This window comes from Meridianimarinicoccus aquatilis, assembly GCF_004358675.1.
Taxonomy (GTDB): Bacteria; Pseudomonadota; Alphaproteobacteria; order Rhodobacterales; family Rhodobacteraceae; genus Meridianimarinicoccus; species Meridianimarinicoccus aquatilis.
The window spans coordinates 1-92,283 of record NZ_SMZO01000013.1 but is presented as its reverse complement, the minus strand read 5'-3'; the positions used below and the strand labels follow the sequence as shown (position 1 = coordinate 92,283).

General features: G+C 58.7%; 89 protein-coding genes, 1 tRNA gene and 1 other RNA gene. 48 read left to right on the top strand and 43 right to left on the bottom strand.

All coding sequences use genetic code 11. The features are described 5' to 3' along the window. Positions 1-16: 16 nt before the first annotated feature. Entirely contained in the window at positions 17-1,021 is a 1,005-nt protein-coding gene (gene bchI, locus E2L05_RS07985) for a magnesium chelatase ATPase subunit I (RefSeq protein ID WP_133342390.1), read from the bottom strand. After that, complete coding sequence (gene crtA / locus E2L05_RS07980) at positions 1,018-1,683, bottom strand: spheroidene monooxygenase (protein WP_279512631.1); 666 nt, start codon at positions 1,681-1,683, stop codon at positions 1,018-1,020. The genes bchI and crtA overlap by 4 nt, the downstream gene beginning before the upstream one ends. A gap of 181 nt (positions 1,684-1,864) precedes the next feature. On the opposite strand from crtA, the gene E2L05_RS07975 reads away from it, so the two are divergent. Genes E2L05_RS07975 through tspO form a run of 3 tightly spaced genes read left to right on the top strand, consistent with a single transcriptional unit; the run spans position 1,865 to position 5,000 of the window. After that, entirely contained in the window at positions 1,865-3,415 is a 1,551-nt protein-coding gene (locus E2L05_RS07975; protein WP_133342389.1) for a phytoene desaturase, read from the top strand. After that, entirely contained in the window at positions 3,412-4,530 is a 1,119-nt protein-coding gene (gene crtB / locus E2L05_RS07970; protein WP_133342388.1) for a 15-cis-phytoene synthase, read from the top strand. The genes E2L05_RS07975 and crtB overlap by 4 nt, the downstream gene beginning before the upstream one ends. Further along, a complete protein-coding gene (gene tspO / locus E2L05_RS07965; RefSeq protein WP_133342387.1) occupies positions 4,527-5,000 on the top strand; it encodes a tryptophan-rich sensory protein TspO in 474 nt (157 codons plus the stop codon). Before crtB ends, tspO begins: the two co-directional genes overlap by 4 nt. Here the strand turns inward: tspO and crtC are convergent. After that, positions 4,997-5,875: a carotenoid 1,2-hydratase gene (gene crtC / locus E2L05_RS07960; protein ID WP_279512630.1), complete on the bottom strand. Its 879-nt coding sequence runs from the start codon at positions 5,873-5,875 to the stop codon at positions 4,997-4,999. The two genes, tspO and crtC, sit on opposite strands and share 4 nt — an antisense overlap. Continuing rightward, on the bottom strand, positions 5,872-7,425 hold the full coding sequence (gene crtD, locus E2L05_RS07955) for a 1-hydroxycarotenoid 3,4-desaturase CrtD (protein ID WP_133342385.1): 1,554 nt from the start codon (positions 7,423-7,425) through the stop codon (positions 5,872-5,874). The genes crtC and crtD overlap by 4 nt, the downstream gene beginning before the upstream one ends. 99 nt (positions 7,426-7,524) lie before the next feature. Between crtD and E2L05_RS07950 the strand changes: the two genes are divergently transcribed. From E2L05_RS07950 to dxs, 13 genes are all read left to right on the top strand, one after another. After that, positions 7,525-8,397 (top strand): polyprenyl synthetase family protein, encoded by an 873-nt coding sequence (locus tag E2L05_RS07950; RefSeq protein ID WP_133342384.1) that lies wholly within the window; start codon positions 7,525-7,527, stop codon positions 8,395-8,397. Positions 8,398-8,400: 3 nt separating this feature from the next. Continuing rightward, on the top strand, positions 8,401-9,585 hold the full coding sequence (locus E2L05_RS07945) for a methyltransferase (RefSeq protein WP_133342383.1): 1,185 nt from the start codon (positions 8,401-8,403) through the stop codon (positions 9,583-9,585). Positions 9,586-9,688: 103 nt separating this feature from the next. After that, positions 9,689-10,630 carry a chlorophyll synthesis pathway protein BchC gene (gene bchC, locus E2L05_RS07940; RefSeq protein ID WP_133342382.1) on the top strand — a complete coding sequence of 314 codons (942 nt, stop codon included), beginning with the start codon at positions 9,689-9,691 and terminating at the stop codon, positions 10,628-10,630. After that, positions 10,627-11,634, top strand: a complete 1,008-nt coding sequence (locus E2L05_RS07935; protein ID WP_133342381.1) for a chlorophyllide a reductase iron protein subunit X — start codon at positions 10,627-10,629, stop codon at positions 11,632-11,634. Before bchC ends, E2L05_RS07935 begins: the two co-directional genes overlap by 4 nt. A 99-nt stretch (positions 11,635-11,733) precedes the next feature. Further along, positions 11,734-13,311 carry a chlorophyllide a reductase subunit Y gene (gene bchY, locus E2L05_RS07930; RefSeq protein WP_133342380.1) on the top strand — a complete coding sequence of 526 codons (1,578 nt, stop codon included), beginning with the start codon at positions 11,734-11,736 and terminating at the stop codon, positions 13,309-13,311. 46 nt (positions 13,312-13,357) lie between these two features. After that, complete coding sequence (gene bchZ, locus E2L05_RS07925; protein ID WP_133342379.1) at positions 13,358-14,848, top strand: chlorophyllide a reductase subunit Z; 1,491 nt, start codon at positions 13,358-13,360, stop codon at positions 14,846-14,848. After that, a complete protein-coding gene (gene pufQ / locus E2L05_RS07920) occupies positions 14,845-15,066 on the top strand; it encodes a cytochrome PufQ (RefSeq protein WP_133342378.1) in 222 nt (73 codons plus the stop codon). The genes bchZ and pufQ overlap by 4 nt, the downstream gene beginning before the upstream one ends. 120 nt (positions 15,067-15,186) lie before the next feature. Beyond that, positions 15,187-15,336 carry a light-harvesting antenna LH1, beta subunit gene (gene pufB, locus E2L05_RS07915; protein WP_109811280.1) on the top strand — a complete coding sequence of 50 codons (150 nt, stop codon included), beginning with the start codon at positions 15,187-15,189 and terminating at the stop codon, positions 15,334-15,336. Positions 15,337-15,350: 14 nt separating this feature from the next. Further along, a complete protein-coding gene (gene pufA / locus E2L05_RS07910) occupies positions 15,351-15,518 on the top strand; it encodes a light-harvesting antenna LH1, alpha subunit (RefSeq protein WP_133342377.1) in 168 nt (55 codons plus the stop codon). Between the two features lie 114 nt (positions 15,519-15,632). Further along, positions 15,633-16,472, top strand: coding sequence for a photosynthetic reaction center subunit L (gene pufL / locus E2L05_RS07905; protein ID WP_133342376.1), 840 nt, complete (start codon positions 15,633-15,635; stop codon positions 16,470-16,472). 3 nt (positions 16,473-16,475) lie between these two features. Beyond that, positions 16,476-17,462: a photosynthetic reaction center subunit M gene (gene pufM, locus E2L05_RS07900; RefSeq protein WP_133342375.1), complete on the top strand. Its 987-nt coding sequence runs from the start codon at positions 16,476-16,478 to the stop codon at positions 17,460-17,462. A 1-nt stretch (position 17,463) separates the two neighbouring features. Beyond that, the gene (gene pufC, locus E2L05_RS07895; RefSeq protein WP_133342374.1) at positions 17,464-18,594 is read left to right on the top strand and encodes a photosynthetic reaction center cytochrome PufC; all 1,131 of its coding nucleotides are present in this window, start codon (positions 17,464-17,466) and stop codon (positions 18,592-18,594) included. A 216-nt stretch (positions 18,595-18,810) separates the two neighbouring features. Then, entirely contained in the window at positions 18,811-20,736 is a 1,926-nt protein-coding gene (gene dxs / locus E2L05_RS07890; protein WP_133342373.1) for a 1-deoxy-D-xylulose-5-phosphate synthase, read from the top strand. Between the two features lie 7 nt (positions 20,737-20,743). Here the strand turns inward: dxs and E2L05_RS07885 are convergent, their stop codons facing one another. The 8 genes from E2L05_RS07885 to guaA all read right to left on the bottom strand — a co-directional run bounded on the left by E2L05_RS07885 (position 20,744) and on the right by guaA (position 29,720). Beyond that, on the bottom strand, positions 20,744-21,361 hold the full coding sequence (locus E2L05_RS07885) for a TetR/AcrR family transcriptional regulator (RefSeq protein ID WP_133342372.1): 618 nt from the start codon (positions 21,359-21,361) through the stop codon (positions 20,744-20,746). Further along, entirely contained in the window at positions 21,354-22,244 is an 891-nt protein-coding gene (gene ppk2 / locus E2L05_RS07880) for a polyphosphate kinase 2 (RefSeq protein WP_133342371.1), read from the bottom strand. The genes E2L05_RS07885 and ppk2 overlap by 8 nt, the downstream gene beginning before the upstream one ends. 27 nt (positions 22,245-22,271) lie before the next feature. Further along, positions 22,272-23,240 (bottom strand): alpha/beta fold hydrolase, encoded by a 969-nt coding sequence (locus E2L05_RS07875; protein WP_243721909.1) that lies wholly within the window; start codon positions 23,238-23,240, stop codon positions 22,272-22,274. Continuing rightward, positions 23,224-24,141, bottom strand: a complete 918-nt coding sequence (gene metA, locus E2L05_RS07870; RefSeq protein ID WP_133342369.1) for a homoserine O-acetyltransferase MetA — start codon at positions 24,139-24,141, stop codon at positions 23,224-23,226. The genes E2L05_RS07875 and metA overlap by 17 nt, the downstream gene beginning before the upstream one ends. Positions 24,142-24,186: 45 nt before the next feature. After that, positions 24,187-25,047, bottom strand: coding sequence for an ATPase (locus E2L05_RS07865; RefSeq protein ID WP_133342368.1), 861 nt, complete (start codon positions 25,045-25,047; stop codon positions 24,187-24,189). A 553-nt stretch (positions 25,048-25,600) separates the two neighbouring features. Beyond that, positions 25,601-26,743, bottom strand: coding sequence for an OmpP1/FadL family transporter (locus E2L05_RS07860; RefSeq protein ID WP_133342367.1), 1,143 nt, complete (start codon positions 26,741-26,743; stop codon positions 25,601-25,603). 115 nt (positions 26,744-26,858) lie between these two features. Beyond that, the gene (locus E2L05_RS07855; RefSeq protein WP_133342366.1) at positions 26,859-27,752 is read right to left on the bottom strand and encodes a DMT family transporter; all 894 of its coding nucleotides are present in this window, start codon (positions 27,750-27,752) and stop codon (positions 26,859-26,861) included. A 414-nt stretch (positions 27,753-28,166) separates the two neighbouring features. Continuing rightward, positions 28,167-29,720 (bottom strand): glutamine-hydrolyzing GMP synthase, encoded by a 1,554-nt coding sequence (guaA, locus tag E2L05_RS07850; protein WP_133342365.1) that lies wholly within the window; start codon positions 29,718-29,720, stop codon positions 28,167-28,169. A 169-nt stretch (positions 29,721-29,889) separates the two neighbouring features. Here guaA and E2L05_RS07845 point away from each other — a divergent pair, with 169 nt between their 5' ends. Continuing rightward, positions 29,890-31,431 (top strand): trimethylamine methyltransferase family protein, encoded by a 1,542-nt coding sequence (locus tag E2L05_RS07845; RefSeq protein WP_133342364.1) that lies wholly within the window; start codon positions 29,890-29,892, stop codon positions 31,429-31,431. Here E2L05_RS07845 and E2L05_RS07840 read toward each other — a convergent pair. Beyond that, on the bottom strand, positions 31,386-31,721 hold the full coding sequence (locus E2L05_RS07840) for a DUF6477 family protein (RefSeq protein WP_176600804.1): 336 nt from the start codon (positions 31,719-31,721) through the stop codon (positions 31,386-31,388). The genes E2L05_RS07845 and E2L05_RS07840 overlap by 46 nt on opposite strands. Before the next feature lie 239 nt (positions 31,722-31,960). On the opposite strand from E2L05_RS07840, the gene E2L05_RS07835 reads away from it, so the two are divergent. Then, positions 31,961-33,088 carry a DUF6456 domain-containing protein gene (locus tag E2L05_RS07835; RefSeq protein ID WP_133342396.1) on the top strand — a complete coding sequence of 376 codons (1,128 nt, stop codon included), beginning with the start codon at positions 31,961-31,963 and terminating at the stop codon, positions 33,086-33,088. 6 nt (positions 33,089-33,094) lie between these two features. On the opposite strand, the gene E2L05_RS07830 is transcribed toward E2L05_RS07835, so the two are convergent. Continuing rightward, positions 33,095-33,568 (bottom strand): hypothetical protein, encoded by a 474-nt coding sequence (locus E2L05_RS07830; RefSeq protein ID WP_133342363.1) that lies wholly within the window; start codon positions 33,566-33,568, stop codon positions 33,095-33,097. A 104-nt stretch (positions 33,569-33,672) separates the two neighbouring features. Between E2L05_RS07830 and E2L05_RS07825 the strand changes: the two genes are divergently transcribed. Beyond that, positions 33,673-34,101 (top strand): SufE family protein, encoded by a 429-nt coding sequence (locus E2L05_RS07825; RefSeq protein ID WP_133342362.1) that lies wholly within the window; start codon positions 33,673-33,675, stop codon positions 34,099-34,101. On the opposite strand, the gene E2L05_RS07820 is transcribed toward E2L05_RS07825, so the two are convergent. From E2L05_RS07820 to E2L05_RS07805, 5 genes are all read right to left on the bottom strand, one after another. Continuing rightward, positions 34,098-34,736 (bottom strand): DUF1638 domain-containing protein, encoded by a 639-nt coding sequence (locus tag E2L05_RS07820; protein ID WP_133342361.1) that lies wholly within the window; start codon positions 34,734-34,736, stop codon positions 34,098-34,100. The genes E2L05_RS07825 and E2L05_RS07820 overlap by 4 nt on opposite strands. Then, positions 34,733-34,882 (bottom strand): hypothetical protein, encoded by a 150-nt coding sequence (locus E2L05_RS20725; protein ID WP_164686427.1) that lies wholly within the window; start codon positions 34,880-34,882, stop codon positions 34,733-34,735. The genes E2L05_RS07820 and E2L05_RS20725 overlap by 4 nt, the downstream gene beginning before the upstream one ends. A gap of 54 nt (positions 34,883-34,936) precedes the next feature. Further along, complete coding sequence (locus tag E2L05_RS07815) at positions 34,937-35,644, bottom strand: corrinoid protein (RefSeq protein WP_133342360.1); 708 nt, start codon at positions 35,642-35,644, stop codon at positions 34,937-34,939. Positions 35,645-35,751: 107 nt separating this feature from the next. Then, positions 35,752-36,768 carry a betaine--homocysteine S-methyltransferase gene (bmt, locus tag E2L05_RS07810; RefSeq protein WP_133342359.1) on the bottom strand — a complete coding sequence of 339 codons (1,017 nt, stop codon included), beginning with the start codon at positions 36,766-36,768 and terminating at the stop codon, positions 35,752-35,754. Between the two features lie 111 nt (positions 36,769-36,879). After that, positions 36,880-37,191 (bottom strand): DUF1476 domain-containing protein, encoded by a 312-nt coding sequence (locus tag E2L05_RS07805; protein WP_133342358.1) that lies wholly within the window; start codon positions 37,189-37,191, stop codon positions 36,880-36,882. Between the two features lie 170 nt (positions 37,192-37,361). Between E2L05_RS07805 and purC the strand changes: the two genes are divergently transcribed. The 6 genes from purC (at position 37,362) to E2L05_RS07775 (ending at position 45,744) form a co-directional block, all read left to right on the top strand. Then, on the top strand, positions 37,362-38,123 hold the full coding sequence (gene purC / locus E2L05_RS07800; protein ID WP_133342357.1) for a phosphoribosylaminoimidazolesuccinocarboxamide synthase: 762 nt from the start codon (positions 37,362-37,364) through the stop codon (positions 38,121-38,123). Between the two features lie 14 nt (positions 38,124-38,137). Beyond that, the gene (purS, locus tag E2L05_RS07795; protein ID WP_133342356.1) at positions 38,138-38,377 is read left to right on the top strand and encodes a phosphoribosylformylglycinamidine synthase subunit PurS; all 240 of its coding nucleotides are present in this window, start codon (positions 38,138-38,140) and stop codon (positions 38,375-38,377) included. Next, on the top strand, positions 38,377-39,045 hold the full coding sequence (purQ, locus tag E2L05_RS07790) for a phosphoribosylformylglycinamidine synthase subunit PurQ (protein ID WP_133342355.1): 669 nt from the start codon (positions 38,377-38,379) through the stop codon (positions 39,043-39,045). Before purS ends, purQ begins: the two co-directional genes overlap by 1 nt. Before the next feature lie 124 nt (positions 39,046-39,169). After that, positions 39,170-40,927 (top strand): sensor histidine kinase, encoded by a 1,758-nt coding sequence (locus E2L05_RS07785; protein ID WP_133342354.1) that lies wholly within the window; start codon positions 39,170-39,172, stop codon positions 40,925-40,927. 22 nt (positions 40,928-40,949) lie between these two features. After that, positions 40,950-42,275 (top strand): sigma-54-dependent transcriptional regulator, encoded by a 1,326-nt coding sequence (locus tag E2L05_RS07780; RefSeq protein WP_133342353.1) that lies wholly within the window; start codon positions 40,950-40,952, stop codon positions 42,273-42,275. Positions 42,276-42,690: 415 nt separating this feature from the next. Beyond that, positions 42,691-45,744, top strand: coding sequence for an Rne/Rng family ribonuclease (locus E2L05_RS07775; protein WP_133342352.1), 3,054 nt, complete (start codon positions 42,691-42,693; stop codon positions 45,742-45,744). Positions 45,745-45,766: 22 nt separating this feature from the next. On the opposite strand, the gene E2L05_RS07770 is transcribed toward E2L05_RS07775, so the two are convergent. Beyond that, positions 45,767-46,021, bottom strand: a complete 255-nt coding sequence (locus E2L05_RS07770; RefSeq protein WP_394346540.1) for a sulfurtransferase TusA family protein — start codon at positions 46,019-46,021, stop codon at positions 45,767-45,769. Between the two features lie 65 nt (positions 46,022-46,086). On the opposite strand from E2L05_RS07770, the gene E2L05_RS07765 reads away from it, so the two are divergent. Next, positions 46,087-46,836: a cytochrome c biogenesis CcdA family protein gene (locus E2L05_RS07765; RefSeq protein ID WP_133342351.1), complete on the top strand. Its 750-nt coding sequence runs from the start codon at positions 46,087-46,089 to the stop codon at positions 46,834-46,836. On the opposite strand, the gene E2L05_RS07760 is transcribed toward E2L05_RS07765, so the two are convergent. From E2L05_RS07760 to ssrA, 8 genes are all read right to left on the bottom strand, one after another. After that, the gene (locus tag E2L05_RS07760) at positions 46,833-47,954 is read right to left on the bottom strand and encodes a hypothetical protein (RefSeq protein ID WP_133342350.1); all 1,122 of its coding nucleotides are present in this window, start codon (positions 47,952-47,954) and stop codon (positions 46,833-46,835) included. The genes E2L05_RS07765 and E2L05_RS07760 overlap by 4 nt on opposite strands. Beyond that, on the bottom strand, positions 47,947-49,059 hold the full coding sequence (locus tag E2L05_RS07755) for a hypothetical protein (protein WP_133342349.1): 1,113 nt from the start codon (positions 49,057-49,059) through the stop codon (positions 47,947-47,949). The genes E2L05_RS07760 and E2L05_RS07755 overlap by 8 nt, the downstream gene beginning before the upstream one ends. Beyond that, positions 49,056-49,301, bottom strand: a complete 246-nt coding sequence (locus E2L05_RS07750; RefSeq protein WP_133342348.1) for a ribbon-helix-helix domain-containing protein — start codon at positions 49,299-49,301, stop codon at positions 49,056-49,058. Before E2L05_RS07750 ends, E2L05_RS07755 begins: the two co-directional genes overlap by 4 nt. Then, entirely contained in the window at positions 49,298-49,492 is a 195-nt protein-coding gene (locus tag E2L05_RS07745; protein WP_133342347.1) for a DUF4169 family protein, read from the bottom strand. The genes E2L05_RS07750 and E2L05_RS07745 overlap by 4 nt, the downstream gene beginning before the upstream one ends. A gap of 2 nt (positions 49,493-49,494) precedes the next feature. Next, entirely contained in the window at positions 49,495-50,889 is a 1,395-nt protein-coding gene (gene fumC / locus E2L05_RS07740; RefSeq protein WP_133342346.1) for a class II fumarate hydratase, read from the bottom strand. Between the two features lie 79 nt (positions 50,890-50,968). Beyond that, entirely contained in the window at positions 50,969-51,457 is a 489-nt protein-coding gene (locus E2L05_RS07735) for an SspB family protein (protein ID WP_133342345.1), read from the bottom strand. 66 nt (positions 51,458-51,523) lie between these two features. Next, complete coding sequence (gene chrA / locus E2L05_RS07730) at positions 51,524-52,792, bottom strand: chromate efflux transporter (RefSeq protein WP_133342394.1); 1,269 nt, start codon at positions 52,790-52,792, stop codon at positions 51,524-51,526. Positions 52,793-52,883: 91 nt separating this feature from the next. Next, positions 52,884-53,230, bottom strand: a transfer-messenger RNA (tmRNA) gene (ssrA, locus tag E2L05_RS07725). 82 nt (positions 53,231-53,312) lie between these two features. Between ssrA and mbfA the strand changes: the two genes are divergently transcribed. From mbfA to E2L05_RS07685, 8 genes are all read left to right on the top strand, one after another. After that, positions 53,313-54,290 carry an iron exporter MbfA gene (mbfA, locus tag E2L05_RS07720; protein ID WP_133342344.1) on the top strand — a complete coding sequence of 326 codons (978 nt, stop codon included), beginning with the start codon at positions 53,313-53,315 and terminating at the stop codon, positions 54,288-54,290. Positions 54,291-54,521: 231 nt separating this feature from the next. Then, positions 54,522-55,943 (top strand): cryptochrome/photolyase family protein, encoded by a 1,422-nt coding sequence (locus E2L05_RS07715; RefSeq protein ID WP_133342343.1) that lies wholly within the window; start codon positions 54,522-54,524, stop codon positions 55,941-55,943. Positions 55,944-56,009: 66 nt separating this feature from the next. Beyond that, on the top strand, positions 56,010-57,221 hold the full coding sequence (locus E2L05_RS07710; RefSeq protein ID WP_133342342.1) for an SAM-dependent methyltransferase: 1,212 nt from the start codon (positions 56,010-56,012) through the stop codon (positions 57,219-57,221). 78 nt (positions 57,222-57,299) lie between these two features. Further along, on the top strand, positions 57,300-58,316 hold the full coding sequence (locus E2L05_RS07705) for an NUDIX domain-containing protein (protein ID WP_133342341.1): 1,017 nt from the start codon (positions 57,300-57,302) through the stop codon (positions 58,314-58,316). 58 nt (positions 58,317-58,374) lie between these two features. Next, positions 58,375-59,406, top strand: coding sequence for a cysteine synthase A (locus E2L05_RS07700; RefSeq protein ID WP_133342340.1), 1,032 nt, complete (start codon positions 58,375-58,377; stop codon positions 59,404-59,406). 5 nt (positions 59,407-59,411) lie between these two features. Next, complete coding sequence (locus E2L05_RS07695) at positions 59,412-61,859, top strand: DUF3772 domain-containing protein (RefSeq protein WP_133342339.1); 2,448 nt, start codon at positions 59,412-59,414, stop codon at positions 61,857-61,859. Between the two features lie 115 nt (positions 61,860-61,974). Then, positions 61,975-62,913: a DUF4394 domain-containing protein gene (locus E2L05_RS07690; protein ID WP_164686410.1), complete on the top strand. Its 939-nt coding sequence runs from the start codon at positions 61,975-61,977 to the stop codon at positions 62,911-62,913. 105 nt (positions 62,914-63,018) lie between these two features. Beyond that, positions 63,019-63,108: transfer RNA gene (locus tag E2L05_RS07685), tRNA-Ser, on the top strand. 451 nt (positions 63,109-63,559) lie between these two features. Here the strand turns inward: E2L05_RS07685 and E2L05_RS07680 are convergent. Genes E2L05_RS07680 through E2L05_RS07660 form a run of 5 tightly spaced genes read right to left on the bottom strand, consistent with a single transcriptional unit; the run spans position 63,560 to position 67,184 of the window. Beyond that, the gene (locus E2L05_RS07680) at positions 63,560-64,561 is read right to left on the bottom strand and encodes a DUF1254 domain-containing protein (protein WP_133342338.1); all 1,002 of its coding nucleotides are present in this window, start codon (positions 64,559-64,561) and stop codon (positions 63,560-63,562) included. Positions 64,562-64,572: 11 nt separating this feature from the next. Then, the gene (locus E2L05_RS07675) at positions 64,573-65,643 is read right to left on the bottom strand and encodes a DUF1214 domain-containing protein (protein ID WP_208016236.1); all 1,071 of its coding nucleotides are present in this window, start codon (positions 65,641-65,643) and stop codon (positions 64,573-64,575) included. A gap of 44 nt (positions 65,644-65,687) precedes the next feature. Then, a complete protein-coding gene (locus tag E2L05_RS07670) occupies positions 65,688-66,065 on the bottom strand; it encodes a hypothetical protein (protein ID WP_133342337.1) in 378 nt (125 codons plus the stop codon). 50 nt (positions 66,066-66,115) lie between these two features. Continuing rightward, positions 66,116-66,340 (bottom strand): glycine zipper 2TM domain-containing protein, encoded by a 225-nt coding sequence (locus E2L05_RS07665; protein WP_243721908.1) that lies wholly within the window; start codon positions 66,338-66,340, stop codon positions 66,116-66,118. A 46-nt stretch (positions 66,341-66,386) separates the two neighbouring features. Beyond that, positions 66,387-67,184 (bottom strand): transporter, encoded by a 798-nt coding sequence (locus E2L05_RS07660; RefSeq protein WP_133342336.1) that lies wholly within the window; start codon positions 67,182-67,184, stop codon positions 66,387-66,389. 148 nt (positions 67,185-67,332) lie between these two features. Between E2L05_RS07660 and E2L05_RS07655 the strand changes: the two genes are divergently transcribed. The 5 genes from E2L05_RS07655 to E2L05_RS07635 all read left to right on the top strand — a co-directional run bounded on the left by E2L05_RS07655 (position 67,333) and on the right by E2L05_RS07635 (position 72,903). Beyond that, positions 67,333-68,349, top strand: a complete 1,017-nt coding sequence (locus tag E2L05_RS07655) for a helix-turn-helix domain-containing protein (protein WP_165971709.1) — start codon at positions 67,333-67,335, stop codon at positions 68,347-68,349. Positions 68,350-68,788: 439 nt separating this feature from the next. Beyond that, positions 68,789-69,097, top strand: a complete 309-nt coding sequence (locus E2L05_RS07650) for a hypothetical protein (RefSeq protein WP_133342334.1) — start codon at positions 68,789-68,791, stop codon at positions 69,095-69,097. A gap of 307 nt (positions 69,098-69,404) precedes the next feature. Further along, complete coding sequence (locus tag E2L05_RS07645; RefSeq protein WP_133342333.1) at positions 69,405-70,337, top strand: TAXI family TRAP transporter solute-binding subunit; 933 nt, start codon at positions 69,405-69,407, stop codon at positions 70,335-70,337. Positions 70,338-70,426: 89 nt separating this feature from the next. Further along, positions 70,427-72,325, top strand: a complete 1,899-nt coding sequence (locus tag E2L05_RS07640; RefSeq protein ID WP_133342332.1) for a TRAP transporter permease — start codon at positions 70,427-70,429, stop codon at positions 72,323-72,325. Continuing rightward, complete coding sequence (locus E2L05_RS07635; protein ID WP_133342331.1) at positions 72,322-72,903, top strand: cupin domain-containing protein; 582 nt, start codon at positions 72,322-72,324, stop codon at positions 72,901-72,903. The genes E2L05_RS07640 and E2L05_RS07635 overlap by 4 nt, the downstream gene beginning before the upstream one ends. A gap of 255 nt (positions 72,904-73,158) precedes the next feature. Here the strand turns inward: E2L05_RS07635 and E2L05_RS21045 are convergent, their stop codons facing one another. From E2L05_RS21045 to E2L05_RS07620, 4 genes are all read right to left on the bottom strand, one after another. Continuing rightward, the gene (locus E2L05_RS21045) at positions 73,159-73,404 is read right to left on the bottom strand and encodes a hypothetical protein (RefSeq protein ID WP_243721907.1); all 246 of its coding nucleotides are present in this window, start codon (positions 73,402-73,404) and stop codon (positions 73,159-73,161) included. Then, complete coding sequence (locus tag E2L05_RS21040) at positions 73,405-73,794, bottom strand: AMP-binding protein (protein WP_243721906.1); 390 nt, start codon at positions 73,792-73,794, stop codon at positions 73,405-73,407. 333 nt (positions 73,795-74,127) lie between these two features. Next, complete coding sequence (locus tag E2L05_RS07625; protein WP_133342330.1) at positions 74,128-74,793, bottom strand: GntR family transcriptional regulator; 666 nt, start codon at positions 74,791-74,793, stop codon at positions 74,128-74,130. A 22-nt stretch (positions 74,794-74,815) separates the two neighbouring features. Continuing rightward, positions 74,816-75,202, bottom strand: a complete 387-nt coding sequence (locus E2L05_RS07620) for a YciI family protein (RefSeq protein WP_133342329.1) — start codon at positions 75,200-75,202, stop codon at positions 74,816-74,818. Between the two features lie 90 nt (positions 75,203-75,292). Here E2L05_RS07620 and E2L05_RS07615 point away from each other — a divergent pair, with 90 nt between their 5' ends. The 8 genes from E2L05_RS07615 to E2L05_RS07580 all read left to right on the top strand — a co-directional run bounded on the left by E2L05_RS07615 (position 75,293) and on the right by E2L05_RS07580 (position 84,996). Beyond that, complete coding sequence (locus E2L05_RS07615) at positions 75,293-76,177, top strand: fumarylacetoacetate hydrolase family protein (protein WP_133342328.1); 885 nt, start codon at positions 75,293-75,295, stop codon at positions 76,175-76,177. Continuing rightward, complete coding sequence (locus tag E2L05_RS07610; RefSeq protein WP_133342327.1) at positions 76,174-76,839, top strand: malonic semialdehyde reductase; 666 nt, start codon at positions 76,174-76,176, stop codon at positions 76,837-76,839. Before E2L05_RS07615 ends, E2L05_RS07610 begins: the two co-directional genes overlap by 4 nt. A gap of 173 nt (positions 76,840-77,012) precedes the next feature. Continuing rightward, the gene (locus E2L05_RS07605; protein ID WP_133342326.1) at positions 77,013-78,086 is read left to right on the top strand and encodes a C4-dicarboxylate TRAP transporter substrate-binding protein; all 1,074 of its coding nucleotides are present in this window, start codon (positions 77,013-77,015) and stop codon (positions 78,084-78,086) included. Between the two features lie 33 nt (positions 78,087-78,119). Further along, positions 78,120-78,671: a TRAP transporter small permease subunit gene (locus tag E2L05_RS07600; protein ID WP_133342325.1), complete on the top strand. Its 552-nt coding sequence runs from the start codon at positions 78,120-78,122 to the stop codon at positions 78,669-78,671. Continuing rightward, positions 78,668-79,972: a TRAP transporter large permease gene (locus tag E2L05_RS07595; RefSeq protein ID WP_133342324.1), complete on the top strand. Its 1,305-nt coding sequence runs from the start codon at positions 78,668-78,670 to the stop codon at positions 79,970-79,972. Before E2L05_RS07600 ends, E2L05_RS07595 begins: the two co-directional genes overlap by 4 nt. A 10-nt stretch (positions 79,973-79,982) precedes the next feature. Beyond that, positions 79,983-80,849, top strand: a complete 867-nt coding sequence (locus E2L05_RS07590) for a dioxygenase family protein (protein ID WP_133342323.1) — start codon at positions 79,983-79,985, stop codon at positions 80,847-80,849. A gap of 186 nt (positions 80,850-81,035) precedes the next feature. Then, the gene (locus E2L05_RS07585) at positions 81,036-82,832 is read left to right on the top strand and encodes an ABC transporter transmembrane domain-containing protein (protein ID WP_133342322.1); all 1,797 of its coding nucleotides are present in this window, start codon (positions 81,036-81,038) and stop codon (positions 82,830-82,832) included. 262 nt (positions 82,833-83,094) lie between these two features. Further along, a complete protein-coding gene (locus tag E2L05_RS07580; RefSeq protein ID WP_133342321.1) occupies positions 83,095-84,996 on the top strand; it encodes an acyl-CoA synthetase in 1,902 nt (633 codons plus the stop codon). 86 nt (positions 84,997-85,082) lie between these two features. Here the strand turns inward: E2L05_RS07580 and E2L05_RS07575 are convergent, their stop codons facing one another. From E2L05_RS07575 to E2L05_RS07550, 6 genes are read right to left on the bottom strand one after another with little or no spacing between them, the layout of a single operon-like run. Continuing rightward, positions 85,083-86,021, bottom strand: coding sequence for a 2-hydroxyacid dehydrogenase (locus tag E2L05_RS07575; protein WP_133342320.1), 939 nt, complete (start codon positions 86,019-86,021; stop codon positions 85,083-85,085). A 3-nt stretch (positions 86,022-86,024) separates the two neighbouring features. After that, entirely contained in the window at positions 86,025-87,167 is a 1,143-nt protein-coding gene (gene rodA, locus E2L05_RS07570; RefSeq protein WP_133342319.1) for a rod shape-determining protein RodA, read from the bottom strand. Further along, complete coding sequence (gene mrdA, locus E2L05_RS07565) at positions 87,164-89,107, bottom strand: penicillin-binding protein 2 (RefSeq protein ID WP_133342318.1); 1,944 nt, start codon at positions 89,105-89,107, stop codon at positions 87,164-87,166. Before mrdA ends, rodA begins: the two co-directional genes overlap by 4 nt. After that, on the bottom strand, positions 89,104-89,646 hold the full coding sequence (locus tag E2L05_RS07560; protein WP_133342317.1) for a rod shape-determining protein MreD: 543 nt from the start codon (positions 89,644-89,646) through the stop codon (positions 89,104-89,106). The genes mrdA and E2L05_RS07560 overlap by 4 nt, the downstream gene beginning before the upstream one ends. Continuing rightward, on the bottom strand, positions 89,639-90,553 hold the full coding sequence (gene mreC / locus E2L05_RS07555; RefSeq protein ID WP_133342316.1) for a rod shape-determining protein MreC: 915 nt from the start codon (positions 90,551-90,553) through the stop codon (positions 89,639-89,641). Before mreC ends, E2L05_RS07560 begins: the two co-directional genes overlap by 8 nt. A gap of 48 nt (positions 90,554-90,601) precedes the next feature. Beyond that, complete coding sequence (locus E2L05_RS07550; RefSeq protein WP_133342315.1) at positions 90,602-91,639, bottom strand: rod shape-determining protein; 1,038 nt, start codon at positions 91,637-91,639, stop codon at positions 90,602-90,604. Between the two features lie 183 nt (positions 91,640-91,822). On the opposite strand from E2L05_RS07550, the gene E2L05_RS07545 reads away from it, so the two are divergent. Beyond that, a partial coding sequence (locus E2L05_RS07545; protein ID WP_243721905.1) for a DUF2161 family putative PD-(D/E)XK-type phosphodiesterase occupies positions 91,823-92,283 on the top strand: 461 nt, incomplete at its 3' end.

Below are 92,283 nucleotides of genomic sequence, written 5' to 3'. Positions count from 1 at the left end.
GGAGGTGGCTCAGGGGTCATGCCAGAACGTCGTCCACGACCCGCCCGACACGCACGGCACTTCCTGCCTCGTCCAGCGGATCGCGGCGCAGGCGGTGGCTCAGGGCCATCGCTGCCACGGCTCGCAAATGGTCGCGTGTGAGAGCAGGCGCCGCGTCAAAGGCGGCCAATGCACGTGCGGTGCGCAAAAGCGTCAGCTCGCCCCGCAGCCCGTCAGACCCCAGCGCCACACATAGCTCTGCGCAATCGCGCAAGATGTTCTCAGTCGTTTCGATCTCGGGCAGGGCTGCGCGGGCCGATACGATACGGTCGCGCAAGGCATCATTTTGCGGCCCATATTCTGCCATGATTGTTTCGGGCGCGCGGTCAAACGCATCCCGGCGGCGGATCACTTCGATGCGCTGTTCGATATCGGTCGGAGAGCGCACATCAACCGAAAGGCCAAAGCGATCAAGAAGTTGTGGGCGCAGCTCACCTTCCTCCGGGTTGCCGGAGCCGACGAGCACGAAGCGTGCGGCATGGCGGATCGAGAGCCCTTCGCGTTCTACCACGTTCAGCCCGGATTGAGCCACGTCAAGCAACAGATCGACGATGTGATCTTCCAGCAGGTTGGCTTCGTCGATATACAAATAGCCCCGGTTGGCGCGGGCCAGCAGGCCCGGTTCAAACGCTTTTTCGCCGCGGCTGAGGGCGCGTTCAATGTCGAGGCTGCCGGTCACCCGATCTTCGGTTGCGCCGAGCGGCAGATCCACCACTGGAGTTGGGCGGCTGATAATCCGTTCGTCTTTGATGCCTGCCCAATCAGGGCAATCGCCGATCCGTGCAGAGTTCACCGGGCACCCTTCGACTGCGTCGATGGGGGGCAAAAGTGCGGCGAGCGCGCGAACGGCTGTGGATTTTCCGGTCCCACGATCACCGAACACCAACACGCCGCCGATACCAGGATCAATGGCCGTGAGGATCAGGGCAGTTTTCATGTCATCCTGGCCGACGATTGCCGTGAACGGAAAGGGAGAGGTCATGCAGCGTCTTTCTTGGCAGTCAGTGGATCGCCTCCGCCCCAGCTTCCGCAGGTGCCTTGGACGCGAAAGCGGGCGTAAAGTTCTTCCGAGAACCAATTCCCGTCGCGCACAGCGCTGATCGCGCGGGCATGCGGGCCATTGCTGCGCGCGAACGCGGCCATGCTGTCGGCATCGGGCCAGATCGAAAACGTCACCTGATGAAGCAATGGCACTTCGCCGATCCCGATCTTGAACAATACGTTTGGATCACGCCCGATCATCGCGCTGATCTTTGGCACGCGTTTCCAGAATTGGGCGGCTTTTCGCGGCCTGACCGTGGCACGTGTCAGGGCGGCCAAGGGGCCTTGGCCTGCGTCGCTTGTGGCTGTGAAGGGCGTTTGACCGGCCCACGCGCCCCGCACACTCGTCGGCGATAGATAAAGGTGCCAGCTTTCGAAAGCCTTGGCGGTGTAGCGAGAAAAAGGCCCACTTTTCTGTGTCCGCTCCTGTGCCACATCAAGGTCAGGCCAAGCCGCGAGGATCGCATAGACGGCCGTGTTGGGCAGCGGTGTGAACCCTTCACCAGTGCCGGACCCGCACAGCTTCCAGAACTCAATGTCAGGAACACGGGCAAAGCCACGCCGCGCCAAACCCATCTGGGCGAACGCCCACGCCCGGCGCATTGGTCCGTCAAAGCGAAACAGGCTGAGGCTGACGGTCTGGATGGCGCGACTCCCGAATGAATGTGTCAACTAACTGTGACACGCGCAACGGCGCTTGAAAAGCATTTCTCGCCAGAACCTAGCTTAAAGCGCTGCGCAATCCTTTATTGTAAACATAAGTGGACAGTCGTACTGTCGGTGTATGATGACAAGACTGGATCAGAATCTTACGCAGCAGACGGCGCACATGGCCGCCCCTCATGCTGTGGTTGTCGGGGCCGGTCTGGGCGGTCTCGCATCTGCCATGCGGCTTGGTGCCAAAGGGTATCGTGTTACGGTCATTGACCGCCTCGATATGCCCGGCGGGCGGGGCAGCGCACTTTATCGAGAGGGTCATCGCTTTGATCTCGGGCCCACTATCGTCACGGTCCCGCAGACCTTGCGCGAGTTATGGTCGGCCTGCGGGCGGGACTTCGATGCAGATGTCGATTTGCGCGCGCTTGATCCATTCTATGAAATACGTTGGGACGATGGGTCCACTTTTCGCGCTACGGGCGACACTGGCGCCATGCGGGCGGAAGTTGCGCGCTTGTCGCCATCGGATTTGCCCGGTTACGACAAGTTCCTGAAAGACAGCGAAGCGCGGTATGCCTTCGGTTTCGAAGATCTTGGTCGCCGGTCGATGCACAAATTCACCGACCTTCTCAAGGTTTTGCCGACTTTTGCGATGATGCGCGCCGACCGATCCGTCTATGCTCATGCATGCAAGCGCGTACGGGATGACAGGTTGCGCATGGCGTTGTCGTTTCATCCTTTGTTCATTGGCGGCGACCCGTTGCATGTGACGTCAATGTATATCCTTGTCAGTTACCTCGAAAAGGAATTCGGCGTCCATTACGCCATGGGCGGTGTTGCCGCGATAGCCCGCGCCATGGCTGACGTGGTCGAGGGGCAGGGCGGCACTGTGCAACTTGATACCGAGGTTGACGAGATCCTCATCAAGGACGGGACCGCGCGCGGTGTTAAGCTGCAAAATGGTGCAATTATTGCTGCCGATATCGTGGTGTCCAACGCCGACGCAGGGCATACCTATGACCGTCTGCTGCGCAATGCCCCCCGCCGCCGTTGGACGACGCCGCGGCTCAAACGCACGCGTTGGTCCATGGGCCTGTATGTCTGGTATTTCGGCACAAAGGGCACCCGCGATATGTGGGGCGATGTCGGGCACCATACGATCTTGAATGCGCCGCGTTACATGGGCCTGTTGCAAGACATTTTCATGAAGGGCCGCCTGTCGGACGACATGAGCCTTTATATCCACCGGCCCAGCGTGACCGATCCGACTGTCGCACCTGACGGCGATGACACCTTTTATGTGCTCAGCCCCGTCCCGCATCTGGGTCATGAAAACGGGGTCGATTGGGCGCAGGAGGAAGAGCCTTACCGCGAAAAGATGCTCGCCATTCTTGAGGCGCAGTGCCTGCCGGGCCTTTCAGGCCGGATCACTGTGCAAGAGACCTTTACGCCAGACACGTTCCGCGACCGATATCTGTCACCGCTTGGGACCGGCTTTTCCATTGAGCCGCGCATCCTGCAAAGTGCCTGGTTCCGGCCGCACAATATCAGCGAAGAAGCAAAGGGGTTGTATCTTGTCGGCGCTGGCACCCATCCCGGCGCAGGCTTGCCGGGTGTGATTTCAAGCGCCGAAGTGCTGGGTAAACTGGTTCCCGATGCCGCGACGGTGACCTCATGAGTGTTGCGCCCGATCCACGCGGGGTGCCGCTTGCTGCGCCGCAAGCCCCGGCGAGCCGTGGCCGCAGTGGCATTGCGCCTGCTGATCTGGACCATTGCACACAGGCTATTCGCCACGGGTCGCGATCTTTCTACGCTGCGTCGCTGGTTATGCCGCCTCGGGTTCGCGATCCGGCGCTGGCGCTATATGCGTTCTGCCGTCTGGCGGACGATGCGGTGGATTTGCAGGCGGAAAAGGCGGCGGCCGTCCTGTCCCTGCGCGACCGCCTTGATCTGGTTTATGCAGGCACCCCGCGTAACACGGCACCCGACCGGGCTTTCGCAGCCATGGTCGACGCCCACGAGATGCCCCGCGCGCTGCCGGAAGCCTTGCTTGAGGGGCTGGCATGGGACGCGATGGAACGCCGCTATGCCAGTCTGTCTGACCTTCGCGCCTATTCGGCACGAGTGGCCTCGGCGGTGGGGGCTATGATGTGCGTGCTCATGGGCGTGCGCGACCGGCATGCGCTGGCGCGAGCCTGTGATCTTGGCGTGGCGATGCAGCTGACCAATATCGCCCGCGATGTGGGAGAGGATGCGCGCGAGGGGCGGCTTTACCTGCCTACTGACTGGCTGGCCAAGGCCGGGATCGAACCGGCTGCGTTTCTCGCAAGTCCGGCGCCAACCCCGCAGATCCGTGCGTTGACGGCCCGGTTGTTGCGCGAGGCCGACATGCTTTATGCGCGGTCCGAGGCCGGGGTTGCCGCGCTTCCGCTGTCGTGCCGTCTTGGCATTTTTGCGGCGCGCTATATCTATGCGGGTATCAGCGGGCAATTGCGCCGGAACGGGCATGACAGCATTTCGGTGCGGGCACATACCGGCACAGCACGCAAACTTGGGTGGCTGGGTCTGTCGATGGGGCGCGCGGCGGGTACGCTGATCATGCCCCGCTCGCCCATGCTTTATGCCCGGCCGCTGGCCGAGGTTGCGTTTCTGGTCGACGCGGCTGGCACGCAGGCTGCACGTGGTACTGGCCGCGCCGACGCGCTGGTTTCGCTCTTTGCGCAGCTTGAGCAACGCGACCGGCGGCGAACAGGGTTGAACGCTGCGCCGCCCTGCGCTAGCCCCTCAAGATGATCTATATCCTTTTCATTGTCTTTCTTGCCGCGTGCGTTGCTGCCGGATCAACCGGGGCATTGTTTCCACCGGGTGAGTGGTACGCCAAACTGGCTAAGCCGCGCTGGACCCCGCCCGATTGGGTATTTCCAGTGGCCTGGACCACACTCTATCTGTGTATTGCTGCTGCGGGAGCGCGCGTCGCGATGTTGCCGGGTGCCGGATTGGCGATGGCATTCTGGGCGCTGCAAGTTGCCCTTAACGGTCTATGGACGCCGGTTTTCTTCGGCCTGCGCCGGATCCGCCTTGCGATGATCGTTGTCGGTTTGCTGTGGGTGGTGGTCGCCTTCACCATGGTGCTGCTCTTTTTGCAGGACACCGTGGCGGGGTTGCTTTTTGCGCCATACCTTCTTTGGGTAACAATCGCCTCGGCGCTGAACTTCTCAGTGATGCGGCTTAATCCCGAAGTTGCCGCCAAGCCGGATAGCTAGTCGGCGAAACGCCAGCGCGGTCGGCGCGGCACTCGGACTGCCAGCATTGGCTTCAACAAAGGGCTGCAAAAGCGGCGCAGATCAAGTGCCTCGTGCACACCGGTCGTCTGCTCGCCATCAATCTGGGTCCGAACCATTGATCTGCTGTAAAACGGGGCCTCCAACATTGGGCTGACCTGTCGGGGTTTGTGGCCAGCATCAGCACGGGTTTCGCGTTTTACGGCCCAAAGGCTTCGGCGCATCGGCGTCAAGGTCGGTGGATCGCGCATCACCTGCGCACCGCCTGCGTCATCGAAGCGGATTGCCGCGGCGAGTGTGGTGCCGTCCAGTCGTGATGCGTCGTAAAAACAAGTGCTGCCTTGGCCAACCGGGTAGCGGCCCCAGGTCCAGAAGCTGAAATCATCTTCCAAGGCGCGCGTGCCGAAGTTCGCATCAAAATAGCCATGTCCGGACCAAGTCCAACCGGGCGCGTCCAGATCAACTTGGATATCCGACACCGGTGCGAAGGGGCGCCAGATATGCGCGCCGTCAGGAGTGAGGGGCAGTTCTACCGTCGTGACGGCGCGCGGCGTTAAAGTGATGGTTCCGCGCACCCGGCTGATTACCGGTGGGGCGGATATTTCGTCAATGTCAATGCGCAGGGCGTTGCCATCCCAGTGCAGAGAGCTGGGGCCGACGGTAAAGCTGTCTTCGGTCTGGCGCAGGGCGCTACGGCCCCGGTCGGTCATTGTGAAGCGCCCACCCGGCCCATAGGTGGCCACGTTGATGCAGACATGGTTGTCGGGATCGCGTCGGCCCGACCACCGATACCACGGCGAAAAGACCGAGCCGATGAACGCAATCACCGAAATCGCACGGGTTCCACAGTCGCTTATCCCGTCGACATACCACCAAGCGTAGCCGTTGGCCGGAACGTCGAGGTTGAAGCAAGGTCCGCCATGATCGCCTCGGCCGCGTGCCGCCCTGAGAGGGCAGCCATCGGAACCCCGGCCCCCGGATGCGTCCCGCCCCCGGCCAGATAAAGCCCCGGCATCATGCTGCGCGCCGTGGGTCGTTGAAACGCTGCCATCAGGCCATGCGGGCTCTGCCCGTAAAGGGATCCTTGCGAGCCCGGAAACAGACCCGCGAACCCCTTTGGTGTCGTCAGATTGTCTGGGTCGGGCGTCAAGCTCAGGCCGAACTTTTTCAGCGTCTCGAAGCTGCGTGTCGTGGGGCATGAGGTCGGCTCCTGTGAGGATGTGCCATTGCTGAGCGGCGGGGCGTTCGCGATCATTTCGAATCGTTCAAGGGTGGGGGGCGGGTTCGCCTGCCCGCGATCTTCGGCGCACAGATAGAGTGTCGGGTCGCGCGGTGTGCGCCCCGCCGCGATATCGTCGAATTCCGCCACGGGATCATTGCAGAAAAAAACGTTGTGATGGGCCAAAGGCAAACCGTCCGGCGTTGCGCAAAAGGCCCAGACATTGGCAGACAGGCTGCGTTCAGCGCGCGCCGTTTCTGGTGCGGCTGTGATGTTGGCGTCGCCTAACAGCCCAAGTGTGAGCGCGTGTGGGTCGCCATTGAACAGAACGGAACTGGCGCGCATCCGGGAGCCATCTTCAAAGCGTACCCCACTTGCACGCCCACCTGAAAATTCGATCTCCGCCACATGCGCGTTGTACGCAAAGCGAACCCCGAGCGAAGCCGCAAGATCGGCTACTGCCCGTGCCAAAGCGTGCATTCCGCCCTCGACGGTCCAGACGCCGGCGGCTTCGGCATGCCAAATCAGCGCAAGAACCGCCGGGGATTGGTAGGGCGAGCCGCCCACATAGGTCGCATATCGGCCGAAGAGTTGCGTAAGGCGCGGATCGGTGAATTGTTTGGCCAGACTGTGCGCCAATGATGAATTGGGGGCCAACATGGGGATCAGGGCAGGTTGGCCCATCACTTTGCGTGTCAGATTGGCAAGGCCCGGTTGGGCAGTCTGCATCATGGGGTCGTCAAACGCGTCGAACAGTTTTGCGGCCCGTCGTGAAAAGCGGCGAAAGGCGCGCTCCTGCTTGGCGCCGGCAAAAGCACGGACTGCCTGCGCGCTTGCCTCATGGTCCGCGTGCAGGTCCAGCGTGCTTCCGTCCGGCCACCAATGGCGCGCCAAAATATCTTGACGCCGCAAAGTGACATGATCGTCCAGCCGTGTTCCGGCAACTGCGAACAGGTCTTCAAAGATACGGCGGAGGGTCAGAACAGTCGGCCCTGCATCAACAGGACCAGCCGTACTTGGCAGGGTCCGCATCTTGCCGCCGGGGGTTGCCGCCCGCTCGACCACGGTGACCTGAAGTCCCGCCGCGGCAAGGCGCACCGCAGCCGCAAGACCGCCGATGCCCGCGCCAATCACAAGCGCAGGTGCCACGCCCCTGTTTGCCGAGGGCCGCGCGGTGATCTGGTTCATGGCGCACCTCCTGTCAGGAATTGTTGACTCGTTCGCAAGACATGTCCACAATAATTTACACACACTATGTAGTGAAAAACTGACACACTGGAGCTCGCCATGGATCTCGATACTCGGATCGACCGCGCCGTTAGCCGCGCAGTCGCGCTTGGGCGGGGCGGTGTCGCACCTGGGCGACTATCCTCGGCGCTGACCTATGCGTGCACACCTGGGGGCGCACGCATTCGCCCAACGATCCTTATGTCAGTCGCTATGGCGTGTGGGGATGATCAACCGGACGTCGCTGATGCGGCGGCGGCGTCACTTGAGTTGATCCACTGCGCCAGCCTCGTGCATGATGATTTGCCATGTTTCGACGATGCGGAAACGCGCCGCGGAAAGCCGTCTGTGCACCGCGCGTATTCCGAACCGCTCGCGGTTCTGGCCGGTGACAGCCTTATTATTCTCGCGTTCGAAGTGTTGGCGCGGGCGGGAGCCTATGACGCTGCTCGCGCGAATGCGCTGATTCTTACATTGGCGCAACGCACGGGCATGCCGGGTGGGATCTGCGCGGGGCAAGGGTGGGAAAGCGAGCCATCGGTTGATCTTGCGGCGTATCATCGATCAAAAACCGGCGCACTGTTCATTGCGGCAACGCGAATGGGCGCCATCGCTGCCGGACACGAAGACCCAGATGCTTGGGAAGATCTTGGCGCATGTATTGGCGAGGCCTTCCAGGTGGCGGATGATCTGCGCGATGCCCTTTATGATGCCGAAACGCTTGGGAAACCGGCAGGGCAGGACGCATTGCATGCCCGTCCAAGTGCGGTCGCCGAATATGGTGTCGATGGGGCGATCCGGCGGCTGAAGGACATTCTGGGCGGGGCTATTTCATCGATTCCCGCATGTCCGGGCGAAGCGGCGCTGGCGAAGATGGTGCGCATGCAGGCCGAGCGGTTAACCCCGGTAGCCCCCGCACACAGCCGGACGTAAGAAATGTCTGATGTCGCGGATCAACCAAACCGCGCCTCGTCGTCGCAGTCGCGCGGATCATTGCGTATCTTGAGTCCGGGTTGGTCGAACCGCTTGATTGCGCGGCCCGGCTTTCAGGCTTGGGTGGCGCGTGTCCCGCTGTTGCGCAGAATTGCCCGTGCCGAAGGACAGGAGCTTTTCGATCTCGTGTCTGGGTTTGTGCGGGCGCAGGTGTTGATGGCGCTGGTGGAGTTAGACATCCCTGCCCAGCTGCTGGATCGTCCGCGCAGCGTGCAAGACTTGGCGCTCGTCGCTGATATTCCCGCTGACCGGATGCAGATCCTGCTACAGGCCGGTGCCGCGCTTGGCCTACTCAAAGCTCGACGTGACGGCCAGTTCGGTCTCGCGCGTAAAGGGGCGGCCCTTCTGGGAGTGCCGGGACTGGCGGCGATGATCCGCCATCATGGTGTTTTTTACCGCGATCTTGCCGATCCAGTGGCGTTGCTGCGGGGCGAGACAGACACGGAACTTGCCAAGTTTTGGCCCTATGTCTTTGGCGCACACGGCGACGTGCCCGCCGAGACGACACGCATTTATTCCGATCTCATGGCCGATAGCCAAGGCCTCGTGGCGCAAGACACTTTGCGGCAAGTGCGCTTTGCAAATGTGCGTCATCTCCTTGATGTAGGGGGTGGCTCTGGCGCTTTTGTGTCGGCTGTGTGTCAAGCGCACCCCGCCTTGAAGGCGACAGTCTTTGATCTGCCTGCGGTCATGCCGCAAGCCGCAAACCGATTGGCCGCGACTGGCCTGAGTGGCCGAGTCGATCTGGCTGGTGGGTCATTTCGGGACGATTCGCTGCCAGCAGGCGCGGATATGATCTCTCTGGTGCGGGTTCTTTATGATCACTCGGACGAGACGGTTGCTGCCTTATTGGCCAAGGTTTTCTCGGCTCTGCCGCCCGGTGGGCGTTTGATAATTTCCGAACCTATGGCCGGCGGAGCGCGCCCGGAATCCTCGGGTGATGTCTATTTCGCCTTTTATACATTGGCGATGCGTACTGGCCGGGCTCGCTCTGCGGCGAGAATTGCGCAGATGTGTCAGGCGGCGGGGTTCGCTGCCGTCCGCTGTCCGCGTCCCGCGCGTCCCTATGTGACATCCGTCGTCGAGGCGACTCGCCCAAACGACATAGAACGCCGTCAAGGTGTCTAATTAAATTGACAGATCAAACTGTCAGTCTAAAGTGACATATGTAGGGGAGGGGCCTTAGGTGCTGACCAGCACTTGAACGCCCAAAGGACCGGGAGGACCAAAAATGCAAACAACTGCTGTCCTTCTGAACGGACCTCGCGACCTGAATCTGGCCGACATCACACTCACACCTCCGGCAGACGGCGATATCGTTGTCGACATTCGGTACACTGGAATTTCCACTGGCACTGAAAAGCTGTTTTGGTCTGGCCGGATGCCGCCGTTTCCGGGAATGGGCTATCCTCTTGTGCCGGGCTACGAAGCGACCGGCGAAGTGGTTGAGGCAACGCCAGGTTCTGGGTATCGCCCCGGCGATCAGGTCTTTGTCCCTGGCGCCAATTGCTATGAAGGGGCCTTTGGCCTTTTTGGAGCGGCGTCGCATCGGATTGTAACCTCAGCCGACCGCGTGACGCGGGTCGATTCGACGTTAGGGGCTGAAGGCGCGTTGTTGGCTCTTGCAGCAACTGCTCGCCATGCCATGGCGGGTCTCGACAAAGCGGTGCCGGACCTCATCGTTGGGCATGGCACGCTGGGCCGACTTTTGGCGCGACTGACCATCGCCTCTGGGGCGCCTGCGCCGACGGTCTGGGAAACAGATCCATCCAGGCGCTCAGGTGCAACGGATTATTTTGTCATTGATCCATCTGACGACACCCGCCGCGATTACCGGGCGATCTATGACGCATCCGGCAACGGGGCCCTGCTGAATGATCTTGTCGACCGCATCGTGAAGGGCGGCGAGATTGTCCTGGCAGGCTTCTACACGGACCCGCTGAGTTTCGCATTTCCGCCCGCCTTCATGAAGGAAGCCCGGTTTCGCATCGCCGCAGAGTGGACCCGTGATGACTTGGATGTGACCCGTGCGCTGATCGACGGGGGTGCTTTGTCGCTGTCTGGGTTGATCACGCACACCCGGCCCGCAGGGGAAGCGGCAAATGCCTATTCCACGGCCTTTACCGACCCGGCTTGCCTTAAAATGATCTTGGACTGGAGTTCCGCCGCATGAGCCTTGATGACATTCCCAATCTGAAGGATTTTGACGCGCGCTTGAAAAACGAGGCGGCTCAGGAACCGACCTTGGAAGTGCCGCAAAGCGAGCCGACCAAGCACACGCAGATCATTGCGATCTATGGAAAAGGCGGCATCGGCAAGTCATTCACTCTGGCCAATCTGTCTTGCATGATGGCAGAGCAGGGCAAGCGCGTCCTGCTCATTGGCTGCGATCCGAAATCCGACACCACATCCCTGTTGTTTGGCGGCAAGGCCTGCCCGACAATCATCGAGACTTCGACCCGCAAGAAGCTGGCCGGAGAAGAAGTCGCAATTGGTGATGTCTGCTTCAAGCGGAACGGTGTCTTCGCCATGGAACTTGGCGGCCCCGAAGTGGGTCGGGGATGTGGCGGGCGCGGCATCATCCACGGGTTTGAACTGCTGGAAAAGCTGGGCTTTCACGACTGGGACTTTGATTATGTACTGCTCGACTTTCTGGGCGACGTGGTGTGCGGTGGCTTTGGTCTGCCCATTGCACGGGACATGGCGCAAAAGGTCATTCTGGTCGCGTCAAACGATCTTCAATCACTGTATGTGGCGAACAACGTCTGCTCTGCGGTGCAATATTTCCGCAAGATGGGCGGCAATGTCGGTGTTGCCGGGCTTGTAATAAACAAGGATGATGGCACGGGCGAAGCCGCAGCCTTTGCGGAATCTGTCAATATCCCGGTGCTTGCGGCGATCCCGGCTGACGATGATTTGCGCAAGAAATCAGCCAACTATCAGATTGTGGGCACTGAAGCCGGGCAATGGGGGCCGCTGTTCGCAGAACTGGCGGACGCAGTGGCGCTTGCGCCACCGGGCCACCCGAACCCTCTGGACCAAGACGGCCTGCTTGCTCTTTTCGACAGCAAGGACACCGGCGGTGATGTCGTGCTCGTTCCTGCCACGGATAAGGACATGCGCGGCAAGAAAAGCGCCCCGCGCGAGAGCCTTGAAGTGGTGTACGACGATGTTTGATCTCGATGTTCTGTCCCGCTTTGACGATGCGTTGTCGCGCAAGGAAACATCTGGCCAAAGCCGGCCGCCCAGCAATTCGGGTGGTCAGGGTGCGCGGTCATGAATCACCAATCCCTTCATGATCTGGCAGCGCAGGCGCATGTCATCGATGATGCGGCAGAGCCTGTCGCAGAGGCGATGCCGGAAGGCACGCTGCGTCCGGATGGTGTTGGGTGCCACGCCCCCGGTGCGGCCATGGAAGCCAAAGCGCGCGGCGCGGGGATGTCGGAAATCCTTGACCAATACGCGGCCGACTATCCCAAGGGTCCCCATGATCAGCCGCAAAGCATGTGCCCTGCCTTTGGGTCCTTGCGTGTTGGGCTGCGGATGCGACGGGTCGGCACCATGCTGTCGGGCTCGGCCTGCTGCGTCTATGGCTTGACCTTTGTCAGCCATTTCTATGGCGCGCGTCGATCTGTCGGGTATGTGCCGTTCAATTCTGAAAGCCTGGTCACTGGCAAGTTGTTCGAAGACATCCGCGACGCGGTGCACGAAATGGCGGACCCTGACAGATATGACGCGATTGTTGTGACCAATCTTTGTGTGCCGACAGCGTCCGGCGTGCCGCTTCGGCTCCTGCCGACAGAGATCAACGGCGTTCGCATTGTGGGAATTGATGTTCCGGGATTTGGGGTGCCAACCCATGCCGAGGCAAAAGACATCCTTGCCGGTGCGATGTTGAATTACGCACGTGCCGAAGTGGAGGCAGGCCCGGTGCCGCGCCCCGAGGCGGGTACATCTGACAGGCCTGCTGTCGCGCTGCTTGGCGAAATGTTTCCCGCCGACCCTATGATGATCGGCGCGCTGCTTGCCCCCATGGGACTGGCCGCAGGGCCGGTCGTTCCGTGCCGCGAGTGGCGCGAGCTGTACGCTGCACTTGATTGTGGCGTCGCGGCAGCGATCCATCCTTTCTATACCGCGTCGGTGCGTGAATTTCAGGCGGCAGGACGTACAGTTGTCGGCTCCGCTCCGGTTGGCCGGGACGGTACGGCAGACTGGCTCGCGGCGATTGGCGCAGCATATGGTGTCGGCGCAGACCAGATAGCAGCGGCACAGAACGCGGCGATCCCGGCCATCGAGGCCGCGCTCGCCGCCACACCCGTGACCGGGCGTGTGACGCTCTCTGGCTATGAGGGGTCCGAGCTTCTGGTGGCACGTTTGCTGATCGAGAGCGGCGCCGATGTGCCCTATGTGGGCACGGCTTGTCCCAAGACGCCGTGGTCGCGCACGGATGCAGATTGGCTGGCGGCGCGCGGCGTCACGGTCAAGTTCCGCGCCAGTCTTGAAGATGATCTTGCAGCCATGGAAGCGGTGCAACCGGATCTCGCAATCGGGACCACACCAGTGGTTCAGAAGGCGAAGGAAATGGGACTCCCTGCACTTTATTTCACCAACCTCATTTCTGCCCGTCCGCTGATGGGCGTGGCGGGGGCTGGTAGCCTTCAGCAGGTCGTGAATGCGGCTATGGGCAACCGCGCCCGGATGGGCACCATGCGCAGCTTCTTCGACGGGGTGGGTGCAAAAGACACTGCCGGGGTCTGGGAGGGCGCGCCAAATCTTCGGCCTGATTTCCGCGACGCCCATCAAAAGAAACTCGACAAGCAGGCACGCGCCGCCAAAGCGCAGGAAATGATATGATGGTCGCAGGCAAAAAACTGACCAATTTTCTGGTCCGGGGCTGCGCATGCTGATCCAGGATCATGATCGCGCGGGCGGCTATTGGGGCGCGGTATACGCGTTCACCGCCGTCAAGGGGTTGCAGGTGGTCATCGACGGGCCAGTGGGCTGCGAGAACCTGCCGGTCACGTCGGTTCTGCATTACACAGACGGGTTGCCGCCGCACGAATTGCCCATAGTGGTCACGGGATTGGGCGAAGGCGAAATGGGGGCGGGCACCGAGGACGCCATGAAGCGCGCCTGGCAAACGCTTGACCCGGCACTTCCCGCGGTTGTCGTTACAGGGTCCATCGCAGAGATGATCGGCGGCGGTGTCACACCGCAGGGTACCAACATCCAGCGGTTTCTGCCCCGCACCATTGACGAAGATCAGTGGCAGTCGGCGGACCGGGCGATGACGTGGATTTTCACTGAGTTCGGGATGACCAAGGGCCGGATGCCCAAAGAAACAAAGCGCCCAGAGGGGGCCGCACCGCGCGTCAATATCTTGGGTCCGATGTATGGCGCGTTCAACATGCCATCCGATCTGGCCGAAATTCGCCGCCTTGTCGAAGGCATTGGCGCCGAGGTCAACATGGTCATGCCGCTGGGCAGCCATCTTGCCGAGATGCGCAATCTTGTGAATGCGGATGTGAACATCTGTATTTACCGCGAGTTTGGCCGGGGTCTGGCCGAGATCCTCAGCAAGCCGTATCTTCAAGCCCCCATAGGGGTCGAAAGCACGACGCTGTTCTTGCGCAAGCTTGGCGACCTGTTGGGTCTGGATCCAGAACCGTTCATCGAACGCGAAAAGCACTCCACCCTGAAGCCTGTCTGGGATTTGTGGCGGTCGGTCACGCAGGATTTCTTTGCCACGGCCAGTTTCGCCATCGTCGCCAACGAAACCTATACGCGCGGCATCCGTCACTATCTGGAAAGCGACTTGGGATTTCCCTGCGCCCTTGCAGTCCCACGCTGCGCAGGTGCCAAGACCAACAATGTTGAAGTGCGCGAGATGCTGCACAGCAAGCGTCCGCTCGTGGTGATGGGGTCGATCAACGAAAAGATGTACATGGCCGAAATGGCCTCGGGCCACGGCCCGCAGCCCGTGTTCATACCGGCCTCGTTCCCTGGTGCCGCGATCCGCCGGGCAACGGGCACGCCGTTCATGGGCTATGCCGGGGCGACCTATCTGCTTCAGGAAGTCTGTAACGCGTTGTTCGATGCACTGTTCCACATTTTGCCGCTTGGCAGCGAAATGGATGCGGCAAGCGCGACACCGACAAATTTGCGGCGTGATTTGCCCTGGGATGCCGATGCACAAGCCGCGCTTGACCGCATCGTGTCAGAGCATCCGGTGCTGACCCGAATTTCTGCCGCAAAAACACTGCGCGACGCCGCCGAGACTGCCGCGCTTGAAAATGGACAAACGCGCGTGGCGTTAGAGACGGTTGAGGCCTTGTCGCCCGCCGATCGCCGCGCCCCACAAATCACCCCGAACGGAGGATCCCGGCAATGACCGACTTCACGTCCAGCGAAACACACACCCGTCGCCCCATGCGGCGCGGAGCAGAGTTTCATCTTTATTTCGCGTTGATCTTCGTTCTCGCCCTACCGTTTTCAACCGGTGGCTGGGTGCTTGACGTGATCGCCCGGCGCACGCTGAACCTGCATGGGCCGCTCGCGCGGGCCTGGGCCGAAGCGGACCGGATCACGCCCCTAATTTTCTCGGCTTGAACCCCGAGAATACGAACTGCCTGCCCGGATACGGGCAGACAGAGCCCGGAGGGGACTTGCGCCCCAAAGGACCCCAGCCGCAGGGGTTGCGGCTTCAGCAAAACGATCCGGAGGAAAGTTATGGCTGACGATACCGACCTGTCATTCACAGGTCTCACCGACGAACAGGCGCAGGAACTGCACTCTGTCTACATGAGCGGGCTCTGGCTGTTTTCGGCCGTTGCCGGCGTTGCTCATCTGGCAGTGCTGATCTGGCGTCCGTGGTTCTGAGAGAGGATTGAACAATGGCTAAATTCTACAAGGTCTGGCTGATCTTCGATCCGCGTCGCGTCTTCGTGGCACAGGGCGTGTTCCTGTTCCTGCTCGCGGCGATGATCCACCTCGTCCTGCTGTCCACGGACAGCTACAACTGGTTTGAAATCGCCGCTGCTAAGTATGAGCGCGTCGAATAACGACTGGTCCTCGCCGTGGGCGGGCGATCCTGTCGTCCGCCCCCGGCAAACCAATTTTGAACAAGACGGCTGAGAATCCCACCAAGGGTCGGCCGCCAAACGCGGAGACAGAAGATGGCGTTGCTCAGCTTCGAGAGAAAGTATCGCGTCCGCGGAGGGACGCTGATCGGCGGCGATCTGTTTGATTTCTGGGTGGGGCCCTTTTACGTGGGCTTCTTCGGGGTCACAGCAGCCTTTTTCGCCTTGCTTGGAACCGTCCTGATTTTTTGGGGCGCATCACAACAAGGGACCTTTAATCCCTGGCTCATCAACATCGCACCGCCTGACCTGAGTTATGGACTTGGGATTGCGCCGCTGCTGGATGGGGGCCTTTGGCAAATTATCACGATCTGCGCCTTGGGCGCGTTCATCAGTTGGGCCCTGCGCGAGGTAGAGATCTGCCGAAAGCTGGGGATGGGTTACCATGTCCCTGTCGCCTTCAGCTTTGCGATCTTCGCCTATGCAACGCTAGTGGTCTTCCGCCCGCTCTTGATGGGCGCTTGGGGACACGGCTTTCCCTATGGCATCTTCAGTCATCTCGATTGGGTCAGCAACACAGGCTATGCCTATCTGCACTTCCATTACAATCCGGCCCACATGCTTGCGGTGACGTTCTTCTTCACCACAACGCTCGCATTGGCACTGCACGGGGCCTTGATCCTGTCCGCTGCCAACCCTGAAAAGGGCGAAGAGGCCAAAACACCCGACCACGAAGACACGTTCTTTCGCGATTTCATCGGGTATTCGATCGGAACTTTAGGCATCCACCGCGTCGGTTTGCTGCTCGCGCTGAATGCCGGGTTCTGGTCCGCAGTGTGCATCATTATTTCTGGCCCGGTCTGGACCAAGGGCTGGCCGGAATGGTGGAACTGGTGGCTCACGCTGCCGATCTGGCCCTCGCAAATAGGAATGTGACCCATGCCTGACTATCAGAACATATTTACACAAGTTCAGGTGCGCGGCCCGGTCGAAATGGGAATGGCCACCGACTTCGATACCGCCAGTGAACGCGCGGGGAAGGGCGGCTTTTCCACCCTCGCAGGTTGGGTCGGAAACGCGCAGCTGGGGCCGATCTACCTTGGCTGGTTCGGGATCATCTCTTTGATCACAGGCACGTTGTGGTTCAACATCGTTGGTTTCAACATGCTGGCGCAAGTTGGCTGGTCGATCCCCGAATTTATCCGCCAACTGTTTTGGCTGGCTCTTGAGCCGCCCAGCCCGGAATACGGTTTGAAGATGCCGCCGCTAAACGATGGCGGCTGGTACATCATCTCAAGCTTCTTCTTGTTGATTTCGGTCATGTGCTGGTGGGCGCGAAGCTATCACCTGGCCATGCAGCACAAGATGGGCAAACATGTGGCTTGGGCGTTCGCCTCTGCGATCTGGCTGTTCCTCGTGCTGGGCCTGTTCCGTCCCATCCTGATGGGCTCCTGGTCCGAGGCGGTGCCTTATGGCATTTTCCCGCACCTTGATTGGACCACGGCCTTCTCGATCCGCTATGGCAACCTTTACTACAACCCATTCCACGCGCTTTCGATCGTGTTCCTTTATGGGTCGGTCCTGCTGTTTGCGATGCATGGGGCGACCATTCTGGCGGTTACCCGGTACGGCGGCGACCGTGAGCTTGAGCAGATCTATGATCGCGGCACCGCGTCTGAGCGTGCGGCCTTGTTCTGGCGCTGGACCATGGGCTTCAACGCCACGATGGAGGGCATTCACCGCTGGGCCTGGTGGTTCGCAGTCCTGACCCCAATTACCGGCGGTATCGGAATCCTGCTGACAGGCACTGTCGTCGACAACTGGTTCATCTGGGCTCAAGAGCATCACTTTGCGCCTATGTACGACGGATCATATGGCTACGCGGACTATGGCTCCTATGAAGCCTTCATCGGGAAGGGGAACTGATATGCTACCCAAGAATTGGATCCCCGAATGGTTCGATGACTGGACCGCAAAGAACCCGATCAACATCTTTGGTCCTGCCATTTGGATTGGCGGGGCCGGCGGGGCGATCTTTGTTGCGGCGATGCTCGTCAGTTGGGGCAACCCACTGGAAACAGAGAGCTTGCAAACCGGCCCGCGCGGCACTGGCATGTCGGTCACCAAACCGGTCGACGTGCTGGCAACCCCCGATCCTTCGGTGGCGGACTACTTCGGCGATCCGCCCTATGAGATTGCTGAAGACGAACCGCTCGCCAAGGACATCTATGAGAACGTGCAGGTGCTTGGCGATCTGAGCGAAGGAAACTTCACCCGGATCATGGCATCGATCACCCAATGGGTGGCCCCGGAAGAAGGCTGCGCCTACTGCCATGCTGGTGCCAATGAAGGCAACTATGCAGATGATGACCTTTACACAAAGGTTGTCGCCCGCAGCATGATCCAGATGACCCAGTCGATCAATGATGACTGGTATCCACATGTGAATGCCAACGCCGAAGTCGGGGTGAACTGCTATACCTGCCACCGCGGAGAGCATGTGCCATCGGATGTCTGGTTCCGGATCGCGCCTGTGAACGAAGGTGTTGCAGGATGGTCAGCAAATCAGAACCGCGCCACGGCACAAAGCCAAAGCACGTCTTTACCGTCTGACGCGCTTGAGAAGTATCTGCTCGAATATGAAAGCATCAAGGTTCACAGCCTTGAAGCCCATGTCAGCGAAAACCCGTCTGACGTCGGTGTCGCAACCTGGCAGAATACAGAACGTACGTTCTCGTTGATGAACTACTTCTCGAACTCGCTTGGTCGGAATTGCGTTTTCTGCCACAACTCGCGCGCCTTCTATGATGGCGGGCAAGTCACGCCGCAATGGGCCACGGCCTCACTCGGAATCCAGATGGTCCAAGAGATCAACAACGATTGGCTTGTTCCCCTGACCGACGTGTTTCCCGCAGAGCGGCTTGGTCCGGTCTATGACGATGTTGCCAAGGTTGCCTGCCGCACCTGCCACAAGGGGTATCAGCAGCCATTGCAGGGTCAGAACATGATCAGGGACTACCCGGAACTCGCGGCAAGCGGGCCCCCGGTTTACGAATAAGGCGGTGCGGCCTCCCACGGGCCGCGCCCCTTCGCCTGGTTCGGCGCCTCGTGCAGGGGGGCCGGACATTCGGGGCTCTGCCCCGGTTCCCTCCTGTGGCGACAGGACCGGCGCTGTGTCGGAGTAATTCCGCACAGCGCCATACGGAACCGGTCGCCCAGAAGGGCAGTGACGTTTCAAGGTTCATCCGTCTCACCTCCAGCCCGGAGCACAAGCATGACCCGTTCCAAGACACCGACGCTTGACCAAGTTGCAGGCCCGCCAGATTTGCGCGCTTTGTCCGACAGGCAGCTCAGGACTCTGGCAGATGAATTACGGGGCGAAGTGATCGATGCGGTCAGTCAAACGGGTGGGCATCTAGGGTCATCGCTTGGCGTGGTCGAATTGAGCGTCGCAATACACGCTGTATTCAACACGCCGATGGACAAGTTGATCTGGGATGTTGGGCACCAGTGTTATCCGCACAAGATTTTGACAGGGCGGCGGGACCGGATGGATACGTTGCGCCAGAAGGGCGGCTTGTCTGGTTTCACCAAGCGATCTGAAAGCACGTTTGACCCGTTCGGCGCGGCACATTCTTCAACGTCTATTTCAGCGGCGCTGGGGTTTGCTGTCGGGCGCGATATGGGCAAGCCAACGGGCGATGCCATCGCAGTCATTGGGGACGGCTCGATCAGCGCCGGCATGGCTTATGAGGCGCTGAACAATGCTGGCCATGAAGGCCGGCGCCTGTTCGTGATACTGAACGACAATGAGATGTCGATCGCGCCGCCGGTCGGGGCCATGTCATCGTATTTGTCGGGTCTTTATGCGAACGAACCGCTGGCCAAAATGCGCAGTCTTGCCGAGGGGTTTGAGGCCGCTCTACCCGCGCCGGTCCGCGACAGCGCCCGGCGGGCCCGCCAGATGGTCACGGGTCTGAACAGTCAGGGCACGCTCTTTGACGAGTTGGGCTTTGACTATGTGGGGCCTATCGACGGGCACGACATGGAACAGTTGTTGACGGTGCTGCGCGCCGTTCGGGGTCGCGCGACTGGCCCTGTGCTGATCCATTGCTGTACCGTAAAGGGCAAGGGGTATGCGCCTGCCGAAAGCTCTGCTGACAAGTATCACGGCGTGGCGAAATTCGATGTCGATACGGGAGCGCAGCAAAAATCAAAACCAAGCGCGCCCAGCTATACCGGTGTCTTTGGCAAGACGCTCACTGATGAGGCCGCGCGTGATCCGGATATCGTGGCGATCACGGCGGCGATGCCATCGGGCACGGGGTTGAACATTATGGCTGACCGGTTTCCAGCGCGGGTGTTTGATGTTGGAATTGCCGAGCAGCATGGCGTGACCTTTGCCGCGGGCATGGCCGCAGCGGGGCTAAAACCGTTTTGCGCGATCTACTCGACGTTTCTGCAACGCGCCTATGATCAGGTCGTGCACGACGTGGCTCTTCAGGGGCTTCCAGTGCGCTTTGCCATCGACCGGGCTGGTTTGGTGGGCGCAGATGGTGCGACCCATGCGGGCGCGTTTGACTTGTCCTATCTGTGTTCCTTACCGGGGTTCACAGTCATGGCAGCATCAGACGAAGCCGAATTGATGCATATGGTGGCAACCGCAGTCGCCCATGACAGCGGTCCTATCGCGTTTCGATATCCGCGCGGTAACGGAACGGGGGTTGCAATGCCCGACCGGGGTGAGGTGCTGGAGATTGGCAAGGGCCGCGTTGTCCGGCAGGGCCGCGACGTCGCCTTCCTGTCTTTGGGGGGGCATCTGACTGAAACGCTGGATGCCGCCGATCTTCTGGCGGCTGATGGGCTCAGCGCGACGGTTGCCGATGCACGCTTTGCCAAACCGCTCGACCGCGCGCTTGTGGCCGAACTTGCTTCGCAGCACGACGCGTTGGTGGTGATCGAAGAGGGCGCGCAGGGTGGTTTTGGGTCCATGGTGCTGCATGAGCTCGCCGCGTCCGGCGCACTGGATAACGGTATACGCGTCCGCTGCGTGCACTTGCCCGACCGTTTTATCGACCAAGCCAGCCCCGCCGAAATGTACGCTGACGCGGGCATGACCGCGCAGGACATAGCTGGGGCCGCACGCAGTGCACTTGGCCTGTCAGACAAGATTGTGAAACTGGGCAAGGCGGCAGGCTAAGCCGCCGTCATTCATCTGGCGGGATCAGGCCAAGACCGCGCAAATAGATGCCGACGCCCGTTTCCAGAAGATCCTCTGGCGGGTAGGGCGCTTGTGTGCCGGGGCTTCCCCGCGCAAAAAGTTCGACCACGCCATGCGATAGCGCCCAGATATGCGCGCTGACCATTGCGGCTGGGGGTCGTTTGGCCGGGGGAATGTGTTGCGCAAGCTCCATCGCGGCCCGCTCAAGAACGGCGCGGGAGCGCTCCGCCACGCGGGCAAGGTTCGGGTTGGCATTCACGGACACACCGCTTTCGAACATTGCCACGTAATGACCTGGGTATTTACGGGCGAAGGCGAGATAGGCTCTGCCCGTCGCCTCGAAGGCGGCCAATGCGGTGGGCTTGCCCGCGTCATAGGCAAATTCCATGAGGTCCGCGAAGATCTCGTACCCCTGCAAAGCCGCCTCGGCAATCAGGGCCTCTCGGCCATCAAAGTGGCGATAGACAGCGGCAGGCGTCACGCCTGCGTGCTTTGCGGCTTCGGACAGGGTGAAGCCGGTGGGCCCCCGCTGCGCGATCAGTTCCAGCGCGGCTTCGACCAAGGCTTGTCGCAGATTGCCGTGGTGGTACCCGCGTTTAGTCATCCCAAATATCCGGGCCGCCACATATCGCGGGGTCCGGTGTCTGAACGATCTTGTCGTTCCGCCCCTCATAGGGGATCGCAGATAAAACGGCGCGGATCGCTGCGATGCGGGCTCGCCGCTTGTCATCGGATTTGATGATCGTCCACGGCGCATGGTCCAAATGTGTCGCGTCAAAGGTTTCGCGGATCGCCACGGAATAGGCTTTCCAGCGGCGCAATCCGTCAACATCGATCTGGCTGAGTTTCCATTGTTTCAACGGGTCGGCCTCGCGGTCGAGAAACCGGCGCAACTGTTCGGCTTGCCCGACATTGAGCCAGATTTTCACCAGATGGATACCATCCTGCACCAGCGCGCGTTCAAACCCCGGTACTTGTTGAAAGAACAAGTCGCGCTCCGAAGTGGTGCAGAAATCGAATACACGTTCCACAACAGGTCGATTGTACCAAGACCGATCAAACAGGGCGATTTGGCCGGCTGTTGGCAACTGCGCGATGTAGCGTTGGAAATACCATTGCCCCATTTCTGTGGGGGTCGGCTTTGGCAGCGCGATGACACGGGCGACGCGCGGGTTCATGTTCTCGCGGAAGCGTTTTATCGTTCCACCCTTGCCGGCCGCGTCGCGCCCTTCGAAGACAACCACAACCCGGGCTCCGGTCTTCTGCACCCAATGTTGAAACCGGGCCAGTTCGATTTGAAGCTTGTATAACGTCTCTTCGTACTCGTCCTTGTCCATCCGCTCATCGTACGGGTAGGGCGGCATCAAGATCGCTTTGTGACTGTCGCCGATGGCCTTGCGCACAGATTCGGGGGCTTCGGTTTCGAAAAAACGCGTGATCGCGCCTTCGAACGGCAACTCGGCGGGGGCGTCATGTGTCTTGCTCATAAGATCAGTGCTAGCCGGAGCGGGGTGTCAACGCAATCCGGCACGCTCTGCTGTGCGGTCAATCGCGGCTTCGATCCGGTCGGGGACCGCATGTTGCGGCATGTGCCCAACCCCGTCCAGCACTGTCAGTTCCGCATTTGGCAGCAAAGTCGAGAGCGGACCGGAATGAACAACCAAAGGAACGATGTCGTCCGCGGTGCCATGGATCAATGCGACTGGCATGGTCAGCGACGGGTAGAGCGCGGACATTTCGACAACATAGGGACGCAACTGATTGACCTGTCGCGCATTCGCACGCAGCAACCCGCGCCGCAGGGCCATGGGCAAACCGAAGCCCTCCGGGTAGGTCTGGGGCATGGTCTGCGGGGTGAAGATGCCTGCCAGAACCTTGCGCGCATAGCTCATCGGCACCCACGCAGTGATGGCGGGGACAACCAAAGCTGACCCCAGCGTGCTGGAATTGATCTTGTAGCTTGCACTCAGTTCGCCGGGCCAAGGCATTGTTGCGCCTGCCAACAGGATGATGCCGGCAGTGTCCTGTGGTTGCTCAAGTGCCCACGCCATCGCGACAGAGCCGCCAAAGCTGTGGCCCAAGACAAGGGGGCGTGTCACCGATAGCTGCTTTGCCGCGGCTTGTAACAGCGCCGCTTGATCGCGCGGTGAACTGATGGGGTTTCCGGCGGCATCGAACGCGTCGGTGTATCCATGGCCAGGCCGATCAAAGGCGATCACCCGGTATCTGTCTGACAAGCGCTCAACCAGATCGAATGTGAAATCCCGCAAGCTTCCGCCAGCGCCATGTAGCAGAACGATATCCGGCCCGCTGCCTGAAACATGAACGTGGACTTGCACACCATCCACATCCAACAACTGGCCAGAGGGCGGATACGCCGCCTCTGCTGCCGCTTCACGCTGGCCGGCACGCCAATAGGTCAGCGCAACAGCGACCGCCAAAAGAACCAGAAAACCGAACATGACCTTAGCGACCAATGGCATCGATATCATATGGTGTGTGCTGATAAATTTCGTTGATCCAGTTGCCATATAGCAAATGCGCGTGGCTCCGCCAGCGATTGCGAGGCACGCGGGTTGGATCATCGTCGGGGTAGTAGTTACCGGGCACATTGATGGGTTTGGCGGCTGCCACATCCCGGTCGTATTCTTCTTTTAGCGTGCCGCTGTCATATTCGAAGTGATTGAAAATATAGAGCGCGCGGTGCGCGGGATCTTCCACCAGACAAGGGCCCGCTTCGCTGCCTGACAGCAACGTTCGCAGACCCGGCACCGTATCAATTTCGGATTGGCGCATCTCGGTCCAGCGCGACACGGGCACCACGAAATCATCGGAAAAACCGCGCAGATAGGGCGATGTCGGATCAATGATTTCGTGCCGGAAACAGCCGAACAATTTGTGGTCCAGCAGGTGTTTTTGAACCCGGTGGAAATGATGGATCATCGCCATGCCGCCCCAACAGACGCCAAAGGTGGACTGCACGTTGGTCTGGGTCCAATCCATAACTTCGCAAAGTTCGTCCCAATAGGTGACGTCTTCGAACGGAAGGTGCTCAATCGGCGCGCCGGTAATGATCAGCCCGTCGAACTTGCGGTGCTTGATCGCTTGGAAGGGGCGATAGAACTCCTCCATATGCGCTGCCGAGGTGTGTTTCGACTGATGCTCGGTCATGCGGATCAGGGTCAGATCGATTTGCAGCGGGGTCGCCCCGATCAGGCGCGCGAACTGCGTTTCGGTCTGGATCTTCTTTGGCATCAGGTTCAGCAGCCCAATTTGCAGCGGTCGAATGTCCTGCGCGCTGGCCTGCATATCCGACATGACCATCACGCCTTCGCTGGCGAGAACGTCATAGGCGGGCAGGTCTGCGGGGATCGTAATGGGCATTTGATTGGCCTTGTGTGCTGCGGAACAGAACAGATAACGCGCCGGTCAGTCAGTCTCAAGACTTTGGGCGACCAGTTCGATAAACCCTTCGGCATCGCGGATGCGCGTGACATCAGATGCGTCAATCGTGACGCCCCAGTTTTCAGCCATCGCCGCATAGCGGGGCTGCCGGTGTTCCATCGCTTGCGCATAGGTCCAGCGGACAAAATCATCCGGGTCGACCTCGGCTTCGCTCACGCCCTTTTCCGCAAGGTATTGCGACCACTTGGCGAGCAGAAAGTCAGGTTCGTAATACATCGGCTTTGGGGCGCGATCAAACCGGCGAACAAGCTCTGCGGTGTGCTCTTGCGTACCGCGGATCCACACCATCAGCGTTGCATCCGATAGGGCGGTTAAGACCGGGTCCGAAGGATTGTTGGGATCAACGACTTCGCAGATTGACCCACCGCTGTCGCAGATAAAGCTGCCATACCCGTAAATGTCCGCCGCCCGTTCGATGAATTGCGGGGTGTCGAGCAGTGCCGCAATTTCAGCGGCGCGGTGTTGTTCCTGACGCCGCATGTATTCGTCGAAGGGAAGCCCGCCCAGGTCGGGATTGCCGGGTTTTCCCAAGTAGGTGGAGAGCGGGGCGAGGTTTTCAAAGGTGATGTTCGACGCGATATAAATTGAATCGCTGCGCAGCAGATCGCGCAGGAATGGGTTGCGCATCGCTTCGCGTTTGAAGTTGTCAACGATGTGATCGCCCATGTAACGGGTGCCGATGCGGTAGTCGATCGAGTAGTGAAACCACCCGCCAGATCCACGCAGCATATTGGAAACGTACGTCTTTCCAAGCCCGGACATACCGAACAGCAGTATCTTGCGATCAGTCATGTTGCGCCACTCATCGGCGGTGGGTCGTGCCATAGTCTGCCCCTGCTCTGTGTTGCGAAAGCCCTAGCAGGGCAGGGGCAGCAGGCTCAACCAAAAGCATGCAATGTCGTCGTATTCATGCCTGAGGCGGCGAAGCTGCGCCCCTTTTTCATCCAAGCTGTGATGACAGGCGCAGTCGAGCGAACGATAACAGGCTTATCGCGGGGCGACCCCGATGCCGCGATCATCTGTGATGAAACATTTCTTGTTCAGGTGCGCGGTCATTTTTTCCTGTCGGTGGCAATCATGTCCCGACCAGAAAGAGTCAAACGCCAGTATATAGTGTGGTTACCGGCAAAATGGTCTTGTTATCGGTCACGTGGGTATGACGTTGATCACGGCCTATCTGCTTGCCGCATTTCAGAGTCCCTTCAATCTGGACGGTGATCTGCGTTTGGCGGCGGCGGACTAGGCAGTCAACCTTGTGCTTTTTTTGGCATTTTGCACGTGACTGGCGTGCCCCGGCGTACCTTGGATTGAAACAAAAGACGCTCTCGCAGGGCTCTGCGAGAGCGTAGAATTTGGGCCGCTGTATGTGTGCCGAAGCTTAGAAGTAGTACCCCAGTTTCAGCCCGACCGAGACCGCATTGTTGTTGGAGAAATCGGCGCGCGCCGTATCCGGGGTGCCGGTCTCTGGCCTGGCATCGCCCAGCCAATTATAGCGAACACCGCCCGAGATTTCAGCGTTTCCGACGCGATAAGCCCCGCCCAGAGTCACGGCTGTCAAACCGTTGGTTGGCGCAAGCGGTGAAACGAGATCGTCGCTTCCGCCATCTTCATAGATGATCGATGCAGAGGCGCTGAAGGCTTCGGTGAAGCGGCGACCAAGACCAACCTGAAACGTGGTGCTGTCGTCAAGCGACACAAGCCCGCTGCCGGTCAACCCTTCAAAGCGTTGTGGCGCGATCTTGAATTCAGACCATTCCGCCCAGCGGATCGACCCGAACAGCAGCGTGTCTTCGGCGATGCCGGTCTGCAAATCGATGTTCACCGATTGGGGGGTGTCCACATCGGTCGCTTCACTGGCACCGATAGACCGACCATTGAGTGTTTCGGTGGTCGCAAAATCATGCCGGATCTTGGAGTTATAGGTCACCGCGACCCGAAATGCGATTTCTGGGATTTCATAGGCGCCGCCGATCAGGTAGCCATATCCGACATTCTCGGAAAGGCGCACTTCGTACCCGCTCACCCGGCCATAGGCGAGGCCACCCAAGGTGATTGTGCCGTCCGCCGTATCGCGTCGTACACCGGCGTGAAAGCTGACGTTTTCGTTCAGCTTGAAACGCCCGATAAGAGCCAGCGCATAGGTATTGGCGTTGGCCGAGGTGCCGCCAAGGTTTGTACGTCTGGGGTCGCCACCATACGCGATGTCCGATCCAAAGTCTTCTTGTCCTGTAAAGGCAACTGAAAACCGGTCGCTGATATCGTGCTTGAAGCCAAAGCCAAAGCTGTTGAAATCATCCGCTACGCTGTCATAGCTTGCGCCCGAATTGAATGTCCCGCGCGGCGTCGCCAGTGGCAGATCGTTCCCGCTGACGCTGGGCATTGTCGAAGAAAACGAGACTTCGCCATACGTGCCGGGCTTATAAATGATGTCTGCTTTCTGGCCTACACGGTCGATACCGCCTGCATAGGCAGTAGATGTGGCCGTTGCGGCAAGGACCGCAACCGTTGCTAGTTTCTTCATGGTTCTCCCCCTCGGAACTTTAACCAGTTCCCCTGTCCTTGCATAAATAGCCAAGTAATTTATCGTCAACTTGGAACGCGGCGTCATAGAATTTTGTTACGTAGCGTTGTGCCAGTCACACCTGTTTCGATTGCCGTGGTTTCCACAGGTTCATCAGGTTCGCCGCAAGAATGATGGTGCTGCCAACCAAAACAAAGGGATCAAGAGGTTCAAAGTACAAAAGCGCACCTACAATCGCCATTGTGGGCAGACGCAAAAATTCCATTGGCATGACAAGTGACGCAGGTGCAAGCGACAGGGCCGTGGTCAGGCAATAATGCCCGGCCAGTCCTGCAATGCCGACAATGATCACAAAGGGCAGCGCTTCGGCAGAGGGCAGGGCGATGACACCATCATACCCTGCCATCCCCAACCCCATGACGGCCTGCATGGCCGTCAGCCAGAACATCACACACAGGGTCGTCTGGTCCTCGGTCAGTTTGCGCGTGCAAAGCGCCGCGCCGGCAAATCCAAAGGCGCACATCAAAGCGGCGGTCGTCCCGGCGTTGATCGGCATGATCCCTGGCCGGACGACTAAAAGGATACCTGTGAAACCCAACAATACAGACAGAACCCGCCGTGCCGTGATCTGTTCTCCCAGCACAAATGGCGCGGCTAAGGCGACCCAGACTGGGTAGGAAAATTCAAGGACGGCCACCTGTGCCAAAGGGATCACGGTCAGCGCGTAAAGCCACAGATTTTGGCCCGAAAAGTGGCACACGTTGCGCAGCAGGTGCAGGCCCAGTCGGTTGGTTCGAATGTCGGCCTGTCGTTTGCGGGCAACGATTATGGACACTACGATCAGGACGCCAATCAACGACCGGTAAGTCATGATTTCAAATGTATCAAGCGTGCGACCGGCTTCGCGACCGGCGACGCTCATCGATGTGAAAGACACCAAAGTTCCGAGAGCCCAAAGAGCGGCGATCAGAGGTTTATAAGGGCGCAGGTTGGTGGGGTGCTCGGACATGTCACTGCGGTGACCTTTTCCGAAGCTGGTGTCAATTCGCTGCGTATCTAGATTCCGCCGACAGTCTTACAAGTACAACGTGAGAGCCCGAAGAGCTACCAAGCCAGAAACGCCCATCAATGAAAAGAAAGCTATGAACTTGTAAAAACTGATGGTTTTTACAATGGGTTTTTCTTGAAAACACTTGCCGCAGCGTTCGCCGGCAATCCGCATTTTGTGACCACACGCACCGCAACTAAAAAACCGCATTCCAGTTTTCCTCATTTGGGATACTGGTTAACGTATAGTTAACTTTCACTCCGTGCGCAAAGGTTACTGGACCAGATCAAGCCGACGAAGACGTGATTGCAAGGCATTGCCCGGTCTTGACGCTGCGCTGCCGCATTTTGCGGCGCGCAGTGCTAAATTCCAGGCTTATTCCCACTCAATAGTTCCGGGGGGTTTGCTGGTGATGTCGTATGTCACGCGGTTGATTCCCGGCACTTCGTTGATGATTCGCGTTGCCGTTTCCCCCAAAAACTCATGGCTAAAGGGGTAATAATCGGCTGTCATTCCGTCGACCGACGTCACCGCGCGCAGCGCGCAGGCGAAGTCATACGTGCGCCCATCGCCCATCACACCAACGGTGCGAACAGGCAGGATCGCCACAAATGCCTGCCAAATCTCGTCATAAAGCCCATGTTTGCGGATTTGATCGAGATACACTGCATCGGCTTTGCGCAAGATGTTCAACTTCTCACGCGTAATCTCGCCCGGACACCGGATCGCAAGACCAGGACCGGGGAAAGGATGGCGGCCGATGAAGCTATTGGGCAGACCCAATTCACGCCCAAGGTCGCGCACTTCGTCTTTGAACAGCTCGCGCAGGGGTTCGACAAGCTTCAAGCCCATCTTTTCCGGCAGGCCGCCCACATTGTGGTGGGATTTGATCGTAACTGACGGGCCGCCCGAAAAGCTAACCGATTCGATCACGTCAGGGTACAGGGTGCCCTGCGCGAGGAACTTTGCACCGCCGACCTCGCCAGCGTGTTTCTGGAACACGTCGATGAACAGTCGCCCGATGGTCTTGCGCTTGGTCTCTGGGTCGCTTTCGCCATCAAGTGCGGACAGGAATAACTCGGTCTCGTCCGCATGTATCAACGGAATGTTGTAATTGTCGCGGAACATGGTCAGAACCTCGTCCGCTTCGCCCATGCGCAGCAGGCCGTGATCTACGAAAACACAGGTCAGTTGATCCCCGATTGCTTCGTGTATCAGAACGGCAGCGACAGAGCTGTCTACGCCACCGGACAGGCCGCAGATCACTTTGGCGTCGCCCACCTGTTCGCGAATTTTGGCAATGGCTTCTGCTCGGTAAGCACCCATTGTCCAGTCGCCCTTGAACCCCGCAAGTTTCACGAAAGCTGCATAAAACTGCTTGCCGCGTGGGGTGTGGTGCACTTCGGGGTGGAATTGAACAGCATAAAAATGCCGGTCTGGGTCAGCAGTGATGGCGCAAGGGGCGTTCGGCGATGTGCCATAGACCCGAAAGCCGGGGGCCAAAGTCTTGACGTTGTCGCCATGGCTCATCCAGACTTGTTCACGGCCGCCATCGAACCAACCTTCCAACAGGTCGAGGGGTTCATCAGTTGGCGTAACGAATGCTCGGCCAAATTCCGCTGTCCCAGGAGCGCGGGCTACTTCGCCGCCGAGCTGGGTCATCATCACTTGTTGACCGTAACAGATGCCCAAAACGGGCACGCCCAACTCGAACACGGCTTGCGGTGCTCGCGGGCTATTTTCGTCAAGCACACTGGCAGGGCCGCCAGACAGGACGATGGCCTTTGGCGCGAGATCGCGCAGCAAAGCTTCGTCCACCGTGTTGAACGGATGGATTTCGCAATAGACGTTCAGCTCGCGAAGGCGCCGCGCAATCAGCTGCGTGACCTGGCTGCCGAAGTCGATGATGAGGAGGCGGTCGTGGTGCATGGGGATGTTCATAGGCGCGGATTAGGGCCAACCCGCCTTCTGTTCAAGCCGCATCACGTCGCAAATGTCGCTTTGGGCCGCGAAGGGGCGTAAACCGGCCCTGCGTGCATGCCACTTCGGCTGATAGGCTGAAATAAACAACCGACCAGCAAACAGAGGTATTCGAGCCATGGCGGACGGAGCAAGACGGCGGCGCGCCGGGGGCGGGGGCGCAGCACGGCGCGCGGAACGCACGGCAGTTGTAAGGAACACGGCGAAGGTCATCGACCGCTTGATCCCGACGCTGGACTTGCTGGACGAAGAGGCGCTTGAACGAATCGAAGACGCGGCCGAATTGGTTCTGGAAGAGATTGGTGTCAATTTCGTCGATAACCCCGCCGCGCTTCAACGGTGGCGTGATGCGGGCGCGGATGTGCAAGGAGAGAGAGTGCACTTTCCACGGGGGCTGACCCGCACGCTTTGCGCCACAGCCCCGCGCGAGTTTACCCAGCTGGCTCGAAATCCAGACAAGTCTGTCGTGATCGGGGGCGACCGGCTGGTGTTGGCGCCGGTTTATGGCCCGCCATTCGTCTTGGATCTGGACGGCAAGCGCCGCTACGCGACGATTTCAGATTTCCATGACTTCGTGAAGCTGGGGCAGATGACGCCTTGGTTGCATCACTCGGGTGGCACGGTGTGTGAGCCGACGGATATTCCGGCGAACAAGCGGCACCTTGATATGCTGCTGGCCCACATGACCCTGTCCGACAAACCTTTCATGGGATCGGTGACAGAACCCGAGCGAGCACTGCACAGCGTTGAGATGTGTGAGATTCTGTTCGGTGCGGATACCGTGGCGCAAAACACTGTGATGACGTCCTTGGTGAACATCAACTCGCCCCTGACATTCGACAGTACGATGATGGGAGCGCTTGAAACCTATGCCGCGGCGGGTCAGGCTTCGATTGTGTCGCCTTTTATCGTTGGCGGGGCCATGTCGCCAGTAACGGTGGCAGGGACACTGGTGCAAGTTCTGGCTGAAGTTCAAGTTGCGATCGCCTATAGCCAACTGATCCGGCCAGGTGCGCCCGTCATTTTCGGCGCATTCGTGACCTCAATTGACATGAATTCAGGCGCGCCGATTTTTGGAACTCCAGAAGCATCGCAAGTCATTTATGGGGCAGGGCAACTGGCACGGCGCTTGGCAGTTCCGTTTCGGTCAGGGGGCAGCTTCACAGGGTCGAAATTGCCTGATGCGCAAGCGGGATACGAGACTGCCAATTCGCTGAACACGGCGCTTTTGGCCGGAGTCAATTTCATGCTTCATGCATGCGGGTGGCTGGAAGGCGGGCTTGTTGCTTCGCCCGAAAAGTTCGTCATGGACGCCGACCAATTGGGGGCTTTGCATCGTCTGGCCCAAAAGCCAGCGATGGACGACGTGGCGCTTGCGCTTGATGCGATCCGCGAAGTTGGGCCCGGGGGGCACTTTCTGGGCTGCGCGCATACGCAGGCGCATTTCAAAACAGCGTTCTGGCGGAGCGGTGTTCTGGACTATCGACCCTTTGAGACGTGGGAAGACGCCGGCGCGCCGGATACCAGAACGCTTGCGAACGCAAAAGCGCGTCAAATGCTGGCGGACTATCAGCCGCCAGATTTGGACCCAGCCATCCGCGAGGCGCTGGACGCTTACATCACCAAGCGCAAAGCCGAGGTTGCCGACGCGTTTGCCTGAGCTGGCCGTGCACGGCTGCCCAAGTAGCCACCCTCTGCAATGAGCGCAGCAAGGACCGTGATATGGCGCGCGACGCTGTACCCGGCAATGCGGGTGCGGCGTGCTTCGTCCAATTCTCGTTCAAGGATCAGTAACTTTATCACGGCCTCGCCGTGGCCAGTTGGCGTGTTTGCTTTCAGCAATCTGCGAAGCACGCGGTCACGCTGATAGCCTTGCGCCGCGTGTCGTGCCGCTGTGACCAGAAGCGTTGGGCGTGTCAATGATTTCAGCAGGTTAAGAGGGTCGTTCATGGCAGTCTCCTGATGCGAACATGCCATGAGAGTGCTGCTCAACCACAGGGTGTTGCGCGTTCTTCGATCAACCGGTCGGACGTCTCACCAAGATTTAGGCATTATAAACAATGCTTAAGAAAGCGTCCAATTTTAATAAACCTGAAACGAGAGTCGATTCAGGTTTTGTCATGCCCTTCGGTGGGATCGCCGTGAACCGGGGGGCAAGCTTGGGAGAAAGATGAGTGACGAAACTGGCGATGGTGTCACCAGGATCGGTCCAGCCATCGGAATGGGTTCCAGAGGCCGCAGTACATTACTTGTGCCACACGGAACTTGGCCGGTCGATCCGAGAGATTGCGCGGGAGACCGGCTACCATGCTTCGACCGTGATGCGCCGGGTCCGGCGGTGCGAAAACCGCCGCGACGATCCGCTTGTTGACGGAGCCTTCGACAGGCTCAGTGCTATTGGCGCCAGGCGCGCCGCGAATTGTGAGAAGATCAAGGAGTTTCGAAAGATGACCGCAACCATTCAGGCGCAATTTGCCGCCGACAAGACAACCGATTTGTCCGAATCTGCGTTTCGTGTGTTGCGCAGGCTCGCCGAAACCGGGGCTGTCTTGGCGGTAGCACAAGATATGGAAAAGGCCGTTGTGGTCCGCGAACTTCCCGGTGGGCGAAGCGCGCAAACGACTATCGTTGATCGCCAGATCGCGGAAGTGATGGCGCTGAATGAATGGATTTCCGCCAAGGTCACCGGGCGGGTTTCGCGATATTCCATCACCGGCCTTGGGCGTGCCGCGCTGAAGCGCATGATCGAAGAGCAAAGCACGGGAAAAAACAAGTCTGCTGATGGCATGTGTGAAGAAGCTCAGCCATTTGCCGCGCAGCACCGCGAATGGGATACGCGGCGGGGCCGGGACGGCGAAGGTAGCCGTAAGGCAAGATACAATATCGCGGAATCGCCCCTGAGTGCGCTGGCGCGCCGCCGTGACAAAGAAGGAAACCAATTCCTTGCGGATGATCTTGTGGCGGCAGGCGAGCGCCTGCGCGAGGATTTCGAATTGTCGCAGATGGGGCCGAGGGTCACCCAAAACTGGGACAGCTTCATGACTGGCCCGCAATGCGGCGGCTCAGGAAGCGGCGCTGGGCGCTCGACCTCATCGCAGGCCGCCCGAGACCGGGTTCATGCTGCATTGGCCGATCTGGGGCCGGGCCTTGGCGATGTCGCGCTGCGCTGTTGCTGTTTTCTGGAAGGAATTGAAACGACCGAGAAGACCATGGGGTGGTCCGCGCGGTCAGGAAAGATTGTTTTGCGGATCGCTTTGCAGCGGCTCAAGCGGCATTACTCCGAAACTGGCGGTCAGCACATGTCCATGATCGGTTGAGGCATGTTACCGGCGCGCGGTTCGACTTCCCTGCGCGCCGACAATGATGATCTGGCGCAGTTCATTCAATTCTGTGTCAGGGATAAATACCGCTGCATCCACTTGCCGACTGGTCGCGGTGCCAACTGTGGCTGGGATCGGGTTTCCAGAAACGTCCACAGGTGGGCGACCGACAAAGCGATAACGCCGTGTTCCATTTGGCACATCGTCGCTACGGTCGCGCGCGAGCCCCACATCCCAATAGCCTTGTGTCGGCGGCAGCCCGGTTGCCCGTACGATCAAGCCGCCGGGTGTTCGCGACAAAGATATTGCTGTGACGCTGTCCACAAGAGTTCGAGAATCGATGCGAGCTTCAATGTAGCCGCCTTCGGGTTCCAGCGTGTTTGGGTCAGCGCGCTTGAAAAGTCCGCCGGAACAGCCCGCAAGGGCGAGTGCGAGGATCGGAGCAAACCGCAATGGATGTTTGAACAGCATTTTCATGAAAGTCGGTTAGCCCAAACGCGGCGACTTGGAAAGTCTTGCCGGGACTGGACGCGGCGGTCATGTCGTCTTACCTCAGCAGTCAGCGAAGGAGACGCAGACAGATGGCTACCGAAAGCTTCGAAGATATCGCCGACACATTCGAGTTTCTCGACGATTGGGAAGACCGCTATCGCCATGTCATTGAACTTGGCAAGGCGATGCCGCCCTTGGATGAGGCCTTTCGCGTGCCCGCCACCAAGGTGGACGGTTGCGCGAGCCAAGTCTGGATCATGCCTCAGATCAATGGCAGTGGTCCGCAGGCCCAATTTGATTTTCAAGGTGAAAGTGACGCGATGATCGTGCGTGGATTGATCGCAATTTTGCATGCGCTGTATTCAGGGCTGACCGTTGAAGAGGTTCTTAGGGTAGATGCCGGCGGGGCTTTGGCGCGCCTGGGTCTCAACGATCATCTGTCAGCGCAGCGATCCAATGGTCTGCGGGCGATGGTCGAACGAATCCGTAAACTCGCCGGAGAGACCGCGGCCGCCTAAGATGTACCAAGCCAGCTTGGCAGATCGCCATAGCCTGTGCTGCGCCGCTCATATGCCAAACCGAGCCGAGTGGCGCACTCGTGGGCTATGTCATCAAGCAGCGGGTCTTCCGTCTGCGCCATATAGACCAATTTGGTGTAGTGGCCGAAATAGGTGTCGCGCAATTGCGGGTGGCGGTCGAGGCCAAGGGGCTGCCACACGAAAGCGTCGAACTGCCGGACAAGAAAATCTGTCAGATAGAATGCCGTGATTTCGTCGTCATGGGCCGCAAAGCGCGCTGACCCTTCGAAAAAGGCGTAGCAGTGAGGCGCGTCGATCATGGTCACTTCAAGACGCTTGCAAAGGGCCGCCAACTGACCGCCAGTGCCACAATCACCATAAGCCACAACGATCTTACCATAAGCGCCCCGGTGCTTTAGAACCGCGGCTTCGACCGCTGCAGGGATCTGTTCAGGGCGGTTGTGAAGCTTGGCGGGAAGGCAAGTCAGATCAAGATGTGTCCAGCCATTCTGATTGACGATATGCAAAATTTCGCGGGCCAGTGCACCGCATGCGATGACCAGCACAGAGGCACCGGGCTGAGACGGCGGATGCCCCAGTTCCGTCAGTGTGTGGCCGTCTTGCGGGCTTGTCACGGTCGCCTGCGCAGACTGTAGGCCGCGATCAGCAGAACGGGCACCAGCAGCGCGGCGGGCAATCCAACCGTGGCGAATACCGCGACGGTTGCCGCCGCAGCGACCAAAACAGCACCGATCAGACCTAGAAAAAGTGGCAATGGCATGGACTCTCCTTACCCGACAAAGTTGGGGAGCCTGTCCGCGCGGATCAAGCCCGGTCAGTCCGCGTGAGTTACCTGGTTGTGTTTGCGTGCCATGAAGGTCTTCGCGGTTTCGACCGCCACGGCCGCATCCCTGCAATACGCATCTGCACCAATGGCGCGCCCGAATTCTTCGTTCAAAGGGGCCCCGCCCACAAGGACGATATAATCGTCACGGATGCCCTTTTCGGCCATCGTATCGATCACGACCTTCATATAGGGCATCGTGGTCGTCAGCAGTGCGGACATTCCAAGAATGTCTGGCTGTTCGGTTTCCAACGCATCAAGGTATTTTTCGACGGCGTTGTTGATGCCGATATCCACGACTTCGAACCCGGCCCCTTCCATCATCATCGACACGAGGTTTTTGCCGATGTCATGGATGTCGCCTTTTACCGTGCCGATGACCATTTTCCCGACACGCGGCGCCCCTGTTTCAGCCAGAAGTGGCTTGAGAATAGCCATGCCGCCCTTCATCGCATTGGCGGCAAGCAGCACTTCTGGGACGAACAGAATGCCGTCCCTGAAGTCTTTGCCAACAATGGTCATGCCTCCGACCAGTGCTTCGGTCAGAATGCGATAGGGTTCCCAACCGCGGGACAGAAGAATGTTTACCGCCTCTTCGATCTCTTCGCGAAGACCGTCGTAAAGATCGTCGAACATCTGGGGGACAAGTTCGTCATCTGGCAGATCGGCCAGGATCAGATCGTCTTCTTCATCGCTCATGCCTGTGCCCTTTGCCCGAAGAAAATGGAAACCATTTCTATTTATCAGGCGACGAGGCGCGACAGGACTGTGCGATTTGCGACTTAAAGCGACGCGCCAGCGACGTATCAGACGGAATTGCGTCTGCGCCGCCGTGGGCGAGGTGACTCTGTTGGGCCATCAAGCCCGTCGGTCGTCGAGGAAAACCCGCCAAGCGCAGTTGCAATGTCGTCCAAGCTGGGGCGCATGCCTGCGTCGTGGCTGTCGATCATCGCCCGCATGGCGCGCAAATGTTCGGGTGTGGTTCCACAGCATCCGCCGATGATTCGCGCGCCGCAGTCCATTGCCAGTCGCGCATATTCCGCCATCAGCAACGGTGTGCCGTCGTAGTGGATATGCCCATCTACATATTTTGGAATACCGGCATTGCCCTTCGCGATGATAGGACGTTCCGTGCCTTGTGCCGCAAGGCCAAGGACAGTGCGCAAGAGATCAGACGCGCCCACGCCGCAATTGGCCCCATAAGCCAGCGGGGGGTGGGCCAGCCCTTCGACAAGAGTGACCATGTCAGCGGCGGTCAATCCCATCATGGTCCGGCCGGCCGTGTCGAAACTCATTGTGCCGCACCATGGCATTCCGGCAAGCCGTGCGGCTTCTGCGGCGGCGCGATATTCGTCAGCGGCGGAAATCGTCTCCACCCACAAGAAGTCAGCTCCGCCAGCCCTTAAACCTTCGGCTTGCTCATGAAATATCTCGGTTGCCTGCGACAAGGTGAGTGTGCCCATTGGTGCCATGATTTCGCCGGTCGGGCCCATGGACCCTGCGACGATGATCTCGCGACCAGACCGGTCTGCGACCTCGCGGCCAAGTTCTGCCGCAATTCGGGACAAATCGAACGCGCGGTTCCCCGCATCGTGCAGCCTGAGCCGTGATGCGTTTGATCCAAAGCTGTTGGTCAGAAAAAGATCGGATCCTGCCTCTACCGCACCGCGGTACAAAGCGCGGATCTTGTCCGGTTCCTGTTCATTCCAAAGCTCAGGTGCATCACCGGATTCAAGGCCCATGTTGAACAGATTGGTCCCCGTCGCCCCATCAGCCAGCAAAGCCGGGGTTTCGGACAGACGTCGCGACAGCAAGTCGGTCATGTCGGCTTCCTTGCCTGCGGGGTACAGCCTGCACGCGGCTGCCCTGCGATGGTGTGTGGACTGCGCCGGGGGCCACTCTGACGCGAATGCCCCCCGAGAATTGCAAAGGGCTTATTCGTCTGCGAGTTGCGCCTTGGCGACGGTCAGCATCTCTTCCATCTTGGCGCGGATAGTTGCCTCATCGGCCTTATCGCCAAGATCGCCGACAAGCTTGCGCACAACGTCATCATGACCGGCTTCTTCGAAATCCGATTTTACGACCTCAGCGGCATATGCATCGGCATCGCCGCCGGTTTTGCCAAGAAGCTCTGCCGCCCAAAGGCCGGTGAGCTTGTTGCGACGGGCCAAGGCGCGGAACTGCATTTCCTCGTCATGGGCGAATTTGTTCTCGAACGCGTTTTCGCGATCCTTGAAGGTGTTCATTGCCGTACTCCTCTACATCTGGGGCCGTTAGGCGCGTGCCGGTTATGAGGGTTGTGGGCGGTTCGGGCAAGGGCCTAGGCGGGGCTGTTCTTGCGACACTTGATCCGTTGCCGTATACGCGCGAAATCCACAGTGCGCCGCCGCGCACGCTTTGCCAGAACGGAGACACCATGGCACGCCGCAAAAAAATTTACGAAGGCAAGGCCAAGATCCTCTATGAAGGTCCGGAACCCGGCACTTTGGTTCAGTATTTCAAAGACGATGCCACAGCGTTTAACGCGCAAAAGCACGACGTGATCGAAGGCAAGGGTGTGCTGAACAACCGGCTGTCCGAGTTTTTCATGGCCGGTCTCAACGATATCGGGGTTCCCACCCATTTCATTCGCCGCATCAATATGCGCGAGCAGTTGATCCGGCAGGTGGAAATCATCCCGCTTGAAGTGGTGGTGCGTAACCGTGCCGCAGGGTCCATGAGCAAGCGTCTGGGCATCCCAGAGGGCCAGGTTTTGCCGCGCCCGGTGGTCGAATTCTATTACAAGGACGACAAGCTGGGCGACCCGCTGGTCACGGAAGAGCACATCGCAGCCTTCGGGTGGGCAGGTCAGCAGGACATGGATGACATGGTCGCGCTTGCATTGCGGGTGAACGATTTCCTGTCGGGTGTGTTCATGGGGGTGGGTATCCGCCTTGTGGACTTCAAGATCGAAATTGGCCGCGTGTGGGACAATGATTTCCACCGGTTGATCATTGCCGATGAAATCAGCCCTGACAGTTGCCGTCTGTGGGACATCGAAACTGGCCAGAAACTGGACAAAGACGTGTTTCGTCAGGATCTGGGCAACCTTGCAGATGCTTATACCGAACTCGCGCGGCGCCTTGGAGTGTTGCCAAAGAACGCGCAGCCGATCACACGGCCAACGCTGATTAACTGAAAGGAAGGGCGCGCATGAAAGCTGTTGTACATGTGATGCTGAAACCCGGTGTTCTGGACCCACAAGGCGAAGCGGTGCGTCACGCGCTCGGCTCGCTCGGGTTTGGGGGCGTCGAAGGCGTGCGTCAGGGCAAGGTGATTGAACTGGATCTGGCGGGTTCTGATGCGGAAGCTGCCGAAGTTGAGGTCAAGCAGATGTGTGAAAAGCTGCTCGCCAATACGGTGATCGAAAGCTACCGGATCGAGATCGCCTGATGCGCGCAGCCGTTGTCGTTTTTCCCGGATCGAACTGTGACCGCGACCTTGCCGTTGCCTTTCGCGCTGCCGGGATCGACCCCGTTATGGTTTGGCACAAGGAAACCTCTTTGCCGGATGGGGTCGACATTGTCGGTCTGCCCGGTGGGTTTTCTTATGGTGACTACCTGCGATGCGGGGCGATTGCCGCCCGTTCACCGATCTGCCGGGCCGTGATTGCGCATGCCGATCGCGGCGGCATGGTTCTTGGCATCTGTAATGGGTTTCAGGTTCTCGTCGAATCGGGACTGTTGCCCGGTGCCCTGATGCGCAATGCGGGGCTGAAATTCCTGTGCAAGCCCGTTACGCTCAACGTTGTGACATCCAACAGTCCGTTCACAGCGGGATATGAGGCGGGGCAGGACGTTGTCTATCCGATCGCGCATCACGACGGGAATTACACCGCTGATCCGGAATTGCTGGCGCGATTGGATGGCGATGATCGCGTTGCGTATCGTTACGCCGACAATCCGAACGGGTCTGTTGGTGACATCGCGGGCATTCTTTCGGAAAACCGGCGCGTGCTCGGTTTGATGCCGCATCCAGAGCGTGCAATTGACCCGATGCAGGGCGGGACCGATGGCATGCTTTTGTTCTCAGCCATTTCCGGGGCATTGGAAACAGCCTGATCGTTCCGGATGCTTACAAAGGGGATGCGCGCATTGATGGCGCGCATCGGCGGGGGATTGCCTGCCGGGCGGGCGTGCTTCAGTTACTGCTGGCAATTGCAGCGGCGCAGAGGCACTTTTAGGCATGAGTGCTGCACAGCCCGACGCAGAGGGCTTTTTTAATTTACCAAATCGAACGCGTCAGCGTTTGGCATTTGCTGCATTGATTGCGGTTGCTCTGGTTGTGATCGGGGTGACCATTACGGTTTTGGGTGCGCGCCGCACCGAAGCCATCCGCAATCAGGCGGAGCTACGACTGACCCTTTTTGCCGGGAATGTCATGAGCGAGTTGCGCCGTAGTTCCATCGTGCCCCAGCTTTTGGCGCGCGACCCGTTGCTGACTTCGGCGCTTGAGTCGCGAGACTTTTCACAAAGCTCGCAGCGGTTGATCGAATACCGTGATGAACTGGGCGTGGCACGCTTGATGCTGCTGGATCGAGATGGGCGCACAGTCGCATCGTCCGACCGGGTGGATATCGGCAAAGAACATCGCAACGAACCCTACATGGTCGATGCATTGCGTGCGGACACCACCGTTTTCACCTCTATCTTTGGGGATGTAGGCCGACCCTTGTTTGTCTACTCGCGCAAACTGACGCGGGCGGGTGAATTGTTGGGCGTAATCACCGTCGAAGTGGATCTGTTCAAATATGAGCGAAGCTGGGATGGGATAAGCGAAGCAGTTATCGTCAAAGACAGTAATGATGTCGTGCTGTTGACCACGGAACCGCGTTGGCGGGGAAAGACCGAAGCCGCCGCCTTGGCGCAAGAGCCCCCAAAAAACGCGTTGGTGCGCGCATTGCGGGCACGTACCGACGTGTTCGACGCCGAAAACAGCGTGCTTGATGGGCAGTCCGTGATGCGAAGTCAGGCGCGGGTGCCGTTTCAAGGATGGCGCATCGTCAGTTTTTCAACCTACACCCCTGTGCGCGAGCGTGTTGCGTCGGTCGTCGCGTTACAGGTCATGGCATTCGCGATTATGGCGGCGGGCCTGTTCTATCTGACGTCACGGGCGGCGGAACGACGATCTTTAAGGCTTCAGCGGGAATCGGCTGAGCTTCGGAAGCTGAACCTGTTGCTGCAACGCGAGATTTCCGAACGGCAAAAAGCGGAAAGAAGCCTTGAGGTCGCAGAGCAGACTATCGCGCAATCGTCAAAACTGGCTGCACTCGGCGAAATGTCGGCTGCGGTCAGCCATGAGTTGAACCAGCCATTGGCCGCGATGAAAACTTATCTGGCCGGTGCCCGCCTGTTAGTGCGCCGCCAAAGAAGCGAAGAAGCCATCGTCAGTTTTCAGCGGATCAACGATCTTATTGATCGGATGGCGGCAATTACCCGGCAGCTAAAATCCTATGCGAGCAAGGGGGGCGACGCGATTGGCCGAGTAGACCTTCGGGCCGCTGTGGACAGTTCGCTTGCCATGATGCAACCGCAATTCCGCCAGCGCGCCATAGGGCTGACTGTCAGTTTGCCGGATGCCGCCGCAGATGTGCTTGCCGAACAGTTTCGCCTTGAACAGGTCATCGTGAATTTGCTGCGCAACGCGGTGGATGCCACAAGGGGGCGGCCCGACCCGCAGATTGACATCATTCTGGTCGCAGGGGATCAGGTGACGCTGTCTGTGTTGGACAATGGGACTGGCATCGTGGATCTCGATGCTTTGTTTGAGCCATTTTATACTACCAAGGCAGCAGGAGACGGTGTTGGGCTGGGGCTCGCGATTTCCAGCAGCATCGTCGCCGATCTTGGCGGCCGCCTGACAGCGCGGAACCGACCCGAGGGCGGCGCAGTTTTCGAAGTCCAGTTGCCGAAATTCGGCGATGACCGCATTGCGGCACAATAGATGAACCCGAGAGGAGCCTGATATGAAGGTTGCGATTGTCGATGACGAAATGGACATGCGCCAGTCGATCAGCCAGTGGTTGGTCTTGTCAGGATATGAAACCGAAACATTCGCCAGCGCGCGAGAGGCGCTGAAGGTTGTCGGCTCTGGCTATCCGGGGGTCGTGTTGTCCGATATTCGCATGCCGGAAATGGATGGGATGACGTTCTTGCGCCGTCTGATGCACCATGACAGCGCGCTTCCCGTTGTGCTGATCACTGGCCATGGCGATGTGCCAATGGCAGTCGAAGCGATGCGCATCGGTGCGTTTGATTTTCTGGAAAAGCCTTTTGACCCCGAGCATATGACAGACATCGTCCAGCGGGCTGTCAGTGCGCGCAAACTCGCGCTGGAAAACCGGGCGTTGCGGAACGAGTTGGCCAGCGGGGACGCCGCAGCGACAAAGCTCATTGGCGAATGTCCAGCGATGGTCCGTCTGCGCGAAGATATTCTTGATCTTGCCCAAGCCGACGCTCCGGTGCTGATCGATGGAGAAACAGGAACCGGCAAGACCCTTGTGGGGCGGGCCCTTCATGCGGTGGGTGCACGTGCATCGCGCCCTTTGGTTCAGGTGTTCTGCGGCGAACATGACGAAGCCGGCCAGATCGCGCGCATCTTTGGCGACGGAAACGATGGCGGGCCGGCGGCGCTGCTTGAGGCGCGCAACGGTGTCTTGATGCTTGAGGATGTTCAGACGTTGAGCCCTGCGGCACAAGCCCGTCTGGTGTCTTATCTTGATGAGGGCTCTGCGCCGAGCAGTCCGCGCATAATCTCTATCTGCGGGACGCAGGCTGTGCCGGGGCAGGGGGCGCAAGACCTTCGCCCGGATCTGTATCACCGGCTGTCGGCGCTGCACCTGTCCTTGCCGCCCCTGCGGGAACGCGGAGAGGACATCTTGCTTTTGTTCGGCGATTTCACCCAGAATTTTGCCGAAGAATACGGCGCGGCGGCCCCGCAGGTCACGCCACAAGAGGCAGCCCAACTGTTGCAGGCACCGTGGCCGGGCAATGTTCGTCAATTGATGAACGTGGCAGAGCGTGCGGTTTTGCAAAGCCGCCGGGGCGGCGGGTCAATTACATCGCTGCTGATTTCTGACAATGATGCCGTGGCGCTGCCGGTCACGCAGGTAACGCAAGAGGGCAAGCCGTTGAAAGAATACGTGGAAGCCTTTGAGCGGATGCTGATCGACAACACCATGCGCCGACACCAGGGATCCGTCGCGCGCGTCATGGAAGAGCTGTGCCTGCCGCGCCGAACCCTTAACGAAAAAATGGCCAAATACGGGTTGGTGCGCAGCGACTATACCTAGGCGTGTGCCCCTGTGGCGCGAGCGCATCACGGGGATATTTCGTAATTACCATTGTCATTTCGCCCTTGGCGGGTTTAATGACAGGACATGGCAGCATGTCTGCCCTGAAGATTTCCCTGCTTGGATCGGCTTGGCGCGATTAACCAGCCACCGGTTCGACAGACGAAAGACGCCCCAATGCGGGCACGACACCCCAGGCGAATTCACGCTCTGGATTATTTATGGGCACTTCAACGTGCCTTGGGAAAAATGTGATGAGAGCCGAACGGACAGTCACCGCAGCAGCAACGGCCCATTGGCCGCTCTGTCCTGCGCGGGCAGACGCCTTTGGTATCGTCACCGTAACAAGACGCCCCCAACCCGGTTATCGCCTTGAGAGGCCACCACCGGGGTTGCGAAGGCGCAAAGAGACTTCATGGCTAAGAAAATGCTTATCGATGCGACGCATGCGGAAGAAACCCGCGTTGTCGTCGTCGATGGAAACAAGGTCGAAGAATTCGATTTTGAGTCCGAAAACAAACGACAACTTGCAGGCAACATCTATCTTGCAAAGGTAACTCGGGTCGAACCATCGCTGCAGGCGGCGTTCGTGGACTATGGTGGCAATCGCCACGGGTTCTTGGCGTTCAGCGAAATTCACCCCGATTACTATCAGATCCCGGTGGCTGACCGCGAAGCACTGATGGCCGAAGAACTGGCCTATGACCAGTCTCAGCGAGACGAAGACGATGCTGAGCCGGGCGACAAGCCGTCTGACGCCTCGTCTGAGAAGTCTGGCGGAAAACCGCGCCGGTCTCGGACCCGTCGCAGCAGATCAGATCGCAATCGCGACGCGGATGCGGCTCCTGCGGATGCACCGCAAGACGCTTCAAATGACCTGCCGGATGCTATTGCTCCGGCAAGCATTCCCGGCATGGAAATGGTCGATCTGGGTGATGATGCGTCACAAGGTGCCGAGGTTGTCGACCACGTCGAGGATATGAACGATTCCGGCACGCAGCGCACACCGAAGGTGTCTGCCGTAGAAACGCCGGAGACGGACACGCAGGTTGAACCTGCGGCCGAACCCGGTGTTGTGGCTGAAGCTCCAGTTTCCGAAGTCGTCGTAGAAGCCCCGGCTGTTGAAAATGTGGCTTCGCCCGCTGAAGTTGCGGTGCCTGACCAAGCTGAAGATGGTCCCGCACCTGAGGCGGCAGCGGTGGAAGTGGACGCGGAAACACCCTCAAGTGACACTAAGACTGTCGCGGAAGAGCCTGCGTCGGACGACGACACGACGCCGAAGGACGACGACACACCGCCGACGACCATGGCTGCACGCCATGATGGTCCCGACGCCGTAGTGCACGGGGCCGTGGATGTCGAAAGCCGCCCTGCGGATGAGGATGACAGCGACGAACGCCCCGCTGAAATTGACGATGCAGATTCCCCCGTTGAGGAGGCTGCGGAAACCGAAGATCGCCAGATCGAGTCGGTTGCGGATGATGACACGCCCGAAGATATCCGGCCGCCGCGCAAACCGCGTCCGCGCCGCTACAAGATTCAGGAAGTGGTCAAAGTTCGCCAGATCATGCTGGTTCAGGTGGTCAAGGAAGAACGTGGCAACAAGGGCGCGGCTTTGACGACATACCTGTCGCTGGCTGGCCGTTACTGCGTTTTGATGCCGAATACTGCGCGCGGCGGCGGCATCAGCCGCAAGATCACGAATGTGCAGGACCGCAAGAAGCTCAAGCAAATTGCGACAGAGATTGATGTGCCACGCGGCGCAGGCCTTATTGTGCGCACGGCGGGGGCCAAGCGGACCAAAGCCGAGATCAAGCGCGACTATGAGTATCTCCAACGTCTGTGGGAACAGATCCGTGAACTGACGCTCAAATCGGTGGCACCCGCCGCGATTTATGCCGAAGGCGATCTGATCAAGCGGTCGATCCGTGATCTGTACAACCGCGACATCGACGAAGTGTTCGTGGAAGGCGAGGCTGGCTATCGTATTGCCAAGGACTTCATGAAAATGATCATGCCGTCCCATGCAAAAAACGTGAAGCCTTACGCGGAAACGCAGCCTTTGTTCGCGCGCTATCAGGTGGAAAGCTACCTGTCCGAAATGTTCAATCCAACGGTGCGTCTGCGGTCCGGCGGTTACATCGTGATTGGCGTGACCGAAGCGCTGGTGGCGGTTGACGTGAACTCGGGCAAATCGACCAAAGAAGGCTCGATAGAAGATACAGCGCTCAAGACGAACCTGGAGGCGGCCGAAGAGGTCGCACGCCAGATGCGCCTGCGTGACCTTGCTGGTCTGATCGTGATCGACTTCATCGATATGGAAGAGCGCAAGAACAACGCCGCCGTCGAGAAGCGCCTGAAAGACAAGCTCAAGACGGACCGCGCGCGCATTCAAATGGGCCGTATTTCGGGCTTTGGTCTGCTGGAAATGTCGCGGCAGCGTTTGCGTCCGGGTATGATCGAAGCCACGACCAAGCCTTGCGCCCATTGCCACGGCACCGGGCTTGTCCGCTCCGATGATAACCTTGCCCTGTCGATCCTGCGCGAGTTGGAAGAGGAAGGCGTGCGCAACCGGTCCGGCGAAGTTCTGGTCAAAGCGCCCATCGCGATCGTCAACTACCTCATCAACGAAAAGCGCGAGCATATCGCACGGCTTGAGATGCGGTATGGCATGGCTGTCCGCGTTGAGGCCGACATGCACCTGATCAGCCCTGATTTCTCGGTTGAGAAGTTCAAGACGGCCACACGCAAGGTCGAGAAGGTCGCGCCTGTCATCTCTATCGACATGTCGCAGATGCCGGATGAAGAGCCCGAAGAGATTGACGTCGAAGTAGAAGAAGCGCCCGAGGCAGAGGTTACCCAGCCCGAGTCGCAACCCAAAGAGGTTCGCGGCGATGACGAAGGCAAACCGAAGAAAAAGCGCCGTCGTCGTCGGCGGCGGCGGGGTGGAAATGGTGGCGATGCGGAGAATGGCGAAGACAACGGAAATGTTGCCCAGCCGTCAAACGGCGACGCACCTACATCCAGTGATGGCGAAGCCACGCCAGAGGCGCAGCCTGTAGCGGATGTTTCCGTCGTCTCTGAGGCGGCCCCAGAAGAAAGCCCTTCTGAGCCAGCAAGCCCCGCCGTTGAGGTGGCCGAAGTGGTCCAGGCAGTCGCCGAAGCGCAACAAGACGCCCTGGCAGAACCAGCAGCAGAGATAGAACACCCTGTTGAGCCTGTGGCAGAGACAGCCGTTGTTGAAGAGACTGCTGCCCCGGTTGCTGAAGTTGCCCCTCAGGCTGAGGAACTTGCGTCACCAGAGCCCGAAGCGCCGGTAGAGAGCCCCGTTGCGGTGGCTGAGGTCGAAACGGTTGCAGAGGTTGTTCCAGCCGCTGAGCCGGACTCTGTTGCTGAGGACCCCGCGCCAGAAGCAGCGCCTGAAGAGCCAGCCAAGCCGAAAAAACGCGGCTGGTGGTCGGTCGGCTAAAGCCATGTGATCGCGCCCGGTGCTATCCCTTGCGGATGAAATAGTGCCGGGCGTTTCCATGTTCTTGTTGTAAAACAAGCGTGTGTCCCGCTTCAGCGCAGAAATGGGGTACGTCCACAATGGCTGCGGGATCATCCGCAATCAGGCACAGAACCTGCCCGGTTTGTAGCCCTTGCAAGCGTTTGCGTGCCCTTAGAACGGGAAGCGGGCACAGCAGCCCAATGGCGTCGACTTCAAGATCAATGTGCATAGCCGCGATATAGGCTGCGATTGACATGATTGCCACGCGAATGTGACGACACGTTTCGTGACGAAGGTCGCACACTGGTGTACGCGTCAGGAATGTTCGGAATAGAAATCATAGACGCGGCCCTTTTGCCCGCGATGATCGTCGCTCTTGCCGCCGGGATGCTGTCATTCCTGTCGCCCTGCGTTCTTCCAATTGTACCGCCGTATTTGGCGTATATGAGCGGGATAACAGTGGGGGATATGCAAGATAGCAGTGCGCGCCGCCGTGCAATTCTTCCCGCGCTGTTTTTCGTGATGGGTCTGTCCACGGTGTTTCTGTTTCTGGGGTTCACGGCGTCGGCCTTTGGAGCGTTTTTCTTACAGAACCAAACTTTGTTCTCAAAAATCTCCGGCGTCGTAGTCATTGTCTTTGGCCTGCATTTTCTGAACGTGTTTCGCATCCCCATACTTGACCGCGAGGCGCGGCTTGACGCCGGAGATCGCGGCGGCACAGCGCTCGGCGCGTATGTTCTGGGGCTCGCCTTTGCGTTTGGCTGGACCCCGTGCATCGGCCCGCAACTGGGCGCAATCCTGTCGATCGCAGCATCAGAGGCGTCGATTGCCCGCGGAACCCTGTTGTTGGGTGTCTATGCTCTGGGTTTGGGTGTACCATTCTTGCTGGTCGCCATATTCATGAGCCGGTCAATGTCGGTCATGAACCGGCTTAAAAAGCATATGGTTACCATCGAGCGCGTTATGGGCGGATTGTTGGTTTTGGTCGGCGCAATGCTTTTGACAGGGGCTTTTACCCGCCTGTCCTGGTGGCTGCTGGAACAGTTTCCGGCCTTGGCTCTCTTGGGTTAATCCCGCTGCGGAAAGCCGCTGTCCATGACGCGGGTCAGAGCGGGGTCTTCGTACAGGCCAGCAGGAAGGTCAAAGCGCTTGGCCTTCCAGCCAGTCGATGTGCCTTTGCAATGCGCCAGCCGAATATCGGGTTGCTGGGTCAGCAGGTTCTGAAACACTTCGTCCACTCGGTGTACAGCCCACCCGAAGTGTCGCCCGAACACACCATTTGGAGCTTGGCACCATTTCTGATTGCATTTGTCATCCGGGGTATTGCGGAAGCGGTGTGCGCCCTGACCTGTGGGGCCTTGGGTGCCGGGGGCCGGATAGACCCAACTGCCCTGAATCGTGACCATGCCAAGCGGATGTGATACCGCAGCATCAAACACGCTTGCACCGCTTTGTGAGATGGCGATTTCATCGATATCCACATTCAGAACCGCGCGGGCACGGGCAAAGGCATCGCGCCGTGCGATATTCAGCATGCCGGTTTGAAAAAAGCGGGGGCTGACCTCAAGCTTTTTACTGTGGTCGCTGGGGCCATAAGGGTAGGGGGCGGAAAAGACCCGCACCGATTTCATGCCCGGCACCGCCTTCAGGCGGGCCGCGATGTCTTGCGGCGTGTAATCTGTGGATCCGTTGTCAAACAGGGCAACCCCCTGCGCGCCATGGGCGGCCGCATAGTAAGCGGCCCAGTCTTCGATCCAGTCCAGCGCATTATTCTTGTTAACGGCGACAAGCGCGTTGAGCCCGGCGAAGGTGCCAGCCTCAGATGCGCGCGCGATGACGGGCAACTCCTCGCCCTGCCAAATCAGGCTGAGTGCCCCTTGCGGCGCGCGGACTTCGACCTGTTCACAGCGGAGCCAGCGTTTGCGGCGCACACGTTTCACGGGCTGACTGTTGATCCGCAAGCCAGTGCGGAAGGGTGCCCACAAGTTCAAAAACCTTGGAGCTGTAAACAGATAGCTGCCCCGGTCTGGCAAGTATACGCAGTCGTAGTACAACGTCGTGCGATCAAACCGTTCAAGGTAGTGGTCGCTTCGGCGGTCTTCGGGCCGAACATGGTCGCGCAAAATCGGCCCATCCAATGGAAGGACGTGCCCTTGAAGCGCGACGGCTTTTGCGTTGGTGTCAGTCATTGAAAACCTGGTCCATCATGGCGTGCAGTGTTGCGTCCGGGCGCAGTGTGTCGGTCTGGGCAGAGTCCGGACCGCGAAACCAGTTCAAGTTGGCTGCGCTGCAATGCACAAGTCGAAAATCGCGGCTTTCGGGAACCAGCCTGAATGGCTCCCCGCCGACCTGATGCACAAACCAGCCCATTTTGCTGAGTATTCCGGTCGGCCGTGCTGCCCACTTACGTGTTGAGATGCGTGGCGGGATTGCGCGGAACGTATGGACGCGTTGCGGGGCCGGGCCAGACGTGCCCGGCGCAGGAAAGACGAACTCTCCGCCGATGTTCAATGTGCCGTGCCATGCGGACCGGGCGGCATCAAACAGTGATGTGCCTTCCGGGCCTTGTACCAGCTCGTCGATATCAACGTTCAGGACAGCGTTCGCACGAGAAAGCGGACCGCATCGTGCCATGTTCAGCATCGCGGATTTCAGGAAATTGGGTTTGATCTTTGCCGCACGTCCCGACACGAGCGGGCCATAGGCGAATGGGGCGCTTAAGATCGTGGCATGGTGCAAACCGTCCACAGCGGCCAGCGTTTGGGTCAGTTGGGCTGGGGTATAGGTGTCTGATCCATTGTCGATGAACAACACGGCAGTCAGCCCGTGTGCCTTGACGTAGAACCGGGCCCAATCGGCGATCCAGTCCAGCGGGTTGTTCTTGCTCATGGTGATGATGGCATTTGCGCCGTTAAACGGGGCAGTGTCCAAGCGCCGGGGTGAGACGGTCAGATCACTTTCTTCAAACACCACGCTTACCGGGCCCAAAGGGGCCTTTGCGCTGATGATTTCGCACTTCGGAAATACCTTGCGGCGCAGTCCGCGCACGGGCCGCCCCCCAATGCGAAGCCCATCGCGAAGCACGGGCCAGAGGTTCAACAATCTTGGTGCTGTGATCAGAAACTGCCCTCGCGCTGTGTCGTACTGGCAGTCATAGAACAGCGTGCGGCGGTCGTACTTCGCTAGGTAGTCCGCCGTCTGGTGGGCCTGCGCGACGACGTGATCGCGGCGGAGTGGGAAGCTCTGCGGCAAGCGAAGCCCGGCCAGCGTTTCAACCCGGACCTCGCAGGTCACGTCTCTTGGTCCATTATGGCCACGGCGTCGCGATAATGGTTCAGAACGAAAACACGGATCGCTGAGGCAAGCCCGCAATCCAGCCCGCGCGCGGCGTCTATCTCTGCGGCCAGTGCGTTCACGGCCTTGCCTTGGGCATTGGCGATATCCCGAAACGAGATCCAGAACGCATCTTCGAGCGAGACGCTGGTTTGGTGGCCCTTGAGGGTGAGCGACCGTTTGCGGGGGCGTGCATCGGTCATGCGTCGCTCTCGTCATTGTCTTTGCGATGGGCGTCAAGACTCGTATGCACCCGCGTCCGCTCCGCCGTTTCCTGTGCCTTCTGCGCTTTGGTTCGCCCAAACTTTAGCGCGTTTTCGTTCGATTTTCGCGCTTTGTCGAGCCGCGCACGCGCCTTGCGCGCGCGGTTCAGGTTTATGGGCTGATCCGCCAAGATCAGGCCTTTGGGCCGATCATTTGTTCGGGCCGAACGACCGCGTCAAAGGTTGCTTCGTCCACAAAGCCAAGCGCGATTGCCTCTTCCTTGAGGGTCGTGCCGTTCTTGTGCGCGGTCTTGGCAACCTTGGTCGCATTGTCATAGCCGATTGTCGGCGCCAGCGCGGTCACCAGCATCAGCGACTCGGTCATCAGCTTTTCAATGCGCGGTTCATTCGCCTTGATGCCCATCAGCATCCGTTCTGTGAAGCTGTCTGCGGCGTCGCCCAGAAGCTGCATGGATTGCAGCAAGTTATAGGACATCATCGGATTATAAACGTTCAACTCGAAATGCCCTTGGCTTCCGGCGAACTTGATCGCGGCATCATTGCCCATGACATGCGCCGCGACTTGGGTCAGCGCTTCGGCTTGGGTCGGGTTGACCTTGCCGGGCATGATCGACGAACCGGGTTCGTTTTCGGGCAGGATCAATTCGCCCAGACCGGACCGGGGACCAGAACCAAGGAAACGGATGTCGTTTGCGATTTTGTAGCAAGAGCCGGCCACGGTCGCGATGGCGCCGGACATGAACACCATGGCGTCGTGGGCGGCCAGTGCTTCAAACTTGTTTGGGGCTGTCACGAAAGGCAGATCAGTGATTTCAGCCATGTTGGCCGCAACCATTTCGCCCCAGCCGGGCTTGGTGTTCAAACCGGTTCCAACGGCTGTGCCGCCCTGTGCCAACTCATAGATACCGGGTAGTGCCGCGTTGATGCGGGCGATGCCCTGACGAACCTGATGCGCATACCCCGAGAATTCCTGACCCAAGGTCAGGGGCGTTGCATCTTGCGTGTGCGTGCGGCCGATCTTGATGATGTCTTTGAATTCGGCGGATTTCGCCTCCAGCCCGCTTGCCAGTTTTTCGAGGCCGGGCAACAAAACATCACGCACGGTCATGGCGGCGGCAACATGCATCGCGGTTGGGAATGTGTCGTTTGACGACTGGCCCATGTTGCAGTGATCGTTCGGATGCACGGGGTCTTTACTGCCGATGGTGCCGCCCAAGATTTCGATCGCGCGGTTTGCAATTACTTCGTTCGAGTTCATGTTCGACTGGGTGCCGGACCCAGTTTGCCACACAACAAGCGGAAAGTTGTCGTCGAACTTGCCTGCAACCACTTCGGAGGCGGCTTGCACGATGGCTGCGCCCCGCTCTTCATCCAGATCGCCAAGTTTGACGTTGGCCTGGGCACAGGCCTGTTTGATCACGCCAAGAGCGCGGACGATGGCGATTGGCTGTTTTTCCCAGCCGATGGGAAAGTTCATCAGGCTGCGCTGTGTCTGTGCGCCCCAGTACTTGTCGGTGGGAACCTCAAGCGGGCCGAAGCTGTCGGTTTCGGTGCGGGTTGCGGTCATTTGAACTGTCCTCTCAGCCAAGTGTTTGCCCGTTGTTTATGGCGCGGGGCGGCCGGGGGCAATTGCAGCGAAGCCGCAGTTACTTGCGAAACTTGTCGAGGCTGACGATTTCGGCGTCTTGCTTGCCCTCATGCCCCTTTGCGGGCACGTCTTCGGCCATGGGGGCACCGATATCTTCAAAATCATCGCCATCGTCGTCGTCATCATCGTCTGACTCCTGCGTTTCAAAGCGCAGGCCAAATTCGACAGACGGATCCACAAACGTGCGAATCGCGTCATATGGGATGTACATGGGTTCGGGGCGATCGCCGAAATTCAGCGTGATTGCAAAGCCTTCATCCGTAACTGTCAGGTTGTCGAACCAGTGCTGGATGACGATTGTCATTTCTTCGGGATAGCGGTCAGACAGCCAATCGGCCAGTTGTACCTCGGGATGCAGCGTGTCGAAGGTTATGAAAAAGTGATGCTCGCCCGGCAGACCATTCTGGGCGATATCCGCCAGAACGTTCTGGATCAACGTCCGCATCGCGCGGTGCATCAGGTTTCCGTAATCGATACTGCGTGACATGGGCCGCCCTCTCTTTGACTTAGGTCTAGCGGATGCGGTGCGGGAATGAAAAGGGCCTTTGCCGCGTCAAAGTGATGATAGGCCGGTAAACCTGATCCCTGCGCCGGCTACGGCCGCGCATGCCAGAACAGTCGGGAGGGGCCAGCGGCACCAGATCATCACAACTGCGGCACAGCACAGCGCGGCTGCATCCGGGCCGAAACTGTCCAATACAGGCCGCATCACCCGAAGCGGGCCAATTTGCACAGTGCCGATGTCAGCGAAAAACACATGCGCAGCGAACCATACCGACAGGTTTAGGATGACACCCACAACAGCCGCAGTAATAGCTGAGAGTGCGCCGGACAGGCGCGGCTTTTGGTCGATCCAGTCCACATAAGGTGCGCCCGCGAAAATCCAGAGGAAACAGGGCACGAAGGTGACCCAAAGCACAAGCACCCCGGCCAGCAGGGCCAGTACCGGGCCACCCTGCGCATCGCCAGCCAGCATGCCGACAAATTGGGTGACAAGGATCAGCGGGCCGGGCGTGGTTTCGGCCAGACCCAGGGCGTCGATCATTTGCGCGGTATCGATCCACCCTTTTTCGCTGACCACGGTCTGGGTCATATAGGCCAGTACGGCATATGCGCCACCGAAGGTCACAAGCGCCAGCTTGGCAAAAAAGAGTGCCAAATCTGTCAGAAAATGCGCACCCGCGATCCAAAGCGCAATTATCGGCGCACTCCACAACCCACCCCAAATAACGACGGTTCGGGTCAGGCAAGACGGGGGCAGTGGTGGCGGTGCGGCGCGCGATCCGCCCTTTGCAGTTGCGAAACCGTAGGCGCCGGCAAGCAGAATGATCACCGGGAACGGCCATTTCAGCGCGAAAATGGCCACGAAAGACAAAGCGGCAAGCGTCCAACGATCAGGGCGCATCAACGTTCGCCGGGCCAGCGACAGCACGGCTTGCACAACGATCACAACCACAGTGGCCTTCACGCCAAGAAAGGCTGCCTGCACCACAGGAAGGGTCCCGTAATTGCCATAGAGCAGGGCAAGCGCGGCAATGAGCAGCGCTCCGGGGAGAACGAACAGCAGGCCGCCGATCAGCCCGCCGGGCACGCCGCGCAGTCGCCACCCGGCATAGGTGGCCAATTGCATCGCCTCAGGACCGGGCAAGAGCATGCAAAAAGACACGGCGCGCAAGAACTCACCCTCTGTCATCCAGCGCCGGTTTTCCACCAATTCGCGATGCATCAAGGCGATCTGCGCCGCAGGCCCGCCAAAGGACAGCAGGCCGATACGTCCAAAGACATGCGCCAGGTCTGTGAGAGAGTGTGCCGAAGGGGTCATGAAGGCGATAGAACACGCGCCCCAACTGTTCGGCAATGGATCAGGCCGCTTGTCACAAGAGTTTCAAATTTGATTGGGAATGGGGGAGGGAAGTGCAGGCTTCTGTTGCCAGGTGCCTGCGAACCCCGCCTTACGCTGCTAGGCGCAAGGGCTTAAGTTTCGATGTCATTACTGCTTACGCAGCAACAGCCACCGGAGCACGATTGTCATTTGCAATTGTACTTTTCGGACCGATAACGGTGGTACCTCACCGAGCAAAGGCTACTCCTTTAGACGTCCGTCGATCCTATTTCGGCCCCATCTTCCGCAAATGACGGAATGTTGGTGGAGCCGCCGGGTACCGCCCCCGGGTCCGAGCCGCTTATTACGAGCGCGTTTATCGCCATAGTTCCGAAGAACAATGTAAAGATAGGCAAGCCGGGCGCATCTTGCAAGCAGGCTTGCAGCCTGATGCGCACAGACTTGAAGTTTCGACTGCCCACATTTAGAATTATTCTAAACAAGCAAATGCAGGTTTCTCATGATCCATTTTCTGTCCAGCAAGCGCCACTTCTCTGACTTGTCAGAACAAGAAGTGCTGGCTCTCGCCATTTCGTCGGAAGAAGACGATAGCCGCATCTATCGCGGTTTCGCCGCCCATCTGCGTGAAGAATTCCCCGCCAGTGCCGCCGTTTTCGATGGCATGGCCACTGAAGAAGAGGGTCACGCGCAGCGGCTTATCGCTTTGCACAAAACCCGTTTTGGCGATGACATTCCGTTGATCCGGCGCGAACATGTGGCGGATTATTATAACCGCCGCCCGGTCTGGCTATCGCAAACGTTGTCCATTGAAGACATGCGGGCGCAGGCCGAAATCATGGAACGCGATGCGCAGCGCTTTTACGAGGTTGCGGCACAACGCAGTCGCGATGCCGACACACGGGCCTTGCTGAACAATCTTGCCGCCGCCGAAGCCGGGCATGAAACCCGGGCGGGTGAGTTGGTGAAGGAACACCTGACCGACGAAGCCCGTGATACCGAAGCGCAAACGGAACAGCGCAAGTTTTTGCTGACTTGGGTCCAACCGGGCCTTGCGGGGTTGATGGACGGGTCCGTTTCGACACTGGCGCCGATCTTTGCCACGGCGTTCGCGACGCAGGACACGTGGACAACATTTCTTGTCGGGCTCGCCGCGTCGGTCGGGGCGGGTATCTCGATGGGCTTTACCGAAGCCGCATCGGATGACGGGCAGCTTTCGGGCCGCGGGGCAGCATGGAAACGCGGTGTCGCCTCGGGTGTGATGACCACTGTTGGCGGGCTGGGACACGCCCTGCCTTACCTTATCCCGCACTTCTGGACGGCAACCGTGATCGCGTGCATCGTGGTGTTCGTGGAATTGTGGGCGATTGCGTGGATTCAAAACCGGTATATGCAAACACCGTTCTTTCGGGCTGCAATGCAGGTTGTCCTAGGCGGGGCATTGGTGCTTGCGGCGGGTATCCTAATTGGCAGCGGCTGACGCTTTCCCTTTTGGCGATGGTTTGAACCGCCCACCGGGCGATGCGGCCAGCTTGACTGGTTTGCTGCCCGTTGCGCTGAAAAAAGAGCTTTTAGGAGTGTTCTTTCGTCTGGCAGCGCGTCATGCAGGTCGGAATAGCACCATAAAGGCCAATCGGCAGCCGCTTTGCGCTTGACGCGATGCGCTTTGGACTAGGTTGATCACTGATAAACAGGACTGTCCAATAGAATTATGAGTGAAACCGCACCGACGATCTGGTGGATACGCCGCGACATGCGGCTCGCAGACAACCCCGCCTTGTGCGCCGCGATTGAACGTGGCGGCCCGATTATTCCCGTGTTCATTATGGACGAGGTCCATGACAGCTATGGTGTTGTGCCGCGGTGGCGAATGGGTCTGGGAGCCGACGCGCTCGCCGGGGCACTCGAAGATCGGGGGTCGCGGCTGGTTCTGCGGCGCGGCGATGCGTTAACCACACTTCGGCAAATCGCACGCGAGACTGGTGCCCGGAGCGTTGTCTGGTCCGTGCTTGTTGATCCGGATGCCAAGAACCGGGATGAAAAGGTTCGCGACGCGCTGGAGGAAGATGGGCTAGAGGTAATCCGCAAGACTGGGCACGTCCTGTTCGACCCGTGGACAGTTGAGACCAAGACCGGTGGGTTCTATCGGGTCTACACTCCGTTTTGGCGTTCGGTTCAGAACCGCGAATTGTCGGAGCCCCTTTCGACGCCCGGGACGATCCCTGCGCCGTCGGACTGGCCTGCGAGTGACGATCTTGCGGATTGGGCATTGGATGCGCCGATGCATCGGGGAGCCGAAATTGTCCGCCCTCATTTTACAATTGGCGAGCGGGCAGCGCAGGGTCGGCTTGGGGCATTTATGGCGCACGGCGTGGACGATTATGCGCAGGCACGCGATATACCCGGCAAGACAGGGACATCTTTGCTCAGCGAGAACCTGACGCTCGGCGAGATCAGTGCAAGAACCTGTTGGCATGCCGGGCTAGAGGCGATGCGGCAAGGAAAGTCCGGGGCTGAAACCTTTCTCAAGGAACTCGTTTGGCGTGATTTTGCCCATCACCTTTCCTATCACACGCCGCAGATCACAACGCGCAACTGGCGATCTGAGTGGGATGCCTTTCCTTGGAATGAAGATGCCAGCCACCCACATGTCCGCGCGTGGCAACAAGGACGTACCGGCATCCGTTTTGTCGATGCTGCGATGCGCGAGTTGTACGTCACCGGAAATATGCATAACCGGGGCCGCATGATCGTCGGCTCGTATCTGTGCAAACATTTGATGAGCCATTGGAAGATTGGGCTTGATTGGTTCGCCGACACATTGCGCGATTGGGATCCGGCATCCAATGCAATGGGCTGGCAGTGGGTCGCAGGCAGCGGGCCAGACGCGTCGCCGTATTTTCGCGTTTTCAACCCTGTAACGCAGTTGGACAAATTTGACCGAAATCGTGTGTATGAGGGGCGCTGGATCGCGGAAGGCCGGTCGAACCCTGATCCACTCGCGAGCGCGTTCTTTGATGCGATCCCCCAAAGTTGGGGTCTGTCTGCGAATGACACATACCCAGACCCGGTCGTGAGCGCCGAAGATGGCAGGCGGCGCGCTCTTGACGCGTACCAAAACCGACATTCATGATTTGAAACCAACAAGAGGGTTGCTGCGTGTCTGCGGCACCCCAACACAGCAGGCACAAAAACAAAAATGACAATATTGACCAGCACTGAAGGCCAAGAGGGTCTGCCACGTTACTTCGCATCTGTCTTTGCTCAAGCCCTGAGCATTCGCGCTGGGCGGTTGGACATCACTTTGCCGGATGGCCGTGTTTTTCGCGCCGAAGGGAAGGACCCTGGCCCGGTGGCTGCAGTGACAGTCCATAACGGCGATCTTTTTTCAAGAATGCTCCGAGACGGAGATCTGGGCTTTTCCGAAGCGTATATGGATGGATGGTGGTCCTCGCCGGATCTTCAGGCGTTCATGGATCTTGTACATGATGAAGCGGACCACATGCTGGACGGGTATCCAGGTGTCGCGCTTGTGCGGGCCTATGAACGGTTGCGGTTTTGGTTGCAGTCCAATTCCAAACGTCAGGCGCGCAAGAACATCTCGCATCATTACGATTTGGGGAATGATTTCTATAAGTTGTGGCTGGATGAGACGATGACCTATTCGTCTGCGATTTTCCAAACCGGTCAGGAAAGCCTGGAGGCGGCGCAGACAGCGAAGTACGCCAGCATGGTCGATCTAATGGGGGCTGTGCCCGGTGATCACGTGTTGGAAATCGGCTGCGGCTGGGGCGGGTTTGCGGAATACGCGGCGCGCGAGCGGGGGCTTAAGGTCACGGGCCTTACGATCAGCCGCGAGCAATTTGATTTCGCCACTGCCCGTGTCGCCGCCGCAGGGCTGTCAGACAAGGTTGATATCAAGTTGCAGGACTATCGCGATGAGACCGGCAAATATGACGGGATCGCGTCTATCGAGATGTTCGAAGCTGTCGGGGAACGTTACTGGCCAGTCTACTTCAAGGCGCTTCGCGATCGGCTCAAACCCGGCAAGGCCGCGACCTTGCAAATCATCACAGTTGAGGATGACCGGTTCGAAGGCTATCGCAAGCAAGTGGACTTCATTCAGAAGTACATTTTTCCGGGAGGTATGCTTCCCAGCCCATCGGTTTTGCGCCGCGAGGTCGAAGCAGTGGGCCTCAGTGTTGCTGGCTCTGTCGAATTTGGCGACAGCTATAGCCAAACACTGCGACGCTGGTCCGACACGTTCAACGCTCGGTGGGAAGACGTGGCGAAAATGGAATTTGACGACAGGTTCAAGCGCATGTGGGATTACTATCTCACGTCCTGCGCTGCAGCGTTTCGGTCCGGCGTTTGTGACGTGACGCAAATCACTGTGCGTGCGCCAATCTGACGACCCGCAACTTCCGGTATCCAATGGCCAAACGGGCGGCGATTTGCGAAGGAAGGCGTGCAGTTCCCGGAGTTTACCATGCCCTTCCTGTTGATGACCCCTTTTGATGATCCAACGCTTTTTCAAGCTGTAACCGGCCTTGCGCTTGAAGAAGTGTGGGCTTCGCATGACGGCGGGGGGATAGTGGTCGATCTGCCCGAAGGCGATGCCCAAGAGCGGCTGATCTTTTACGCAGCAGTTCATGCGGCGCTTCCAGAAGCCGTTGGGGATGTGCAAAGGGTGGCGTTGACAGGTGCCGAACTGGGTGGCCGGGTTTTTGCAGAACCGTTTGCCCCGCGCTGGCTTTCGATCTGGCGTGAAGCCGTGAGTGAAATCGTCGATCTGTTGGGGGTGCAAAACAGTTCAGAGGCGCAATCTCGGTTGAACATGATCTGGGCGCGCGCCGATGCACGTGTGCGGGCGCGGACAACGCCGCGCAAATCACTGGGCGGTTTTGACGAGAGCAATCTGAATATTCAGTCCACCAAACGCCCTTATGCGCGGTATTTCGCCGTTGAGGACTATGTCTATTCGCATGACCGGTTTGATGGAACGGATAGCGGCCCCTTGGACCGTGCTTGTTTTATCGCTGCCGATGCTGTGACGGTGTTGCCCTATGATCCAGTGCGCGATTGCGTGTTGGTAGTGGAACAGGTGCGTGTCTCGCCCATTGGTCGTGCTGATCCGTCGCCTTGGTTGCCGGAACCGGTAGCCGGGCGAATTGAGCCGGGCGATACACCGGAAGACACCGCGCACAAGGAAACATGGGAAGAGGCGGGTCTGAAACTGAGCGCCCTGCATGCGGTTGCTGACTATTACCCGACGACCGGCGCGTTTTCGGAATACATCTATAGCTATATCGGCATTGCCGATCTGCCAGAGAGTGCCGCCGGTCTGGGTGGCCTTGCGACAGAGGGCGAAGATATTCGTGGGCATATCATGCCGCGAACCGAGCTTTTGGCGTTGATTGCTGAAGGGCGTGCGCCAGTCGGAACCTTGCAGCTTTCCGTGTTTTGGTTAGAGCTTAATCATAGCAGGCTTCGCCAGTCTGGTTGAATCCCGGCGCGTCGGTGCCTAGACAGGCTGAACCACGCGCCACCCCGGAGAGAACGCCATGACAATTTACAACGACCTTGCCTCTGCCGTCGGAAACACCCCGCTTATCCGCCTGAACAAGGTGAGCGACGAAACCGGTTGCGAGATCCTCGGCAAGGCCGAGTTCATGAACCCGGGCCAGTCCGTAAAAGATCGCGCGGCGTTGTATATAATTCGCGATGCGGTGGCGCGCGGGGCGTTGAAACCGGGGGGCACGATTGTCGAAGGCACGGCGGGCAACACGGGCATCGGTCTGGCGCTGGTTGGCTGTTCCATGGGGTTCAAGACGGTGATCGTGATCCCGGAAACCCAGAGCCAGGAAAAGAAAGACATGATCCGCCTGGCTGGGGCGGAATTGGTTCAGGTTCCCGCAGCGCCGTATCGCAACCCTAACAACTATGTTCGCTACTCCGGGCGATTGGCAGAAGAGTTGGCCAAAACGGCCCCGAACGGGGCGATTTGGGCAAATCAGTTCGACAACGTTGCCAACCGGCAAGCACATGTGGAAACCACTGGCCCAGAAATTTGGGAACAGACAGGCGGCAAAGTCGACGGCTTCATCTGTGCTGTCGGCTCTGGAGGCACAGTTGCGGGTGTTGCCGAAGCCTTGCAGCCAAAGGGCGTCAAGATTGGTCTGGCGGACCCCGAAGGTGCTGCGTTGTATAGCTTCTACACCGAGGGCGAATTGAAATCCGAAGGTGGGTCCATCACCGAAGGGATCGGGCAGGGGCGGATAACTGCCAACCTCGAAGGGTTCAAGCCGGACCACGCTTACCGCATCCCGGATGCCGAAGCGTTGCCGATTGTGTTTGACCTTTTGGCCGAGGAGGGCTTGTGCCTTGGTGGCTCGTCGGGGATCAACATTGCGGGCGCCGTGCGCATGGCGCGTGAGCTTGGACCCGGACACACGATTGTCACGATCCTGTGTGACTACGGGACACGGTACCAATCCAAGCTTTATAATCCGGTATTCCTGAAAGAGAAGGGCTTGCCGATTCCAAGTTGGTTGGAACGGCACGACGCCAACTTGCCAACCGTTTTCGAAGACTGAGAAAAATGACCCTTATTTCGACCCTGCGCGCGAGCTGGCTCGCGCTACTGTTCTCGTGCCTGCTAATTCCAATCGGTGGGGCAGCGCTGGCGTTAGACGATGCCTACATGGATCAGTGGGAATCGATGGTGCAGCGGGTCGACCGGATTCTTGAGGCCGATGTCGCCAATGAGCAGACGTTGGAACGGCTCCGCGTTGAAGTTGTTGCGTTTCGGGACAAATTCCAAGAGGAAGAAAGCGCCAACCAAACACAACTGGAACGGGTCCGACGCCAGCTTGACACTTTAGGTCCGGAGCCCGCGGAAGGCGAAACTGAAGCGGAAGAGGTGCAAGCCCGGCGTGCTTCGTTGGAAGAGGAACTCTCGCGGTTGCGTGCGCCATCCCTGCGCGCGACCGAAGCTTTTGCCGAAGCTGATGAAATCGTTAGCGATATCGACGCAGAATTGAGGGCGCGCCAAACGCGGTTGATCCTTGAGCGGTTTCCCTTGCCGGTCAATCCGCTGAATTGGGAAGAGCCTCTTGCCGAACTGAAACAGATCGCCCTCGACGTGCCGACAGAGATCTATTCCCGTCTGTCGAACGACGAAACCAGAAGCAAAATCATCGGCAACCTTCCATCTGCCGGACTGTCATTGATTGCGGGCGCACTGATGTTGTTCCGCAGTCGATATTGGTCGAACAGACTTGCTAAAAGCATCCACGGCATCCGCAAACCCGTTCCGCGCAAGCTTCTTAACCTCTTGAACGTGGTGGCCCAGCTTGCTCTGCCGTGGATTGGGTTGAGCCTGCTGGTCGCCGCGTTGCAATTGACCGGGATTTTTGGGCCAACCGGAAGCACGGTTCTCTTGGCTGTGGTGGCGTTTGGGTTCGCTATGATCCTGGGAACTTGGCTCGTGGCGCGGCTTTTCCCATGGGATGAGCCAGAGAACAGCCCGTTGCTGTTGTCGCCGAAGATGTTGCCCAAGGCGCGCCGCACCGCGTTCATGATGGTTGTGACGCTGTCCTTGTATCAAGGAATACAGGTACTCGAGCAAAGACTGTCGGTGGACGATAGGGCCTCTGCCTACTCCGGTTTCATCCTGAGTATCATTACCGCTGTTGGGCTTTTTCGGATGGCACGGTTTTTCCGCCGGTCGGTGTCTGCATCCCAAGTAGAGGAAGATGATCGCGCCTTCGTCAACACAGTGGTGTCCGTCGTCGCGTTGATTGGGATGATCGCGTCGCTTGTGGCGGTTCTGGCGGGGCTGGCTGGTTACGTCGTCTTGGCGCGGCAGGTGATTTACCCTGCGGCGGGAACATTCTTTCTGTTTGGATTTTTGGCACTTACGCAACGCGGGTTTGCCGACATGTATGCCGCCATCGTGCATCAGACCCATCGCGATGAGCCACTTGAGTCGCAGGCCCGTGTAGAGGACAGCCTTGTTCCAACCCTGATTGGTGCTCTGCTGGTGGTGCTTTCCCTTCCGGCCATCGCCTTGATGTGGGGCGCACGCGTCACCGACCTTACGGAGCTTTGGGCGCAAGTTCGGGGCGGGTTCATGATTGGCGATGTGCGTATTTCGCCGACCGAGTTTTTCACGTTTCTTTTGGTTTTTGCCTTCGGATACATGATCACCCGGCTGATTCAGGGCGGACTTCGCAACTCCATTCTTCCAAAGACCAAACTGGATATCGGGGCGCGTACGGCCATCGTATCTGGCGTCAGCTATCTTGGTATTTTCTTGGCAGCAATTGCCGCCATAACCACCGCTGGCATCGACATGTCGTCGTTTGCCATCTTTGCCAGTGCCTTGGCGGTTGGCATTGGTTTTGGTCTACAGACGATCGTGTCGAACTTTGTGTCCGGGATCATCTTGTTGATCGAACGGCCGGTTGCGGAAGGCGACTGGATCGAGGTCGGTGGGGTAATGGGCCATGTTCGATCCATTTCTGTTCGGGCAACACGCATTGAAACCTTTGACAAGACCAGCGTGATTGTTCCAAACGCGGACCTTGTTTCGGGGGTCGTGACCAACTGGACGAAAGGCAATTCCATCGGCCGGGTGATTGTCCCTGTGGGGGTCGCCTATGGGACCGATACGCGCCGCGTCGAAGGTATCTTGTCGGAAATCGCCAATGCCCACCCCATGATCGTCATCTCGCCACCGCCTTCGATCCTTTTCATTGGCTTCGGAGCGGATTCGCTCGATTTTGAGATCCGGGCGATCCTGCGCGACGTGAACTTCCTGCTGGCGGTCAAGTCCGACTTAAACCACGAGATCGCCGCTCGGTTTACCGAGGAAAATATCGAGATACCGTTTGCGCAGCGCGATGTCTGGTTGAGAAACCCCGAAACGCTGGCCGCCGCGGCACCGAACGTGCCGAAAGCCCCTGCGTCACCGCCAAAGCCAATGCAGGCCGATGAGGTGCCCGGGGGTGAAGCGGATGGGGACGGCGACGGCGAGTCCACCTGAAAATTGCGCTCCGCCAACAAAAAAATTTACGCATGTGAAACTATTCTGTCTGAGCCCCGTGACTTCAACATCCTCGCTTCACGCTGGGGATCGTCAACAACAGGGAAATCAAAAGATGACAGGTCATTTCACACGAGTTGCTGGAGTATGTTTTGTATTGGTCGCTAGCCCGCTGAGCGCGGCCACGTTCGGTTCGAACACAGTGGTGTACTCGCTTGGCAACGAAGGTCAGACACTGGTGACACTCGCGGCACCGGGGCAGGGCACGCCGTCTGGCGTTACGCTTGATTTCAACGGTATGCTGCGGTCGCTCGATTCAATCGCCTATCGTCCTCAGACCGGCCAGCTTTACGGGTACGACAACGAAGACGACGTGGTCTATCTGATCGATCCCCAGACCGGCGCCACGACAAAGATCGTCGAAGCGCTTGGCACGACCAGCAACGATGATCTGGGCTTTGATTTCAACAACGTTCTGGATGCCGCGCGGATCGTTACGGCCGAAGAAGAAAACATTGTCTTCTTCCCCAACAAAATGCCCCCGACCCTTGAGCCGAAAACACCCCTTGCCTATGTGCCTGGGGACGAAAATGAGGGTGTAAACCCGAACATTGTCGCGAACGCCTACACCAACGCCGTTCCAAACGCGACAAGCACAGCGCAGTTCGTGATTGACAGCGATTGGGATATTCTTGCGACCCTCGGCAATAACGCCGGTACTCTTGAGACGGTCGGTGATCTGTATCTCGATGGCATGGCCTTTGACATCACCGAGGATATTGGGTTCGACATCCTGTCTTTCATGGAAGGTGACAACACGGCGTATGCACTTTTGACTGAACGTATGACCGGCGGGCAATCCATTTACGAGGTGCCGTTGATTGCGGACATGATGGGGCGGATCAATCTGGTTGAAGTTACCGCTTTGGATCGCAGCTTTGGCACATTGAACGGGTTGGCTGTCGCTCCTTCGGCTGTGCCGCTGCCAGCAGCTTTGCCGATGCTGGTTGCAGGGCTCGCCGCGCTTGGGTTTGCGCGCCGCCGTCGCGGCTAAGAGTGGAGTTTATCACGACGTGCCGCCCGGGATTGCTCCGGGCGGCATTTTTCGGTGTTTCCCCTCTTGCCCTTCACCAAGTGACACGGATAAGAAGCCACTCACGGAGAGGTGGCCGAGTGGTCGAAGGCGCACGCCTGGAAAGTGTGTAGGCGGGGAACCGTCTCCAGGGTTCGAATCCCTGTCTCTCCGCCATCAAATCCGGGTCTCGATTCTTGCAAGATTCTTGAAAGACACATGTTTTTCGGGCAGTGCGTCCTGAATTCGCATTTTGCTCCACAGTTTGTCGACATCTCTGATGGAGGGATCTGTCCCTGTGTAGGTTTTGGCGCTTCCTTGGTTTCGTGATTAAGCTCGCCCATGAGGCGCCCGCTTTGTGTGTCTGACATCCGGGTCCGGGCGCGTCGGAAGATTAGCAGGCACCGAGAAGCTCAATGCCAAGGCTGTTATAGATTCAACAGACCAAGGACATCCCGCCGCTCGCAAAGCTTTGCGCCACGAAGCCCCGCCAAAACGATGCGGATCTTCTCCTTGGGTGAATGCGGGCGACGGGTCTTACGTCGAATGGTTTCGTCCAAGCTTGTCAGCCGCGTCCTTCGATGTTCCGCAGGTCTTTTTCACCAGCGCTGTCACAAGCTGCGTCGGCTTATTTTACCGGCTCTATTGCCGGAAACGTCCAACTGCCGTCGAGGATTGCCTCTTGCGGTTCATACAGGCGAATGGAGTAGTTCCAGCCGGGTGAGATTGGGATGCAGTTGATCCGGCCATCTTCGCAGCCACCGAAATGGATCGTATATGCTCCGTCAGCGCTTGGTGTGGCTGAGACATTGTTGTAGCTGTTCACGTTCAGATCATTGGGTTCAAGATAGCCGTCGGCGTTGTAAATTGTGATGGACCAGAACGCATCAACGGGCACATCTTTGACCGTCACCGCGTGCAGGGTCTTGCCGTCATTGGCCTCCACTCCGTCGACAATATAGGACGCGGCGGTGCGCGGAAGCCCACCCCAGCCTGCTGCGGCACCAACCAGGTGATCAATAGGGCGGGTTTGCTCTTTGCTACCAAATGCATAGCTTGCATCAAAACCTAGCACAGCGATATCGCTCAGTGCCTTTCGGGCCACGCCGAGACTTTGGAGATCCCAGTCTGGCGCCTCGAATGGTCCAGAGCCACCACCGCTAACTGCAATCGCGTCCTGCGCGGCATGGGCCTCTGCGATGTCGTCCGGGTTGCTGACGTCGGCAAAGGTGCGGAACGCCACGAAGGCAAAGCGGGTACCGACCTCATCCTCGGTCAGCGTGTAGGTCCCGGGCTTGGCCTTGGCAAACAGGTAGTGATCCTGATTGATCACGAGCATCGATTGATAGCGCCCGTCCGCGTCGGGCAGGGTGATTTCCGCAGGCTCCGACAGATCCAGCATCAGGCCCGAATACAGCGTGTCCTGGTTCATCCGGATGACGGCCTGATTGTCCGGGGTGATGGGGTCGCGCACATGGGCAAATTTGCCAAAACCTATCCCGTACATGTCCATCTGCGAGCGGATCATGTGATCCGTTTCAGCACGCACAAAGTTTTCGACTGTGACATCCTCGGCGCTTAGAAATGTCGGTGCGCACAGCGCGGCTGTCAGTAAAAGTTTCGATTTCATTGTCTTGTCCTTCAATCTACGGGAACGACCTTGGGGAAGGTCCAGCTGCCATCAATGACCTGTTGCTCGGGCCGGTACATCCGGACGACATAATTCCACCCCTCCATCAGCGGCAGGCAATTCACGCGGTCGTCGTCGCAGCCGCCAAGATGGATTGTCATCGAGCCATCGTCGTTCTGTGTCCCCATGACAGAATTCACGTTGTAGGCGTTGCGGTTATTCTTCTCGAAAAAGCCGCTGTCGTTGTAGAGACTGAGCGACCAGAACGCCGCCACCGGCACATCTGCCGGCACTTCGATCTTGTATTCGCCCACTGGCAACTGCGGAGCGGCGCCATCGTAGAACGCCTCACGTTCGGGCAGGCCGCCCCAGCCGATGGCCGTGTTGAGCAAGTGGTTCACCGGATTAACCTCGCCTTTGGCCCCAAAGCCTCCGGTGCTATCGGCAAGGAACGGAAGCAGCGCATTGAGACCCGCGACCAGTGCTTCATAGCCCTCTTCATCATAGTCAGGCAGAATGAAGGGTTTTGACGACGCGGCCTCGATGCTCATCTGATCCTGAATGGCATGTACCGCCGCCACATCTTCGGGATCGGTCGCATCCACAAGGGTGCGCATGAACACAATGACATACGGTGTGTCGAAGGTATCCGTGTCGAGTGTATAGCTGCCGCCGCCATGGAATACGTCATTGATATAGTGATCCTGGTTGACGATCATCGCGGACATGTACCGCTCGCCCACCTCGGGCAACGTGAGCGTCGCGCCGTCGCTGATATCGACAACCGCCGTGCTGTAGAGCGTGTCGAAATTCATGCGGATCGTCGGCTGGTTGTCGACGTCCCCCGGATCGCGGAAATGAAAGAAACGGTTCACCCCACCGGCGAGAGACACGTATTTGGCCAGTTCGATATCCGTCGCGGCGCGGGCAAAATTGCCGATCATCACCGGGATTTCGCGGGCCTCTATCAAGGCATCTAGAGTATCGTTTGATGCTTGGGCGTTGGCAATGTTTGCGCCAAACACTGCGCCAATCAAGGCAGGCGTGCATCGCGCAATGCGACGATAAGCTGTCTGTTTCATTCTACATTCTCCGAATTTGACTGCACCCGAAAGCGACGGTTGCATCACTCAAACGCTTCCATCGTCTCTTTGACGGCGAGATCGACAGCCCCGGCCAACAACATGCCCGGATCATCGTCACAGGCGTCTTCCAGCTCTTCGACAAACTCATCCTTGAGCAGGCTTCGATCGGTTTCGTCCGGCACGGCTTGCAACACATCAATCTCTCGATTGTACAAAGACACCATGGCCATCAGGCGCACGATCTGAGCAATGCCCTCTTCATCGTCTTCGTAGGTCTCGATCACGCTTCCACAGCTGTGATGCATATACGGCATTGCCGTCTCGAGGATCTGGTCCATTTCCTCGTCGGCACACGCCGTTCCGGCCAGAAAAAGAACGCAGACGAAGGTCGACGCGCGTTTGCTTGTTTTCGAGATCATCGGAGTATTCCTTTTGCGAGGATGAAGGCGCAGTAAAACTGACCCTCAGCCTATTTTTTCTTCTGATTGCCAGCGATAGCGCCGACAACAGCGCCTGCCTTTGCGCCGTCGCTGCCACCTACAAGGTGACCCACACCCGCTCCGACGACAGCACCGCCTATTGTGTTTTTGGTTCGCTTGCTGAGTGCATCCGCCGACGTCGGGAAAGCCATGAACAGCCCCATTGCGACCGCCAATGCGACCGATGCCATCCGTCCTGTTTGCTTGATTGTCATGTGCAATCTCCATTTCTGTTTGTTGACGACAAAAGCACTTCCCTCATCATCCTTTTGAAAAAACGAATTGAACCTGGAGGCGGAACCGCCAGTCCTGTGGCCCGCCATCCGGGCTTTCCAGCCAGTAACCGACGCCGCCCTGAAAATTGACCGGTCTGCCGCCAATGATGGCTAACTTTGATACCGATGCGTTCACGGGCACAGACCAGCTTTCGACCTCCCAATCGTAGGTGCTCTCGCTCTGGAGCGAGAAGGTCCACGCAGCCTCGGTCGAAAAGGCAACAAAGGGTTGGACGAAGGTCGCGTTGATCGGAGTCGTTGGACTGCTCTCGAAGTCCCAAAGGTGGTTGGCCAAAGCCCCGTATGTCCACGGGCCGGTCTGCTTCAACGCGATCCCGGTGATGCCCGCCCCCCATGTTTTGCCCGACACGTCTGAATTCGTCGGGATCCGCAAGACCGGACCGATCCCCCATGTCAGGCTGTTTTCTGTGGTTCGGGAATACCACGCGCTTGCGAGGACATCGCCAAACCCGCTTTGAGAGGTGCCGGGAATAACGTCGTCCTGCCAAATGTAGGGAATGATCGTTCGCGTGATGATGTTCGCACCGTTGTCGAGCGCAAAGGGAATGATCGGTTGCAGGTTCAGCGTCGTCCTGCTTCCGCTGCCGGTCGGACCGATATTGTCGTCGTGATTGAGTTGAAACGGCACGGAGATGATGGCAGCGAGAGGGTTCGCCAAGTCTTGTGCCAAATCGGCGGCATCCTGCGCTTGTGCAGCACATCCCAGACAGGTGCCGAAAACGGCCATGCAAAGTGAATTGCCAATCGGTGTATTTCTTTGCATTGATTTATTTCCCCCAGATTCTGGCTCGCCAGAGCGCTTCACGACCGAAAACGTAGTCGTTGCAAAGCCCTTCGCTTTGCCGGTGCCCGGCTATCCCTTTGAACAGTTTAACATTGCTGCGTGGGTCATTTTGCGACAATGTGGAGCCATGCAGCGAAAAATGGTAAATCTTGTCGAAATGGCTCAAGTTATTGAGCTAATTGGTAAATATGCCCCGCGCTCGGTCATCGACAAAGCGCTTCGGTCGGCCGGTCTTGATCGCGCCATGCTCTCTGGCACAACGGGATTCATCTCCTATGCTTCTGAGGCAGTGCTTGTTGAGACTGTGGCCCGCACTATCGGAGACCGTCATCTCGGCGCGCGGATCGGGCGGGATTTCGATTACTCAGCCTACGGAGCCTTTTCGCATTTCGTGCTGGGCGCACCCGATCTGGCATCGGCATTCGACCGCGGACGGCGGGCATTTTTGTTTACGCATCCCGGCTCTGAAATCATATTGCGAAAAACTGAAACGCATATCGTCGTCGGGCGCAATTCCAAGGGTTTCTCCGTAGTCGGGCACCAACACATTGACGAAGGCGCTCTGTTCGTGATCGGCCATGTGGTTCGCCACTTCCTTGGTCCTGACTGGCGTCCTGATTGGGTCGAAATCCCAAATGCCAACGCAAACGAAACAGCGGAGCTTGCGAGTCTGATAGACGCCCCGGTTCGGATCGGGTCACAGATGCCGGCCATCGCGATTCGGCGAGCTGACTTTTTAGCGCTGAACCCCGGCCCACCAGAGCAACAAAGGACGATGTCGCTGAAGGAATTGGGGGATCTCATGGGCATTGAGCCCGCACAAACCATGGAAGAGACTGTTGTCCAGTTGCTTCACGTCACACTCGCGAAGGGTCCCTTATCCGAAGAGGCCGCAGCCAAGCTTCTGGCCGTTGGAACGAGAACGCTGCAGCGCGCCCTCAAAGCCGAGGGCACCTCATTTCGAAAACTCCGGCTACGCTTTATCGAACAACATGCGCGGTCATTGCTGTCCGGTACCGATATGCCAATAGAGGACATCTCCAAAGTTCTAGGTTACTCTGAGCCCAGAAGTTTCCGTCGAGTGTTCAATGGTTGGACAGGACTTTCCCCCAGTGCGTTTCGAGCCGCCAACGCGCAAAAATGACGTGGCAATGGAAGCCGCGGTCAACTCGGCTTGACGGCTTATCTACCTGAGAAATGATCCGGTTTTTCTGCGTGATTTAACTTGCGTGTATCTGGATATGACAGGGGCAAGGCTGCTGTTGGGCAGGGTTGCCCCCAAAAAACGGGCAGCCGGAATTTGCAATCGAATGCGTGACGAGCCGGGTGTCCCTGATTACCCGATCGTCGGGCATATCGACATCAAATCCTGAAATGCCACCTGCTGAAATTGAGTGTTGGAGGGGCTGAAGTGAAATTTTGCCGAGTGCCTGAGAGATCAGTAACTGGCGACACCCCACCTCGTGCGATGCGGTATCCGGCAAAGCAGAACGGGCAAAGGCGGGCTCGTGACTGCTTCGGACAACTAAAACCTGACAAGGGGGCAATTCGGCACCCATAGCGGGCCGATCCAGAGGCTGAAGGTGTTGGGCATTGGCGTATCGCTTCGGCTTCAATCCGCGTGTGAAGAAGCGGTCTACGATCAGATCGAACTGACGCCTGCACTGGTCGTTTCCAAAGCGGGGATCTTCGATCCGCTGCCGAACATAAGTGAGGCCGACTACCAGCGACAGCCCCAGCTTTTCGAGGTCACGGTTCACCGCCTGGCAACGCCCGGCGAGACGCCAAATTTCTATGCGATTGATCGCGATTTCGTTCTGCGGGCCGACATCCTCGATATTGTCGCCGACCCGCCGTTCTCCGATCTGGAAGAGTTGCGGATAGCCAGCTGATCAGGTGAGGGGCGGGAACAGCGTTCGCTGCGGATCGAGCGCCTAAAAGACCTGGGCGTCCTGCCGGTCAGCGACATAATCGTCTTGCCGGATGGGCCAACCGCTCAACACGCTCTAGCGTGAGGTATTCCAGCCTCCCACCCACATGCTTCGAAGAAGAGGCGCAGAATGGGCTGCTATTGTGTTTTGTACTCTCTGCGCAACGCTCTTTTGCCGTACATTTTATTTCACAAGGCAATAAAATCGATTTTTTGTGGATTTCATATCCAAAGAGGGTATGGTTGACCCAACGAAACGGGAGGACACTATGTTTAAGACAGCCAAACATGTCATTGGCGCAGTCGCGCTTGCAACGCTTGGAACGGCAGCAGTGGCCGAAGAAATGCGGATCGGGACGGCATCGCTGGGCGGTGCGTTCTATCCGTTGGGACAAAGCATTTCGAATGTGGTCAATGCCCATGCCGGCGGTGACCTGACCATGGTGCCAATCGTGACCGGTGGGTCGGTGCAGAACCCAAACCTTCTTGCACAAGGCGAAGTCGAAATTGCAATTACAAACAATAACCTTGCAGTGCTGGCTGTCGCTGGAAAGGGCCCCTACAAGGCGGCGGGGCCGATTGACATGAGTGCGGTCGCGGCATTGCATCCTTCGGTTTTGCACATGATGGTGCTGGCCGATAGCGATATTCAAACCTTTGAAGACCTGCGCGGCAAACGGGTTGCAGTTGGTCCAGCAGGTGGTGGCACTTTGGGTTTTCTGAATTTCCTTCTGCCGCTGCACGACATGGGAATTGACGATATTACTCCAAGTTTCGTGTCTTATTCTGACGGGTTCGGCCAACTGACCGATGGCACTGTCGATGCGACGCTGGCGCTTTCGGGGTATCCGGCAGGCGCTGTCATGCAGGCCACGGCGGGCGCGGACTTGCGGTTTATCGCCTTCTCTGAAGGGATGCTTGACGCGGCGCTTGCGCAGAACAGCGCGTTCCGGGCGGTTGAAGTTGCGGCCGACGTGTATGGCACGGCAGAGCCGGGAACCGTGATCGGCGTCAACAACATGTTGGTTGCGCTGAACAGTCTGGACGCAAGCGCGGTCGAGGCGATCACAAGGGCGATTTTTGACAATCTCGACGAGTTGCGAGCCGAAAACGCAAATGCACGCCAGATTGATCCGGCGATGTCGCTGGACCTCGCGATCCCTCTGCATCCCGGTGCCAAAGCTTATTTTGACGTGAAATAGGCTTTGTTGAGTGTGACGTCAGGGGGCAGCACTGCCCGCTGACAAACTGCCGTATCCGACGTGCCGATCTTAGTAGTCAAGGAACGATTATGCGCGCTGCAACACGTCATCTTACACTGCAGAATGCCGTCTTCTTAGCAGCCTTTGGCCTTGGTGCGTATCACCTGATGGTGGTGTCAGGCGTATTGGCGATTTCCACAATGCCGATGCGTGTCACTCATGTCATGCTTGCACTGTCGCTTCTGTTCGTTCTGAAACCGACCAGTGCCGGGTTGGCCGGAACCAAGCTCAATTTGGTGATTTCTGTTGCCATGGTTGCGGCGACGGTTGGCGCATCGGCCTTTCTTTTGACCCGTTGGAAGGCGATCGCATTCAGCGGAGGCATTACGTCTGATGGGGATTTCATCGCCGGTGTGATCCTGCTTCTGGCCGTGTTTGAAGCGGCGCGTCGCGGCATCGGGTGGATCCTTGCCGGGATCACCTTTGTGTTTTTTCTCTACCCGTTTCTGGCCCCCTACCTTCCGGGGGTGTTAGAGGGGCGCGGCGCATCATTGGAACGGATCGTTCTGGTTCTGACAACAGATACGCAAGGCATCTATGGTATCCCGGTTGGCGTCGCGGCCACCTACATCATCGTATTCACGATCTTCGGCGCGCTCTTGTCGAATTTCGGTGCGGGCGACTTCTTTTTTGAACTTTCCGTGCGGTGTACCCGTGGTTTGCGCGCGGCAAGCGCCAAATCGGCGGTCCTGTTTTCGACCCTTATCGGCATGGTGAGCGGATCGGCGGCGGGCAATGTCGCGGTCACAGGTACAGTCACGATCCCGATCATGAAGCGTGAAGGGTATCAACCGCACCAGGCCGCCGCGATTGAGGCGGTCGCTTCCACAGGCGGTCAGATCATGCCGCCCGTGATGGGGGCTGCGGCCTTCATCATGGCCGAGATCGTCGGCGTGCCCTACACCTCGATCATGCTGAGCGCGATTGTTCCGGCGCTGCTTTTCTTCGGATCAGCCTTTGTGGTGGTCCATCTGCAGGCGCTGAAATCCGGTATCGTGCCAAATTCAAAAGTGCGCAACGCCGATGACGCCCCGTTGTGGAAGGTTCTGCTGAAAGGGGGGCCGTTTATTGCGGCGTTCGGCATTCTGATCGCGATGATGCTCATGGGGTTCTCGCCTTTCATGGCGTCGCTTTGGGCGATGGCGGTTCTGATCGCCGGTGATGTGCTTTGGCGGCGCAAGATTGACCGCGAGTTCTTCGGGAAGATCCTGACCAGCGTCTCCGAAGGCGCGCGGTCAGTGGTCACCATTTCAGCGGCCTGTGCAGCGGCCGGCATTATTGCGGGCGTGCTCGGAGTGACCGGTCTTGGCTCCAAGATCGCCACATTGATTGATGTGGCTTCCGGCGGGTACCTGTTTCTTGCGCTTTTCTTCACCATGTTGACATCAATTGTCCTGGGCATGGGCCTGCCGACAACGGCGGCCTACCTGATCCTTGCGACGGTGGTGGCACCGGCGTTGGTCAAGCTCGGCGTGCCGGTTCTGACAGCGCATTTCTTCGTGTTTTATTATGGTTGCATCTCGACCATTACGCCGCCCGTGGCGCTGGCCTCGTATGTGGCTGGCGGGATTGCCGGGGCTAACGTAAACAAAGTGGGCTGGACCGCCGCGGCCTATGCGGCCACGTCGTTCGTGCTGCCCTTCGCCTTCGTCTATGGCCCCGGCTTGTTGTTGGGAGGCGGCCTTATCGACAATGTCATGGCCGTGATCACCGCTGCATTGGGGACCTTTTCCATTGCCGTCGCGATCATCGGATGTTTGCGCGGAAAGCTGTCGCCCGTGTTGCGGATATTGGCCGCAATTGCCGGGCTGTGTTTGCTTTTCCAAGGCTGGGTCAGTGCCGGTTTGGGCTTTGCCATTCTGGGGTCGCTGATCGTGATGCAACAGCGCACCGCCCTGAAACCTGAGACCGCAAAGAGGACCGCATGAAACACAAGGAATACCGCCGGGTCGTGACCGGGCATGACGCACAAGGCGTGGCGATCATCGAAAGTGATCAAATCGCTAACCAGATCTTGGAACGGCCCAATCGCCCCGGTGTTCGCCTGACCAACTTTTGGCTGACGGACCAAACGCCAGCTGAATACGATGGGCCGACGGAAACCTGCACCGGGCCATTCATCCTGCACCCGCCCCAGCACGGCAGTGTATTTCGCTGTGTGGAATTCATGCCAGAAGATCCCGAAGTCATGGCGCGCCTTTCAAGCGAGGATGGCGCGGCGGCCTTCGCCGAAATGGGCGCCGGGGCGAATGTCGTTCAGGGCGGGCGCCATCCTTGGATGCATCGCACAGACAGTGTGGACTACGGCATCGTCATGTCGGGCGAGATATGGATGCTCATGGATAATGAAGAGGACGATGTGCATTTGAAAGCGGGCGATGTCGTGGTTCAACGCGGCACTAATCATGCTTGGGCCAACCGGGGAACGGAACCTTGCACGATCATGTTCGTGCTGATCGACGGTGTCACGCAGGCAGGCAAGGGCAAAGGCATCCCGCCACGCTAGGCTTCAAGCGCCGCGCATATCCCGACCAGAACCACATATCAGATCGCCATAGCGCAGGTTCCAGCGCCACGTGAGGGTGGTTGGTGAGATGTTTGATGTGGCGAAAATCAGCAAGGTCGCGGTGGCGTTAGCGCATGCAAACATGGAAGTCGCCCATCCCGCCCTGAACGCAAAAACGATATGCGCGGGGTCTGCCGGCAGGGCTGAAAGTGCCTAGGTGGCTTGCCCGATGAACACCACAAGGATGATCGGGCTTTACGCCACTTGGCCGCCCACTGTGATCAACACAGGCAGCAGGGCAAGAAATACCCTTCCGGGCATGGCAGACAGGTCCATCTGCCCGGTCAAGGCCGTCACCGGCGAAACCTCGGCCAGACTGCGCCCTATGAACCCCGACAGACCAAGCGCAATCTTCAAGAACCACTGCCGCAAGAACACTTTCGCCGAAATCGGGATGCGCAATTTCGAAAACGGCGCTTTCCAACACGCTGCCCACATCATTCATGACGTCTTCGACTTTCTTGGGGTGGATGTTGTAGCCGCTGGAAATGATGAGATATACCTCACGACCCACCACGGAAATACGCCCATCTTCATGCTGGACCTTGGCAATTCGTCCACGATCAGATCGACATTGAAGGCCGTCATGAACCGAACTTGCGCTCCGGCAAGAAGCGAAGGGTTCATCGCAATGAAAAGGCATTGGGTATTAAAGATTGGCAGCGCGTGGATCAGGCGATCAGATGATGTGATCTGCCACAATTCCGTCAGTGCAGTTGCATTGGACAGAAGATTGCTATGCGGCAGCATCGCACCCTTCCATCGCCCGGTCGTGGCAGAGGTGTATAGCAGCGCTGCCAGATCATCGGGTCCGCATGCGTTCAGCGCCATTGCAACGGGGCCGATGCGTACTCTGCCGCCAAGCGGGCTACGGTTGCTGCATCAAATTCCAACTCTTCGTTCAGGATGTGAAGAAGCCCAGCTTTTGATCTGAGGCTAGCGCGCGGTAGCGGGCCAAGACACTCGACGCAAGCGACAGGCCGGACACTTCGCCTTCTGGCGACAGCAATGCGCGGCAAAGATCAATGATGGTTCGGGTATCATTTTCGCCCCCAAGGGCGTTTCGGCGATCAAACAAAGCCGAGAGCAAGTCGCCAAGGAATTGGCTATGCTGTACAGTTAGTCTCCCGCTTTGGCGACACTACTGCCATAAAATCGCCAAAACTAAGGGTCCGACATCTGGTTGGTCAGGTACTCTCCTGTAAGCCGGTAATGGCTCAGAAGATGTTCAACAGCGGCGTCTGCATCGTGTTTCACGGCCGCATCAAGGATCTGCTGGTGCTCGGCCGGAATGTCGCGCTTTTGATAGGTATCGCTCACCGCAGCAAGATAGCGATAGCGGATATTCAGATCGTACAGTTGACTGCAATACCGCTCGAGCATGGGAGAGCCACAGCTATCGATCAGTGTCATATGAAAGGTCTTGTGCGCGTCTTCAAAGGTCGCGGTGTCCTGGCTGGCCGCGCGATTCATGCGGTGATGCGACAGGATCAGCCGTTCTTCCCATTCCGGTGACCCGTTGGTGACTGACTGCCGAAGGGCCATGCCTTCAAGCACGCAGCGCAGGGTCAGGATCTCTTCGAAGTTTGCTTTGCTGGCCGGGGCTGCGCGAAAGCCGCGTTGATCGATCCGTTCAACAAGCATGTCAGATGTCAGCAAACTCAGGGCTTCCCGGACGGGCGACGCGCCGGTGTTCAGCATCGACCGTAACTGTTCGATCTTTAGTTTCTGCCCGGCTGGCAATTTCCCCAAGAGAATCATTTCACGCAGCGCCAAGTACGCACCGCGCGTCGCCGATGTTTCCTTGCCACTGTTGTCGATCATGTTCATGTCTCTCTCTCTCCTGAAGGTGTTAGCCCAGTGAAACACTCTTGGTAGAAAGACCAACACTTAGCGTCAGTGATCCTTCGTTGACCAGCCACCGGCGCAGGGTGAAGCTGCGTGCGCCTGTTTTGTGCATCGGATCGGCCTCGGCCAAAGCACGGGCCGCCTCAAGGCTGTCTGCGCGATAGATGATCAAGCCCATGCCTTCGATATTCTCGCCATCCGGTGTCGACAACGGTCCCGCCAGCGCAAGTTTACCTGCACGTTCCAAATCTGCCTGATAGGCAAGGTGGTCTGGCAAAACGGCCTTAACCTCTGCTGGCGATTTCTCTGGAACGCTTTGTGTTACATAGAGTTCGAGGGCAAGCGCACCGCGTGACTTGGCCTCTGCCTTGTAATCAGCAAACGCAACCATTTCCAAACCTCCCTAGGTAAAATATCGATATTAATTGACATACTCCAATATTATAGGCAGAAACACTGTGAACTGACAAGGATTGCGATCATGAAATATCTCGTAGGTGCTACGCCGGACGGCACGGCCGTTTTTGCTGTAACTGGCGAAAATGCAGTCAATCTCACGGCTTTGGACCCTGCTATTGGCCCCGACCTTATGGCTTTGATCACCACACCCGGTCTTGCCGATGCGGTTGCTGGCAAGATTGAAGGGGCACCTAGCGTTCCGCTGGCATCGGTTACACCGGCGTTGCCCGTGGCTGAACCCGGAACGATCATCTGCCTTGGCCTGAACTATACCGACCACATCAAAGAAGGCGGCTACGAGATCCCTGACTACCCTGCGCTTTTCATGCGCGGGAAGAACTCCATCATGGCTGCGGGTGCCCCGTTGGTGCGACCAGAATGTTCGGACAAGCTGGATTACGAGGCAGAGTTGATGCTGATCGTTGGGAAGGGCGGGCGGCATATTTCCGAAGCTAACGCGCTTGACCATGTGTTCGGCTACACAGTGTTCAACGACGGCTCGGTTCGCGACTACCAACGCAAAACGCATCAGTGGACGCCGGGTAAGAACTTCGACAACACCGGCGCGATTGGCCCGTTTGTCGTAACGCCGGACGAAGTCCCCGCTGGTGCCGCTGGCTTGAAAATCGAAAGCCGGGTCGGGGACGAAATCCTGCAGTCGTCCAACACGGGGAACATGATCTGGTCCGTTGCCCAGACCATTGCAACCATTTCGGAATACACCACGCTAGAGCCGGGCGACTTGATCGCTATGGGCACGCCGCCGGGCGTCGGGCACGCCAAAAAACCAAACCCGCGCTGGCTCAAGCCCGGCGAAGTGGTCGATATCGAAATCGAGGGCATCGGGATATGTTCCAGCCCCATCGTCGATGAAAAAGACTTCGTCGCATCGGTGGCAGCAGAGTGAACGCGCCAACCGGAAAAGAGCTGGAGCTTGTCCGCGAAAAGGCCCAGGCCGACGTGCGCGAGTTGCGCGGCCGCATCGGTCGGCTTTCGGATGATGGCATTGACCTGATTTTGCGCGGTGCACGCTCGCATTACGCATGGATGGACAAGCCAATTCCGGACGCTTTGCTACACGAGCTTTACGACATCACGATTAACGGACCCACCAGCATGAACACGCTGCCAGCCCGGTTCGTATTTGTGAAATCGCCCGAAGGCAAAGAGAGGCTGGCAAAGTCGCTTAAGCCCGCGAATGTTGCCAAGATGATGGGCGCCCCTGTGACGGCCATTATTGCTTATGATCTGGATCACTGGAAACAGCTTCCATACCTGTTCCCGCACGAAGATCGGCGGCATCTTTTCGACGGAAAGCCGGAGTACTCCAACGACACGGCCTATCGCAATGGCACCCTGCAAGGGGCGTACTTCATGATTGCAGCGCGGGCATTGGGGCTGGATGTTGGGGCGATGTCAGGGTTCTCGAACGAAATCGTGGACGAAGAGTTTTTTGCAGGCACGTCACTGAAGTCCAACTTTCTGTGCAACATTGGCTATGCCGACGAAAGCAAGTTGTTCCAGAAACTGCCGCGCTTCGCATTCGACGATGTGTGCAGTTTTGCATGAACGGGCAGGGGCAATGCGGATCGAAGCAAATACAGTCGCGCAAACCAAGACGGCCGCGATTTGCCCCTGCCCAAATTCCGTCAATCCAGACAATTCCACCTTCGAAGTGGCGATAATGGATTTCGGCAAGAACACTTGAACCAATCAACACACTACTCTGGGAGGAACAGATCATGATCAATTGGACACGAAGCAGCCTGCTTGGCGCCGCACTTGCGACAGCAACGGCCCTGCCTGTCGTTGCGCAGGAAACCGTTTCAGCCGTCGTTATCGATGGCTATCCGGACCGCGCGATGTGGGTGCGGGAATTCACTAACTTTTTCACCCCTGAAGTTGATCGCCGTCTTGCCGAAGCGGGCGATTATGAAATGAGCTGGCAGGAAAACTATGGTGGTTCCATCGTGAAGCCACGCGGCGTGTTGGAAGGGATCCAGTTGGGCCTTGGTGACATCGGCATCGTTACCACCATTTTCCACTCGTCCAAGTTGCCTGCCCAGGGGCTTGCCGGGTCAACGCCCTTTGTCGCCTCTGATGCGCGCGCAGTTGCAAAAGCGGTGGACGAGATTGCCCGCGAATACCCTGCCATGCAGAATGAATTTGCTGCGCAGAACCAAGTGTATCTTGCCACGGGCGTTGTGCTGAACAGCTATCAGTTGTTCTGCTCGGATCCAGTAAATTCGATCTCTGATCTTGAGGGGCGCAAGATCGCCGGTGCCGGCATCATCTTGCGCTATCTCGAAGGCATCAAGGATGTCGCCGGTGTGCGGGGCGGCCTGACCGACTTCTACAACATGCTTCAAACCGGTCTTGTTGATTGCGCCATGTTGTGGCCGGAAGCTGCCGCGACCTTCAACATCGCAGAAGTCGCTCCCTATATGGTCCGTACCGATTTTGGCTCGGTCAATTCCAAGACAGTGACGGTAAACGCGGACTATTGGAACAAACTGCCCGATAGTGTGAAAGACGTTATGAAAGCCGTTGCCATCGATTACCGTGATCATCTGGCTGAGATCACGATGGACGTGGCTTCCAAGGCCGAAGCTGATTATGTCGCGTCCGGTGGTACCGTAACCGATGTATCTGCCGAGGAACGCGCTGCATGGGCCGAAGCGATGCCAAACATCGCTCAGGAATGGGTCACAATTCAGAACGATAACGGCGAAGACGGGACAGCCATGCTTGCATCCTATCTGGGCAAGCTTGAGGCCGCCGGTTTTGTCGGCGTTCGCGACTGGACCCAGCAGTAATACCCCACAGCGACCCGAGAAGGGGCGAAGATTATGCTCAAGTCTGCACTGGCTGGCCTGTCTCGGGTCGCCAATACCATTGCGATTGCTGCCAACGCTGCCGGAACCCTTGCCGTTCTGGGGTTGGTTGTGATCCTCAACGTCGATGTGGTGGCGCGCGGCGTCTTTAGCGCGCCACTCAAAGGCACCTATGAGATCGTTCAACTGTCGGTGGTCTTAATCGTGTTCCTGCAACTGGCCGATGTGGTCCGGGTGGACCGCCTGACACGGTCTGATGGATTTTTGAATGTGGTGCACAATAGGCGGCCCAAAATGGCTGCCAACATGCGCCGCATTATCAACGCGGTCTCTGCCATTTTCATGGGATTGATCGCGTACATCATGTTCCCCGAGTTTCTGAAGATGTGGGAAACCCAGGACTATTTCGGTGTGCCTGGATTGTTCACCGCGCCGTGGTGGCCAATCAAACTGGTGATCGCATCGGGCTGTGCGCTGTCCTGTGTCATCTTCACGCTCAAAGTCATCACCGCGCAGGACCGTCCGCACCTGGTCCGCGCCCCTGAACACGACGAGCCCGAAACATGACCCCCATTGAGATCGGCCTTATCTCGGTCGTTGCCATCGTTTTCCTGATCTATTCGGGTGTCTACATCCCTGTCGCGCTTGGCATGGTGTCGTTTGTGTCAATCTGGTTGATGCGGGATAACTTCACGCTGGCGCTGAATCTGCTCAAGGTCGCTGTCGGGGACAGCGCGATGGAATACAGCTTCGCGACGATCCCGCTTTTCACCTTCATGGGATTAATCGTCTCAAAGGCAGGGCTGGGAAGGGACATCTACGAAGTCATGACCATGCGGTTTCGCAAGGTCAAAGGCGGCATCGGCATGGCAACTGTCGGGGCGAACGCTGTCTTCGCTGCCGTGACCGGATCTTCCATCGCGTCGGCCTCGGTGTTCACCAAGGTGTCCGTTCCGCAGATGATCGCACAAGACTACAACCCCCGTTTCGCGGTCGGTGTTGTGGCGGGATCGTCGGTGCTGGGTATGATCATTCCGCCTTCAGCGATGCTGATCATTTATTCCTTCGTGGCGGAACAGTCGGTTGGCAGCATGTTCCTTGCAGGGGTCATTCCCGGCATCATGCTCGCGGTCGCTTACGTGGCTGCCATCTGGTTCATGGGCCGCTACACGCCGAACTTCGTCGGCGGCCGTGTGGTCGATGACACCGAATGGATGACCCCTGCCGAGATCGCATCAAAGACCTTGCCGACACTTGGCCTGATCACCGTCGTTCTGGGCGGCATCTATACCGGTTGGCTGTCCGCGGTCGAAGCGGGCGCTACCGGCGCGCTTGTGGCTTTGGTTATCGCGCTTGTGCGCCGGTCCATGTCAGTGAAAGCCTTTTGGGATGCGCTGCTGGAAACCGGGCACATTACGGCGGCCATTCTTTTCCTGATCACGGCCGCGTCAATCTATAGCCGGATGCTGGGCATGGCCGGGCTTCCCAACCAGTTGCAAGACCTGCTTGCGGGCAACTCCGCATCTTTCTGGATGATCATGCTGCTTTATGTGCTGCTGATGCTGTTCCTTGGCACGCTGCTTGACACTGCGTCCATCATCCTGATCGTGGTGCCGCTGTTCCTGCCTCTCGTCGAGGCGATGGACATGTCGCTCATCTGGTTCGGCATCATCACCGTCGTCGGCGCCGAGATCGGGCTGTTGACGCCGCCACTGGGCATATCCTGTTTCGTGATCAAATCGACGATCAATGATGATCGCATCTCACTCAAGGATGTGTTCATGGGCGCGCTGCCCTTCGCCTTTGTGATGTTGATCGTTCTGTTCATCCTGATCGAATTCCCGATCCTAAGTCTCGCACTTCTCTAAGGGGGCCGTTATGCGCAATGTGACAAAAGAAAACATTACCGACGTATTCATCAGCTACATGGCTGACGATATGCCGCCCCGGACCCGAGAAGTCATGACATCGCTGGTGCGACACCTGCATGACTTTGCCCGCGAGACGAACCTGACCCATGAAGAGTGGCGTGAGGGGATTGCCTTTCTAGAAGGCTGCGCCGCGATTGAAACAGAAGACCGCCACGAATTTGTGCTGCTCTCTGACGTTCTTGGCCTGTCCTCGCTGGTCGACATGCTGCATTCCAGCCCCAATGCCACGTCGTCATCGGTGTTGGGGCCGTTCCATGTGTCCGGTGCGCCGCCGCTGCCCGTAGGCGGCGATATGAAACGTGATTTCGGCGGGCCTGTTTTACTGGCCGAAGGCACGATCCGCGACACCGATGGCAAGCCCATTCCGGGGGCCGTTCTCGACATCTGGCAGACCGCGCCCAACGGGCTCTATGCCAGCCAGGACGACGATCAGGACATGTTCTCGTTTCACGGGTTGATGACAGTTGGCGACGATGGCCGCTATGCGTTCACCACTGTGAAGCCTGTGGAATATACGGTCCCTTCTGACGGTCCGGTTGGCGGCATCCTCAATGCCTGCGGCCGCCACCCGTGGCGTCCCTCGCATCTGCATTATATCGTCACCGCGCCGGGCTATCGATCGCTGGTGACCGAGATTTTCCCAGATGATGATCCGTATCTCGATCAAGACACAGTGTTCGGCGTGCGCGAAGATCTGGTCATGAGTTACAAGGAAAAACCCGCATCCGAATTTCCCGATGGTTTGGCTTTATCGGGAAAAGTGACCGAGCCGTTTCTGGCTGTGCAATTCGACGTAACGCTCGCGCGGGAATAACGACTGTTCGGCGGCGTCGCTTAGGGGCCGGGTTTCGGTAATGGCGCCAAAGTTTCGCCCGCATAGGTAAGGATTCTATCCGCGTGGCGGCACTTTCGTACATATGTGCTGTGATGCCCCGTGCGCACTGCTTGTTGCGGAGGGGCGGTTGGGCTACATCAACCGCACCTTTTGGGAAGGCGGATCATGGCGCGTAAACCGAACACCACCACTGAAGATCGCGCGGCATCGCGCAGGATCGGCGCATTGCGCGGGTTGATGCCCTTTGTCTTGCGATATCGCGTGCTGCTTGCGCTCTCGGTCGTCGCCCTGATCTTCACCGCGTCCGTGTCGCTTGTGCTGCCCATGGCGGTGCGCCGGGTTGTGGACGGGTTTCAGACCGGGTCGAGCCAGCTTCTGGATCAGTACTTTCTTGCGGCGATCGTCATTGCGGGCCTTCTCGCGCTGGGAACGGGAACCCGGTACTATCTTGTGACCCGATTGGGCGAGCGCGTGGTCGCGGATATTCGCAAAGCCGTGTTCGACAACATGATCGGTATGTCGCCAGCGTTCTACGAAAAGATCATGACCGGTGAAGTGTTGTCGCGCATCACAACAGACACAACCCTTATCCAGTCAGTGATTGGATCGTCGGTGTCGTGGTTCCTGCGCAATCTGCTTTTGTTTTTCGGCGGTTTGGCCATGATGCTGCTGACCTCGGCCAAGCTGACAGGGTTGGTGTTGTTGCTGGTGCCAGTGGTGATCGTGCCCATTGTCGCGCTGGGCCGGCGTGTGCGCAAACTGTCCAAAGCCAATCAGGACTGGATCGCGCAATCGTCTGGCAAGGCATCGGAAACGCTGCTCTCGGTGCAGGCCGTCCAAGCGTTCAGCCACGAAGCATTGTCCGCTGCACGGTTTTCCGATGTGACAGAGCAAGCCTTTTTGTCCGCCAAGGCCAGAATAGCCGTGCGCGCAGCCCTGACCGTGATCGTGATCTTCCTGGTGTTCGCGGGGATCGTGGGCGTGCTGTGGATCGGGGCGCGCGACGTTCGTGCGGATGCCATGAGCATCGGCGCATTGGTGCAGTTCGTTATCTATGCCGGGATTATGGCGGCCTCAACGGCTGCATTGTCCGAAATTTGGGGCGAATTGCAGCGGGCGGCAGGCGCAACCGAACGCTTGGTTGAATTGCTGACCACGACGGACAGCGTGAAAGACCCGGCCAATCCAACGCCCGTGCCGCAACCATGCCGCGGTGAGATCACCTTTGACAACGTGCGGTTCACCTATCCCACACGCCCGGAATCTGCCGCGCTGGATGGGATTTCGATGACCATCGCGCCCGGCGAAACCGTGGCCCTTGTCGGACCGTCTGGGGCGGGCAAGACCACGATCCTGCAAATGATCTTGCGGTTCTATGACCCTGCAAGTGGACGCATTTTGCTGGATGGTACGGACCTGCGCAGCATGGCGCGGCCCGACTTCCGCCAGCAGCTTGCACTGGTGCCGCAAGAGCCGGTGATCTTTGCCGAGACCGCCATGGAAAACATCCGTTTCGGCCGCCCGGATGCGCGTGATGACGAAGTGATATCAGCAGCAAAGGCCGCTGCTGCCGACAGCTTCATCATGGAACTGCCGAACGGCTATGACAGCGAACTTGGCGAGCGCGGTGTCATGCTGTCCGGCGGGCAGAAACAGCGTATCGCGATTGCCCGTGCGATCCTGCGCGAGGCCCCCGTGCTTTTGCTGGACGAAGCGACCTCTGCACTGGATGCGGAAAGCGAACGCGCCGTTCAAGACGCGGTAGAAGCACTGTCCAAGGATCGCACCACTCTGATTGTGGCGCACCGTCTTGCAACGGTGAAAAAGGCAGACCGCATTCTTGTGTTCGACAAGGGCCAGATCGTGGCGAGCGGCACCCATGACAGTTTGGTCGCGCAAGGCGGGCTTTATGCCCGACTGGCCGAGCTTCAATTTACCGGCGGTGCTGTCGCGGCTGAATGAGCGCGCACATGCCGCTCAAGAGCCGGTGTTGCGAGAAGCGAGGTCAGGGTTGGGAGTTTGACCAACTCTAGAACTCCGCCTGAGGCGGCCTGGTCGCGTCGTGACACTCATCGCACGATTGCGACGCTGAACAAGCTGGGGCACAGTGTACCCAACGGAAACCAACACCTGCCATGTGCGCCGCAACGCTGCGTAAGACTTGTGCGGGGGCCCCGAAACCCCCAAACCTGCTGATATAACCACGACGGGCTGGGAGGACAGAGTGGCTACTAAGTTCAGGAACCTTGAAGATTGCCGTGCGGCCGAAGCGCTTATGCCTTGGGCCAAGCGAGATGTGCCGCAATCCGTTCATCATGCACTGCTGCGCTGTTCGGAACGGTTCCCGTCGCGCAACGCGGTGTCATTTCAGCTTCTCTCTGACCCCAAATCCAAGGCCGAGACACTCAGTTGGTCTGACTTGGCGGGGCAGGTTACGCGGGCTGCAAACATGTTTCGAAGCCTTGGCATCGGCGAAGGTGATGTTGTGGCCTTCCTTCTGCCCAACGCCAACGAAACCGTTGTGACGCTTCTGGGCGGCATGACCGCAGGCATCGTAAACCCGATCAATCCGCTGTTGGACGTGGAACAGATCGCCGGAATTCTGAACGAAACAAAGGCCAAGGTTCTGGTCACACTCAAGCCGTTTCCCAAAACGGACGTTGCCCAGAAAGCGGCACAGGCTGTGGCCTTTGCGCCCTCGGTCAAGACGGTGCTCGAGGTGGATCTGCTGCACTATCTGTCGCCGCCGAAATCCTGGATCGTTCCCTTGGTGCGCCCTAAAAACCCGGTCCGCCACCATGCGCGGGTCTTGAGTTTTGCAGCGGAACTTTCGCGTCACCCCTCTGATCAGCTAAGTTTTGAGGAACCCCCCCAAGACCGGGTCGCGGCCTATTTCCATACAGGGGGGACGACCGGAACCCCCAAGGTGGCGCAGCACACCATGCAAGGGATGATCTACAATGGCTGGCTGGGGCAGGAATTGATCTTTGATGAGACAGATGTGCTGATCTGTCCGCTGCCGCTGTTCCATGTCTTTGCCTGCTACCCAATTCTGATGTCGGCTATTCAGGCGGGCAGTCACGTGGTGTTTCCAACGCCCGCAGGGTATCGCGGCGATGGGGTGTTCGACAATTTCTGGAAGTTGATTGAACGCTGGGGCGTGACCTTTCTGATCACCGTTCCAACGGCGTTGTCCGCGTTGATGCAGCGCCCGGTAGATGCGGATGTGTCCAGCCTGAAGACGGCGATTTCCGGTTCTGCGCCCTTGCCGTTGGAACTGTATCGCCGGTTTGAAGAGAGCACCGGCGTACAGGTTGCCGAAGGCTATGGCCTGACCGAGGCGACGTGCATGGTGTCATGCAATCCGATTGACGGTGACAAAAAAGTCGGCTCCGTGGGGATCCCGCTGCCTTATTGCGATGTGCGTATCCTGCACTGCACCGAGGATGGCACCATCGATCGTACCTGTGATGTCGACGAGGTTGGCGAGATATGCGTGGCCAATCCCGGCGTGGTCGATGGATCAACGTATACAGAGACGGCCAAGAATATCGGGCTGTTTGCGGATACGCGGTTTCTGCGAACCGGTGATCTTGGCCGAATTGATGAAGACGGCTATCTTTGGATCACCGGGCGACGCAAAGACCTGATCATTCGCGGCGGCCACAACATCGATCCTGCTGAAATCGAAGAAGCGTTGATGGGCCATGACGCGGTTGCCTTTGTGGGCGCGATTGGTCAGCCCGATGCGCGCACGGGCGAGTTGCCCTGTGCCTATGTGGAGCTTGTCGAAGGGGCAAAGGCGTCACCTGCGGAGTTGCTGGAGTTTTGCAGCGGGCGGATTCATGAACGCGCTGCGATCCCCAAATATGTCGAGGTGTTGGCCGAGTTGCCCAAAACGGCGGTCGGCAAAGTCTTTAAACCCGACCTGCGCAAGCTGGCGATCACGCGCGTCTATGATGCGGCGCTGGCGGGGGCGGACTTGCACGCGCATGTGGCCGAGGTTGTCGATGACAAGAAGCTCGGGCTGACAGCAATTCTGGTGCGCGATGGGGAGGTCGATGAAGCGCGTTTGTCCCATGTGCTGGGCGATTTCACACGGCCCTGGCGCTGGCAAGAGGGATGAGGGGCAGGGCGCGCTCCCGCCCGTCTTCATCGCGCCGCCGCGCAATTCATCCCGTTGGGCGTGGCACCGCGCGATGCGCGGTGCGGTCAGTACCCTGCGGATCTGTCGACCAGGCCGGGAAGCGGTGCGCCGGCTTGGTCCCTCTCAATTGTCTTGGCAATGCGCCGCGCTGCCGATGGTGCCCGTGTGGCCGAGGCGATGTGGGGCGTGACGGTCACGTTCGGATGTGTCCAGAACGGATGATCTGCGGGCAGGGGTTCCACACGGAACACATCCAAGGTCGCGTGGCTGATCTGCCCGCTGTCCAGCGCCGCCAACAAAGCCTCGTCATCGATCAACGGGCCGCGTCCGGGGTTTACGATGACGGCCCCGCGAGGCAGGATGTTCAGGCGCGCCGCATTCATCAGGTTCTCAGTGTCGGGCGTTTGGGGCAGCAACAGCACGACAATGTCCGCATCGCGTAGCGCGGTCCCAAGACCGTCGGCACCGCTGAAACACGCCACACCGGCGAGTTCCTTTGGGCGCCTGCTCCAGCCTGAGACCTGAAAATTCAACTGCGTGAGCATTGCTGCGCAGGCGGCCCCCAGTTCCCCCAAGCCCAGAATGCAGACCCGGCGATCCTTGGCGAGCGGCGGCACTGTTGCCACCCACTCGCCCGGCTTTGCAGCCCTGTGCGCGTCGATACCCAGATGATGCCGCAGGACATGCCCTGTCACCCATTCGACCATCCCTGCAGTCAACCCTTCCGGGTCGGACATCCGCACCAGAGGCTGCGTGAGGCTCGGTGTTCCAACGATCTTCTCAACCCCAGCCCAGAGACTGAGCACCGCCCTTGCACGGGTAAAAGGGGCAAAGTCAGTCAACCCGCCTGTTGGGGCGTACACGATATAATCGACCAAGGCAGGATCGGCGGCCGACCGCGTGACCTGCGCATCCAAGCCTACCTGCGCCAGTGCATTGGGCAAAATGTCTTTATAGTCGTCCCAATCTGCGTCGCTTGCGGAAAACAGAACTGTCAGGGGCATGTATCAGGACCTCGGTTTGTGGACATGCGCGCTTTGCACCAGCCCAAAGGCGGCAAGCAGCACAAGCATCGCGGAGCCACCGTAAGACACCAAGGGCAATGGGACGCCAACAACCGGAGCAAGCCCCATCACCATGGACATATTCACCGCAAAGAACAGAAAGAAAGTTCCCGCCACCCCAAGGGTCAGCAGTTGGCTGAAACGGTCGCGGTTTGTCATCGCGGCCGCAACGCAGAACACGATCACAGCAGCATACAGCGCCAACAAAGACATGCCCCCCACAAAGCCGAACTCTTCAGCCAATGTGGTGAAGATGAAATCGGTGTGCTTTTCCGGCAGAAAATTCAGGCGGCTTTGCGTGCCCTGCATGAACCCGCGCCCGGTAAACCCGCCCGATCCCAGCGCGATCTTGGACTGGGTGATGTGATACCCCGCGCCAAGCGGGTCCGAGGCCGGGTCAAGAAACGTATCGATCCTGCGGAACTGATAGTTTTCAAGCAACTGCCACTCGGTTCCGCGAGACTTCAAGACCGCAGACACCAAACCGACGCCCGCCGCGATGACCGCTGCGAAATAGGCCCAATGCACCCCGGCAAGGAACATGACGAACCCGCCCCCTGCCAGCAGCAGAATGGAGGTACCCAGGTCAGGCTGTTTGAGGACAAGCGCCACAGGCAACAAGATCAGCGCGACAGGCACAATAACCCAAATCGGGCGCGAGGTCTTGGTCACGTCGAGCCAGTCGTAATACGCCGCGAGCATCATCACCAAGGTGATTTTCATCAATTCGGACGGTTGCAGCCGCATGAACCCGATGTCTATCCATCGTTGCGCGCCCATGCCCACGACGCCGAAAAATTCCACCCAGACAAGTAAAACAAGCGCCATCAGATACCCAAGCGCTGAAAGGTTGCGCCAGATGCGGATCGGCACCATGGCGACCAGGAACATAACCGACATGCCCACTGCAAATCGTTTTACCTGCGGTTCGACCCAAGGCTGAAAAGATCCGCCCGCCACGGAATACAGCATCATGAACCCGACACAGGCAATGGCCGACAAGAGCAAAATCAAAGGCCAGTTCAGGTATAAAACCTTGCGCGGTCCCGAAGGGATCGTTTTGACGTTGTACTCAAGATAACTCATGCGCGGCTGCTCGAGGGCGGCTTGGGCGCGCGGTCCCGCAGGGGCAGCTCGCGTTGTTGCTCTTCGATCATGTCGCGCTGTGATGCGGGATAGGCTTCAAGCGGGGGCAGCGCGCCGTTCATCACCCGAAGCAAGACATCACGGGCAACCGGCGCTGCGGCGGCCGACCCACCACCGCCATGCTCGACAACCACAGACACGGCGTATTGGGGCCGGTCCGTCGGCGCATAGCTGACAAACAGGGCGTGATCTCGCCGCTCCCAAGGCAGGTCTTCGTTGCGAAACACGCCGCGGGCGCGTTCTGCGGTGGTGATGTTGCGTACTTGGCTGGTGCCGGATTTCCCAGCCATTTGCATGGTGTCATCCACGATACGCGAGCGATAACCGGTGCCGCGGCGGGTATTGCTGACGGCGGTCATGGCCCGGCGAACCGCTCGCAAATGCGCCGGGTTCAGGTCCAGCGCGCCGGTCACGCGAATTTCCTGGGGAACACCGTCTACGGCACGCACAAGACGGGGCGCAATATCGGTGCCGCCGGCAAGCCGCGCGGTCATCACCGCCAGTTGCAGCGGCGAGGCCAGAACAAAGCCTTGCCCGATGCTGGCATTGATCGTGTCACCAATCACCCAGCCTTCGCCCCGGCGGGTCTGTTTCCAACTCTGTGTCGGGGCCAGCCCTTCCGCCACGGCGGACATGGGAATGTCATGGCGCACGCCAATCCCAAGCTTTCGCGCCATCGCAGATATCTTGTCGATCCCGACCTTCTGCGCCACCTCGTAATAGTACACGTCGCACGACTGCACGAGGCTGTCATGCATGTTCATATGCCCGTGCCCGCCGCGCTTCCAGCAGTGAAACCTGCGGCCTGCGGTGCTTAGGTATCCGGGGCACCATACGGTGTCTTCGGGGCCGACGACCCCAGCCTCCAGCGCGGCAAGGGCGGTGACCATCTTGAAGGTCGATCCCGGCGGGTACACACCTTGCACCGATTTGTTGGCGAGGGGGCGATACTTGTTGTCTGTCAGCATCCGGTAATCGGCGACTGAAATGCCCCGCACGAACAGGTTCGGGTCAAAGGTCGGCGACGAGCAGACCGCCTTGAGATCGCCGGTTTCCACTTCCATCACAACGCAGGCGGCGCTTTCGCCAAACATCCGCGCCTGAACATAATTCTGCAGCCCTTCGTCGATGGTCAACTGGATATTTCGGCCTGACAAGCCTTCGTCACGGGACAGCTCGCGCATGACACGCCCGGCCGCGTTCACTTCGATCTGGCTGGTTCCGGCGCGCCCGCGCAGCACGCCTTCCATTCGCGCCTCGACACCGCTTTTGCCGATCTGGAATTCCGGGATCTGAAGCAGTGGGTCGGGATTGTCGAGCTTGGACAGATCATAGTCGCTGACCGGGCCGACATACCCCACCACATGCGCGAAATCCGATCCCAATGGATAACTGCGGGACAAGCCGACCTCTGGGCGCACACCGGGCAGGGCCGGGGCATTGACTGCCACGCGCGACAGGTCTTCCCAAGTCAGCCGGTCTGCCACCGTGACAGGAACAAACCGCACCCGCCGCTTTGTTTCTGCAAGGGTGCGCGCCACGTCTTCGTCGCTCAGCGGGATGATCTTGCGCAACTGGTCCAGAACTGCGGCCACGTCTCCCGCATCTTCGCGCACGATCACAACGCGATAGTTCTGGTCGTTCTCGGCAATTGGCACGCCGTTGCGATCAAAGATCAAACCGCGCGCAGGCGGCAAAAGCCGCAGGTTGATGCGGTTCTCTTCGGCCAAAAGGCGGAACTTGTCGGCCTCTTCGATCTGCATCTTCCGCATTTGCCACGCCAGCAGCCCGGCAAAGCCAAGCTGCGCGCCGCCCAGCACAAGCGCGCGGCGGCTGATCTTGCGGGCGCTGTCATCATTGTCTTTGACCGGCCGTCTCATGTGCGCGCTGCCCCTGCGCCGAAGCCTTCAATCGCCGGCTGTTTGCGCACACCCAACCCGAAATGAAGAAGTGCCACCACTGGCAGATAGGCCAGGATCGTCAGGGGAACCTGTAACAACTGTTGACCCAGTGTCGGCTGCTGCACGAAGAGCACTGCCAAAACCGCCCAATGAACAACAATGAGGGTGGCGATGATGCCGCCAATCATGGCGCACTCGACGGCAAATGGCATTGCCCGCAAGGGGCGTTGACGCCGCCTCAACCATTCAGTGGCCAGAACGACCAGTCCAGACCACAAACCGGGGGGGCGCATCAGCATCATGTCGGCAACGAACAAAAGCGCGGCCACAAGCAACAGCGGAAGCAAATCGGGGCGCCGCACGACCCACGCCAACACAAGGCACAAAAGAAGGTCAGGCGCCGGCCACATCCGCGGCCCGGTGTTCAAAGGTAACAACTTGATCAACACGACCAGGGCCGCAAGCCCGGAAAAAAGAAGGGCGTGACCCAAACGCGTGGACAGACGAAGTTCAGTCATCTGCCTCCTCCAAAGTGTCCAGCGGGGCGGGCGGTAACAGGGCGGCAGCACTTGCGCCGACCAAACCGCCGGTTTCGGCAATGGGTTCAGGTCCAGCATATCGCAGCACGCGCAAAAACTCCAAACGGCCATAATCGGCAGCAAGCCGCACGCGCAGCCGGTTGTCGGGGCTTTTGGCCACTTGTCCAATCAGAATGCCCGCCGGGAAAATTCCCCCATCCCCTGACGACACGACCCGGTCACCGGGGCGCACCAGATCGGGCATTTCAAGAAACGCGATGCGGGGCAGAGCCGTGTTATCGCCGCTCAGTAAAACCTGCTGACCCGAAGGCTGTATCGTTACCGGAATCGACGACGCAGGGTCGGTCAGCAGCATCACCCGCGCGGTCGTGTTGCCCACACCCGAGATCCGCCCCACCAGCCCGATCCCGTCCATTGCAGCCCATCCATCGCGGATGCCGTCATGAGCACCCACGTTCAACAAAACCGACTGGCGAAATGGCGATCCGCTGTCAGCAAGCACGCTTCCCGTCACAAAGGTCAGCTTGGGGTCCAGCTTGACATTGTTCAAATCCAGAAGCCGGGCGTTCTTTTGCTCCAACTGTAAGGCGGCCTCTTTCCAAGCTTCCATCCGCTGCAATTCGCGGCGCAACTCCTGGTTCTGCTCAAACAGGCGCGCGTAGGAATTGAAATCATCGGCCATCTTGACCAGCCCTGACACCGGGGCCATGGCCCATGTCAGATGTGGAATGACCGTGTCCACAACGTCACTGCGCAGCCGTTCAACACGCGGGCTGTCGATCCGCCACACAAAGAACACACCGAACAAGCACATCAGGCACAGGGTGACGATCACCCGGCGCACCGGGCGGAAGTGGTCTGTGCCCCTGTCCGTGTTATATGCCATGTCTGCCCCCCGGCTGCCGTGTCAGGGTGTTGCCGGGCCAGTCCCGGTCTAGCTGTCGTAGTCTATCACATGCCGCAACTTGGATTCATATTCCAGTGCCTTGCCGGTTCCGATCGCTACACAATTCAGCGCTTCGTCGGCCACTGTGATGGCAAGGCCGGTCTGTTCGCGCAGCGCCAGATCCAGATCTCCCAACAATGCACCGCCGCCCGTCAACATAACACCCCGGTCCACGATGTCAGCGGCAAGGTCCGGCGGCGTCGCTTCAAGTGCAGTCATCACCGCCTCGCAAATTTGCTGAACCGGTTCGGCCAATGCTTCGGCCACCTGCGCCTGCGTGATCTCGGTTTCCTTGGGAACACCGTTCAAAAGATCGCGCCCGCGGATCATCATCGACGTGCCGCGCCCGTCATCGGGCATGCGCGCGGTGCCGATTTCGGTCTTGATCCGTTCGGCGGTGGCTTCACCGATCAACAAGTTATGCTGGCGGCGCAGATAGCTGATGATGCCTTCGTCCATACGGTCGCCGCCAACCCGGACGGACCGGGCATAGACGATGTCACCAAGGCTCAGAACCGCGACTTCGGTGGTGCCGCCGCCGATATCCACAACCATGTTTCCGGTCGGGTCGGTGATCGGCATGCCTGCCCCGATGGCGGCGCTGATCGGCTCGGCAATCAGACCTGCGCGCCGTGCCCCGGCTGACAGAACTGACTGGCGGATCGCCCGCTTTTCGACGGGCGTGGCCCCGTGGGGGACACAGACAATAATCTTCGGCTTCGAAAAAATACCGCGCCGGTGCACCTTGCGGATGAAATGCTTGATCATTTCTTCGGCCACGTCGAAATCAGCAATGACGCCTTCGCGCATGGGCCGAATTGCCTGAATGCTGCCGGGCGTGCGGCCCAGCATCAGCTTGGCATCTTCGCCCACGGCCAGCACTTTTTTCACGCCATCCTTGACGTGATAGGCCACCACAGAAGGCTCATTCAGGATCACGCCCTTGCCCTTCACATAGACAAGGGTATTGGCCGTACCCAGATCGATTGCCATGTCTGCTGAAAACAGACCGCCCCAAGTTGCCATGCCGCTGACTTTCCGTAGTGCCCGATTACCGTCCCGCGACTCAAATCGCGGGTTGCGAACTTATAGGCAGACACATCACCGGGCGAAAGGGGCCGCAGGCGTTTACCTTGCTGCTTTGCAGCACCGGCAGAAAGCCGCCTGTCGGGGATTCCCTCAAAGCGCGCCGCGCGCTAGACCGGGGCCATGGCTCAAAAACCTTGCGTGGAAACCGATCTCTACGAACCGATCAAGCTGTTCCTGCAGGGGCAGGGCTATGTCGTGAAATCAGAAATCGGCGCAGCGGATGTGGTGGCGTGTCGCGAAACGGACGGCGGCGTTCCCGATGATCCGGTCATCGTCGAGCTGAAAACAGGTTTTTCACTGTCCCTGTTTCATCAAGCCGTAGCACGGCAAACGATCACGGATGCCGTCTATATTGCCGTACCGCGCGGCGCTTCAGCCCCGTTTGCCCGTGCGCTCAAGGCCAATCTCGGGCTGGCGCGGCGACTCGGGCTTGGGCTGATTACCGTGCGGTTGCGTGACGGGCTGGTCGAAGTGCATTGCGACCCGGCGCCCTATCGCCCTGTGAAATCCAAACCCCGCCGCGACAGGCTGCTGCGGGAATTCGCCCGCCGCGTGGGCGATCCGAATACCGGGGGCATGAC

Excerpts from the sequence above, each read along its gene's own strand:
- E2L05_RS07600 (WP_133342325.1), top strand. The coding sequence starts at position 78,120 with ATGCTCAAGTCTGCACTGGCTGGCCTGTCTCGGGTCGCCAATACCATT.
- E2L05_RS07715 (WP_133342343.1), top strand. The coding sequence starts at position 54,522 with ATGAGTGAAACCGCACCGACGATCTGGTGGATACGCCGCGACATGCGG.
- E2L05_RS07625 (WP_133342330.1), bottom strand. The coding sequence starts at position 74,793 with ATGAACATGATCGACAACAGTGGCAAGGAAACATCGGCGACGCGCGGT.
- E2L05_RS07845 (WP_133342364.1), top strand. The coding sequence starts at position 29,890 with ATGGCGGACGGAGCAAGACGGCGGCGCGCCGGGGGCGGGGGCGCAGCA.
- E2L05_RS20725 (WP_164686427.1), bottom strand. The coding sequence starts at position 34,882 with ATGCCATTGCCACTTTTTCTAGGTCTGATCGGTGCTGTTTTGGTCGCT.
- E2L05_RS07700 (WP_133342340.1), top strand. The coding sequence starts at position 58,375 with ATGACAATTTACAACGACCTTGCCTCTGCCGTCGGAAACACCCCGCTT.
- bmt (WP_133342359.1), bottom strand. The coding sequence starts at position 36,768 with ATGACCGACTTGCTGTCGCGACGTCTGTCCGAAACCCCGGCTTTGCTG.
- E2L05_RS07640 (WP_133342332.1), top strand. The coding sequence starts at position 70,427 with ATGCGCGCTGCAACACGTCATCTTACACTGCAGAATGCCGTCTTCTTA.
- pufC (WP_133342374.1), top strand. The coding sequence starts at position 17,464 with ATGCTACCCAAGAATTGGATCCCCGAATGGTTCGATGACTGGACCGCA.
- E2L05_RS21040 (WP_243721906.1), bottom strand. The coding sequence starts at position 73,794 with ATGGCGCTGAACGCATGCGGACCCGATGATCTGGCAGCGCTGCTATAC.
- E2L05_RS21045 (WP_243721907.1), bottom strand. The coding sequence starts at position 73,404 with ATGATGTGGGCAGCGTGTTGGAAAGCGCCGTTTTCGAAATTGCGCATC.
- crtB (WP_133342388.1), top strand. The coding sequence starts at position 3,412 with ATGAGTGTTGCGCCCGATCCACGCGGGGTGCCGCTTGCTGCGCCGCAA.
- E2L05_RS07840 (WP_176600804.1), bottom strand. The coding sequence starts at position 31,721 with ATGAACGACCCTCTTAACCTGCTGAAATCATTGACACGCCCAACGCTT.
- pufB (WP_109811280.1), top strand. The coding sequence starts at position 15,187 with ATGGCTGACGATACCGACCTGTCATTCACAGGTCTCACCGACGAACAG.
- E2L05_RS07645 (WP_133342333.1), top strand. The coding sequence starts at position 69,405 with ATGTTTAAGACAGCCAAACATGTCATTGGCGCAGTCGCGCTTGCAACG.
- bchY (WP_133342380.1), top strand. The coding sequence starts at position 11,734 with ATGAATCACCAATCCCTTCATGATCTGGCAGCGCAGGCGCATGTCATC.
- purS (WP_133342356.1), top strand. The coding sequence starts at position 38,138 with ATGAAAGCTGTTGTACATGTGATGCTGAAACCCGGTGTTCTGGACCCA.
- fumC (WP_133342346.1), bottom strand. The coding sequence starts at position 50,889 with ATGACCGCAACCCGCACCGAAACCGACAGCTTCGGCCCGCTTGAGGTT.
- E2L05_RS07860 (WP_133342367.1), bottom strand. The coding sequence starts at position 26,743 with ATGAAGAAACTAGCAACGGTTGCGGTCCTTGCCGCAACGGCCACATCT.
- E2L05_RS07655 (WP_165971709.1), top strand. The coding sequence starts at position 67,333 with ATGCAGCGAAAAATGGTAAATCTTGTCGAAATGGCTCAAGTTATTGAG.
- bchZ (WP_133342379.1), top strand. The coding sequence starts at position 13,358 with ATGCTGATCCAGGATCATGATCGCGCGGGCGGCTATTGGGGCGCGGTA.
- mbfA (WP_133342344.1), top strand. The coding sequence starts at position 53,313 with ATGATCCATTTTCTGTCCAGCAAGCGCCACTTCTCTGACTTGTCAGAA.
- purC (WP_133342357.1), top strand. The coding sequence starts at position 37,362 with ATGGCACGCCGCAAAAAAATTTACGAAGGCAAGGCCAAGATCCTCTAT.
- E2L05_RS07560 (WP_133342317.1), bottom strand. The coding sequence starts at position 89,646 with ATGACTGAACTTCGTCTGTCCACGCGTTTGGGTCACGCCCTTCTTTTT.
- E2L05_RS07635 (WP_133342331.1), top strand. The coding sequence starts at position 72,322 with ATGAAACACAAGGAATACCGCCGGGTCGTGACCGGGCATGACGCACAA.
- pufA (WP_133342377.1), top strand. The coding sequence starts at position 15,351 with ATGGCTAAATTCTACAAGGTCTGGCTGATCTTCGATCCGCGTCGCGTC.
- E2L05_RS07605 (WP_133342326.1), top strand. The coding sequence starts at position 77,013 with ATGATCAATTGGACACGAAGCAGCCTGCTTGGCGCCGCACTTGCGACA.
- E2L05_RS07615 (WP_133342328.1), top strand. The coding sequence starts at position 75,293 with ATGAAATATCTCGTAGGTGCTACGCCGGACGGCACGGCCGTTTTTGCT.
- E2L05_RS07865 (WP_133342368.1), bottom strand. The coding sequence starts at position 25,047 with ATGGCACGACCCACCGCCGATGAGTGGCGCAACATGACTGATCGCAAG.
- crtD (WP_133342385.1), bottom strand. The coding sequence starts at position 7,425 with ATGAACCAGATCACCGCGCGGCCCTCGGCAAACAGGGGCGTGGCACCT.
- mrdA (WP_133342318.1), bottom strand. The coding sequence starts at position 89,107 with ATGAGACGGCCGGTCAAAGACAATGATGACAGCGCCCGCAAGATCAGC.
- E2L05_RS07750 (WP_133342348.1), bottom strand. The coding sequence starts at position 49,301 with ATGACCGATGCACGCCCCCGCAAACGGTCGCTCACCCTCAAGGGCCAC.
- E2L05_RS07835 (WP_133342396.1), top strand. The coding sequence starts at position 31,961 with ATGGTGTCACCAGGATCGGTCCAGCCATCGGAATGGGTTCCAGAGGCC.
- E2L05_RS07830 (WP_133342363.1), bottom strand. The coding sequence starts at position 33,568 with ATGAAAATGCTGTTCAAACATCCATTGCGGTTTGCTCCGATCCTCGCA.
- E2L05_RS07690 (WP_164686410.1), top strand. The coding sequence starts at position 61,975 with ATGACAGGTCATTTCACACGAGTTGCTGGAGTATGTTTTGTATTGGTC.
- E2L05_RS07665 (WP_243721908.1), bottom strand. The coding sequence starts at position 66,340 with ATGACAATCAAGCAAACAGGACGGATGGCATCGGTCGCATTGGCGGTC.
- E2L05_RS07710 (WP_133342342.1), top strand. The coding sequence starts at position 56,010 with ATGACAATATTGACCAGCACTGAAGGCCAAGAGGGTCTGCCACGTTAC.
- crtA (WP_279512631.1), bottom strand. The coding sequence starts at position 1,683 with ATGCGCCGGGCGTGGGCGTTCGCCCAGATGGGTTTGGCGCGGCGTGGC.
- E2L05_RS07675 (WP_208016236.1), bottom strand. The coding sequence starts at position 65,643 with ATGAAACAGACAGCTTATCGTCGCATTGCGCGATGCACGCCTGCCTTG.
- E2L05_RS07825 (WP_133342362.1), top strand. The coding sequence starts at position 33,673 with ATGGCTACCGAAAGCTTCGAAGATATCGCCGACACATTCGAGTTTCTC.
- E2L05_RS07735 (WP_133342345.1), bottom strand. The coding sequence starts at position 51,457 with ATGTCACGCAGTATCGATTACGGAAACCTGATGCACCGCGCGATGCGG.
- E2L05_RS07770 (WP_394346540.1), bottom strand. The coding sequence starts at position 46,021 with ATGTCAATCGCAGCCTATATCGCGGCTATGCACATTGATCTTGAAGTC.
- pufQ (WP_133342378.1), top strand. The coding sequence starts at position 14,845 with ATGACCGACTTCACGTCCAGCGAAACACACACCCGTCGCCCCATGCGG.
- bchI (WP_133342390.1), bottom strand. The coding sequence starts at position 1,021 with ATGACCTCTCCCTTTCCGTTCACGGCAATCGTCGGCCAGGATGACATG.
- purQ (WP_133342355.1), top strand. The coding sequence starts at position 38,377 with ATGCGCGCAGCCGTTGTCGTTTTTCCCGGATCGAACTGTGACCGCGAC.
- mreC (WP_133342316.1), bottom strand. The coding sequence starts at position 90,553 with ATGGCATATAACACGGACAGGGGCACAGACCACTTCCGCCCGGTGCGC.
- E2L05_RS07620 (WP_133342329.1), bottom strand. The coding sequence starts at position 75,202 with ATGGTTGCGTTTGCTGATTACAAGGCAGAGGCCAAGTCACGCGGTGCG.
- E2L05_RS07855 (WP_133342366.1), bottom strand. The coding sequence starts at position 27,752 with ATGTCCGAGCACCCCACCAACCTGCGCCCTTATAAACCTCTGATCGCC.
- E2L05_RS07945 (WP_133342383.1), top strand. The coding sequence starts at position 8,401 with ATGTCTGATGTCGCGGATCAACCAAACCGCGCCTCGTCGTCGCAGTCG.
- E2L05_RS07760 (WP_133342350.1), bottom strand. The coding sequence starts at position 47,954 with ATGACTGACACCAACGCAAAAGCCGTCGCGCTTCAAGGGCACGTCCTT.
- pufM (WP_133342375.1), top strand. The coding sequence starts at position 16,476 with ATGCCTGACTATCAGAACATATTTACACAAGTTCAGGTGCGCGGCCCG.
- E2L05_RS07935 (WP_133342381.1), top strand. The coding sequence starts at position 10,627 with ATGAGCCTTGATGACATTCCCAATCTGAAGGATTTTGACGCGCGCTTG.
- E2L05_RS07815 (WP_133342360.1), bottom strand. The coding sequence starts at position 35,644 with ATGAGCGATGAAGAAGACGATCTGATCCTGGCCGATCTGCCAGATGAC.
- E2L05_RS07805 (WP_133342358.1), bottom strand. The coding sequence starts at position 37,191 with ATGAACACCTTCAAGGATCGCGAAAACGCGTTCGAGAACAAATTCGCC.
- pufL (WP_133342376.1), top strand. The coding sequence starts at position 15,633 with ATGGCGTTGCTCAGCTTCGAGAGAAAGTATCGCGTCCGCGGAGGGACG.
- E2L05_RS07660 (WP_133342336.1), bottom strand. The coding sequence starts at position 67,184 with ATGCAAAGAAATACACCGATTGGCAATTCACTTTGCATGGCCGTTTTC.
- E2L05_RS07695 (WP_133342339.1), top strand. The coding sequence starts at position 59,412 with ATGACCCTTATTTCGACCCTGCGCGCGAGCTGGCTCGCGCTACTGTTC.
- guaA (WP_133342365.1), bottom strand. The coding sequence starts at position 29,720 with ATGCACCACGACCGCCTCCTCATCATCGACTTCGGCAGCCAGGTCACG.
- E2L05_RS07595 (WP_133342324.1), top strand. The coding sequence starts at position 78,668 with ATGACCCCCATTGAGATCGGCCTTATCTCGGTCGTTGCCATCGTTTTC.
- E2L05_RS07885 (WP_133342372.1), bottom strand. The coding sequence starts at position 21,361 with ATGACTAAACGCGGGTACCACCACGGCAATCTGCGACAAGCCTTGGTC.
- metA (WP_133342369.1), bottom strand. The coding sequence starts at position 24,141 with ATGCCCATTACGATCCCCGCAGACCTGCCCGCCTATGACGTTCTCGCC.
- E2L05_RS07550 (WP_133342315.1), bottom strand. The coding sequence starts at position 91,639 with ATGGCAACTTGGGGCGGTCTGTTTTCAGCAGACATGGCAATCGATCTG.
- E2L05_RS07950 (WP_133342384.1), top strand. The coding sequence starts at position 7,525 with ATGGATCTCGATACTCGGATCGACCGCGCCGTTAGCCGCGCAGTCGCG.
- E2L05_RS07780 (WP_133342353.1), top strand. The coding sequence starts at position 40,950 with ATGAAGGTTGCGATTGTCGATGACGAAATGGACATGCGCCAGTCGATC.
- E2L05_RS07585 (WP_133342322.1), top strand. The coding sequence starts at position 81,036 with ATGGCGCGTAAACCGAACACCACCACTGAAGATCGCGCGGCATCGCGC.
- E2L05_RS07785 (WP_133342354.1), top strand. The coding sequence starts at position 39,170 with ATGAGTGCTGCACAGCCCGACGCAGAGGGCTTTTTTAATTTACCAAAT.
- bchC (WP_133342382.1), top strand. The coding sequence starts at position 9,689 with ATGCAAACAACTGCTGTCCTTCTGAACGGACCTCGCGACCTGAATCTG.
- rodA (WP_133342319.1), bottom strand. The coding sequence starts at position 87,167 with ATGAGTTATCTTGAGTACAACGTCAAAACGATCCCTTCGGGACCGCGC.
- dxs (WP_133342373.1), top strand. The coding sequence starts at position 18,811 with ATGACCCGTTCCAAGACACCGACGCTTGACCAAGTTGCAGGCCCGCCA.
- E2L05_RS07590 (WP_133342323.1), top strand. The coding sequence starts at position 79,983 with ATGCGCAATGTGACAAAAGAAAACATTACCGACGTATTCATCAGCTAC.
- E2L05_RS07975 (WP_133342389.1), top strand. The coding sequence starts at position 1,865 with ATGATGACAAGACTGGATCAGAATCTTACGCAGCAGACGGCGCACATG.
- tspO (WP_133342387.1), top strand. The coding sequence starts at position 4,527 with ATGATCTATATCCTTTTCATTGTCTTTCTTGCCGCGTGCGTTGCTGCC.
- E2L05_RS07705 (WP_133342341.1), top strand. The coding sequence starts at position 57,300 with ATGCCCTTCCTGTTGATGACCCCTTTTGATGATCCAACGCTTTTTCAA.
- ppk2 (WP_133342371.1), bottom strand. The coding sequence starts at position 22,244 with ATGAGCAAGACACATGACGCCCCCGCCGAGTTGCCGTTCGAAGGCGCG.
- chrA (WP_133342394.1), bottom strand. The coding sequence starts at position 52,792 with ATGACCCCTTCGGCACACTCTCTCACAGACCTGGCGCATGTCTTTGGA.
- E2L05_RS07775 (WP_133342352.1), top strand. The coding sequence starts at position 42,691 with ATGGCTAAGAAAATGCTTATCGATGCGACGCATGCGGAAGAAACCCGC.
- E2L05_RS07680 (WP_133342338.1), bottom strand. The coding sequence starts at position 64,561 with ATGAAATCGAAACTTTTACTGACAGCCGCGCTGTGCGCACCGACATTT.
- E2L05_RS07575 (WP_133342320.1), bottom strand. The coding sequence starts at position 86,021 with ATGCCCCTGACAGTTCTGTTTTCCGCAAGCGACGCAGATTGGGACGAC.
- E2L05_RS07765 (WP_133342351.1), top strand. The coding sequence starts at position 46,087 with ATGTTCGGAATAGAAATCATAGACGCGGCCCTTTTGCCCGCGATGATC.
- E2L05_RS07875 (WP_243721909.1), bottom strand. The coding sequence starts at position 23,240 with ATGCCATTGGTCGCTAAGGTCATGTTCGGTTTTCTGGTTCTTTTGGCG.
- E2L05_RS07670 (WP_133342337.1), bottom strand. The coding sequence starts at position 66,065 with ATGATCTCGAAAACAAGCAAACGCGCGTCGACCTTCGTCTGCGTTCTT.